This window comes from Clostridium sp. CM74B_53, assembly GCF_036318045.1.
Taxonomy (GTDB): domain Bacteria; phylum Bacillota; class Clostridia; order Lachnospirales; family Lachnospiraceae; genus Pilosibacter.
This window is the reverse complement of record NZ_JAWQDE010000012.1, coordinates 1-100,746: the sequence shown is the minus strand read 5'-3', so window position 1 is coordinate 100,746 and position 100,746 is coordinate 1. Positions and strand designations below refer to the sequence as shown.

Sequence of the window (100,746 nt, the reverse complement as noted above, 5' to 3'; positions counted from 1 at the left end):
TCGCCATAGATTACTTGTATTATAGCATAGATTCCGCTTTTCTTCTTAAAAATCACTAGATTATAAGCAACTTTTAAAAGAGCGGTGGAATTTACTTTTTCACTGGAATTTACTTTTTCAAGTCAGCAAATCGGTAAATCTGTCAGCTCTGTTTACACAGCAGTAGCCTGATCCAGATACCTCTCAAATTTCTCACGCTTAATGAGGGCACGATTGCCGTTCATCACATAAAAATCCTCATTGGGATGTGTGTCAATAAGCGTTCTCAATTTTCCTTCGCCGATATGATAATATCTGGCTGCTTCCTCAATGGTAAGCGTATATCTACGCCACACCGGAACATCCGAGTAATTTTTTCCTTCAATATTCATCTTATTATTCGCCATAGGCAGTTATCCTCCATACATGAAAATAGCCAGACAGAGGGTGTCGGCAACGAAGTCCGGCAACGGGCTTCAAAAGACCTTGCAAACAATCTCAATCTGGCACTACTTACTATTTATACTTTTCTTTTATTTTTCTGTTGTTTTGGTTGTTATAAGGGAGAAAAGCTGATAGTTTCGGGGTTTTCCCCGGCAACCGGCTCGGCAACGGGATAGCAACAGGGGATGCAACGGGCTGTCATTTTCAGAATGGAAGCTCCATCTGTTCTGTGACCTCCACAAAACCGTCCATCGTTTTTTCAGACGGGTTGCCGGAGTCCGTTGCCGGGTTTTCACGCTCCCAGCCCTTTTGTCTGCCATATTCGGAAAACATTCTTGGATTCGGGAAGTACCGCCAGCCAGTAATGCACTGGTTCATAATCTCGTTGATTTCCCGGATTTCCCATTGCTTCGGCTCGTCAAAGGCATGGTTCAAGGCTTCCTTGTAGAGCTGCTTGGAGCAAACCATGTTCCCGATGTACTTATCAAGATACGCCTGTATCATTCCGGCTTTGGTGTCCTCCGGCATAAAATCCCGCTGGTGTTCTTTGAGATACCGCTGCATGGTGGGGCTGAAAGCCAGCTTGAACCTGCCGCTTCGGTAAATCTCCATCGCTTCCGCCCACATCTGCTCGATATAGGCTCTGGAAGCAGCTTCGTCCTCCAAAATGTGAACCTCGGCTTGCTCCGGGTACACCATGACGGGAATAAAGCGACGGTTGCCGGAACGGTCAAGGGGCAGGAAGTCAAGGGCATTGGAAGTGCCGCCAAACACGCACTGACGGGGGCGGTCTGCCGGGTGGGTTTCATAAGGTATCTTGTAGACCTCTTTCTGCCGGCTTAAAAATGACTTGATTTCCTCAATGCTCTTGGCATTGGCGGTTGCCATCATTTCTGACATTTCAATAATCCAGTGACCTTGCAGCTTGCGGTACACATTGTCATCGTCCAGCTTCCGCAAATCATCGGAGAACCACTCATCCCGGACTGCCAGCAGACGGAAGAAGGTGGACTTGCCAGCCCCCTGACCTCCAACCAGACAGAGCATGATTTCAAACTTGCACCCCGGCTGAAAGGCTCGTGAGATTGCACCCAGCAGGAACAGCTTCAATGCTTCATAGGTGTAATCGTCTGTGTCAGCCCCCAGAAAGTGCCGCAGGCAGAAGCGGATTCGCTCTGTCCCGTCCCACACAAGGGAACTTAAATAATCCCGGATGGGGTGGTACTTGTTTTCATTCGCCACAATCCCGATGGCGTTATCAATCTTTTTCTCATTGGTAAGCCCGTAGGTTTCTTCCAGATAGAGAAGCAGATACTTCATGTCCGTATCGTTCAGGGCGGTGCTTTCCCTGTGAAAGCCGATGGGCTTTATGATGTCCTTGCGGTCAGTCAGGATGTTGTATGCGATAGCCCCGGAAAGCAGCGGGTCACGCTGGAATACAGTCAGGCAGTTTCGTATGCTCTGACGGACACCGCCTTTCTCGGTAGTTTCCATCCCCGCCTTGATTTCCTCAATGCTCTGGGGTGGCTGCATGGCGTTCATGGTGTTTTTTAGTTCTTGCTGCGTCTGCGGCTGCAAGCTCTGCCATTCGCTGTTCAATCTGTATCACATCCTTTCCGTAGTCCGTAATCAAAGCCGCTTTTTCCTCTGTTTCCCCAAAGAGCAGCACATCCAGCTGATATTCCACATGGGCTTGCTTCTGTAAGGCTTCCACAAACCGGGGATGAAAGGCTTCCTCTGGGGAGTGCGGGGCATATTCCTTTCTCCACACTCGAAGCAGGTGGAGATAATCGGCAAGGATACGGAAGCAACGGTTTTTTGCTTCCTGAAACTGTTCCTCCGGGGATTTCTGCCGGGGCTTGGGCTTTTTTGCCTTTCCCGGCGGTTTCCAGTCCTCATAGGAAAGCCCGAAGTCCTGTGCCAGTTGTACGGCGGCTTCTTTCTTTCCCAGCCCATACAGGGCGGCGGCAAAATCAATCACATCCCCATCCGCACCGCAGCCGAAGCAGTGGTAACGCCGATCCAGCTTCATGCTTGGGGTTTTATCGTGATGAAACGGGCAGCAAGCCATCCCGTTCCTGTTTACATGGATTCCGTAATGCTCCGCAGCCTGCCTGGTTGTGACGGACTGCTTCACAGCTTCAAATACATTCAAATCTATCCCTCCTTGAAAATAAGAAAAGCACCTGACATTCTCTGCTTGAAAATGGCAAGTGCCTGTTAAAGTTCCATATCCTGTTGTCTGTGTTTCGTCTGTGCCTGGGCTGTTCTTTGTGCTTTTTTCTCGTCTGCCTTATCCTGCAAGACTTCTTTGATGGGCTGCTTCTTGGGCGGCTCTTTGCTTTCCTCTGTGCCGGGTGTGGCTTTCCGTACCCAGTAGCGGATGTCCCGCAGTTTCTTCAAGTCCTCCTGTACCTCGGTCAGCGGTACTTTCAGGTCTGCGATTTCGCTGAGAAGCGTTTCCTGCTCCTGTTGCAGCTCCTTTTTCGTTTTATCCTTATCGTCCGGGTGCTTGGCAAGGTAGGCGGCGGCTTTCTCATACCGGGCAACCTCCAGGTGTTCCTGCTTGAACGCTTCCTTTGTTTTCTTGAAAAATATCTTCTGGTACTTTTCATAGACGGGCTTACATTCCTTGCAGTCTGTCCGGCTGGCAAGAAGCCTGTCAATCACTTTACTGCGGGCTTCCTTTGGCTTCATCTGACTGCGGTAATCGGTGGCTGATTTCCCGGACGCTTCCAGAAATGCTTCTAAATCCTCCACAGTAGAAAGCCCCTTTTGCCGGAGATAGGACAGGGCTTCGCTGACTGCCTTTAAGTCCTGTGAAGTTCCCCGGTTCTGTCCAGCCCTTGTCCAGTCCTTCCGTTCTTCCTTTCGTATCTCCATATACTTCATCAGCAGATTGGGAAGAAGTGTCGCTTCCTCCGCCGCCTTTTGTGCAAGCAGTTCTTTCCGTTTTTCGCCCAGCTCGGTAATCCAGCCTTTGAGGTTATGGATAAGCTGCCGGATGGACTGCATTAAGCTGTTGGCAGCTCTGATTTCCCTGTTCAGATTGCCGATATTCGTCTGGATGCCACGCTTTTCCATCTGCCGGACAGCAGCCCCCTCATGGACAGTGGGGACTATATCAAGCCCCTGTCTGGCATAGGAACGCAAGTCCACACGCTCCGGGCGGTCATTGGCTTCCAGATAGCGGTTCTGGATGACCTCCCATTCATGCCGCCAGATTTCACAATACTTCTGGTCGTTCCAGTCAACCGTATCCTCCTTGTGGCTTTTCCACCTGCCGGACGGAAGTTTTATCCGTTCTCCGCTTTCATCAAGGTCATAAACCTTGCGGCTCTTGGGAAGCCATTTTCCATGTTCGTCCATTGCTCTCATAGTCAGCAGGACATGGGCGTGGGGATTGTGTCCCGGCGGATGGGGGTCATGGATTGCAAAATCAGCAATCATGCCTTTGGAAACAAACTGCTGCTGGCAAAACTCCCGGACAAGGACAGCGTACTGGTCGGGCGGTATCTCTCTGGGGATGGTAAGCACCCACCGCCTTGCAAGCTGGGAGTTCCATTGCTTCTCCACCGCTTCGGCGGCATTCCATAAGGTATTGCGGTCTGCATACTCCGGCGGGGCATTTGCCGGGAGCAGGATTTCATTGTGGACGATGCCACGCTTTTCCGGGTAGTGCTTCACTTGCTGGTCGTATTCACAGAACAGCTTTTCGCCGCTTTGGTAAGCAGCGGCGGCAACCGCAGACTGCCGCTGGCTGCGCTGAACAATCGTGATTTCGTTGTGTGGACAGGGCATTTCGTGTCCCTCCTTTCGGTAGTTGGTGGATGGGGTGGCGTTTTACCACCTCATTTTGGGCAGAAAAAAAGCAGGAGACCTTTTTTCAGATTTCCTGCTCGGTGTGCCGCTGTGAGGGCGGCGGATATTTAGTTGTAAAAGTTCGGGACAAGTTGACCCGATGGGTAGATGGTACACTTAAAAATTATGGTTCTCTTGTCATTAGCTCATTAGCATAATGATTAAGAGCTTCACAAGGTTCATATTTGCATTTATAACCAATACCGTCAATTATAATAAATGGATTGTATGCTATAATCTCCACTTGAGAACCATCTGCCAAAGACAGAGTGAAAATAACTGCTTGTCCGGCATATTCTGTATATGAGTTGTCCTTATTGTAAATAACTACCTCATTGAGATATGATACTAATTCCTCTGTTTCCACTATCTGAATTGTTGTATCAGGTGGCGATAACCGAACACTTGCCGAAGTAATATCTGCTGCCTCTAAATCTTTGAATGGTCTATGAGCAGAAAACAAAAGAAAGCTAATACCTATACCGATTAAACATATCAGTGCAATTAACAAAAACTTTTTATGCTTCATTTGATTCTCCTTTACACACTACTATGAAATTTCTTTTTCATCATCTCTTGGTGGTCGGACATAACATAACATTTCTTTTTCACAAGCACCAAATTTTGAGAAATTGGATTTCGCTTCTTTTAGCGTTATTCCATGATTTGAGTCACTTGGTTCACTATCAGAAGTAATGAATGGGTCATTCTCCCAAAAACAAATAGGACAAATATACCCACAATCTTCATTTGCCGGAACATTGTAGGTAAAATATCCACAACAAGGACATTGATATTTTTTCATATAAACCTCCCGTTTAAGCCTTAACCACAAATTCCCGATTTATTGCTTACTTCATTATACTTCACTGCCTATCGAAAAGATAGCATATTTTATGAAACTTGTCGGCTGGGAACAGCTTGCAACGCAAGGTGTCCTCAGATGGCAAGTCCACAAAAGGGTAGCTGGCGGCAGCCAGCGCAGGGGAAGCGTAGCGTCTCCTGTATGATTTGGAGCAGACCATGACTGCGGAAAATCACAGCCCTCCGGCGAGGAGCCTTCGGAGAACGCAATGCACCAACCTTTAGGTGGTGTATAATTGCGCCCTTAGTAAACTAAGGGGGTTCCGGCTTCTCCCGTTCCAGCAGTTTTTTCAATAATTCCTGCGTGTCCTGTCTGTGAAAAATGAGCTTCAACAACAGCATAACATCATCATCGGTCAGGCGTTCCGGCTCTTGCAAAAAACTTTCCAGCATACCGCCACGAGTGCAGAGCCGGTGCGTCCGTTCCTTTCGGGTAAGCTGCTTCAACTGGTGCTGCAATGCCTTTTCATCATTGATGGCTTTCCGCAGTTTCTTTTCGCTTTTCTCCAGCTCCCGGTTGAGCTTTTCCAGCTTTGAGGTATCAGGCAAGGGCAGCGTCCTCCTTTCCCGGTATCAACACATAAATCCGGTTTGGTTCTCCCACGCCCTGACGCACCCGCATGATAAGTCCGGCGGTTTCCAGTTCATTCAAAGAACGCTTGACCGTCATAGAGCTGCGGGACAGGACTGCGGCAAGGGCTGTGACAGGGAAGCAGACAAACAGGATTCCGTTCTCGTCCTCCTGCCCTTTGGATAGCATAGCGTCCAGCATCCGGCAGTACATAACCTTTGCGGTGCTGCTGACTGGAAATCCTGTTAACGCTCTGGGAAAGGGCATACAGAGCGGCAATGGTGTGTCTATCGTCATAAATTCAAAATTCATTCGGTGTGTTCCTCCTTTTTCTTTGCTCGTTTAGATAAATAACGGGGGCAGTTAATCACAACCGCCCGGAAGCTCTGCCTGCACCCATGCTGGCATTTCCGGCATAATTCGTTGTAAGTGACACGCCCCCGGTCATTGAGGTAAAAGGAAAGCTCATGCTTTCTCTTTTTGCTCATTCTCGGCATATTGCGCTCCCTCCCGTTTTTGTGTATGGTTTCGGGGCGATTTTTGGCAAAATTACAGCCATAGAACCGCCTAAAATCTCCCGAAGTATCAACGATAGGGTAGACTATCCCCCTATCAGATTGTCGTGTTTCGGTATCATTTCGGTGTCAGTTCGCCAGTTCTCCCCGGTGTCGTTCCTCCCCTGAATCTCACAGCGGCGTATCGCTCCCGTTGGTACGCTCGTTTTGGTCAGGGTTCCTCCATATCCCTGCCAAAAGTCATGGCACTACATCGCCGGGGAAGCATATCCCACACAGGCTGGTCATTCGATTGGAATAATCCATCGATGAACTACCTGTATCATAGAACATTTTTGTGCCCTGTGCCGTATGTCCACAAAGTAGGAATTAGGGGTAAAAATCAGAAATTTCCACGATTGCGGAATTGATATGATATAATCAATTCAACGGGTATAAATGTCGTTAGAAAGGGGGAACTGCTTCAATGAACGGAGCTACTACAATACAGGAACGGCTAAAAGATTTACGATTAAACAAAGGATTAAAACTGGAAGAACTGGCAGAGCAAACGGGTATTTCAAAATCGGCTCTTGGCAGTTATGAAAAAGATGACTATAAGGAAATCAATCATGGAAACCTTATCACGCTGGCAGATTTTTATGGGGTGTCCCTCGATTATCTCTTTTGCCGGACAGAGAATCGAGCGGAGATCAACACGCCATTAAGGGAGCTGCATTTGAGTGATGAGATGGTAGCACTTCTGAAAAGCGGTCGGATTAACAACCGTCTGCTGTGCGAACTTGCCACGCATAAGGACTTTATCAAGTTTCTTGCGGACATTGAGATTTATGTGGATGGGATTGCCACCATGCAGATTCAGAACCTCAACGCCCTTGTCGATACCGTCCGGCATGAAATCATTGAACGGTATCGCCCCGGCGAAGATGACCCCCATTTGAAAGTGTTGCAAGCCGCCCATATCAGCGATGATGAATATTTCAGCCACATGGTGCTGGATGACCTCAACCTTATTATCCGGGATATTCGGGAAGCTCACAAAAAAGACAGTGAGAGTGCGCCCCAGACCACCGTTGCCGATGAATTGAAAGAAAATCTGGAAGCGGTCGAAAACTTCAAGGGCAGCCGGGATGAAAAGCTCGTTGTCCTTTACTGCAAGCAGCTTGGTATCAACTATAAAAATCTGTCAGACGAAGAATTTCGCTGGCTCATTCGGATTCTTAAAAAATCAAAGAAAATGGGGACGTCAATCAGCCAGAGGAAAAAACGGTAAAGAAAAACCGCTGTTGCATGGTTTGTTAGCTTCCATGTAGCAGCGGTTTGTGCTGTGGTTATTCAGTTAAATTTTCAGAATGACAAGTTGGAACTTAGAAGTTACTATTTGACTTCCTTTGTGATTTCAGTTGTCTCTAATTGCACTTGATAAGTGTTTTCTTCTCCTCTCAAATTGGTTGTTTTCAATTCAAACCACAAATTATCCGTCAACTTATCAGCATCTCTATCTTTGAGAATGTCACCATAAATTTTTCCAATATTTCCAGATAAATCTATTGTCCCACCTGTCTGGTCATCAACACTATTAGAAAGCAAAGGTTCTTTTTCACTTCCATTGATATAAATGGTAGTTGAATATGTGGTAATATCGCCAAAATCATCTGATGTCACTTTCAAATCGCCACCATAGCAAATTTCATCTTTGCCATCTAAAATCTATTACCATCTCTAATACCAGTTCTTATTAAAAAAACTTAGAAAGTTTCATGCTGCAAAAGAAAGACACTTTCAGTTCCTGATCTGCCCCTTGTCAAGTAGACAAGCAAAATATTTAAAATTAATTTCTAAATGTATCCGCCATATCTGATCTGATGTGGCGGATATTTATGTTTATGAAACATTTATTCCATCGTCAATTTTACAATGCAACTCTGGGGGTATGTTTAAAGTTACGCACACCATTTGGATTTGTATGCTGCAATCCGTTTGTTTTCAGCAATGGGATATTGCACTGGTTCCTTTGCCGATAATGCATCCCGCCTTACTTCTGACGGAGTTTTACAGTAAAACCGATCCTGAGGTCTTTCCTCGGCGTAAAACTTCATGTATCCGTCAATTGCTGATCGAAGGGACTGCTCATCTGTTATCTGGTACATACAATACATTTCCGATTTTATGATTCCCCACAACCCTTCTGTAGGACCGTTATCTATGCAACGCCCCACTCTGGACATGGATTGTTCCATGCCCTGATTCTGGAGCTTTGCTTGGAAAACCTTGCTGGTATATTGATATCCTCTGTCACTATGAAAAATCGGTTTTGCATTCGGATTTTCAATAAGTGCCTTGTCATAAGTATCAAATACGAGCTTGTTGTCATTTCTTTTACTTACAACGTATGCAACAGGAAAACGGTCATATAAATCAAAGATGGCGCTAAGATATAGCTTCTTTCCTGTTTCAGGAATCTTGAATTCCGTGACATCAGTAGCCCATTTTTCGTTAGGTTTTGTGGCATTGAAATCCCTTTTCAGCTTATTTTCCGCTGTCGTCTCCGGCTTGAACGGATGGTATTTCTTCTTTTTTCTACGAATAACAGAGTGGATTCCCAGCTTCTTCATGATTCTGTGGACTCTGTTCTTGCTGTAACTGGTGTGATTGAAATGGTTGATCCAGCTTGTCATCCGTCTGTATCCCAGGATATGCCCGAACTGCTCATCATACTCCTTTATCAGTTCTGCCAGTTTTCTATTTTCGGATTCCTGCTCCGTAATCGGTCGGTGCAACCATTTGTAGTAAGCCGCGTGCGATATCCCCAGCTGTTTGCACATCCAGTTGATGCTCCATTGTTTTCCTTCATGAAAATATTTTATTGCCAGATATTTTGATTCAAACCGTAGTTTTCCAAACCTCACATCCCTTCGAATTCTTTCACTTTTTTTAACAGTTCCACTACCATGTCTTTTTCATCAAGCTGGCGTTTTAGTCGCATATTCTCCCGGCGTAACCGTTCCAGCTCATCGACTTCATCATCCGTTTTGTGACGTCCGCGTTTATCGGACAGACCCTCTTCCCCACTAGCATCATATTTTTTTACCCATGAATACACCTGCCCATAAGAAACATCATACAGAGAAGCTGTTCCTTTATAATCTCGGTTGTGGGTAATACAGTATTCGACGATTTCTTTACGTTCAGCTATCGTTGTCTTTCTTCGTGCTTCTGCCATATAGACCTCCCTCTTGGGATCATAATCCCTAAGTTCTCTATTGGCATTATACAACGAAATCCAGTTTTGCAGTGTAACATGTGCAGGGATGCCATATCTGGCACATAAATCGGTAACCGAACCTTCCCCGGCAATATATCTTTGAATCATTTCAAGCTTAAATTCCCTGGAATAGGAGTGATTGGCTGTAACAGGGCAAAGAGCTTCCATACCTCCATTCTGATATGCCAATATCCAGTCCCTTATGGTTCGTGTACTTTTTATACATAAATCTGCCATGATTTCAGAGACAGAACGTGTTCCATTCAGGTAATCCTCAACAGCAGCAACTTTTTCTTCAACTGTACACTTGGGCTTCCTACCCATAAAAATACCTCCAAAGTAGATTTTGGTTATTTAACCTGCCTACTTTGGAGGTATCATATCATCACTGGAAGTGCCTTTCTCTTTTTACCGAATTAATTCACATATCGAAACAACGGACCAAATGGTATTATATTTCTTCAATGGCTAAACACGTAACCGCTATATCCCTGATAGGCATTTTCGGTCTTATAATTCTCCACAACCCGGTATTTGCGGTCAGGTGTTGTTGTGTCATACTGGCTCATATACACTCCGTCATCATCTACCCAATAGTAATTACTATTGACTTCAGACTTAATATAACACTCCACAAACAGATAACCATCCGGGCCGAAACAATAATCCTTTCCAGCAATGGTTTTCCATTCGCTTTTTGGATATATGTAACCTTTCTCAACATACCACCATCTATTGTTATCGTTATAGTCCTTTACCCAGCCCTGAACATAATTGCCGCTGATCCATCCATCGCTGAAATGGAACCAAGGATCTCCGTTAATCAATACACGGCTGGATGCCTGAATCTCCGCACCAGTATTTAACTTTTTTACAATGGATGCATTAGTGTTGGGAGAGGTTCTGACATTTACATTCGTTCCCTGTACGGTCAATTTCGCAGAGATTGCAATCTCTTCCATCGGTTCGATTGCCCCATAAGTCGGACGTGCAAAGGCAACAATTTTATAACCGCTTCCATTCATGCTACGCGTTCTGCGCATAACCGCACCGCCATCTGCAATATTCCCGCCTGTGTTCCCCTCAACCGTATCATAAGAGCCATCGTTATTACGCTTAATTACCAGACCAGCATGATTTACATTACGGTTGCTTGCTGCGCTGGATGTCTTAATCAAGACAATATCGCCTGCCTGTCCCTGTGAAAACAGGCGCCCATCGTTGTAATGAGAATAAACAAATTCTGTAGATGCGGTCTTTTGACCATCGCAAAATACAGAGGAGGCATTACACATCCGGAAGACATCCCACAAAAAAGTAACGCACCATGGATATGCCTCTCCTTCAACTTCCTCTCCATAATAATCTGTATTAAAAATAACATTATTACTTCCAGGCGGCGATTCACTAACTCCTTCAAATTCTAATGCTTTGCTAATAATAGTATCAATTAATGACATAATAAAAGCTCCTTTCATCGATATGTTATTTTTATAACCGGTTACATCAACTAATAAGGAGCTTTTGCTCAAAACAGAAACTACATAAATCTATTTTTTGCTATTATTTCCGTAATAATCTCTATAAAAGAACCGAAGCAGTTCTTCCAACTGAGTTAACTGCTCCATAACATCGTCATCATCTAAACTGGATGTTCCCATGTAAATCCTCTGTGTTGTATCAGATAAAATTTTTCCCATCTGGTAGTATTTTCCATATCCGTTATTTTTATCGGCAAATTCTGAATAGATTGTCTCCTCATAATGTCCATATTTTATTCCTCTTTCCAGCAGCTCTGTGCTGGAAAAGTAATCCGGATATTGTTCCTTTATAAATAATTTTGCATCTGTATCCCTTTTGTTTGCTTCCTCGTTATCGATTGCTTCCACAATATAATAACGGTCTTGATCTGCATCAGTTTCTGCCTGTTTCAATAACTGTTCTATTCTTTCTTCTGATGCTTCAGTTGGTTCTTCCATATACTCCGCTTCTGATAAACCCGCTGTTTCAGATGGTTCTTCTAATGCTAAAAGAACCTCTTGTTCTAAACTCGATTCTTTTGTAGCGGGAATATCAAATTCTTCTGTTTCCGTTTGGAGTATTACTGATTGTTCCTGAGACTGTTGTAAGGTGTTTTCCTCGATCCGATTCGTATCTCTCGAACATGCAGTTCCAAGCATACAAACTCCTAAAGATACAATTAATAATTTCTTCATTTTATCTCATCTTCTCATTTTTTATTATTATAAAACCATTTAGTTTATTGCACCAGTGACAAAATAATGACAAAATTTCAGTTGTTAATATAATACTTAAAGTTATAGTATCATAACTTATTTGTCTCTTCAAGCAAAAATTATCTGACTTGGTAGTCAATATTTGCTCAGATTTAGGAATATCTGCCTGCCCAGAACTTAAAACAGATGGTACAGAACCTTTACGTTTCATTGACTTTGGCAGTACGCTTGAGTTTTTCATAAATAAATGATCTGATGCAAAATCCTTTAAATCTCATTTTCAAGATTTAAAGGATTTTTTGTGTGTCAGTTTCCATTTTCTTAATTTTCCCCTTATTACCAGATGTACGCGTACAAAGCAAAAACAAATTAGGAGGAAATAAAAATGGCAACTTGGTATAAGATTAATGCAAGTGCAAAGTTAACAGTTCGAGCGGATAGCCTTAATGTTCGCTCAGGCCCACAGCTGTATGACTTTGTTAAATCGGTGAAAGCCGGTGAAGTAGTTCAGGCAACCGAACGCGCCTTGATCAGCGGAGATCCCTGGTTTCATATCAGTGACGGCTGGATTAGTGGTAAGTATGTTGAGGGTTGGGTAAAAGATAACAATAACAATAATAGCTGGTGGTATGTAGAAAAAAATTACGGATATCCGTCTGCCACTTGGAGAACCATTGGCGGGAAGGATTACTGCTTTGGAAAAGACGCTTATCTGTTTGTTTACTGCTATATTAAAGCAGCAGATGGCGTAAATTATTACTGGGTAGATGATGATGGTGTCTACATGCCCGAATATACTACAAAAACACCTGACCGCAATAAATACAGAGTTGTTGAGAACTATGCCACAGAAAATGCATACTCAGGAGCTGCTCCATCGGCCGATAAAGTCTATGCCCGTAATGACTATCAAACTGAAAGCCAGATGAAAGTAAATGCTCAGTATATTTTGAATTACCTGAGAGCTAAAGGGTGGACAAAGAATGCTGTTTGCGGTATGCTTGGAAATATGCAGTCTGAGAGCACAATCAGTCCCGGCCGTTGGCAGGATGGTGACGCAGGCAATATGAATTTGGGGGTTGGCTTAACTCAGTGGACAAAAGCAACAAAATTATACGATTGGGCTGCTAAGAATAATCTGTATCCGCTCGACATGGATACTCAGTTAAAGCGTATTTTATTTGAGGTAACTACAACCGATCCCAATGAGATACAGTATACGCCTAAGTCCCCACAGTATCCTCTTACGTTCCAACAGTTTACTAAGTCAACACAAACGCCTTACGACCTTGCTTGTGCGTTCTTGCATTGCTATGAAAAACCAAAGAATTCTCAGCAGGATGCAACGCGAGGAGCCCAGGCAACTGAATGGTTTAACGCGTTATCTTAAAATGGAGAAGAGAGACCGGATCATCCGGTCTCTCTTCTTTAAGAGGAATCGTATTTATTCATTCCAGTAAATTTGCTCTGGCAAATAATAATCCTGTATGTCACTGTACAAAAGTTCAGCTTCAAAATGGTCGCTCCCAGACGCATGTATCGCAGGCATGCTAAGAACAATTCCCTCAGGTTTTAAAAAGCACCTCATACTGTCAGCATTAGTAAAGGGACTTGGTAATGTATATTCTGAAGTTTGTAATTTCAGCATCTCTGAAAATTTTTCCTCACTGTATGAAGTAATTGGATCAGAGGGAAAAAAAGCTTTCTCAAAAAATACCTTCTCAAATTCCGCATTGACTGTATATAAATCTTTTAGGGTAATTAATTCTAACGATGTTAGATCTATATTGAGAGCATATAAGTCAGTAGTTGGAAATTGACTTACCTCTATGTCAGTATTCCCCCAAAAAACAACACTAATTATTTTTGAATTTTGTAAGGTAACAGCGGATTGATAGTTTACGTCTATCCTCGGGTTTTCTGGAAAGAGCGAAGGGTCGAGGGATGCCATATCCTGTACTTTGGCCAAAATCAGTGAATTTATTTCTTCAGCTTTACTTCCATAGAAAGCTGGATATTGGATTTTAATGGTACTATTCTGATTTGGTGCTTTTGTATATAGTCTCATCTCATATGTATTTTCAGATGTAACCTCAGATGAATTATTTGCCGTGTCATTTTTATGAAGTGCATCGGTTTTTGTACGATCTCTTTCTTCTACAGAAGCTGCTGCTGATCCTTCCATATGCTCCGGCTCTGACAAACTTACTGTTTCAGCTGGTTCTTCTGACAATAAAATTATTTCTTGTTCTGAACTTGATTCTTTTGTAGACTGAATCTCAATTTCTTCTGTTTGGAGCATTACCGATTGTTCCAGAGGCTGCTGTAAAGTATTTTTCTCTGCCAAATTATTATCTCTCGAACATGCAGTTCCAAGTATACACACTCCTAAAGCTACAATTATCAATTTCTTCATTCCAGCTCATCCTCCCAGTTTTCTATAATTATAAAGCCATTTAATATTTTGTACCAGTGACAAAAAAGTGACAAAATTGCAGTTGTTTAATATAATACCCAAAGTTATAGTATCATAACCTATTCGTCTTTTCAATCAAGAATTATCTGACTTGGCAGTCAATATTTACTCGGAGTTACAAGGAACTAATGTAAATGTCAGAACTGCCCCCAGACTGATTCGTTGTCAAAACACTCAATACAGGTACGGTAATTCAGACCACCGATCGTGTACTGATTAACGTAGATCTTTGGTTCCATTTCAGTGATGGATGGATCAGCGACAACTATGTTCAGAGCTGGGTAAAGGATCACAACGATAATAATCGATGGTGGCATGTGGAAAAGGGTTACAAATATCCTGTTGTTGCGTGGAAAACCATTGCCGGAAAGGACTATTACTTCGGCATGGATGAGGGTTACCCCAGCAATACCTATTACCAGTATGATACCACCACACATGACCGCAAATATCGGGTTATAGAAAACTTTGCAGCTGAGAATGCTTATCAGGGTTAAAACTAACAATTCTCTAAGCTCACTGACTTAGAATCATAGAACCGCCGCATTAAAGATTAATTTGCTCTTAATGCGGCGGTAACTCTTCCATAAAATCATCTGCACTGTTTCAATTATAATTCATTTCTGGATAATCCAAAGAATTATAATATTCTGCTAGTTCTGAATCTATGGATGAATCCAGTATATATTTTGTATGATTAATCGTAATACATTTTCCCGAAAAAATGATATCATATGTATATGTGTTCGTTGAGATAATAACTCTTTTGCTCCAACCACTTGCATTTCCTACGGAAAAATTTGGTCTCTTTTCTATGTTATTTATAATTGATTTACTTTGTTTGTAAATCTTCCAGAAAGAAAATTCCCTCTGTTAGGTTGATAAACATATCCTTGTCCTTGATTACATGAATTTTATTGTTCCACCAGACAGTAGTGTTATTAGCGGAGATTGTTTTGCTTGTTCCATCCTTAAGAAAATAAGTAATTGTAATAGTAGGTTCTTCTTCGCTATTCACTTTCTCAAATAAATCATATTTCAGAAATCCCGTTAGCTTTAAGGCTAATTCAATATCCTCACGGCTTGAAATTTCTTTAACATCATCTGTGACACTCGGATACGTGATATTTACAGACTGAATATTATTTATGCGAGGCAATCTCCAAAGATACATACCATTCGTAAATATGTTGATTCCAACAATCAAAACTGTCATAACTATCACTTCTATCAAAAATCGAATAAGACATTTGAAAATCTTGTTCATCTATTTATCCTCCAATCTTGATTTCTCCTGCTTCCAAAATCCCGTTTTGTCATAATCATTCTATCACACCGTTATGAATAAATCCTCTCATGCAAAATAATTTCCTCTGCCCGGTTGTGAATGTTATTGCAACGCTGCACCCATTCCATTTGAGAAGTGCGCTTTAATTCCTCTGTCACGCCCTCGGCAGCTTTCATCTGTTCCATGATAGTGTCTAACCGTTCCTGTGCCTGTTCGTTCAGGTCTGCAAGATATGTCCATAGCTCTCCGGTCAGTATCAATGTGTTCAATCTGGCTGGGTGGACTTCTCTTAAATATTCCCGGTGCATCCGTCCATACTTTCCGATGGGGCGGTGTTCTTCCGGCAGCTTCAAGTCTGGGATGTAGTAATCTCCGACAAGGATATAATCAATTCCGTTTTCCGTTATTCTTGGTTTCAATTCGCTCATATTTTTAATCTCCTCATTCTGGCCCATTTTTTGCAAGTCTGACTCTCCAGAAATATTGGTAAATCTTTGGTAAATTTGAGATCGAAACACAAAAAACGCTTAAAATCGAGGGTTATGAGACGATTTGAGACGTTTCATCATGCCCGGTAAATCCTGCCGAGGCAGATAAATAATACTTTTATCATAGTTTTGTTTCTCCTTGATTTACCCCGGAATGCCCTGTTTTGTGAGGGATTTCGGGGATTATGGTGATATGCTCTGAAATTACAGATTGTGGCAAATCAGAGCAAGATTGAGCAAGTTGTTACTACCTGTTGCTTTCTTTGAATTTCCGAAACACTGTTTCAGGAACCCATGTCTTAACTAATAATATATTTTGTACCCTTGCCTTTTCCTTCCACTGTGATCACACCTTTTTGACACATTTCTTTCAGCAGCTTTGTTGTCTTTGATTTACCAAAAGGTACATACGGTGCAACTTCGCTGATCGGCTTCAGCATCGTCTTGCTCAAAAGCTTATAAACTACAATTTCATCTTCTGTCAGATCAGCATTTTTTTCAAATATCGGAAGCACAATTTTTATAGCATTTTCCGAAACTTCAAAATCCGGTTTTATCAAAGCTTCCGCATAGAGTTGTTTTATTCTTGTAATTCCCGTTCCAAATATCTCTACGAATCCTAATCTATAAAATACATTGGCAAGATTTCTATTTCTTAAAACAGAAAGCTTTCCAGACAGATATTCTTCCTCTGTGATTCCGGACGGTAATCCACCAGGAGAAACAATATCGATTCGATCATCAAACATCGAAACTCTGATTTGTGAATCCACATCCCATACTCTATGAATCAGAGCATTGGCGATTGCTTCTCGAAAAGCAGCTTCCGGTATTTTCTCCATTTTCTTTCGATCAGCACCTTGTATTACTTCGTATTGATAATAGTCTCTGAATACCTCGATTGCCTTTTCATATACCTCTAAAACCGATATATTTTTAAAGGTTGATCTCTTTTGAATGATACTGATGTTTTCTCCGAATTTGACAATATCAATTCCGGGGAAATGATTTTTATCTGCCAAAAGTCCTGCCGCATTATTGAATCCATTTACATCGTCATATAAGTTCAATGTTTTCAGCGTATCCTTATCAAAATTTTCAATCCGGACAGTTTCTTTCAGTTTACGATGTAAAATTTCAAAGGACAGTTCCTGATCTTTGCAAGGCAATTCTTCAAATCGAATGTTTTTTCCATCCAGTACCAGCCTTGAAAACTCCAGAGTGTCTACTTCTATCGTTGCTGTATCATTCCGCTTGTAGGCTTTCGATTTATATAGATACGGCTTCTGAAGTCCACTTTTCACAGTAAGTTTTATCGTCTGGTCATTATTCTGTATTTCAAGCGTATAGTCCGGCTGCGGTGTAATGCTGTCATTGATTTTATTTTCAATATCCAGACAAGCTTGCTTGACATCCGGCAAACCTTTTATATTTCCATCATCATCTACACCAAAAAGAATGGTTCCGCCATCATAATTTGAAAAGGCACTGACTGTTTTTAAAAATGTGTTCGTAATCGTTTCCTTGAACTCCAATATTCTTGTTTCACGCATATCAATCGCCTCCATTTTGCTCTTATTGAATATATTATATGCAGAAATACGCAAAAAAGCAATCGTATTTTTTTACGATTGCTTTTTTGATTGTCTTGTATTCACCCTTACTTTTATTTTGCCGTTTTTTTGTCATCCTTGTAGATTGATGTCATTAAATCACTAATTTCCCCCATCCTGTTTTTATTTCTCAAAAACTATGATACAATCATTAGAAATAGCCGACAAAATCCAAGGAGGAAATCAACGTGGAGAAAAAACGGATTCGGGACTTCGGAATTGTACCCGGAAGAGTGAAAACAGGAAAAAGAAATGCGATTACGGATGTACCTGGTGTACTGGTAGGACACTGTACTGTGAACACGGAAGAAAATCATACCGGTGTGACCGTGATCATCCCTGGACCGGATAATGCATTTGCAAATCACTATACGGCAGCAGCCTATGTCCACAATGGCTTTGGGAAAAGTGCCGGTCTGGTACAGGTAGAAGAGCTTGGGACTCTTGAAACACCGATTGCCCTTACAAATACATTAAATGTCGGAAAGGTTTGGGATGCACTTGCCGGTATCGTGATCGAACAATGCCAGAACGATGGGCTGGAACCCATGAGCATCAATCCGGTCGTTGGCGAGTGTAATGACTGCCGGATCAACCAGATCCAGAAACGTGCAGTTGGTGAAAAAGAAGTGCGACAGGCTTTTGAGACTGCTGCCGAGGAGTTCGAAGAGGGGGATGTCGGTGCCGGTGCCGGTACCATCTGCTACGGCATGAAGGGTGGAATTGGCTCTGCATCCCGCGTGATCTGTATTGGTGAAAAGGAATACACCATCGGCGTTCTGGTTCAGTCAAACTTTGGTGCAACCGAAGATTTTGTACTCAACGGAGAGGCTGTTGGTCCAAAAATTCTGGAATGGAAGCAGGAAAAGAATGATATGGCTGCATCCGAAGAAGATAAAGGTTCGATCATGAGCATTCTGGCTACGGATCTCCCATTGACAAGCCGTCAGCTCAAACGGATTCTGAAAAGAACAGGAGTTGGCATCGCACGAACCGGCGGCTATACGGGACATGGAAGCGGAGAAGTCATGATCGGCTTTACAACCGCAAATCGGATCCCATCCGGTCGCGAAGAGGAACTTCTCCAGATATCAGCAATTCCGGAGCATGTGATCAACCGGGCTTTTCTCGCTGCAGCGGAAGCTGAACAGGAAGCGATCCTAAATTCCATGACGGCTGCAAAACAGACACGTGGAAGAGAGGGAGAGTTGTATTACAGCCTTGCAGAATATCTTAACGACAGGGAAGTCGAAACCTCAAAATAGACTTGAAGCACCATTTCCGGCATAGCACCGGTTCTGGTGCTTCTTTCTTTTGACATGCTTTGCATAAGAAAGCTATCTATGCTTCCAACATCTTGTCTCCATTTCGTGCACCTCCGTTACCAGTATCATAACAGAAAACCGATACTACGGAAAGCAACGCGCTGTTTCCCACTCCTCAGCCTCCATATCAAACAGTTCCAGTACACACGCCCTTTTCGCCTGTGTACTGGAACTGGATTTTGCCGATGCTTCGCATCCTGAATCGGAAAAATCTGCTGCCGCGACAGTATCATACGGAATTTTCAGTGCAGAAAATCCCTACCCTTCAAAATCCATATCAAACATACTTATCTGTTCCATCTTGAAGTCTGATAATACCATCCTTTTGGGATCATCGCCTTTCACGTGGGTCACGTCAACTCTCTGCACTCCATTTCGGATGCTGGATTCGATGAGTTTCAGTACATAGATGTTGTCAAACCGGTTATAGATGGAATCGCCTCCGAGCCCAGAAAGGCAGATCAGCTGCGTGTTCGTCTTTTTCGCCATCTCGATCAGCGGTTTCAGAAGATGTTCCGCGTTTGTCTGCGCAAACGGGTTGTCCATGATTAGGACCTTTCCTTCCTCGCCGGAATTAAAGATGTCGGTCTCATCCCGCCTCATATAGCTTAAGAGACAGGTCAGGATCACAAATGCGGACAGGAAACCTTCGCCGCCGGAGTTTGCCGATACCTCGGACCAGGAGATCGCAACCTCCCGTTCCGCCTCGATTTTATACAACCGGATCTTCACATTCTGGATTCCTACGATGTCATCATACAGCTTTTTCGTCGTGATCACCCGTCCCAGGAACTCCGTCAGATTTTCATTCTTCTCGATCGTCTCGATTCCCATTTTCACCACATGTTCAAAATAATCATGCAGCTTCAGGCGGAAATGCTCTTTTTCCGTCTCCCAGTCCGGTACCTGGATTCGCAGCATTTTGAGGCTTCTGCCGCGCACAGAGATCGTAGAATTTTTGTCAATCATGCCGATATTCGCATTGATCTGCTCAATGTATTCCAGGAACATCATTTCCAGATTTTTCTGCTCATCATCGATATGCGCAAGGTCGATCTTCAGTTTTTCCAGCTGATTTTCGTATGCCTGGCGGTTCAGCTCAAACTGACGGGACAGATTCTGCGGACTGGCAGTCTGCGAGAGCAGGCTGTCAAACGTTTTCCTGAAATAATCATCCGCGTACTCTTTACCGGACGCAATCTCGCGGATCATTTCTGACATGCTGAGTCTGCATTGATCCAGAGCTTTGGAAATCTCCGCCATTTTTCTGCGAATCTCTTTCTGATACGTTTTAACAGCCTCGATCTCCGCATTTCGGATATCCGGAATCTGTGCCTGGATGGCAGTCAAGGCATCCTCTTGCCCCTCTTCTGTCTGCGTGAGCATTTCAGCTTCCGGAAGCATCTCATCCTCATATTCCGCTACAACCGCAACCTGTGCAGACAGCTGGATATTTCTCTCCTGAAGACGCGACTGCTTCTGCAGCTCTGTCCTGAGATCATATTCTTGTAAATTCCAGCGTTCTTCAAAGTTTATGTCTGTAATCGTCTTTCGATCGACCGGCTGATCAAATCCCGTTTCCTTTTTCAGGTTTTTCATATTGGTCTCGATCTGATGTTTCAAAACACCCAGTTGTTCTCCCAGACTGACATTCTTTTCAACTGCCTGATTCAGCTCTTTTTCTGTCTGCTTTTTCTGACATTTCCAGCTGTCATACTGTTCTTCCGGGCAGATCAGTTCCCGGTACTCCTCCTCCGTAATCCGGCTGTCCTCATTTTTCTTTTGAATATCTTTCTTTTTCCCCTGGATTCTTCCGATCCAGTCATTCTGCGCTTTTCGAAGTTCATCGACACTATCCGATATTTCTTTCGTCAGTGCATAATATCTCGCTTCCAGTTCTGCCGGATCCGCAGATTCCTGACCGGTACGTTCATGATTTCCGGCTGTTTCAGCAAAAGTTTCAAATTTTTCTTTTTGTTTCTGCACACGGTCGATCTGCTCCGAAATTTCCTTCACCAGCGCCCGGAGTCCAATCTCCTGTTCCTGAAGCTCTATCATTCTGATCTTAAGAGCACTTTCTTTCGCCGTCAATTCTGTATTTTCCTTGTTCAGGCGTTCCAGACTCGTCCGCTCTGTCTCGTACTGCTCATATTTTTTGCAGAGAATATCAAACTGGTGCTTCTCCCTGTTCAGCTTATCGATCTGCCGTTTCACCGTCTCCGCAAGCTTTTTCGTCTCTTCTTTTTCTTCATCCAGTCTGCCCTGCTCCCGCCGGATCTCCTGGAGACGTTCTTTCACTGATTCACTCTCTTTTTTCTGATCCGTAATCTCTTTTTCTGTCTGCTGATACAAAGTGGTACTGAACGTCTGACTTTCAATTTTACTCCTGTAGTTTCGGTAGGTTTCCAGGTCCGATTCCTTGTCCCCGATTGACTTTTTCAGACTTTCAATCTTCCTCCTGATCGTCTCCAGAATCTTTTCCAGCTCCTCCCGATCAAGAAGATGTGTATTGAACATGACATAAAAATGCACATTTCCATAGACTGCAAATCTCGCATCCACAGATTGCCGCTCCTGTTCCAGTTCGTCTTTTATGATGATCGGGATCGGAAAGCTCGTATACAGTTCCTCCTCATTCTTTCTGAACCGTTCAAAATCCGCCCGCTCCATCACAACAGAATACGGAATAAACGGATTTTTCTTTACAAGCTCCGCATTCTCTGCCGCCGTCCGTCCGTTTTTCGTGAGCCATTCCATTCCGTATACCGGGTCGATTCCGTTCTGTTCCAGGTAGGTCCTGATATTTTCCGGAAGCTCTGTCGTTTTTCCTTCCTTCAGCTGCCGGAGCTGTTTCTCCTGAGCGGCTTTTTTCTGGATCAGACTGTCTCTTTCCATGTCCAGCTCTTTCATCTTTCCGTCCAGCTGATCCAGAATCAGATTTTTCTGATCCATATGGGCTTCATCCATGCCGACATACTTCATGATTCTCAGGCGTTCATTCTTCTGTTTCTCCAGATCCAGAAGTTTCTTAGAAAGACTGTCCAGCTGATGTGCGAGATCGTTGGCTTTTAAATTTCCATCCACTATTTCCCGGGAAAGTCTTTTTTGTGTCTGTTCCTGCTCGAGAAGTTTTCCGGCATATTTTGCCGATTCATTTTTCTTTTCCTGATGCCCTGCTTCCATTTCTTTCCGAAAAATCTCCAGTGCACCATCCACATAAAGACCTACGATATTTCGTCTCAGATCTGCACTGAATTCTCTGTTAAAGGTGTCTTCCACCTCATCAAAGCTTTTCACTCTTGAAGTCAATGCACCGATATCTACGCCTAATTTTCGGATCTTCTGCTCATTTTCACCGAATTCCTTCTCTACTTCCTTTTTCGTATTTTCAGTCTCGACACGATTTTCTTCTTCCCGCTTCTTCTGTTTCTCCAGCTTCTCTGCCTTCCCGGAATACAGCGCATACAGCTGACTTCCGATCTTTCCGATCTCATCCTTTGATTCTTCCGTCTTCTGTAAAAGCACCTGCAGCTTTGCATCTACCTCAGCCTTCTGACGTTCAAAATCCTTTAATTCCTGATAGAGCTTATGAAGATCATACCGGTCGATCTCCCGTGTCAACTGATTTTTCCGATAGGTCAGCTCTGTGATCGCCGTCTCCTGCTGTGTTCTCTTCGCAAGGAGTGCTGTCTTCCGGTCCTCATCAATGTAAATTCCATATGAGAGCTCCTCATAAACGATCCGTCTCTGTTCCCTTTTGATCTGGTCTATTTTCTCCTGTCCGGCAGCAATTTCCGTCTCCAGCCGCTTCAATTCTCTCTGCAGCGCCTTCACATAAAGGATCATCTCTGTTCTGAGAGCCGCTGCATCATGATCTTTCTGAACATAATCATCGATCTGGACTTTCAATGGCTTCGTGTCCTCAAAATACTGTTCAATGATCCCTTTCCGCTGAATTTTCGACTGATTACTCTTGTATTGTTCAATAAACTGGAACGCAAGTTTCCGGAACTCATCCGTCTTATTCTTTTCCTGGTTTAATTTATCTTCAATAGGGCGAAGGAACCAGTTTTCCACCAGATTCTTCTCATCTTTGGCATTCTGGAAAAGCTCTGAAAGTCCCGACTCCTTCTGGTTGACCTTTCGGATGATGCTCTCCCATTCTTTATTGTTGACCTGATACTCGCGAAGTTTATTAAAATACTGGCCTCTTCCATAGGAGCTGGTCATGTCATACAGCCGAAAGTTTCTCGACTCACTTTTACTGATCTCCTCCAACAGGTTTTTGCATTCAGAAAATCCCCTCAGGATCTTTTTGCTACCTTCCTGTCTGATGACCGGAAGATTCTCAATATCATAGCTGCAGGCTTTTGAATAATTGCCGGTAAAAGTGTACATTTCCAGCTCTTCCGCGTCATTGTCTTCCCGCTGGTTTTTCCTGACCATCATACCTGCCAGGAAACGATCGGCTTTATTATCCAGGATCCATTCTGTCATGATAAATGTCGGCCGGTTCGTCGTAAAATAGCTCTTAAACGGCCGGTCTCCGAAATCACGATATGAGCGGTTGACAAAAAGGCTCACAATCATCTGTACCAGCACGCTTTTTCCGCCGCCGTTTCTCAGGGAGATGAGTGTGTTCTGACCATTGAAGTCAAACATCTCGTCATCAATTTTGATGGTGTTATTGTTATAGTTCAGGTTTAAAATACGGATCCTCGCTATCTTACTCATATGTTTCCCCCAATGCCTCCATGATCCTTGCATAGTTTTCTTTATTCAGGATCTTATACTCCATCACGTTGTCCAGCTTTGCCGTCGTCTTGATCATCTCATCTTCCCGGACGAAAACGATCAACCCTTGCCGATCGAGAAACTCACAGATAATGCTCACATAGCCTTCCTTTGTATACTTTGACCTGCTTCCCGTTTCCGCGCTTTTTAAGGACTCATAGGCCTCGCTCATACTCTTGTAATCCAGGACATTTTCATACATTTCTGTGTAAAGATTTGTTCCATCCTGTTCCCGTTCCTGTTCAAGCGCAAGTCCTGCTTTCAGACGCTCCGATACGAGATTCTGCAGCTCCCCGAGTTTTAAAAATTCCCTGGATTTACTGGTACTTCCCTGTCCGTCATAAAATTCCACCAACAACGTCAGGATTACGAACTGTGCCAGATAATAATCCCGGTCTGTAGCATTCGGTTTACATAATTCTTTTTTCAGGTCTGCCTTCGTAAAACCGAGGTATTTATTGTCGATATCCGGCATCAGATAGATCGTCGTCCCGTACCGCTCGATTCTGCAGTCTGCAATTTCCGCCTGATTTTTCACGAGATTCATGACCTCTTCATGTTCCACATACGCGCGGTACAGATCATTGACTCCCGCATCCAGGTCACTCAGTGCCCCGTGGCACAAAAGATAATAAAATATTTTCTGGCTGTATGTGATCATCTCTGCTTCGTATGCCATCTTCTATCTCTCCTCATACCGGAATCCCACGTTGGAACATCTGAAATTTCTTCTGTTTCCGTTTTCATCCATTACATTCTTAAAGTACACATGCGCACTGTCTTCCATCGGGAAAATAAACATCTTTCCGATTTTCCGGAATTCCCGGTCTTCCATCAGACCAAGTAACATCTCATTCAGTACAAACCCATCTGACGCATCCATGAGATAATCCGATTGTTCATTTTGAAGTGCTCCGATATCGATTGTGCCCGCTGTCAGGAATTCGATGATCACCTCGCGAAAAATCTCTGCAGTCGGAAGAAGCTGTGTCCGTTCTTCTTCTGTACACACCGTATTTAAGATTTCCAGCGTCATTTCTTTATATTTGAGAAGCTGTTCCAGGATTCCCTTCACACAGCCCTCATATTTTTTCATCCGTTCTTTCCTTCGCTCTTCTTTCTCCCGATTGTACTCCTCTTCATCAAAATCCAGCTCCACGGTCTCGTCTTCCACATCCGCTTTTTTTAACTTTTTCTGATATTCCAGCATTTTCTCCGGATTAAAGATCTTCCCCACCCGTCCGGTAAATAACGGACTAAAAATTTTATCAACATTTTTCAGGAGCGAGACATCTTTTAATACCTTATCATACACATCGCTCCGGAACGGAAACCGCTGGACCAGTGTCATGTTCGAGTAATTTTCCAGCTCTTCATCATATAATTTCTTCAGATCAAAATGCTGACCGAGGATTCTCTGGTGTTCATCCAGAGTCTGCGTCAGATATCTTCCGATCACACGAAGATTGTTCAGGTTGCCCTTTTCTTTTTCCGTGAATGTTTCCGCATTCATCTGTTTTTCTTCAAATTCTTCAATTTTCTCGTCGATAAACTGCCTGTGAAGATTGAATTTTTCTCTTGTCTCGACTACAGTGTTGATGTTGTCCTCCACCAGCTGCCCATATTCTTCTACTGAATAAGCCAACGCATTTCTCCGGACCGACAGGATTGCCTCCTCGATCTTCTGGCTCTGTTTTCTAAGCTGACTGAAGATATTTTTGATATCTTCCACAGCCCTGTTATAATCTGCCTTTTCCAGATGCAGCTTAAAGAGCATTTCATGGACCGAAAGTTTCAGATTATTTTCCATTTCCATCGTGGAGAGCATCATATTGTAACCCTCGTCCGTCAGGTAATAGGATGTTCTTCTGACGCCACTCTCCAGATACACGACCTTGTTGTCGATATAACGGATGTTGATTTCCTTATATGTCCGTTTTTCATAGTCAAAAGCCTTAAAATACATGGAAGAACCGCTGTTTCCAAGGATATCCTCCACCATAAACCTCGCAAAGTCCCGACTCTGCTCAAAGCTCAGCTTTTTCGCATGGTACTCGTAACTGATGTCCTCCACGAACGCCGCAATATCGTCCATCGTGCAGTTTTCTTCCCGCAAAGAATACTCCATGATAAAAAGCAGCAGTGTAAACAACATATTCATCTGCGCATCCCGCGTCTCTATGCCGTAATCCTTCCACTGCTGCTTTCCAAAGCTGTTGCTGCAGAGCAACGCATACCTCCCGACAAATTTCATTCGCTGCTCAAAATTCTTTAAAAAATCTTTCTCGATCATCTTTTATCACCAGTTTTGTTCATTTATCATAACCTTTCCGTATCTCTTCTGTCGGTTGGCTACCAGTCATGCTCATTTAGAATTTCCTGTGGAATATATTTTCCTGCTGACAGGATTTCATGGATCTGTCTCCTTCTCTCCTCATCAAACACATCCAGAAATACCGTTCCAATATTCGAATTCTGCTTTTCCTTCATGTCAGGAAGAGCTGAAAAACCAATCTGAAGCGCCTTATCCAGCATCGCCTCGTATGCTTTCCGGAAAAGTTGGATCATTCCGGCACTGCCATTTCCCTGCCTGTCCCATTGGTACTCTTTCTGCTCCAGAAGATGTTCATAGATCAGAATCCCCTCATAATCAAGATCTCCGAAATAGAACAATTCATTATCCCCAAGGAAATAGGATTCTGCCCCATTCACATAATCCGCAAACGTCTTCCAGATTCCTTTTCCTGCCCCGTAGATCACAGTACCAAACTGTTTTCCAAGGATCCGGTCATGCCCCGCATTCATACAGCGCCGGATATCAAAAAATGTGTCTTTATTCTCCACGATCAGAATGTTCTGAGGGGTCTGTTTGGACCGGGAATAATAAGAGAGCGGCTCAGAAGTCTCATAAAATGCCAGCTGTTCCCGACTGATCCCAATTTTCCTGCAAAATTCGAGACCGCCCTCTCTCTGGAAAAACTTTTCCCGACGGAAGATCTCGAAGCTCCGCTCATTCATCGTCTCCTCGATATCAAGCAGTTTGGAATGATCTTTCAGATAATCACTCAGAATCTGAAGTTTCTCCTTGTCCGTCTCATAGCATTCCGGATGGTTCCTGTAATAGGAAGTATTGATCAGAGGATGATACTTATACTTCAGTTCCTCATAGATATCCGTATAATCCGTTTTATCTTCATATTTCCAGAAGCTGAGCGGAAGCGCCGGTCTCCGGCCGTTGCTCTTCGCATTTTTCATCGGAACAAGCTCGTCTCTCCTGATCAGCTCCATCACATATGTATAGAATTTCTGATAGTCTTCCGACTCCGGATACTCATTGAGCAGGTCCTGCAGGTATACTTTGTGTTTCTTCATTCAGAGATTCCTTTGCATTCTTCTTTCCATATTTTCTGAATCCATCACCATCTGCCCGATCGGGTTATCCGCAGATTCGCAGGATCCTATGGATATTTTTCCATTGGCACTCAGTCGTCTGCTTCGCCATTCCTCTTTTTTATACAATCCGTTACTGCCTCCTGAAACAGCAGCACTTCCACAACGCCGACAAGAATCGCAGCCGCCTTTAAAAGACGTTTTCCGTTTTTGTCATCTTCCAGGCCCTCCGACAACTTTAAGAGCAACGCCAGCATCCCAATATTTCCCACTCTCTGCAGATGCCGGTTCATGGATCTCATTTCAAAATAAATATCCCTGCATGTTTTGTCTTTTTCCATTTCATAGTCCTCCTATTTTCCATATGTTTGACTTTCTGTACCTCTTTGAGACACAGTATATCACATTAGGTGTCCTATAATTTGGTCTTGCATATCGAAAGCAAAAAAATTTATCAGATTTCTTTCTCCATCCACTTCTCAATCTTCCCCACAACTCCAAGATCCGCCGGCAGCCAATCCACGCTGTATGGCAGCCCTGCAGCATTCTTCTCTAGTCCCTACAACTGATCATACTTCGCAGACTTCCCCCGCGCCTTTTCCACCGGATACTTTTTCTCATTCATCCCCATTTTCATATTCACGATCTCATCTGCATCCAGCCCCAGCTTGTCTAAAAGGTTCTGTGAGTAGACGATCACATCTGCCAGCTCTTCTTTCACATGCTGAAGATCATACTCCTCATCACTCCACTGAAAGCATTCCAGAAGTTCTGCTGCCTCAATGACAATGGATTTTGCCAGATTGGCAGCAGAATGGAACTGGTTCCAGTCGCGGTCATCGGTGAATTTTCGGATCCTGTCTATGGTTTCCTGTCTCATCGTATTGCTCCTCTATTTTCGATTGTGCACGCAGCTCCCTTAATCCTCCAGCCTCGGTCCGATCTCCTTCGGGATCGGGCATTCGTAGATGCCGTTTGTCTCGGCCAGCCATTCGTCGTGGGCTTTCTTTAAGATTTCCGGGCTTTCCATGGTCTTTAAGGCGGCCAATGCTATGGCCTCACCCGCATTTAACATTGCCTTGTGGGCGATCTCCGTGTTGCCGTGTGCGGTCATCTGCCAGGTGTGGGCGGCAGTGCCGAGAGTCGCTGTCGCCGTGGTACACATCGCCGTTGGGATCACATAGCTGGCATCGCCGACGTCGGTGGAACCCGCCTGGACCTTTCCAGTCCATACAAGCGGAGAGATCTGGGTGTGGAGCGGGCGGGCTTCGATCTCATCCAGATGATCTGCACCGAAGAGTTTCCGCAGGGACGCTCGCTTTGCCTCCAGTTCCTCCGGCGTCGCGGTCTCATGGAAGAATCTGGATGCCAGCGCAAAATCCGCCTCATCGTAAGCCGGAGCGCCGATCTCCTCCATGGACTCATGAAGAACTTCCGAGAGTACATGGTTCGGGATGTAATCGGAAAGACCTGCATAGAGCTCATATGTCATCTCAGTCCCTGTCATCTTTGCAGCGCCTTCTGCCACATCAACCACACGCCTGTATATTTCCTTTACCTGCCAGGACTTTGGCGCGCGGATGAAATAGTGGACGCGGCTGTGTCCCTGGACAACATTCGGGGCGATTCCTCCGACATCACGGTACGCGTAGTGGATCCTCGCGTCAGAGATGATATGTTCCCGAAGATAATTGACGCCGACGCTCATGAGTTCCGCCGCATCCAGCGCAGATCTTCCGAGTTCCGGAGCTGCCGCTGCATGGGAGGTCACACCTTTGAAGTTAAAGAAGACGCTGACATTCGCCAGAGTGGACTCCGACCAGATTTCGTTCTTATCGCCCGGATGCCAGGTGAACGCCGCATCCACGCCGTCAAAGATTCCCTCTCTTGCCATGATCGCCTTGCCGTCGCCTTTTTCCTCGCTCGGGCATCCAAAAAGGACCACGCTTCCCGCTTCCGGATGCTCCTCAAGATACGCTTTCACTGCAAGCGCTGCCGCCATGGCTCCCGCACCGAGCAGGTTGTGGCCGCAGCCATGTCCGTCCGGGTTCTCCCCTTCGGCTTTCTTTCTCATCGTGCAGCCGCCTTCCTGGGACAGCTCCGGAAGAGCGTCATATTCCGCTAAAAATCCGATCACCGGCTTTTCTGTTCCATATGTAGCTTTAAATGCCGTCGGCATGCCGCCGACTCCCATTTTCACCTGGAATCCTTCTTTTTTCAGAACATCCTCGTAGAGTTTTGCGGTCTTAAATTCATGAAAGCCTGTCTCCGCATAATCAAAAATTTTGTCACTCACCTCGACGATCAGGTCTTTTTTGTCCGCAACTGCTTTTAAAACAAATTCTTTTTTATCCATCGCTTCTGTCCGGGATCCGGATCTTCCTTTCATTGTTTTTTTGTCTGACTGCTCTTCACGAGCAAAAATTTTTCAAGTCGTATTTCCATCTGTTGCAGCGGTAGCAGCAGACTTTACTGCTGACTTTCCACATCTCTCCTGTTTGACAGATTCATTGTTTTCGTATAGACTTAATTATACTATTTTTATGATTTTTTTACAACAAAGGAGCTACCTCCAAATGAACCTTCAAAACATGCAATATCTCCTCGAGATCTCCGACTCCGGCTCTCTATCGGCGGCCGCAAAGCAGCTGTCTGTGACCCAGCCGTACCTGAGTAAAGTTCTCCGTGAGACAGAAAAAGAATACGGGATCACGATCTTTACCCGCGGAAAAACAGGGATCATCCCGACGGAATCCGGACGTCTGTTTCTCGATATGAGCCGGGATCTCCTTGAACATGCAGAGCAGTTCCGCCAGACATTCCGGGAGCACCCGGACTCCTGCCGTCTTCGGATTGCTGCAGACTGCTGTTTTCCCGAGAATGATGCCCTGAGTAAGACGATCCATGCCTTTTCTGATCAGCACGATCGGACATTCCGCCTTCTTTACCGCGAGTTGGCAGGACACGAAGTCATCCGGGAACTCGATGCCGGACATGCAGATATCGGTTTCATCGTGTATCCGGAATCCCAAACCGAAAAGGTACAGGAGCTTCTGGCTCTTCGCAGTCTGGAAGAACAGATCCTGTTTCACTCTTCCCTTCAGCTTTTCTGCCGGAATGCCCATCCGGTTCTGAAGGATCCAAATGCACTGACTCCGGAGCTTTTCGATCAATACAGTTTTGTTCTGCATTCCGCCGAAGCGGCATCCCAGATTTCTGCAGAAAGCAGCATTCTGAACGGAATCCAGTCTCTTATCCGTCAGGATCAGCTCTCCGGGATTACCTATGTGAACAGCCGTGCTTCTTTTTACAGCATCGTCGAGCAGACGGATTCGATCGGGATCGGCATTGCTCCGCTTCATGACCGTGAAAATTCCCCTGAGATCACCGCGCTTCCGGTTCCGGAGTGGTTGTGGCCCGAGAGCGGGCACGATCGTAAGCTTGTTGCTTCCTGCATCTTCCGCAATCGTGTACGCCTCTCCCCGGCAGCCCAGATGTACCTTGCTGAACTCTCCCGCCTGTAAAGGAAACAAAGCCTGGCACCTTCGCGTACCGGGTGCAGTCGTTTGCGATAAAAAAGCTCCCGAAAAGAACCACATCATATCTATAACATGCGGTTCCCATCCGGGAGCTTTTCTTTTCTGCCCAAGTCTCACTGCTTTTCACAGCCAGATCCTCAGGCACTCGATCTTAATCGTTTCGCAGCATCTTCCCTGCGCTTATCCCCACACTATGGGATCTTACATCATCTTATCCACCATGCCCATCAGCTCATCACCGACGGCTTTGGACTTCGCCTCAGCATCATCAAGGGAGGTTCCCTTAACGCCATAGTAGAATTTGATCTTCGGCTCAGTTCCGGACGGACGGATGCAGAGCCATGCGCCGTCGTTCATATCATAGTAAAGAACATTGGACTCCGGAAGACCTGTCTCCTTTACTTCGCCCGTCGCAACCTCTGTGATCGTGTTCTTCTTGTAGTCACGGACAGAAGTTACCTCGTAACCGCCAAGTGCCTTCGGCGGGTTCTTGCGGAAGTTCTCCATAATTTCCTGGATCTTCGCAAGTCCCTCAATTCCTTTTAAGCCGATGGATTTTACGGTATCCTTATAGTAACCATACTTCTCGTACATTGCGACCATCGCATCCCATAAGGTCATGCCCTTTTCCTTGTAGTAAGCGGCAGCCTCACAGAGAGCGGCAGTTGCGGAGATCGCGTCCTTATCACGGGCATATGTGCCGATCAGGCAGCCATAGCTCTCCTCCATACCGAACATATAGGTTCCCTTGCCGGTTGTCTCTTCTTTTAAGATCTGCTGACCGATATACTTGAAGCCGGTCAGAACCTCGACAAGCTTGCAGCCATAGTGTTTCGCAACGGCGTCAACCAGATTTGTGGTAACGATGGACTTTACGACCTCGCCGTCAGATGGGATCTTTCCTGCTGCCTGTTTCTGGCTTAACACATAGTCACATAACAGGGAGCCGGACATATTTCCGGTAAGCGGGATATATTCACCGGACTTTGTATCTTTTACATAGACACCGAGACGGTCTGCATCCGGGTCCGTTGCAAGAACAAGGTCCGCGTTCTTCTCCTTCGCAAGCTTTAAGCCAAGCTCAAATGCCTCGGCGGCTTCCGGGTTCGGGTAGCTTACGGTCGGGAAATCTCCGTTCGGAAGTTCCTGCTCCGGCACAACATAGACATTCTCGAAGCCGATCTCTTTCATAACGCGGCGGGCCGGGATATTTCCGGTTCCGTGAAGCGGTGTGTAGACGATTGTGATGTCTTTCTGCATGCGGTTGATCGCTTCCTGATTTACGACCTGGGCTTTTACCTGGGCGATATATTTGTCATCGATCTCTTTTCCGATCACCTGGAATTTTCCGCTCTTTAACGCCTCTTCCTCGGTCGTCGTTTTCACGGTGGAGAGATCCTCGATCGCAAGAACTTCAGCCGTTACCCCTTTATCATGCGGCGGTGTGAACTGTGCGCCGTCCTCCCAGTATACCTTATATCCATTGTATTCCGGCGGGTTATGGCTCGCGGTGATGTTGATGCCGGCGATGCAGCCTAACTCACGGACTGCGAAGGACAGTTCCGGTGTCGGGCGCAGGGATTCGAATTTATACGCCTTGATGCCGTTTGCGGCGAGTGTCATTGCAGCCTCCATGGCAAATTCCGGGGACATATGACGGGAGTCAAACGCGATCGCAACGCCCTTGTCTGCTCCGCCCTGTTTGATAATATAGTTGGCAAGTCCCTGAGTCGCGCGACGGACTGTATAGATATTCATACGGTTGATTCCGGCACCGATGATTCCGCGAAGTCCTGCGGTACCAAACTCCAGATCCATATAGAAACGTTCCTTGATTTCGTTTTCATCGTTCGCGATTGCGCGAAGCTCTTCTTTCGTCTTTTCGTCAAAGTACGGATTGGCAAGCCATTCCTGGTAGATCTTCATGTAATCCTTCATGTTTTGACTCCCCTCATGCATTATTTTCTTTTGGCAGAAACGGTAATTTCTGCCGCCTGCAATATAAATTTATTATATTACATCTTGGACGAAAAATAAAGTTGTTTCCGATCCGAAATGTGAAGGATCGGATCATGCATTCAGAATAAAATATATTTTTTTCTGATATGATCCATATCCATTCAATATCATAACTCTCAATAATCTACTTGTTTCATACCGAAAAAACTCCTATAATGAACATATATGGTATCGTTCATGTTTTACCGAAAATATTATATAGTGAGGGATTACATATGGAAAATTTTAAAAGTAAATTTGTGACTGCAGAAGCTGCCGTTGCGGCTGCTGTAAAAGACGGTGACTGGGTCGACTATGGATTCGGCGGCGGATATCCGGAGCTTCTTGACAAGGCGCTCGCCGCAAGAAAAGGTCATTTAAAAGATGTGAAAGTTCGCGGCGGTCTTGTGATCCGCCCGCGCATTGAGGTCGTTGAGGCTGATCCGGAACAGGAGAGCTTCTCCTACTACAGCTGGCATATCGGCGACTATGAGCGCAAGCTTCAGACCCGCGGTCTCGTAAAATTCATGCCTGTGGTACTCCGCCTTCTCCCGACGCTCTACCGCCAGCGCTATATCCGGACAGACGTTGCCTTCGTCCCGGTATCTGCCCCGGATGAGAACGGCTACTGCGGTCTCGGCATCTCAAACTTCGCATGGAGAACCATGTTTGAGAGTGCAAGAACTGTGATCTTTGAGATCAATGAACATTATCCGAAGCTTCAGGGTGTGGACGGTTCCCACCGTGTCCATCTCTCCGAGGCGGATTATATCGTAGAAGGCGCTCATGAGCCGCTTCCGGTAAGAACCTACAAAGCTCCGTCTGAGACAGATATCCAGATCGCAAAGCTCGTCGTAAACGAGATTCCGGACGGCGCGGTTCTATCTCTCGGCGTCGGCGGCGTTCCGTTCACTGTCGCGAACATGTTGGCGGAATCCGATCTCAAGGATCTCGGCTGCCACACCGGTACGATCAGCGATGCCTACTTAAATCTCTGGAAGGCGGGAAAGCTCACAAATGCAAAGAAAGAATTTGACACCGGTCTCTCCACATGGAACCTCGCAATGGGCTCCCAGGAGTTCTATGACTGGATCGCAGAAAATCCGAAGCTTTTCCATCCGGCTGACCTCGATTATGTCCATGATCCACAGCGCATCGGAACCATGAAGAACGTCATCAGCATCAACGGCGGTGTACAGCTTGACCTTATGGGACAGGAGAATGCAGAGTCCGCGGGAACCCGACAGCTCTCCGGCATCGGCGGTCAGATGGACTTCCTTGAGGGCGCTTATCGTTCCGTCGGAGGAAAAGGCTACATCTGCATCAACTCCGCGAGAAAGGCAAAGGACGGCACCTTAAAATCCAACATCGTTCCGTTCATCCCGGGCGGCTCCACCGTATCCGCTCCGCGTACCATGATCCAGAGTGTTGCAACCGAGTACGGGATCGCAAATCTCTCCGGAAAGACCTTAAGAGAGCGCGCCGAGGCCATGATCGCGATCGCGCACCCGGATTTCAGGGATGAACTGGAGCAGTATGCAAAAGAGGCGTTCCACTAAAAAATAAAAAGTTCCATATTGAAAAAATCTGCGGCAGAATCCGATGATATTCCACTCACCGGATTTCTGCCGCAGATTTTATCTCAACCATATAAGACTCCTGCCTCATTGACAAGGATCTACCTGCTCCATCACAGACGTTTTTTCTGTGTATACTAAAACTTCTCATCCCTGCACAAGATGTCAAAATCCTGCATGAGTTGTACTTTCAGGACAGTAAAACTTTGTTATAATGGAACATATAGAAACGAGAGGAGATTGTTGAGTATGAACAGCCCATTCTGGTCCCTTGTCATGCGGTATTTTCTGGAGTTTTTTTCCATGGTGCCCTGTGCGGTTCTCTGCTTTCTTCCGGTTCAGGACCGGCTCCGCATAAAACCGCTGAATATTTTTCTCACCGGTATCCCGCTCTCGATCCTCTGGGCTTTCGCCGGAGGCCTCGTCTGCGCAGACTTCGGGATTGCGAGAGACTTCTGGGTCCTGCCGTCCTTTATCCTGTTTGCGGTATTCTTCCATCGGGTCTGTGATCTCGCCCTCTGGAAGCCGTTCAGTATCCTGACCGCCGTCTGCGCGGTCTTCTCCTGCATCACAAACCTGACACTCGTCGCAGATGCCCTCATTGACCGGACGAACACCTCCGGTCTGTTCACGCTTCCGGGCGCGGGGATCCACCTACTGCTCTCCGTTCTCATCGTGGTCATCGTATGGTATCCGGCAACCCATGCCGCGAAATGGCTGGTGGACGATATCGAAATGGCGAAGACCTGGTATATATTCTGGGTATTCCCGGCGGCCTTCTTCCTGCTGAACCGCCTGATCCGTCCGCGCTACTATGAGACGCTCTACACGAACCGGGTCATGAAGTTTTACCCGATTTTAATTCTGGCACTCCTGATATTCCTCCTGCTCTTCTATTTTATGTTCTACCTGATGGCAGCGGAGATGAACCAGAATACGAGACTTTTGAGGGAAAATGAGCTTTTGCAGCTCCAGAGTGCCCAGTACCGCAATCTCCAACGCTCCATCGATGAGACGCGGATCGCCCGTCATGACCTCCGTCAGCATCTCACGGTGCTCTCGGGATACGCAGCGAACAAAGATCTTGACGCGATCTCAGACTATCTCGCGTCCTTCCGGAAACATATGATGCCGGAATGGCTGCCTGCTTACTGTGAAAATCAGGCTGTCAACGCGATCCTTGGCTACTACGCGCAGATTGCAGAAAAAGCCGGAACTGCTCTGGAGATCCAGGCACAGATGGAAAAGGAAATACCGGTCCCGGAACCGGAATTCTGCGTGCTTTTGGGAAATTTACTGGAAAACGCGGTGGACGCATGTCGGGAAAACAATGAAAGCGGCGCGATCAAGGTCCATATCCGCCAGACCGGCACCTCCCTCATAGCCATCACGGTGGACAATCCCTGCAGAAAGCCTCCAGTTCTCGAAGGAAAGCGTTTTCTCTCCACAAAGCACAGTGGCCTCGGCATAGGTACCCAGTCTATCCGTCTCATCGCTGAACGGCACCATGGAGATGCACGGTTTGAATGGAAGAACGGGATGTTCTACGCATCGGTGATCTTAATTCCGTCTGCGGAGTCATGATAGAAATAGCAAAATGTTTCCGGGCAATTTCGATCGTTCACTGTAATTTTTCAAACTTTTTCTTGACTATCTTACATTAAAGCAGTAAAATGATATCGTAAAAAATCGAAATACGCGTAGACGAAGAATAGTAGGCTGCAGGATTCCCCACAGAGAGCCGTGGTTGCTGGGAGCACGGCGGGATGAAACAGTTCGAACTCGCTTCTGAGCGGTTCCGCTGAAATTGAACGGTAGGCGGAAACGGGTTCTCCCGTTACAGGGAAAGGGTATCCGGCCGGTACCCTGTAAAGCAGCGTCTTCTATGGACGAATCAGAGTGGTAACGCGGTGAAAATCATCGTCTCTTCATGCAGCAATGCATGGGGAGATTTTTTTTTCGCTTAAATATCGCATAAATGCCGGAAGTGAAGCGTATTGCTCCATTTCTCACGGATTTCGATCAGTAAAAAGTCTCAGTGTTTCCATGCGGTGGCACTGAACATCACACATTTACTATACTTAGGAGGATCTAAATCATGATCGCAGTTGCATCTTTAATCGTGCTGATCGCGGTTATCGCCTTCAGTGCTGTCACAAAAAAGAATGCCGGTGTTGTCGGTCTTGTCGCGGCATACATCTTCTCCATCGCAGCGGCAAAATGCGGCACCGAAATCAATGTCTCAAAAGTCGTGACCGGAAACTGGCCGACGAGCGTATTCTTTATCGTCCTCGCCACCACATTCCTCTTTGGTATTGCAACCTTAAACGGCACCACGCAGGCACTTTCCAAGAACATCGTATGTCTCGCAAGAGGAAACGCGAAGATCCTGCCGGTGATCTTCTTTCTCTTCGGCGCGATCATCTCCGCGGCAGGCGCAGGCGGACTAATCGTCGCAGTCATCATGCCGATTGCCCTGTTCGTCGCAGTTGAAAACGGAATCTCGGTTTTGATGATGAGTCTTGTCACCATGGGCGGTATTATGGTCGGAGGCCTGTCCCCCCTCGCCATCAACGGAATCGTGGCACAACAGCTCTCCGCGGAAAACGATATCATCGTTGAAAGCCTGTCCGGTTACCTTCCGCTCTGGGGCGCATACGCCACAGCCATGACGCTCTTCTCCATCGGTGCCTACTTCCTGCTCGGAGGTCTTCACCCGAAAAAGATGGAAAACGCTGCGGCACCGCACTTTACAGGATTTGATAAGAATCAGACTCTGACACTCGCCGCGATCCTCGTGGTCCTCATCGGTGTAATCTTTTTTGGACAGAATATCGGACTGATCTCTTTCGCGTGCGCGGGTGTTCTCTTAATGCTCGGCGCTGTCGATCAGAAAAAAGCCATCGCAGCTGTTCCGTGGAGCACGATCATCCTGATCTGCGGTATGTCCGTCCTGATCAGCGTCGTCAATACCTGCGGCGGCATCGCATTCTTATCTGACGGTCTTGAGAACATCATAGGCGAGAGAACTGCCCAGCCGATCATGATGGTACTCGGTGGACTTATGGGCGCTGTCTCCAGCGGTACCGGAGTCGTTATGCCGACCCTGATCCCGCTCTCTGCGGAGCTGAGCCAGACCTTAGGCATCTCCTCCATGAGCATCGTGATCGGTGTCATCGTCGGAACCAACGGAGTCGTGATCAGTCCGCTGTCCACGGTCGGCGGCATCTGTGTCGGCTGCGCGCCGGAGTCTGTTGATAAGGACAAGCTTTACAACCAGCTGCTGCTTGCGGCTGTCAGCTTTATCGTGATGAGCGTTGTTCTTTCCTTTATCGGAGTGTTCCGGATCTTTGGTTAAAGCTTCCGCGTTCCGTTTTACGTATTATCCGTATAAACATGAAGATCCGCAGGTTCCCATTTTTAGGATCCTGCGGATCTTTTTTGTTCATGTCTTATTTTTCTTTTGTTTCAAGTCCGTCCCATACACCGTCTTTGTCGACATAATATCCATCCGGTGTCCTGATTTCTCTGTACATGGAGCCAAGCGGCACAGCTCCGGATATCTTTGACAAGTAGTACCATTTTCCATTGATGAACTGCCATCCTGTGAGCATTGCTCCGCTCGCCGGATCGAGATAGTACCAATGCTGGTCTGACTCATCGTAATGCCAGCTTGTCTGCATTCCGGTGTTCTCGTCGATCAGATACCACTTTCCGCTGGCGTTATCCTGTGCCCATCCGCTCTTCAGATAGCCGTCAGAACCGAAAGCCCACCATTTTCCGTCTTTCTGGATCCAGCCCAGCTTTTCACCGTTCTGATCACTGGTCTTTTCTCCTGCCGGATAGGTGCCGTCCTTGAATTCGAACCACCAGCCCTTATTATCGCGTTTCCAGGTTCCCTGTGCATCGTTTTCGGAAGAGCTGCTGTTAGAAACATTCTTTCCAAAGTTCGTTGCCGCCGGGTTCTTTGTGCTGCCGGAACCGCCGGAATTGTCGGAATCATCGGATCCACTGCTTGCCCTGCGGACTGCATGAAGTGTTCCGTTCTCAAAGTGGATCTCGTAATTTCCAGATGTCAGACCGGACAGCAGGATCGAGTAATCGCCCGCCGCGCTGTCTGGCGCATATTCACAGGTGAACTGCAGGCTCCCGTTCAGTACATCCGCGGTATCTGTTCCCGCAAATCCTTCGTAGAGGACTGTGTACTCCGGAATCGCATCTCCGACTGTGACATTCTGATCCACTGCTTTTACGCTGAGCGGAGCTTTTTTAATCTCAAAGGAGAATGTCTGGCTTCCAGCCTCGTAGTTCTTTCCGGCTTCCGTATGAACTTCCACCGTGTAGATTCCGGCATTCATCGGCGCTTCCGTTAAGATCTCGCTGCCCTTTTTGAGCGTCACGGTCACGTTTCCATCGCTGTCCGTCCATGTCTCCGGCGCGGTGTTCTTCGCGTCATAGGCGCGGTTTAACTGATCCAGATTTCGAAGTTCGAACTCCGGCTTCGCCTGGGATACGGTCAGTTTTCCTGGCTGATATGTGATCACATAGTTTCCATTTTCCGCTATAAGGCCGGACGGGATGATCTTGTACTCGTCCACATCGCTGCCAGCCGCATAAGCGCACTCGTAGGAGAGTGTTCCGCCGAGGACTTCTGTGTTTTCTCCGTTTACGAAACCTTCGAACGTGCTGCTGTATACCGGCGGTTCGTCCTTATAGGTCACGTTTCTTGATTCTGCCGTCACAGTGAGCTGTGCCGGGGTGATCGCAACGGTTGCGGAGCCGCTTATGGTGTCAAAGTTTTTCTTTGTCACCGTGTAGTATACGGTATAGCTGCCTGTGTTCTTGTATACAGGGCTTTCTGTGAGCGTGCAGTTATCTTCGGACTCACCGTAAAGGATCTCACCGTCTCCAGCGTTTCCGGAAAGGGTAATCTTGATTCCGTGGGACTGTCCGTCGTAGATTCCTGTATATCCGGCTGCGTCAACGCCTGTGATCGAGGCATTTTTGATCTTGATTTCAAAGCTGCCGTATACGGAATCATGATTTACTGCAGATGCGGTGTAGTATACCGTATAGGTGCCGGCATCGGTGAAGGCAGGTACATAGTTTAACCACTCATTTTCGTCTGCAGCCTGTACTGCTGTGAGACCGTAGCGGAAGGTGATAGCCGTGCCACCGGTCGTACTTCCTGTTGCCGTGACTTCCGGCAACTGTTCCCTTCCATTGTAGGTCAATTCCATCATCTGCCGTACAGAAACATTCTGAATTTTGGCATTTTCGATCTTTGCACCGCTGCAGGAGACATTGGAAAGTTCACTCGTTGTAAGTTCATAGCGATCCTCAAATTCCGGATCCAATTTGATCTCTGTCACATTCACAGTATCTGTCCCGGAATCACTGGAGGTCCATTGGAAAGTTCCATTGGCCTTTAATTTTTCCGCATCCTTCAATAAGATCGGTTTTCCGTCAGCAGAACTGAGCGTAAGCGTTCCCTCAGCCTTTGTACCTCCATCATAGGTCTTTGACTGAAGAGTGTTTACAGAAGGAACGAGCCGCGCTTTGGAGACTGTAAATGCGACCGGGGTGCTTTCCGCTTTCTTGTAATTCCGGCTCTGGCTTACGGTTGCCTTTACATACCAGAGTCCAGGTTTATTCTCTGCATTCCATTCCTTATATTCACCGTTTTCGGTACTACTGTAGGTGTATTTAATTTCTCCTGTGGTGTCCGCTGCCGTGAGCTCCGGCTTCGGTGTTTCTCCGTAGCGGATATCCGGGCATGTTACTGTGGAGATTGTGTTTGAAGCGCGATAGATCTTTAAATCTGTCCCTATGCGTACGGGATTTTCCTGCGCTTCCACATTCTTTCCACCGCTACTGGTAATTCCCATATAATAAGTTACATATTCTTGATCCGGATCTGCATTGACCTCATAATGTCCTTCTGCATTTCTCGAAACCTTCTGGGTCAACTCTGCGTCACGATACAGTTCAAACCGGATTTCTCCATAACCTGTCACCGTATGTCCGCCAACGGAATAAGCATCCTTTATTCCCGGTTTAAGATAGTCCTCTTTATCGTTGCCATAGTTGATGCTTGTTACAGTCTGAAACCAGTCAGGATTGAACGTGGCTTTCTTGATCGTTATCTCTCCAATTCGTAAATTTGTAACACGTTCAACTCCATTTTCACTATTGGTGCTTACATAGATTCCATAGGTTCCTGCTGCCGCTGGGGCACCGATGAAATTATCCGCATCCTCTGCACCAACTTTTTCTTTATATCGAACTGCGTCAATGCCAAACATTCCGCCTTTTCCCTCTACCGGCTGTACCTTCACGTTATGCACGTCACCATTATTTGTATAGGTAAATTCGGTGTCTCCAACTATCTTGAAATCATCCTTTGTCAATGTACGCTTAAGAGTCATAAATTTGACTGTCTGCATTTCCGACACATCATTATTATCATTCTCTGCTACAAGATAATATGTATATGACGTATCAACAGAGAGATTATTCAATTCAATAGAAAATTTACCATTTTCTACATCTACTGTTGCAAAGCTCGCCTTACTATCCTCTTTCTTTGCTTCTGCTCTGAGCGCTTCTCCAGTGTATTCTTGATAATTAGAATTTGTATAGTATACTTTTGTTCCATCTGAAGTTCCCTTTATAGTCGCAAAATTCTCTTTGATATCATCAGATGATATTGCTGCGTCAAACTTAACCTGATATCCTGCGTAAAGTTCAATTTCCGGTATTTGACCTTGTGGATTTAACCTATCTTCGACAAGTTGATTCACTGTTGCTGTTGTATCTGTCGCAGTGCCATTTCTGTTTGAATCTTCTTTGTACCTCCATACTGAAAAAGCCGCACCATCTGGCAACCCGAGATTGCTCAAATAGCTTCGATGATCATCGTCAAGATTCAGAAGATATTCATCGTAAAACGGAGCCGCTTCGCTGCTTTTAGTATAATACTTCACGTGAACCGTATAAATATTCGGTGCACTGAATGCATAAATCTCAGTGGTTTCCGGATTTTTAGAAATCATATGCTCATTATATACTGCAAAGATTGGAGTCTTTCCGCCTGACAGTGTAATATGTTCAAGGAGATCCCGATAATTTGAGGTCGAGGCTTTGAAAAGCTTCATGTTCGCCCCTGTTTCATTTCCGTCCCACGGGAGATTAATTTGAAGGTTTTCTTCTCCTGTTGCCGTTGCCTTTGTAAAATCGATCTCATTTATTTTTGATGCACTTTCGATCTTCATAGATGCGAACGGGAAATTTCCTTTAACCGTAAATTTTGCAGTCCCGCTGACACTGTTTTTCTCCCAAGCCATATAAACATCCGGCTGATTCTCACCACCGGAAATTGTTCCGCCTGACAAGGTAATTTCATTAAGTTGGGTATGCTTTAAACCATACTCTCTGCCTTTGATCGTTCCCCCTGTCATCTCGAACTTAGCATGGTCTTCCTGTAATCCGCTGCTTCCAAGTCTGTTTATATAAACAGCTGTGTTATTTGTTGACTCAATCCGTCCATTTTTAATTGTTACTGATACTCCACCAATTGCACTGATCGCATATCGATTTTGCGAAGAATAAGCTGACTGATCTACAATATGCGCATTACCATCTACAATCAGATCTGCAGAGGTCAATGTGATAACAGACTCATTCGCATTATCTGCATTCACAGTTCCAATAATCTCCCCACCTGTAATATGGATCGTACTTTTTGTCTCTCCATTGAAACCGCTGCAGTTAATTTCAGATTCCAAAGTTCCCGTTCCAACAACATTTACTTTTCCAGTGATCTTTCCCTTAAGCAGAACCGGTTTATCGTCAGCGTTGCTTGAATCTACTGTAATATCTCCATCAATTGGATTTTCTGTTCTTCCCACACTGATTTCTAACCCATCCGTTCCAGTGTTTCTCAGCAGAATTTCATCTATAATTCCGGATACTGTAACTTGGGCTTTAGTGTACTTGACCGTCTCTACTTTCTCAGTCCCATCCTCAGTTTTGTCATACGTAATCGTAACCTGATACTTTTCCGGATCGGAAGGTAACTGGATTTCCGCACTTTTAATATTTCCTGCCGGAATCAAACTGGATTCAGCCTTTGGATCCATAATACGGATATAGTTGCCCACCGCTCTCGCTTCGTAACTCTGATACTGATCCGCATATCCACTATCAGAATTATGATTGACAATGCTTAAATGAATCCCTTTGACTAACTTCTCCATGTTCGTGTATGAACCTTTGATCCAGTTTTTCAATGAAGAACTGGCCTTCATTGCAAGGTCACTTACCACAAATTTGAATGAGTCATTTATCGTTTCTAAATTCACAGCATCAATAGTAGCACAGGAATTAGTCATACTACCATAATATATCGATCCATTCGTATTTCCGCCTTCAGCAGATATATCAATATTACCTGATAATGATAATTTTGTCTTATCTAACATTGAAATTGCAAAAGCTCTTCCCGATGAATTAGTGTTCTTGGCATAAATTTTTCCACCACTGATAGAAACCTCTTCGCTTTCGCTAATTGCAGTAATCGTACTCGTATCATCTTTTATATTATTGAGTTGTCCCCCACATATATCTATATCTTTTATATGTGCCAGTTGTCCATTCCATGTACCGTCTTTTATTTTAATACTGCCTGTTCCACCGTTTCCTCTGGCATTTCCATTAATTGTTCCTCCGTTTAAAGAAATCACATCATTTTCATACATATAAAAGCCATCTACAGACTCAACAGTACCGCCATTTTGTTCAAAAATAACTGTAGAATTCGGAGCAGAAGACCTGCCAATAACGTACGAACCTGTCTTTACTGTTTTTATATTAGCCTCATTGTGTATAATAAATGTGTCATTTGAGCCAATAATAAATGCTTCAGCTGCACTCGTATATGTGCCTTTCAAAGTCAATTCGCAGCTTTCCGTAAGTGTCGGCGCTCCGCTACTAATATTGACATTATCAAAATTAATATTTATGTTCGTATCTGTACCGAAACTCAAAATCTTGTTGAACGCATCTGTCAGACTATTTAAGTTTTCCCCATCTTCTGTCAAGCTTCCGCCAACAACCTTAAACTTCCCATCTGTCTGGCTGATCGTATATATTCCTTCCGTAACCGGCTCCGCATTCATCGCACGCTTAGCCATTTTTCTCTTCGTCTCCGGGGTCTCTTTCCCATTCGATGCTGTCGCGGTCTCCTTCTCAAGGTCGGACTCGGTCGTCTCGTTTGAATCCACAGTTGTATCCCGCTTCTCGTCCGCATTGGACGCGCTGGCTGTCTCGGCCTCGATTTTTTTATTCTCTTCTTCCAGATTTTTTTCCAGCGCAGGGATTGTCTCCGCTGTCGCCATAATTCCCATATCACCATGATTGACCAGAAGGACTGCAATCAGGACTGCTGCTGACATGCGTTCATACCATTTTCTCTTTCTCATATTCATTTCCCCCTTTATGACAGGTTTTTTCGGATTATACTTGCGAAATTTCAGACCATTCCACGGTTCATAGATGATTTTATTATACGTTTTTTCTGTTCCACCCGCAATTCTTTCTGCACAAGATGTCAAAATTCCGCATAAGATGTCAAAATCAGGAATGATTCTCAGGAAATAACTCCCGTTTTTTTCATGTATAAACTGCCCTGTTTTCGTGAATCATTTTTCTATGAAAACAAATTGCGGAGGTTCTTATCATGGCAGGATATAAGGTTGAAATCTGCGGGGTAAATACTTCTAAACTCCCGCTTCTGACGAATGAGGAAAAAACCGACCTTTTCAGACGGATCCAGAATGGAGATACGGACGCAAGAGAAATATATATTAAAGGAAATCTGAGACTTGTCCTGAGTGTGATCCAGCGGTTTTCGGGCAGCAGTGAGAATATAGATGATCTGTTCCAGATCGGGTGCATCGGGCTTATCAAGGCCATCGACAATTTTGATCTGTCACAGAATGTGAAATTTTCAACTTATGCGGTTCCGATGATCTTAGGTGAGGTACGGCGGTATCTGAGGGATAATAATTCGATCCGGGTGAGCCGGTCACTCAGGGACACAGCTTACAAGGCTCTTTCTGCGAGGGAATTTCTCACAAAAAGAAATCTCCGGGAACCTACGATCATGGAAATCGCGGATGAGGTTGGGATCTCAAAGGAGGAAATCACCTACGCGATGGACGCGATCCAGAGTCCGGTAAGCCTTTATGAACCGGTCTACACGGACGGCGGAGATCCGCTCTGTGTGATGGATCAGATCAGTGACAAGAAGAACCGGGAGGAAAACTGGGTGGAACAGCTTTCTCTTAGTGAGGCAATGAAACGGCTGCCGGCAAGGGAGCGGAAGATCATTGATATGAGATTTTTCGAGGGAAAGACGCAGACGGAAGTAGCGGGGGAAGTCGGGATCAGTCAGGCGCAGGTATCCCGTTTGGAGAAGAACGCACTGAAGACTATGAGGAATTATCTGAATTAGAAAAGACCGGAACTATTTATAATAAGAATGTGCCTTGGCACATTCTCGCGCCTCGCGCGGTCGCTTGCGACAATCTGCAGCTTCGCGCGAGTGCGCATTATTGGCAATTCATGCCTTTCCTATTTCGCTGTCTCCCCATATCTGGTCAGCAGTTCCATATAGAAGTCGATGCTGTCCGCCAGCTCTTCCACTCCGGTAAACTCGTCAACGGCATGAACATGGTGGTCTCCCTTCGCGTAGATCGTGGAGAAACGGTATACACGGTCACTCATGTCATAGACAAATCTTGCGTCTGTTCCGCCGAGCATCATCTCCGGACACGGGATCACATCGCCGTAGATCCTGCTGCTGATCTCGACGAGAAGATCCTTGATCGCTCCGTCATACAGAGATGTCGGCGACGCGTTGCTGCCATTGAGGACACGGACTTCCACCTCCTCCGGCACGATGTCTTCCAGATGTTTCTTTACACTCTCAACGGTATCCCCGGTAAGGATGCGGCTGTTTACGACAGCTGTGACTTTCGCCGGAAGAATATTCGCCTGAGCGGAACCTGAGAGCATCGTCGGAACGACCGTCGTGTGGAACATTGCATCGAGAGCCGGATCTTTCTTGAAATACGGAACCAGCTTCTCAAGATTTTCATCCGGATTCTTGAGAAGCTCTGCAAGCTTCGGATTTTCTTTCACCATATACGGAGCAAGAACTTCAAAGCGGCGGCGGATCGTATCCGTCACACGGTACGGCATTGGATTCTCCTGAATCGCGATCAGTGCTTTTGCGATCATGGTCGTCGCGAAATTCTCGCCCGGACGGCTGGAATGTCCGCCTTTTGCCGTGTAGGAAAGTTCAAAATCGACGTAACCCTTTTCGCAGAGTCCGATCGTGCAGAGTGCCTTGTCATCGATCCCGTAGTCGCTTCCCGGGCGGACTCCGCCGCCTTCATCGAGAACAGCACCGAAGCGGATCCCAGTCCCTCTGAGGGTCTCCGCAGGGATCTTTCCGCCTGCGACCTCTTCCATATATCCGTAAGAAAGATACAGATCATAATCCGGCTCATAGCCTTTTTCCAGAAGTGCCTCAACAGCCTCCAGCTGCCCGATCAGATTGCTCTTACAGTCGCTGGAACCGCGTCCCCAGATCTTTCCATCCGCGATGGTTCCGGAGTATGGCGGATACGTCCACTTTTCAAGGTCACCTTCCGGGACAACATCCTGATGCGCCATCAAAAGAAGCGGAGCAGCGCCGGATTTTCCGGTTCCCTTCCAGTGATAGAGAAGTCCGGCCTGATCGGTATGTTCCAGAGTCAGATGTTTATGTACCAGCGGGTAGGTTTCCTTTAAATATTCATGGAATGCGTCAAATTTTGTATAGTCAGTCAGTGAATTATCCGCGTTTGATACGGTTGCGAAGCGGACCGCACCTGCAAGGTGTTCTGCGCTGATCTGCGGATCGATTGTATGTTTTCCCATATGCTCTTCTCCTTTTGCTGCCAGATCCTGATTGTCCTGTAACTTTTCTGCAGCTCTTATTCTGCTTTCTTCTCCGCCTTCTCGCTCATCGCCTTGGAGTTTACGATAATACGCAGGTGGGAACCTTCTCCACATTTGCCTTTTTCATCATGTACTTCGATATCGAACCAGAGCTTTCTTCTCTCGATGCTGCGAAGCTTCGCTGTAGCTGTCACTTTCATGCCAACCGGTGTCGGTGCTAAATGGCGGCAGTGGATCTCCGCTCCGACTGTCGTCTGCCCCTCTTCGAGGTAAGATTTTGCAAGCTCCAACGCCGCATCCTCCATCAGCGCCACCATATTTGGTGTGGAGAGGATTTTCGAACCGGCACTGCCGATACGTTTTGCGGTCATCTCATCTGTGACCGTCCAGGTCAGGCTGTATGTCGGTGCATAGAGATCTTCCTTATCTGTCAGGATCGCAGCAACCGCTGTGCATGCCGGGCAGTCACAGAATCTTGCGCCTTCTGCCTTGATCTTCTTCGCATGCGCCTCGATTCCGGCTGCCTTCTCAGCACCGAAGATCTTCTTTCCATCCTCAGATCCTGCGAAAGCGATCAGACCGTCGATCGGGATAATATCTGCCGCGATCTCCTCAATCAGCGCTTTTGCCGCCTCATCCTGTTTTTCCGTATTGACAGCCGCAAGCCAGTTGTTCGCGGCTTCCTTTGCCTCAGCACAGCAGGACGACGCATCTGCAAGTGCTTTTACTTTCTCGATCATTGCCTCTGTTTTGTTCATCATTTATTCCTCCGTTCATCTTTTCAGACTACCGCTTGTGCCGCCAAATCAATTTTTCGGCCGGACGCTTCTCTGAATTTCATCTTCAGGAACAGTCCTGTTCCCATTCTATCGCAGATATTTTAAAAATTCAATCAGCTTTTTTATCTGTTTTCAGACCTTTTCCCGGTATTGGGATCGTTTCTCTCAAATTTTCACCGGATTATTTCCAGATTCACAGATTCTCCCTGCTGCACGCCTGCAGCTGGTGTTCATGCTCGTACTTCTCCTTCGTCGCAAGCCCTCCGCGGATATGCCGTTCCGCCTTATTGATGTCCAGAACCACACGCGCCTGCGCTGCCAGAGAGGGATCGATATGGATCAGCCTGTCAGTCACATCCTTGTGCACCGTACTTTTCGAAATTCCAAACCGTTTTGCTGTCTGTCTCACCGTCGCATTCTCATCAATAATATAGTTCGCGATCTGAATCGCCCGCTCTTCAATATATTCCTTCATAGGGGTTGCCCCTCGATGATATTTTTACCATCTTATTACCTGATGTGAAAATTTATACGCGGGCAGCGAGAAATACAGGATAAACAACAAAAGTGCAGACCTGAGAACTTTCCGTAAAGAACTCAGATCTGCACATACCTTTCCCGTCTGTATGATTCTTTCTTATTACTTCACAACGATCTGGCAGCTTCTCATAGTCTCCAGAGCCGCCTCATGTCTTTCCCTCGTAACGCCTGCCGCACATGCGGAATCCACAAAGACCGGTGTCTCCGGAAGGAACGCTTTGATCAGGAGCGCGTTTGAAACCACACAGATATCCGTGCAGAGTCCCACAAGCTCGATGGACTCGATCGGTGTCTTCTTATTTCTCTCAAGAAGATCTTCCGCCAGCTCCGGACATCCGAAGGTAATTTTCTCGTAAGTCGCCGCGTCACGCTCTATGGCGATCTTCTCAAGCTCCGGGATCAGGTCCCAGCCGTCTGTCCCCTTAATACAGTGAGGAACCGGAAGAAAATGTCCCTCCTGAGTATCCATATAGTTCTCGAAATGTGTGTCCTTCGTAAAGATCACTTCCCCGTCAAACGTTTCCGCCTTTTTGACAACAGCCGGAACGATTGCCTCCGCATCCTTACTGCCGAGACTTCCATTCACAAAATCCTTCTGCATGTCCACAACGATCAAAATTTTTTCTGCCATAACTCCCTTTCCTTTCTCCGAATCCGGATCTATCTGATTCCGAGGATACCCCAGATCACCCGGCATGTCAAGCCATTTTCTCCCGACGATCCCCTGATCAAAAAATGCTTTCCGGGCATTCTCCCAAAAAGCATTTTCTTTCTTCCAATCTACTATTATGGAGATTTCTCACGGTTCACTGATTCTCCTGGCTGCCACCACAAACCGACCATCCTTCGTGTGATAACTGCATGTGGACAACATCAGGATCTGCTCCCCGTATTCCGGGATGATCCCCGTTTCATAGTCAGAATTTTCCTGAAGCCATGTGATCAGCTTCCCGTACTCCTCCTCTGAAAGATCCCCTCCGGACCGGTAATAGCGGAATCCTTCCTCATCTTCGTAGAGGACTCTGCTCTCCGCAGCTGCAAACACCTCATACTCCCGCACTTCACCATCCACAAAAAACTCAATGACCGGATGTTCCGTCTGCCATTTCTCCGACTTGTAGTCATCCAGGGTCCCAAACATGGAACCATTTTTCATGTTGTGTCCATACACGATCATACAGGTGCTGTCCTTATCCGACAACTGCCCAAGGAACGGGGTTCCACCCGACGAGCGGGATCCGTCAAACGCTCTATGCAGGTAATATTCCGGATCGGATGCTCTGCTCATTACCGGATAATCGATCCGCGTTCCCGGGATTTTCAGCCATCCGACATAGTCCGGGTTCTGCTCCGCCAGAGACGCATAACCGGCAGCCTCCCTCAGGAGTTCCTGTTTTTCTTCTGCCTCCGCCGTATTTTCCACTTCTGTCGTGTGATCATCCGCCGGATCCACGATGGAGTCCTTCTGTTCCGCAGTCTCCATATAGTCAGAAGCAGCTTCACTCAGTTTCCTGAATGCCGCCGCCTCCTTTCGTGCCTCGAAGATATCACGACCTGCCATATAGGCGGAGAAACAGAAGATCCCGCCGAAAATAAGGACTCCGATCCGATACCACAACGGATTTTTCTTTCTTTTCATTTCTTAGCTCCCCATGTTCTGATCCGCCTGCAGCCCTGGATATCCACGGCCCTGCAGACTCCTCACTCCTGTTCTTTTTTCCTGGTCATAAAGAGGATTCCCGCAGCCGAGATCCCCATCATCAGGAACCAGAAATTCCGGTGTGTTTCATCTCCCGTCTTTGGAGCATCCGGATCCGGTCTTCTTAATTTCTTCAAAACTGTAGCTGTCACGAAAGTTCTTTTTCGATCTTCTTTATAACAAATAAATAAGAAATTCCTGTAAATAAAGCTGCTGCGATCCATGCCGCCGGATCTGCGAAGCACGCCAGCGGATAACTCAGAAGCTGGATCGCCGCCATTGAGACCAGCAGTCTCGCGATCAGTTCCGACACACCGCCCATCATCGGGAGAAATCCGTAACCGCAGCCCTGCATAATGTTGCGGAAAATAAAGATCGTGCAGAGCGGCAGGAAAAAGACCGCCGTCATGTAGCAGTATGTTTTTGCCCACGGCATCATAGCCCCAAGGTCTACGTCTCCTGTAAAGAAGAGCCCGAGACACGGCTTTAAGAGTGCGCACATCAGTGCCGCTGCGGCAACGGAGTAGACAAATTCCGCGAGGAGCGCAGATCGCACGCCTGACTTGATCCGCTTCACATCTCCGCTTCCATAATTCTGACCACCGTAGGTCGCCATCGTCTGTCCCATGGCGATCATGCCCTGGATCACAAGACTCTGGAGCTTCGCCGCAGCCGTATAGGCCGCAACCGCCACGGAGCCGAAGAGGTTGATGGCGGACTGCATGATCATAGTCCCCGATGCAGTGATCGCGAACTGGAACGCCATCGGGATCCCGGCCGCAAGCTGGTTTCTCGTGTCATTTCCGTGGATCTTCCAGTGTTCCCTATCAGGCTTTAAGGATGGAACCTTAACCCAGATATATCCCACGCAGAGCACCGCCGAGATCGCCTGGGACAGATTTGTCGCCCAGGCAGCCCCCGCTACGCCCATACCGCCTCGGATGATAAAAAGCAGATCCAGTCCCACGTTCAGACAGGCGGAAAATATCAGGAAAAACAGCGGGACCTGACTGTTTCCGACCGCACGCAGGTACGAAGAAAACAGGTTATAGAAAATATTCGCCGTAAGTCCAATGCTGATCCCCATAATATAGGTATAGGCATCACGAAAAATATCTGCCGGTGTGTTCATCAGATGGAGCAGCGGATTCATAATGCACACGCAGAACACCGTCATGATGATCGCTGCGATCACAGACAGGAGAATTCCGTTTGCCACACTGCGTTTCACGCCTCTGGCATCATTGGCACCATATCTCTGCGCAGTCAGGATCGAGAATCCTGCCGTGATCCCCTGTGCAAATCCCGTTGTCAGGAACATGATCGTTCCGGTTGAGCCGACCGCCGCCAGCGCTCCCGCGCCGACATATCTGCCCACAATGATCGTGTCCGCCATATTGTAAAGCTGCTGGAAAACATTTCCGATGACCAGCGGGATCGTAAACCGCAGGATCACCGGCAATGGTCTTCCCTTTGTCATATCAAGCTGCATGGTTGTTGGTCCTTTCCTCTTAATCATAGTTACATTTCCGGTTTTATCTGATACTATTTCCGCCAGATCATGCCTACGCATACAGTGGGAAATTTCTGCAGGCGACAGTCGCCAAGTTCTCGCGTAAGCGCGGACTCTGGCTCGTTGTTCGCGTAAAAAGAATATGCCTGGCTCTGTGAAAGCCAGGCATGGAACCTGTATTTTCCGCCTCCGGTCGATTCACCGGCGGTGTTTTGCTCAGGTCACTATTCTGATTTCTTATCGTTCTTTTTTTCATGGTCACGCCCGATCATTCGCAGAATGAAATCAACGGTACCGTCAATTCCGTAGCTTGCGCTGTTGATACAGAGATCGTAGTTGTTCGCGTTTCCCCAGCTTCTTCCGGTATAGAAATTGTAATAATGCGCATGTTTTTTGTCAAGTTTTTTCAGGAAATGGCGCGCTTTTTTCCGGTCTAATTCGGAGTTTACCTCGATCGCGCGCTGGATTCTCTGTTCGATCGGTGCAGTGATATAGATACTGATATGCGGAATGCCGTTGTTCGTTAAGATCGCATCGGCACAGCGGCCCATGATAATAAAGTCTTCCTTTTTCGCCATATCACAGATCAGGTCGCTCTGGTTGAAGAAGACGGCATCCTGACGGTTCAGGCCGTGGTAACGGCTGAAATATTTGATATGATCCTTCAGGGACATATGGGTCACTGCCTCAAACTCGCTCGCCGGACTCTGCTGCAGTTCCTCAGAGACGTGGGCATATCCCGCCGCGTCACGGATCGTCTTATCCTTCTCCGCGTCGAGGCGTTTTAATACTGCCTCGAAAATATCGGCATCGTAATAGTTAATATGAAGCTTATCCGCAAGTTTGAAGCCGACATCGATTCCGCCGCTTCCGTATGTCCAGCTGATGCAGATAATCAGGTGGTCGTCGTTGGAGAAACGGTTCGCTACGTTGAAACTGTTTAACTTCGCGAGGATCGGGTCGATCACATCGCCGCTGGCGAAGCTTGTCGGAAGACTCATGACCTCATTGAGGATGCGGTTGTACTCGGTCATACACATCGCGCGTTCTTCTTTATCCTCGATGGTGCGGGCCATGTTCGCGATCAGCCCAAGCTCGCTGCGGACCAAATGTCCCTGCGGTCTTGTTGTGAGTAACTCTGTAAGTTCGTTGACGCAGCGCTCTCTGTCACGGTTGAATACACGTCCCAGGGAGGAACCAAGGTGGACATAGACCTCCGCGTCCAGATCGTAGATATGTTCTGCCAGTTCTTTGATTTCTTCTTTCGTTGCAGCCATATTTCCTCCCCCTTCCTATAAAAAGAATACCAGAGTATCCACAATGAATACCGGAACAAGAATTCCAAGGGACCAGATCAGATATCCGAAGAACGAAGGCATCCGGATACCGTTCTCATCCGCAATGGATTTGACCATAAAGTTCGGCGCGTTGCCGATATATGTATTCGCGCCCATAAATACGGCACCGCAGGAGATCGCTTCCAGCATCTTGACCGGAACGGTTCCGAGGGCCGTCACCATGCCCTGTGACAATCCTAATGCGCCTGCTGTTGTCAGGAATACCAGATAGGTCGGCGTATTGTCGAGGAAGCTGGATAACAGACCGGTCGCCCAGAACATCTCAAACGGTTCTGTGATCCCAAGCTCCGCTCCGTTTGCCTTTAAGATCATAAGCGCCGGCTGCATCGTAATAAAGATACCGACGAAGAGAACTGCGACCTCGTGGATCGCGCCCCAGGTAAAGTGGTTCTCTCGGCGGATCGATCCATCCGTCGTCTTAAAGGACAGGAATGCGGATACAAGGATGATCACGCACTCAATGATCGCCGGATAGGATAATGTAACTTCTCCGAACACATGAATCCCGAGGACATTTCCTGCGGCATCCTGAAACATCGGCATGGACGGTAGGGTACCGCTTAAGATAACGGCGATCACGATTATAATGATAAAGATCAGGTTGTGGCCGCCGCGGATCTTCACTTCAGTACCCGGTTTGCTGATATCCGGTTTTAAGCCTGCCGCAATATCTTTTCTGTATGCCTTCATATCAAAATGATAGAAGATGAACAGCAGGATGATCATATTGAAGATCAGGATCGGTAAAAGCTTTAAGCTCCAGAAAAACGGGACACCCCGCATGAATCCCATGAGCAGAGGCGGATCTCCGATCGGAGTCAGGCAGCCGCCCATATTGGACACCATAAAGATAAAGAAGATCACGATGTGGCGTCTTCTCTTTCTCCACGCGTTCATCTTGATGATCGGACGGATCATTAACATACTGGCTCCGGTGGTTCCGATCCAGCTGGATAACAGGGTTCCGAGTGCCAGAAGTCCCACATTGATCCTCGGGGAACCAGCGAGATCACCGGACAGGGTAATATTACCGGACACACAGAACAATCCGAAAAGAAGGACGATGAATGTCAGGTAGTCGTTTATGATACATTCCAGTGTCGTCTCCGCCGCCTTCGGCACACCGTACTTCACGGCGAACGGGATCAGGAACAGCAGGGACCAGAACACGACCGCGTGCGGCTGGTGCGCCTCCCACCACTCTGCTTTCACAAGCGGAAGGACCGCAATGCAGAGCAGGAGTCCTGCAAATGGAATACAAAGCCATAACGGCGTCTGTGCTGCCGCCCCGGCAGCCTCTGGTTCTGCCGCAAGCGCTGTAACTGCAGTCTGGTTTAAGACCGCCAGAAGTCCTGCGCAGAATGCAAATAATTTCTTCATGGGTAAACCTCCATGTAATCAGCTTTTATGAGCCATTACTCTTTTTTTCGCTCAACACGGCTACTGATTATAACAACTTTCCCGCACAAATACAAGTACGATTCTTCCAAATAATTGCCAAATTTCCGCTTAGAAAATCAGCATTTTTGCTAAAATGGAATATATTTCGTATTGTGAAATTTCAGACAATGGGATTTTATCTCATTTATTTTACAACGTTAAAGCATTGGCCTGGCAGACCGCCGCATTCCGTTATTCTGCGCCATGTACTGCTTTTTTCGCGGGTTTTCACGCCCTGCAAGAATGCCGTAAATGGTATTCTAAAAAAAGCAGCACGATTCTTTGATGGATGATCAGGTACCGAAGCTGCTTTTGTTTTATTAAATATATGTGTTTTATATATTTTTACTACACTAAGAAAAATTCCGTAATGAATACCATCGCGCAGCAGATCACCGCAACGGACAGGAGACTTCTTCCGCACCACGCCGCGATGATTCCGATGACCAGCGCCAGCGCCGCCGACACCGTACTGTTTGTGGCGGAGAGGATCGCCGGGAACGTCATAACAGCTAACGTCACATATGGGACGTAATATAAGAATGACTGGATAAACTGATTTTTGATCGGTTTCCGGATCAATGTGAGCGGCAGGACACGGATCAGATATGAAACGCCCGCCATCACCGCAATATAGAGATAAATATTCTTTTCCATGTTTTTTATGTATTTCCTCTTAATTTAACGATACAGTTTTCGTAAATACTTCTTTTTCTTACAAATAGAACTGCTTTCTACTATATATACAGTTAAGCTCCCTGTTTTGCTGCACCTGCAGAAGAATTATTTTTTCCTTCCTGGTTTTCTTCTTGAACCTCGATCTCACTGTCCTCTGCCGGATGCGGGAAGAGAATTGCTGCCGCAGATGAGAGCACAACAGTCAGAATGATCGTTCTCGTGCCGCTGGAGATCGATGAGATCCCCGGCAGATGCTCCGCAAGGTAGCTTGCCGCGAAGCTGATGGCGATGAGACCTGCAAGGATGCGGCTCTTTCTCGCCGGTGGAATGATGATCGCAAGGAACATTCCGTAGAGTGCCACGCTGAAGGCGCTCACAAGACGCCACGGCATCAGATTACCTGCCAGCGCACCGAGGGCTGTTCCGACAGCCCAGCCGGGAAGCGCTAATGCGATTGCCCCGTACATATACCAGGGATTTAAGCAGCCCGGTCTTGCGATCGTAATTCCAAACAGCTCATCGGTAATATCAAACGCCATCAGCAGTCTGTGGAAAAACGGCATCTCCGGATCCATTCTCTGGCTCATGGCACAGCTCATCAGTAAATATCTCGCGTTCGCGATCAGTGTCACGATCGCCATCTCAATATACGCTGCCCCCGCGGCGATCATCGTAAAGCCCGCGTATTCCCCTGCGGACGCGTTGCAGAGTGCGCTTGTGATCATTCCCTGAATCGGTGTCATCCCGACATTCCGCGCCACGATTCCCAGTGAAAAAGATACCGCAAAATACCCGAGCGCGATCGGCACCCCGTCCCGGGCTCCATCCCGGAATGCCCGCCGGTTTCCAACACTGGCGATTGAAAACTTGTTGTTCCCCATAATAATCCTCCCTCAAACAGAAACAGCAGACATCCTGTCCTGTTTATGCGCTGCCATTCCGCGTAAATTAGCGGCACCCAGGAATTTTCATCCAGAGCTGCCGCTTTCCATTATTCTGACATCATTGTCTATACGGGCATGAAAGAAGCCCAAACAGTAACTGATTTTGCCGATGCTTCGCATTCCAAATCGGCAAAATCCACTGCCACCACTGTATTGTACGGAATTTTCAGGTCAGAAAATTCCTACCTGTGTGCAATGACCAAACATGTACAGTATACTCTTCTTCTTTACATTCGTAAAGTCACTGTTTATAATAATTACAGAAGTTTTGCAGTTGGTTACTGTTCACGCCTTGCGCAAACAGTAACTGATTTTGCCGATGCTTCGCATTCCAAATCGGCAAAATCCACTACCACCACTGTATTGTACGGAATTTTCAGTTCAGAAAATTCCTACCCGTGTACAGTAACACGGTTGTTCCCATCCCACAGGATAGGCAGTGACTTTGATAGGATTTGTCAGCTTCGCTGACCAGAATCACGCACCAAGTCTCTCGGATGTTCGACTTGAATTGCAGGGCGGCACTTTGTATACATTTTTTCTGTCTTCTGCCGCATGCACAATATTTATATAAGGAAGGAAATCGATCCATGTCATTCATAAAAAAAGAACCAGTCCTTTCCGCGGCAGCGGTTCTGGCGGTCCTCTCCATGTTTTTTGTCGCTCCGTCACCGGAATATCTGTCTTACATTGACTTCCGCACTCTGGCACTCCTCTTCTCCCTGATGACAGTGGTCGCCGGGCTGAAGGAGATCGGTCTGTTCCGTTATCTCGGATCATCCCTGCTCGCCGGAATGCATTCCACTCGCCAGCTTGCCTTCACCCTGACAGCACTCTGCTTTTTCTCCAGCATGCTGATCACGAACGACGTGTCCCTGATCACATTTGTCCCGTTTTCCATCCTGATCCTCAATATGGCTGGACTTCCGGAACTCATGATCCCCGTGATCGTCCTTCAGACCATCGCCGCGAACCTCGGCAGCATGGCAACACCCATCGGGAATCCACAGAACCTGTATCTCTACTCTTCCTTTGGCCTCTCTGCCGGTGAGCTTGTGGGATACATGCTGCCGTTAACGGTACTCTCAGCCCTGCTGCTTGTAGCTGCCGTTTTTCTGCTGAAAAATAAAGCCATCACCCTCAGCCGGGCCTCCCTTCACCAGGACGGCTGTCCCACGAAGACTTCTCTGATCTTCTATCTGGCGCTTTTTCTCGTCTGTCTGGGCTGCGTCGTTCGGATCTATTCCTGGCCGGTCATGTTTTTCATCATCTTGGCCGCTGTTCTCATAAAGGACCGCTCGTTGTTTATCCGGGTCGACTACTTTCTGCTCCTGACATTCGTCTGCTTCTTTATCTTTATCGGCAATATGGAACGGATCCCTGCGATCTCCGGACTCCTCACGAAGCTGATCTCCGGTCATGAATTTCCGGCAGGTGTTCTCTTAAGCCAGTGCATCAGCAATGTCCCCGCGGCAATCCTACTCTCCGGCTTTACCGGTGCAGTGCGTCCTCTGCTTTTTGGTGTGAATGTCGGCGGTCTTGGGACCCTGATCGCATCCATGGCAAGCGTGATCTCCTACCGGGCCTACGCTGAGATTCCGGAATCAAAGTCCGGAACGTACATGATGGTATTCACCCTTTACAATCTCATATTTCTCATAATTATGTGCGCGGCGGGGTGGATGCTGCTCTCTCTGTAAATCAAGTGTGCGGATGGTTAAATCATTACGTCTGTAACAAAATTTCATATTGTGATATAGAATGCAATACTTTTTCGCTTTGTGATATTGTCCAGGATTTTTCGATTCTGGACAATATTTTTTTGCAAATTTTACGTTAAAACCAGTTTCAAGGGCTTGACATTCTGTGTAAAATTCCATATAATGAAATCAGTTCCACAATATGGTATATTGAGAGAGTAAATAGGGGAGGAGATATTCTATGGCAGACTTGATCTACGAAGTACACAACCACCTTGCACGCATCACACTGAATCGTCCGAAGCAGCTCAACTGTTTCAGCGAGGAGATGATCCGTCTCTGGACAGAAGCGTTGGAAGATGTCCGTGACAACGATGATGTATATGCACTTCTGCTTTCCGGAAACGGAAAAGCGTTCTGCGCAGGCGGTGACGTCAAGGCAATGGCAGCCGGTGACGGATTCTTCGAAAGTCATGAAGATATCTCCTCCACAGCCCTCGCAAGAAAGAATTCACTCTGGAAGGGAATCCAAAGAATTCCGCTTCTTTTAGAAGAAATCGATAAACCGGTGGTTGCCAAGATCCATGGTGCCGCAGTCGGTGCCGGTCTTGACATGGCTCTCATGTGCGATGTGCGGATCGCCGGGGAGAGTGCTTCCATGTCGGAAAGCTATTTTAATGCCGGAATTGTACCTGGTGACGGCGGAGCATATTTCCTGCCCCGTCTCGTCGGCCGGGACAAAGCTTTAGACCTGTTCTGGACAGCCCGCACATTAAAGGGAAAAGAAGCCGCAGATATGGGTCTCGTTACCCACTGCGTCCCGGATGCAGAGCTTGACGCATTTGTGGAGCAGTATATGGAGAAGCTTCTGGCCGCGCCGCAGCAGGCTATGCGCCTCACAAAACGCGCAGTCGTACAGGGTGAGCAGAGTTCTCTGCGCGCCTCCTTAGATCTTATCTCCTCTTTCATGGGAATCGTCACCGAACTCGACGACTACCGTCAGAGAACCAGCGCCCTCGTTGCAAAAATGCAGCGGAAAGCACAGTAAAAACGCCCTCAACAATCCTTATTTTATATAGAAACCCATCACACAGAAAAAAGCTGTCCATTGCGGGCAGCTTTTTTCTATAATAAGGGGTATATGAAAATGTATAATGGGAGGGCTGTTTTGAATCTTACATGTCTTTGACGGATCCGTCAAAATACCGTTTTGCAGCATTGCTTCCGCGCTCATGAAGCGGATAGAGCTCTGACGCATTTTCCGCGAGTTCCACACCGATTCCAGGTCCGGACGGAATTTCCATGTAACCGTCCCTGAATTTTAACGGTTCTTTCACCATCGCGTCTTCCTGTCCGTTTAGGCAGAATCCCGGAAGTTCCTGGATCCCAAGGTTTGGGATGCTCGCGCAGATCTGCAGGCAGGCTGCCGTGGATACCGGTCCTAACGGATTGTGCGGGATCACGAGAACATCGTGTGCCTCCGCGATCGCAGCTACCTTCTTCGCGGTAGTGATTCCACCGATGGCACATACATCCGGGCGGACATACTGGGCAGCATGGCGGCTCATCAGGACTTCAAACTCCCTGAGGCTTGTGAAACGCTCACCGGTAGCAATCGGTACGCCGATTTTCGAAGCAACCTCTGCCATGGTATCGTAATTGTCCGGTGTCACCGGATCTTCCAGAACCATCGGGCGGTATGGCTCGACTGCGCGTCCGAACGCAACTGCCTCCGGAAGTGTCATTCCGCGGTGTGCCTCTAATATGAAATCGAAATCATATCCCACGGCTTCTCTGCAGATCTTCACTTTTTCAAGTTCCATCTCGATACGACCGGAGAAATATTCGTCATGGCCTTCTTTTAAGGACTTGTCATTTCCGTTGACAAAAATCTTCGCTGCTGTAAATCCCTGTTTCTTCAGGTCAATATAGCGCTTCGCCAACTGTTCCGGATCCTTATCCCGCACCATCGGAGATGCGTAAACACGGACCTTATCTCTCGTGAGACCGCCAAGCAGCTCGTAAACCGGTACGCCGAGAGCTTTTCCCTTGATATCCCAGAGTGCAATGTCGATCGCTGAGATCGCACTCATCACGACAGATCCCCGGAAATAAACAGACCGGTAAAAATTCTGATTGAAATCTTCGATCCGGAATGGATCTTTTCCTATTAAATATTCTTTGAACTTTTCGATCGCCGCAGCTGTCGCCATCAGGTAACCCCAGTTGCCCGCCTCACCGAGCCCGACGATCCCTTCATCCGTGTAAACCTGGACGAAAAGATAATGCTTCGCAAAAATCAGTTTCACATCTGTGATCTTCATTGTTTTTCCTCCTGACAGACTTAGAACGCCGGATATACCGTCATTGTGTAGAAAATGTTCACGACTGCGAGCAAAATACAGATCAGCCAGCCGCTCTTAAAGAGTGCCTTCAGGTCATATCCGCCTTCTCCCATGCACATGGCAACAGCCGGAGTCGCCATCGGAGTCATGAAAGCAGTCTGACAAGCGGATGCCACGCACATGACGAGTCCCATCGGCGCAGCCCCCAGGGACTGGCAGGTCAGAAGACAGATCGGGATAAATACTGCCTGGACAGAACGGTTTAACATAAACTGGGTCATCAGGAACGGAATTACAAAGAACAGTGCTCCGAGAAGGTAATTGTTGTGGGTTCCTCCGACTGCTGCAGCAAGCCATCCCCCGATCGCCTCGCCTGCTCCGGTGTTCACAAGACCATTTCCCAGGGCGAGCGCTCCTGCGTAGAGGATCAGCATTTCCCACGGGATCTCTGACAGTGCTTTTTTCTGATCTACAACTCCGAACATTGCCATGAGGATGCTTCCCGCGAGTGCGATCCACCAGGACGCAATGTGAAGCTGTGTGGAGAAGATCAGACCGAGCATGGTGACGATGAAGATCACGATTCCGATCCTGTCAACGGTCGGCGATAATTTGCTGGAGATATCTTTCTGCTCCTCGATCTCGGCCAGATCGGAGACCGCCTGCTGCGGACACATCTTCGGTCCGATCGTCATCGCCCAGATCAGGCAGAGGATGATCACCGGGAATCTCGCGAAGAAAAAGCTGATCGGGGTAAATTCCAGCCCGGTGAACTGATATGTCTCGAGATATCCGTTAAACTCTCCCGCTTTCTGGATCGAAGTCGGAAGCGGAAGTGCAAAACAGCAGGCAACCACGATCACCATCAGCGGGAAAATGTATTTTGAACGGCTGTATCCCGTCCTGTCACATAATGCGCAGAGGAGCGGACCAATGATCGCGTAGACCACCATCGGGCTGTTCATAAAGTTTGTCAGGAGCACTCCCAGCAGGAGATATCCGAAATATACCTTCATAAAAGAACCATTTGTCAGCTTCAGGAGCCAGTCACACATCAGTTTTACAAGAGATGTGCGGCGGAATCCCGACGCCACCATGAAACAGGCGCCCATCAGGATCGTGTTGACATTTGCGAATCCCCCAAGTGCTCCGTTCGCATCCACACACCCGGTAATGTAAAGTGCGCTGAGTGATAAAAGTGCCGTGACCCACATCGGGATCTTGTTGATGATATAGCTCAAAAGTGTCAGAGCAAAAATGACCATACAGATGACCAGTTTGTTATCCATCTTGTACTCCCCCGTATTATCTGAACCTGCAGCGATCTATGGAAGCATCTCTTTGATCTGCTGCTTTCTTCCAGTTATTTGATGAAACTTACCTGCGGATAGATTTCCTCTAACGCCTTGTCTTTTTTCTCATTAAATGTAACCTTATTTTCCTCGAAGAGATTTCTTCCGTCCGGATCGATCGAAACGATGAGCGGTCCCAGTTCGTTTACCTCACAGTGCCACAGCGTTTCCGGCATTCCGAGGTCTCTCCACTGTGCTTCCACGATCCTCTCTACATGAGTCGCAGCCACAACCGCGCATCCGGCCGGGAATACACAGTGGATCGCTTTGAAATTCTTACATGCACATTCCGTATTCGGTCCCATTCCGCCTTTTCCGATGATCACGCGGACCCCGGTCTGTTCCACAAACTCTTTTTCAAACTTTTCCATTCTCATACTTGTCGTCGGTCCGATGGAAACCATCTCAAACTGGTCATTTTCAAGCGGCCGGATGATCGGTCCGGCATGGAAGATCGCTGCATCCTTTACATCGACCGGAAGTTCCCTGTGCTCTTCCACGAGACGGCGGTGTGCCACATCACGACAGGTCGTCATGCTTCCGTTTAAATATACGATATCACCGACATGGATTCCTTCCAGATCCTCAGCGCTGATCGGTGTTGTCAGAATTTTTTTTCCGTTCTTTACCTCAACCATTATAAAGTCACCTCCGAATGTGTTGTGATCGTGTAATTTAAGTCTTTATCAAAGATAATGTGTCCGCGGCGGTGGGACCAGCATCCAACATTTACTGCTACACCGATGGCAGATGGATGTCTTGCGGTATTCTCGATATTAACACCCATAACAGATGCTTTTCCGCCCATTCCCTGCGGTCCGAGACCGATATCATTGATACCTTTTTCAAGAAGTGCTTCCATCTTTGCAGCGCGCTCATTCTCATTGTGGCTTCCGATCGGACGCATCAGTGCTTTCTTGGAAAGAAGTGCTGCGGTCTCGACAGATGTTGCGACGCCGACGCCAACAAGAAGCGGAGGACATGCGTTTAAGCCATAGCTTGTCATAACGTCAAGGACGAATTTCGCGACGCCCTCATATCCGGCACCTGGCATTAAAACCATCGCCTTTCCAGGAAGTGTGCATCCGCCGCCTGCCATGTAGACATAGATCTCACACTGGTCGCTGTTCGGGACGATATCCCAGAATACGGTCGGTGTTCCTTTTCCGACGTTCTTTCCGGTGTTGTACTCATCAAAAGTCTCGACACTGTTGTGGCGGAGCGGGGCATCCACAGTCGCACGGACAACCGCTTCCTTTAAAAGAACTTCCAGATCATCGATCAGCGGGAACTTTGTTCCGCATTTTACCCAGAACTGGATCACACCGGTATCCTGGCAGCTCGGTCTGTTTAACTCAGAGGCTAATCTCTGGTTTAAGTTCATTGTCTCATAGATGGACTTTGCAAGCGGGTTTGTCTCCGCCTCTGCTAATTCTGAAATTTTTGCCTTTACATCGTCCGGGAGATGCTTTCCGATATAGTCCGTAAAATGGGCGATATATGTGGTAAGTTTCTCCACCTGCTCCTCTCTGTTCATCATATAACCTCCTTAAAATTTTTGACTGTCCGTGCTTTAATTTTGACTTCCGGCAGCCATTTGCTTTTCGTCTGCATGTTGATTTCTTGTATTTGATATTTTATTTTTTATCATGTATACAATTTATGCATTTAAAATAAAACAGTATGATGAAAAAGTCAATACCAATTTTACTTTTTCATCATACTGTCTAATTTGTAGCTTATGTTTTTGTGCATTATAGATAAATTGTATTTATTCTCTGTACCGTGTCAGCATATCCTCTAGGCTTCTCCTGATATGTTTCTCCATCTGCGCTCTCGCGGTCTCCGCGTCCTTCGCCGCAATCGCCTCATAAATTTCCTTATGTTCCGCAAACGATTTCTTCGCGTACTCCCTCTCCGTCGTCTGGACTCCCATGGAAAGTCCATTCCAGAGTTCTGAGAGCATTGTCACAAGCTTCTCATTCCCCGACGCATTCCAGATCTCGTAATGGAACGACTGGTTCATATCCGAATATCTGCTGCTGTCTCCGGAAGCGATCATCTCCTCCGATACCTTCAGACAGTTTTGCAGGGCAGAGAGATCTGCCCCGTTTTCCACGCAGAGCACACAGGCGTACCCTTCAAGCACTGCCCGGATCTGATAGTGATCCCGCAGCGTCTTTTCCGTAACCCCTAAAACGATGGCTCCTTTATTCTGTTTCAGTTCCAAAAGCCCATCCCTTGCGAGGATCTGAAATGCCTCCCGCACTGGAGTGATCGACACCCCAAGCTCCTGAGCCGTCGCCTCGAGCGCCAGCGTCTCGCCTTCCTTAATCTGTCTCGATATGATCGCCTTTCTGAGCGCCGAAGCAACCCGCTCCCTCGCAGGCATCAGTTTTACCGGTTTTAATCCAAGCATATGATTCCATCCATTTCAAATATTATGGCATAAGTATACTTCCGAAATCCGGACAGCGCAAGTAGCTTCCCGCTAATTTCCAGCACTTAGGCAGTGGCATATTTCCCATTTACTGTCTCACAGGCCCATTTAAGTTTTTCCGGAAGTATCGCTCCCTGACACACAAGTTTCAGACGGATAAAACCTTCGGAATCCCCATCAGACCACGACAATACTAAAACGATTCACATAACCTATAACCACAAACTCTTTATTGTCACATTTCAAAAACCGATATATAATGGATATAGCGCCAAAGCACGCACAATTTTCTTATTATCATTTTCGCAGGAGGATTTACCCATGAGCGACAAGACCGTTGTATTAAACGCAAAAAAAATGAACTTTGACGGAAATCTCGACTTTTCTGTTCTCTCTTCCGACGTGACCGTCTACGATGATACCACACCGGAACAGCTCTTAGAGCGCATTGAGGGAGCTGATATTATCGTCACAAAGGAGATGCCGGTAAACGGTGACCTGATCCGCAAATTTCCAGCTTCCGTAAAGCTGATCTGTGAGGCCGGTACCGGATACAACAATCTGGATCTTGATGCCGCAAGGGAGAAGGGGATCACCGTCTGCAATATCCCGGCATACAGCTCCGAGCGCGTAGCCCACACGGCGGTCATGATGATCTTAAATTTAAGCTCCACCATGCAGGTCCAGATGAAAATGCTGGCAAACGGAAACCATGATAACTTTACGAAAAATCTCCAGGTTCCGCACGTTGAGGTAAACGGAAAGACTTTAGGAATCATCGGTGCCGGACATATCGGAAAGACTGTAATGAAGATTGCAAAAGCTCTTGATATGAATATTCTCGTGTATACAAGAACACCGAGAGCCGACGAGGACGGTGTCCGCTATGTGGATCTTGAGACAGTCTTAAAGAACAGTGACTATGTTTCCCTGCACTGCCCGTTAACTCCACAGACAAAGCATATGATCAATAAAGAGACTCTTGCGCTGATGAAGCCGACCGCCTTCCTGATCAACACCTCCCGCGGTGCTCTCATCGATGAGCCGGCTCTGATCGAAGCGCTTGAAAAGCACCAGATCGCAGGCGCAGGCCTCGACGTTCAGGAAACTGAGCCGCCGAAAGCCGACAACCCGCTCTACACCCTTGACAACGTGATCCTCACCCCGCATATGGGCTGGAAGGGACTTGAGACAAGACAGCGCCTCGTTTCCATCCTTGCCGGAAATGTAAAGGGATTCCTTGAAGGGAAACCGGTGAATGTAGTTTCATAACTCAAATATAAGGAACTTTTCATCTTTTTAGATGATATAGTTCCTTTTTTTGTTACTGTTTGCGCAAAGCGTGAATCGTAACCTTTTTTTAACTACTGTACAGAAAGAATCCTTGAAATATTCTCGCAATTCATGTATTATGGAGTTATGATTTGAAAAGAGGAGGAATTCCAATGATTTGTATCAAGAACGGAACACTTCACACAGCGGTATCAAAGGAAACTTTTATCGCTGACATCCTGATCGACGGCGGAAAGATCGTGAAGATCGGAAAGAGTCTCTCTGCTGACGGCGCTGAGGTTATCGACGCTACCGGACTTCAGGTTTATCCGGGATTTGTTGAGGCTCACTGCCATATCGGTCTTGACGGCTACGGAATTGGCTACGAGGGACATGACTACAATGAACTGAATGACCCGGTAACTCCACAGGTACAGGCGATCGACGGAATCAACCCGTTTGACCCGTGTATGAAGATGGCCGCGAAAGCCGGTGTTACCTGCTTCGCAACCGGTCCAGGCAGCTCCAACTCCATTGGCGGAACCTTCGCTGCTATCAAACCGGTTGGAACCCGTGTTGACAATATGATCGTAAAATTCCCAATCGCTATGAAATGCGCTTTCGGTGAAAACCCGAAACGCTGCTACCAGAAACAGGGAATCTCCAGCCGTATGACAAATGCCGCAAAGATCCGCGAGGCTTTAAATAAAGCGAAGGTTTACAAGGCAAAGATCGAGGCGGCCGGTGATGACGCCTCCAAGCTTCCGGCTTACGACCAGAAGTCCGAAGCTCTGATCCCGGTATTAAACCATGAGATCCCGTTAAAAGCCCATGCCCATCAGGCAAACGATATCTTCACTGCGATCCGTATCGCGAAAGAATTCGGTGTCGGCCTGACTCTGGAGCATGTGACAGAGGGCCATATGATCGTGGATGAACTCGCGAAGGAAAATCTCCCGCTCGCGGTAGGTCCGACCTTCGGACATGCCTCCAAATTTGAGCTCCAGAATAAGACCTGGGAGACACCTGGCATTCTCGCGAAAGCCGGATGTCATGTTTCCATCATCACAGATGCGCCGGTAACTCCGCTCCACTACCTGCCGCTCTGCGCAGGGCTCGCTATCAAAGCCGGTATGGACGAATATGACGCACTCCGCGCCGTAACCATCAACCCGGCCGAGCATATCGGCATCGCTGACCGCGTCGGTTCTCTGGAAGAAGGAAAAGACGCCGATGTTGTCATTGTTGACGGCTGTCCGTTTGATGTGACAGGTGTGATCCAGCACGTTTTGATCAATGGTAAAGAAGTTTAATGAGACTGCCTTTCATCGATTATTTCTCTGAATTTTTAGGTTCATAAATGATAAAAACTCCCTCTCTGCGCGTTTATCCCATAAACTGCAAAGAGGGAGTTTTCTCACTTCACCTGGCTGTTCTCTTATTTATTATTTTGTCTTTCCGTCCCAGCTGCCATCTTCCGTCACAAAATACTCATCCGGCGTTTTTCTTCCGATAAACATCATTCCTCTTGTTCCATCAGAAACCGGATTGAAGAAATACCATCTTTCATTGATGAGTACCCAGCCAGTCTGCATTCCGGAATTTTCGTCCATATAGAACCAGCCCCTATAACCGGCATCATAGAAAAGTCCAACACGCAGATATCCCTGCTCATCAAATGCATACCAGCTTCCGTTAATCAGTTCCCACTGATGCTCAACCGTCTGCATATTATCGTGCTCTCCCACGATCATCTTTCCTGCCGCATAACTGCCATCGCTATATCTCAGCCACCAGCCATTCTTATCCTTCATCCAATGGCTGTGTCCATCGTTTACCGCTTTGTTCGCAGCGCCCGGGATAATTCCCTTTACAGGATCAATATATCCCTTTTTACTGTCACGGCTGATATCCGGCTTTCTTTCACTGATCTCCGGTTTGGAAGAGTCTGAACTGGATGAACCAGTTCCACTTCCTGGTCTTGAGCCATTGTTTTCTCCGGAATTTCCACCATCTCCAGGCTTTGTGCCGTTATCTTCTCCAGCATTTCCGCTATCTCCAGGCTTCGTGCCGTTGTCTCCTCCAGTATTCCCGCCATCTCCGGGCTTCTCCGGTCCGTCCACAGGCGGCTTTTCTGCCAGTTTCGGAGTTCTTCCGGAAACCTCCGCCGCAGGTCCCGCATTTTCTGTCTCCGTCTCCTTCAGACGGATCCATCCGTGATACAGGGTATCCGGCTGGCAGTCATCTTTCCGGTTGTTGTCTGACCAGGTGGTACCGTCAAAACTGTACTCTGCGCCCTCAACAGCCCCGATCTCAGCTGTGAATGTTTTTTCATCATCATTCAGCTGGAACGTAATCGTTCCCGCAATCGGATGCTGCTCATTCTTGTCATTCAGAGAGATTACGACCTGAATATCCGGTATCTCATAGTTTTCCGTAAGAACGCCACTGACCCGGATCACTGCTGATGCTCCGATCTGTGATCTGTCATTCTTCTTCAGCGCGAATTTTAACTGCGTCCCCTCTACGGCAATTTTCTCTTCCAGGATGCCGGACTCATCAGATATAATATCGGCATTTCCGCCAGAAATCTCTCCACAGTCTTCCGGGAATCCGGAAAGAACGATCTCCTGCTCTCCGCTTATTCCATAGCTGTACGCCTCAGAGATCTCCGGAACAGAGGGCGCTTCGGCTTTTTTGATGCTCTGTCCATCAAGAATGAACTTTCCTGCTTGATCCAGAACGTAATTCTTTGCATTTTCCGTATCGGATAAGGAAACCTCTACAAAAGCTTTTTTATCTGTTCCCGCATTTGCATCTTCAAATTCTGCTGCTGCAGAATAATCCTTTGACTCCAGAGTATCTCCGTTTGCAAGACCGCCAAAGCTTACTGATCTCACATTCACGTCAGTTCTTCCGTCATAGATTTTTTCCTCCAGTACAATGCCCGCCACAATCACCGTTTTGGGAATAATATTCCAGGAAGAAATATTCTCTCCTTTCTGTGAGTCATCCTCATAAAAAGCTTTTACAAGATAACTTCCCACTGTTTTCGGTGCTTCCGTACTCCATGTATTTCCACCATCCACACTGTACGTGTAAGCCCATGTCTCATCTCCATCCACATTTCCCGCAAATGTTCCCTTCGGAACTGGTGAGCTGCCATATTCCACATCAGGTACCGTCACAAATATCTGCTTATCCACGATCGTTTTGTCTGCCACTGTCACCGTTTTTGTCTCGGAAGTTTCAATATATCTGCCATCAACAGCAGCTGTTTTCGCCGTGATCGTGATGATCGTCCCGACAGCGGTCCCAATAGGGATCTGGATCTCATTTCCTGAAGCAGTCTGCTCAGCTCCATCCCCGATCTGATAAGAAATTCGGATCTCCGGTACATCCTCAAGTGCAGGAGAAAACGCATTTTTCGCTTTTGCCGAAACAGTTATCCGCTTTCCTGCAACCTGCGTCTCCCGGTCAAGTTCCATAGTGAGATCTGGTTTTGCCGCCGAAACAGTAACCGAAACTTCTTTTTCAGTCGCTCCCGTGTAGTTTTTCGTATCCTCCGGGGTAAATACTACTGCGCAGGATGTATCTGGATAAAGTACAGAATCTGGATCCTTAAAACTCCATTTTCCATCCACGATCATCCGCCCTAATCTATAATTTGGATTGATCACCTTTCCTCCAGAGATCACCGCATCTTTCAGGGACTGTCCATACTGAATATTTACCACAGGATCCTCCTCGACTCTCGGAGTTGCCGGCAAAACTTTAATCTTAATTTTATTGTAGATCGTCTCATACGTATCGCGGTACTCTGGCTTTGGCGTAAAGTGGCACAGAGCTTCATCTGTTCCCACTTCCGGCCATGCGACATCAAAACCAAAGTCGCCAGATATAGCTCCAGATTGTCCGCCCTGCAGTCCGGCATTTGATGCCTGTTGACCATAATAAATCTCCTTTATAGCTTCCGGCCATTTTACAATCTGTGGATTACGTTTTTTTACAGTCACTGAGATCTGTCCACTCTTGACCCGGAATCCGTTTCCGTAATATTCCGCATAGATCTCATGTGTTCCCAGCGGGAGAAGTTCTTTTCCGATCGTAAACGATGTTTTGCCTCCCGTTGATGTGATCGGACTTCCCACCGCGGCTTTATCTACATAAAACCGGATCTGTCCACTCATTCCTTCCGGAACCGTCATCACAGCAGAAACAAAATCTCCAACTTCAATTTCTTTTGGATCAACCACAAGACCTGTCTGGATCTGTTTCACTGTTACCTTGGCGGATGCAGTTTTATTATATGACCTTAAGCCCGCTGTCACGCTGAGCGTTTCCGCTTTCTCATCCGCACCCACCGTCAGGATTCCCAGGGAACTGATCTTTGTATCGCTGCTGGTATTTCCGGATACCCGCCAGTCCACCGTCGGATCCTTTGCTTCTTTAACAGCTGCGGTAAACTGTTTTGAGCTTCCAGGATACATTACCTCCGTCTCCGGTGTCAGTGAAATCGAAGCGTCCTCTCCGCTCTCATCGGTTGGAAAATAAATGACCGCGCAGCGCCCCATTCTTGTGGTCTTCTGATTGATCTCCTTCGCTGTAACCTTCTCATCTGCGGAACTCGGTCCGTGCATGATCAGCGCTCTCTCGTTAATATAAAACTCCACATCATCATTTTTTGATCCTGCGCCGACACCGCTGGTCGTTTTTTCGCCAGCGTACCTGTCTCCTCCCTTTCCTTCTGTCCTTCCTCCGGTAATCGTTATCCTGCTCTTCGCCCAGCTATTATATCCGATTCCGATACCAGCAGAGCCCTGGCCTCCGACAGCCTTTACGGTTCCGCCGGAAATATTGATATTGACATTTCCGCCTGCCTGACTTGCGCTTCCGATGCCGGCACCTCCCCAGCCGCCGTCAGCTTCCACGGTACCTCCTTCGATCGAAATGGAGAAATTTGTTTTTTGTTCACGCGCGTCTTTGCCGATTCCTGCCGCTTCATATTCACCTTTAGCGATAACTGTTCCGCCTTTTACAGTAATGGAACCGCCTCTGATTCCGGCATGATTGATCTCGCCAGACTTATTTCCTTCTGCACGCAGTGTTCCCGCAGAGCTTCCATCCCCCTGAATGCTCGTGATCGTGAGATAAGAATTGTCCGACACATACACACAGTTCGATATTTTGGAACACATGGAGTTTTCCCCATCCAGGATCAACGTCACCTTTGCTTTATCCTTGATCCTGAGCGCATAGTCTCCATTCACTTTTACGCTATGGAGCGTAATTACAGGTGTTCCACCCTGAACCATGATCTGATTTCCAGTCGTCTCAATGCCCTCTTTCAGGGAGATCTCGTATTTTCCGCTGCCCGTTATGGTCAGTGTTCCGTTCTCATATTTATAATCTGTTCCCAGAGTTCCGCCGCTCACGAAGAAATCACCGGTGAGTCCTTCCCCCTTATACTGGGCTGTGACCACAGCATCTTCTGATCCGATCGTAAACTTTGTCGTACTGCTGTAGCAGTTTTCAAAGGTTCCCTCCCCGGAATCCAGCGTCCACGATGAAAACTCCGATCCTGTCGGAAGAGCCGCCGCGATCTCGATCACATCTCCAGTCCTATAAGCTCCGCTTCCAGTACCATTGTTTACCGTGAGGCTGTGTCCGGAAACATAGACCGCTTTTACGGACAGGCTGCTGTTTACTTTAAGCTGTGCCGTTTTCTGACTGGCTGTTCCGTTTAAGAATTCTCCGTTTCCTTTCGTGATCTCCCAGTGATCGAAACATAATTTATCCGAAGATTTATCTTTCGCTGTGATCGTGACAGTACTTCCCGGCGCATAGTTTGCCTGTTCCGGGGTGATGGTTCCGTCAGCAACTGTAACAGAATATCCACCTGTATAGTTCGCCTTGATCTCTGTATCCACATCGGACATCGTAAATGTTGTTCCGGAAGACAGAGGATCACCAAACGTTCCGCTTCCATTTTCAACCGTCCATCCTGCAAAATACAAGGTTCCTCCGGCTCCATCCTCGATCTTGGCACTCGCACTGATCGGCACTTTCTCACCCTCCGCAAAATTGGACTCTGTTGAAACGATCGTTCCTCCCGTAACAGTAAGATTATGCGGTGTTCCAAACTTTACACGCATATACGTCTCTGACGCGGGCTCATATTTTCCTTCCCCGCGCAGCCCGAGAGCCGCGCTTCCCGGAGCTGAGTTTCCTGTATACAGTGTCGCTGTTTTTCCATTTTCAGGCGCTATCGTGATAGGACTCTGACAGATTTTTCCTGTGTCTCCGGACACCGTCGCTGTGACATTTCCTCCTGTGATCCGGATATTCGGCACCGGATTAACATAAAGGTCTGTCGATCCAATACAATAACCGCCACCGCTCTTGATCAGATTTACATTTCCGCCGGAAATGACCAGGTTATCTGCACTCCCTGTACTTGCGTTGCCGGCAGCACCAGCTCCCAGACAGGTTCCATCTCCATTTGACCGCAGGGTCAGATCACCGCCGGAGATCGTAATATTTTTTCCTACCGGCACAGAATTTACATAGCAGCTGCCACCGATCGCCGCAGACCCGGAGCCGGCTGTGGCATCCAGACTTCCGCTTCCTGTTATCTCCAGCGGAGTCCCATGATTATCGATCGCCGCCGCAAGCTCAGCGCCCTTAAGAATATTTCTGCCCTCCAGCTCTAAGGTCACTTTTTCAAGTCCCGCATCGATATCAATTGCAGGAACCTTCGGTGCCTTCGGATAAATATTGAGCTGTTTCAAAGTAACGGTACAGCTGCTCTTGATCTCAATAAATTCACTTGTCGCTGTCCCAGAATCTTTCATTGTAACTGTATATGGACCAGTTCCGGCGATCTCAACTCTTCCGTTTCCAAAATAGGTAACACCTTCTTTTGGAGTAACGGTAAGCTTCCCATTTCGTGTCTGTTCTCCATACTTGATCACCACACGGCTTCCCGGATACTTGATGGTCTGCTCATTTCCAATATTGACCGTGTATGTTTTGGTTGGATCAACTCCAAGGAATTCTGCCGTTGCTTTTTCTTTTTCACTGGCTTTTAATGTAAAACTATTATCCGTACCATCGACCGTCTCTGGACCGATTGCAACAGCCTTCACTATACTGTTATACTCTCCGCCCCGTGCCTCTACATCTCCGCCGGAAATCACAACAGTTCCCGATGTTCCCTTATATCCACCACCGATTCCAGCTCCAACGGATGCTGCGGCGTAAACGGATCCACCAGCGATTGTAATCATACCACCGCCAATTCCCGCCGAACCAGATCCGATTCCGGCTCCACTGTCCGATTCCGTTCCTTTTTCCGGTCCTTTATCTGTCAGACTCATTCCAGAACAAGCTACCACCATTCCGCTTTCGATCGTGATCTTGCCATGTCCCTCTCCGCTGTTTCCTCCGATTCCAGCTCCATAAGCGCGCGCAAACGAATACAGGACATCCTGATCAGATCCTGCCCGGATCGTCAGGCTGCTTCCTTCCGGCACATGGATCGCCGCGCCGGAGTTGCTGACTGTATACAGGTTATTCCTTCCGGAGAGAACCAGCGTCACATCCGCTCCCTTTTCAAGTTCAATACAGGACATTGGAACTGTATTCGCATTTGCGGTTTCAATTGACACACCCTTTAAAGTGATCGTCGCAGAAACACCCTCCTTCACCGTGATCACATGATCCGTTCCAGTCGTCTTTTCATATGTGCCGCTGATCGTGTAATCACCGTTCTGATCAATGATCACTTTCCCCTTCTTCAGATTATACTCTGCTTCGGCACTCAATGTCCTGAGAAGCGCATTGGAGTCCGATGCCTTAAGCTTCAATAATTCATCTTTTTTCGCCCTCTGCGGTTTTCTCACCGGGTCTGACTGTGTCGCTTTCTCCTTCACTGCATCACTCGCCGTATATACTTCAAAATCAGTATCCGGTCGAATCATAGCTGATTCCGCATACACTGGTGATATGATCGTGGATCCCACCATCACTGCCGTCAATAATCCTGCCATCCATCTTCTAAAATTATATCTCATGCGATCCGCCTCCCTCTTATCTTCAAGTCTCTGTCGCCAGAATATCATTAGAAAACAAGGCGTGTCAATCGGTTCGACACAAGATGTCAAAATTCTGCACGAAATGCAAAAAAAGACCAGGAACATCTCTGCCCCTGGTCCTTCAAAAAATCCTTTATCATTTATCCTGGATCCATATCAGTCATTCTCAAATACCGGCTCAGTCGGCTCGCCGTAATCTTCCGTGGAGCTTGCTGCCTCGTCATTGATATGCGTCAGGATCCCGCTGGAATTAACTTTATATTTGTTTCCATCGCGGTCCTTTACCGTCGTATTCTTGGAGATACGTCCGGAGCTGTTTACCACATACGTCTGATAACCGCCGTTTCCATTCGGAATGCTGATCAGCGCATAACGGCTGGAACTGTCTGCCTGCTGAAGTTTTCCCATATAATAAAGGTATCCGTTCTTCACGCCGTTTGTTCCGCGGCCTGCATAGGTCCCTTCATTAAAATAAAACGTGGTCTTGTTTCCGTCGCCTTCTTCGACGGTCATTTTTCCCTTAACGGAAATTCTGGAGGATTCATCAAAGTAGTAGGAAGTATACTCATTGGTCGATCCGATCCGTACCTTCTTTAATCCTTTGACCGGATTTCCTTTCTGGTCGAAGAGATACGTCTTTCCATTGATGCGGACAAAATCGCTCGTGGACGCTTTTCCGTCTTCCGGTCCGGTCTTTGGCTCGCCGTTTTTATCAAAATAATACCATACCACCGGCTCATCCACATTGTCCTGAAGCTGTTCCGGCGGGTTTAAGGAAAGCCAGCCTGAGATCGCCGCGCCGACTGTAGCGTTCTGGATCCCGCTCTCCGCGAAATATCTCCAGTCCGCGATCGAATTCTTACTCGAATTTTCCGGATCACCGTCTAAATACACCCAGCCGGTGCGCATCCGTCCATCTGCGTCAAAGCAATAGTATTTTCCATCGATCTTTGTTACCTTATAATCTCCGCCGTCATCGCTGGTCGACGGGCTCTGCTTCTTTCCGCTTGTGGAAAAATAGAACCAGTACTTTCCATCATCGCTCTCCGGTCCGTAAAGGCTGCTGTCCTCGTCCTTCGGCTCCAGATATCGCCATCCTGTCACCATCGCTCCGCTGGAGCTTAAATAGTAATCCCCATCTTCGGTCCAGCCGGTCTGCATGATTCCGTCAGCGTCAAAGTAATAACTTTTTCCATCGATCTTCTTCCAGGTGTCCTTTGTGACTTTTCCGCTGGAACCGAAGTAGAACCAGTAGGTCTGACTGTCTCTGCTGTACGGGGACACGATCTGCATCCACTTATCCGCCACCATGATCCCGTTAGCATCCACATAGTAATCGTTGTCGGCCCAGCTGTTGACCGCCATTTCACCGCTGTTGTTTAAATATCTCCAGAGATTGTCCGCGCCCTTTTTCCACTCATTCGTCACGCGGTTTCCGTTTTTATCAAGATACGTCCATATATTATTGGAAAGCGCCCAGCCTTCCGCTGCGTAGGCGTTCATCGTCAGACATCCGAAAGTCAGGACCGCCGCTGCTGCCAGTATTCTTAACCCTTTTTTCTTCACTCGCTCCGTCTCCTTCCTGTACCCCAAAAGGCGTATAACTATCGCCAACATCCATTCCGGATCAGCTTCGCCGATGGGATTTCTGCCTTCCGGCCGTATTTTTCATTTCGCAATACATCTGATTTTATTTTACCAGTAACTCCCTGATTATTCAACAGAAAATACCTGTCAATTCTCTTAAGTCCCCACCACAGTTCTGCCGCATTCCCGCCACAGAAAGACACATTTTCCGTTCATGTTCCCCATATTTCCGCCAACATCCCGCATTCCATCCCCACTCCTATTTGACAGTATCCCCCGAATCTATTATACTAATATATCATAGGCATTTTATGCCCCTGATCCGTTTTTACGCAAAAAAAGTCTAAAGAAAGAGATGGAATACAATTATGTGGATAGCAGATGGATGGAAGGACTATGAAGTCATCGACTGTTCCGGCGGTGAAAAGCTGGAGCGTTGGGGAAAATATATTCTGGTCCGTCCGGATCCCCAGGTTATCTGGGATACCGATAAAAAGGCACCACAGTGGAGAAAGATGAACGGCCACTACCACAGAAGCTCAAAAGGCGGCGGCGAGTGGGAATTCTTCAGTCTCCCGGAGCAGTGGAGCATCAACTACAAAGGCCTGACCTTCCAGTTAAAGCCCTTCAGCTTTAAGCACACCGGTCTTTTCCCGGAACAGGCGGCAAACTGGGACTGGTTTGGCGAAAAGATCAAAAACGCGGGACGCCCGGTCAAGGTCTTAAACCTCTTCGCCTACACCGGCGGAGCAACTCTGGCAGCCGCGAAAGCCGGAGCTTCCGTGACCCATGTTGACGCCTCAAAGGGCATGGTCGCCTGGGCAAAGGAGAACGCGAAGTCCAGCGGCCTTGAGGACGCGCCGATCCGCTGGATCGTGGATGATTGCGTAAAATTCGTAGAGCGTGAGATCCGCCGTGGAAACCACTACGACGCGATCATCATGGATCCGCCTTCCTATGGAAGAGGCCCGAAGGGCGAGATCTGGAAGATCGAGGACGCAATCTACCCGTTAGTAAAGCTGTGTGCAAAGCTCCTCTCCGACAAGCCGTTATTCTACCTGATCAACTCCTACACAACCGGACTAGCTCCGGCCGTTCTGACTTATATGCTCGGAACAGCCGTTGTTCCGCAGTTCGGCGGAACTGTAAGCTCCGAGGAGATCGGACTTCCGGTTACAAGTTCCAAACTTGTACTCCCGTGCGGCGCTTCCGGACGCTGGGAAGCGTAATTAATTGAAAGGACCGGTAAACATATGAAGATCATCATTGTCGGCTGCGGAAAAGTCGGCGTGAGCCTTGCGGAGCGCTTAAGCGCCGAGGGCCACGATCTCGTTATGGTCGATATGAATCCGCAGAAAGTGGAACATCTTTCCAACCAGTTTGATGCCCTGGGAATCGTTGGAAACGGCGCCAGCTTCAATATCCAGCAGGAGGCCGGAGTGGAAAGCGCGGACCTCTTTATCGCTGTCACCGGCGAGGACGAACTAAACCTCCTCTGCTGCCTGATGGCGAAGAAGACCGGACACTGTGACACCATTGCCCGCGTAAGAAACCCGCTCTATAATAAGGAGATCCGCTTCATTCAGGAAAAGCTCGGACTCTCCATGATCATCAACCCGGAGCTGACGGCGGCCAGAGAGATCTTAAAGCTCTTAAAATTCCCGTCCGCCATCAAGATCGACACCTTCGCAAAGGGACGTGTCGAGCTTCTCCGTTTCCGCTTAAAACCTGAGATCGGGTTCGGCGGAAAAACTATCATGGATATCATGAGACAGTTAAAATGCGATGTCCTGATCTGTGCCGTTGAGCGCGGATCCGAGGTCGTGATCCCGAACGGAAGCTTTGTCCTTCAGGATACGGATATCCTCTCTATCGTGGGATCTCTTGAAAATACGGCTCAGTTTTTTGAAAAGATCGGTCTCCGCTCAAAATCCGTAAAAAATTCCCTGATCATCGGCGGCGGCACCATCGCCCACTATCTGGCCCAGGACCTCTTAAAGATCGGGTTCCGTGTCCGAATCATCGAGCAGCGAAAAGAGCGCTGTGATTACTTAAGCGAAGTGATTCCCGGCGCTGACATCATAAACGGGGACGGAAGTGATCGGGATCTTCTTCTGGAAGAAGGCCTGACCTACGCTGATTCCCTTGTGGCCCTCACCGGACTTGACGAGGAGAATATCTTCCTCGCCCTCTACGGAAAGCTCCACTCCAACGCAAAGCTCATCGCAAAGGTCAATAAGATCGCCTTCGATGACGTGATCGACAGCTTCGGTATCGACAGCATCATCTACCCGAAGTACCTGACGGCAGATTATATCCTACAGTACGTCCGTGCCCGCCAGAACACCATCGGCTGCAACGTGGAAACACTGTATAAGATCCTGGACGGCCGTGCCGAAGCACTGGAGTTCTCCATCAAAGAGGATTCCGCTGTCACGAATGTGCCGCTTATGGACTTAAACTTAAAGGACAACCTTCTGATCTGCTGCATCAACCGAAACGGTCAGATCCTCACCCCCCGCGGTCAGAATATAATCAAGGTCGGGGATACCGTGATTCTCGTGACCACAAACCGCGGTCTCGGTGATATCCGGGATATCTTAAAATCATAAAGGAGCGATTCCATGAATTATTCGATGATCTTTTATATTATCGGCTGGATTCTGGACGTGGAGGCGGCGCTTCTTGTGCCATCCCTGGCAGTCTCCCTGATCTACCATGAAAGCTGCGCACTGGCATTCTTCATCACGATCGTCCTCTGCCTGATTCCGGGTGTGATCCTTGTCCGCAAGCAGCCGAAAAACAAGGTATTCTACGCAAGGGAAGGTTCCGTGACGGTTGCCTTAAGCTGGATCGTCATGAGTATCATGGGTTCCATCCCGTTCCTCTTAAGCGGATCCATCACAAATCCGGTGGATGCCCTGTTTGAGACTGTGTCCGGATTTACGACGACCGGTGCCAGTATTCTTCCCGCCGTGGAACCACTTCAGCACGGCGTCCTGTTCTGGAGGAGCTTTACACACTGGATCGGTGGTATGGGAGTTCTCGTGTTCCTTCTCTGCCTGCTTCCGCTTACCGGAAACGGCTATCATATGAACCTCATGAAGGCAGAAAGCCCGGGACCCTCTGTCACAAAGCTGGTCCCGAAGGTGCAGTCCACCGCAAAGATCCTCTATGGGCTCTATCTCTTCCTGACGGTTCTAGAGGTTATTCTCCTGCTTGTGGGACAGATGCCGGTGTTTGATTCCCTGTGTACCGCTTTCGGTACCGCGGGAACCGGAGGTTTCGGTATCAAGAACGACAGCTTCGGAAGCTATTCCACCTACCTTCAGGGCGTAGTTACCGTGTTTATGATCCTCTTTGGCATCAACTTTAACGTGTACTTCCTCTTCTATATGAAAAAGCCGAAGGAAGCGCTGCGCTGCGAGGAGGCGCGATGGTACCTCGGGATCATTGCCGCGTCGATCCTCGTCATCACGTTTTTTGTCCGGGATTTCTTCGACAGCCTGTTCCTCGCGTTCCACCATGTCGCGTTTCAGGTTGCTTCCATCATCACGACCACCGGCTTCGCCACCGTGGACTTTAACTCCTGGCCGACAATCCCGAAAACAATCCTGGTGCTCTTAATGTTTATCGGTGCCTGCGCGGGAAGTACCGGCGGCGGCATTAAGGTGTCCCGTATCGTGCTGTTATTCCGCTCCCTGACAAAGGAGCTCTCCCAGAGTCTCCATCCGAATCAGGTCCGCAAGATCCATTTTGAGGGACGCGCGGTGGAGCATGTGGTTCTCCGCTCCGTAAATGTCTTCATTGCGGCATACATCCTGATCTTCGCGATCTCCGTGCTGCTCATCGGCATCGACAACTACGATCTTGTGACAAACTTTACCGCCGTCGCGGCGACCTTAAACAACATCGGACCGGGATTGGAACTTGTAGGCCCGGCCCAGAACTTCGGGCTCTTCTCCAACTTCTCCAAGCTGGTTCTGACCTTTGATATGCTTGCCGGACGTCTGGAGCTCTTCCCGCTGCTGCTACTTTTCTATCGGGGTACCTGGAAGAGATTCTAATTAAGCACACATTCCCAATAATAGATGTAATTTTGACAATTTGACTGATCCGTGTTGAAAAATCTGATTGCCGGAAATAAAAAGTGGATATCCCAGAGTCACATCATGGACTCTGGATATCCACTTTTCTTTTTGTTTTTCTGTCTTTTTTCCACCGAACAGCGGGCAAGGGGGCGTCGCCCTTCCCTATAATATTATCTTAGCCGGGAAGACTCTCACCTCTTTCAGGTAATGAGTAACAACAAACTCGTCTCAGTGGGAATCAGGTCCGACTGAGATAAACGCTCCGCGGGGATGCACAGTCGTCCATATTGTATCACCCAAGTGCCACGTCAAGCATCATCATCAATGCAAACCCGACCGCAAACCCGATGGTTCCGATATTCGAGTGCTCTCCCTCCGCAGTCTCCGGGATCAGCTCCTCCACGACCACGTACATCATGGCACCTGCAGCGAAGGCGAGAAGATACGGCAGGACCGGAGCGAGGACCCTGTACATCAAAACGGTGAGGATTGCCGCCACAGGCTCTACAACACCGGAAAGCGTTCCATACAAGAATGCCCGGTTGCTGCTCATTCCCTCACCCTTGAGCGGCAGGGAAATGATCGCGCCCTCCGGGAAGTTCTGGATCGCGATCCCGACGGACAGGGCAAACGCACCGGCTAAAGTGATCCCGCTGTTTGCCGTAAGAAGGCCCGCGAACATGACACCGACCGCCATTCCTTCCGGAATATTATGAAGGGTCACCGCAAGGACAAGCATCGTATTTTTTTTTAACGTGCAGGACGGACCTTCCGGTTCATCGCACCCGATGTGAAGATGAGGCACATGCCCGTCAAGGAACAGCAGGAACAGGATGCCGCAGAAGAATCCGGTCACCGCAGGCAGAAACGCCAGACGTCCCAGATCCGCGGAAAGATTCATGGACGGGATCAGAAGTGACCACACGGATGCCGCCACCATGACACCGGCCGCAAAGCCCAGAAGACCTTTTTCCACATTCTGACGGATTCCCTTCTTCATAAAATATACGCACGCAGCTCCAAGTGTCGTCCCCGCAAACGGGATCATGATCCCAAGAATAATATTTCCGATATTTTCCATCGTTTTTGTCTCCTTTGATCCGCGAAGGCCGTCCGGACCCCGGCGCGACTCTCGCAATCTTCCTTCTATAAGCTATGCGGTTTCCAACTGAAAAGATCCAGGCCACGAAGCGACGTCCGCCTCTGACCTGGATCTTTTATAGAGTTTCTATAGAATAATGAAGTAATACTGCCAAAATTATGCTGCTACAGAGCGGCGGGATGCCTTCTTCTGGTTCTTATATGGATCCGGACGGAACAGCATATAGAGGAATCCGAGAAGAACAACAACAGCTGCTGCAGTGCCGATTCCGAAGGAACCGCCTTCCATAAGAAGTCCGAACTGGTAGAACATCAGTGCTACACAGTAAGCGAATACGTTCTGGAAGATGATTGCAAACCAGAACCACTTTCTGGACTGCATCTGCTGGGCCATTGTGGAAATAGCCGCCAGACACGGGGAGTTTAACAGGTTGAATACAAGGAAGGAGAAGGCTGCTGCCATTGTCGGGAACCAGTCTCTGATCGCGGCTGCGACAACGTCTGTCTCCTCGGAGAGATCCTCGCTGACATTTGCAAGGACACCCATTGTGGAAACGATACCCTCTTTTGCGGAGAATCCGGAGATCGCCGCTGCAACGCACTGCCATTTGCCCCATCCGAGAGGAGTGAAGATCCATGCAAGAGCGCTTCCGAGGATCGCCATCAAGCAGTTTTCTGTATCTTCTACCATACCGAACGAACCATTCTCGAAACCAAATGTGGAGAGGATCCACATGATCACGCAGGCAAGGAACAGGATTGTTCCGGCTTTCTTAATGAAGCCCCACAGACGCTCCCAGGTGTGCATAAGAACGGTCTTAGCAGACGGGATGTGGTATGCCGGTAACTCCATAACGAACGGAGCTGCCTCGCCGGAGAACGGTTTTGTCTTCTTTAACATGATCGCTGCTACAAGAACGCAGACGATACCTAACGCATACATTAAGAATGCTGTATTTCCCGCATCGGAGTAATCTCCGGATGTCCAGCCGACCATGATGCCGCCTAAAAGAGCGATAACCGGAAGCTTCGCACCGCACGGAATAAATGTGGCTGTCATAATGGTAAGACGTCTGTCGTTATCATTTTCGATGGTCTTGGAAGCCATGATACCCGGGATACCGCAGCCGGATGCGATAAGGAGCGGAATGAAGCTCTTACCGGAAAGTCCGAAGTGACGGAACACACGGTCCATGACGAATGCGATACGTACCATGTATCCGCAGTCCTCAAGGATGGAAAGCATTAAGAATAAGAGTGCCATCTGTGGGAGGAATCCGAATACGGCGAAGAGTCCGCCGAGGATACCGTCTACTACAAGACTCTGGATGAAGTCGCTTGCGCCTGCTGCCGCGAGTGCTGCGCCTGCCCATTCCTGAATGCCGCCGCCGAATGTATCATTTGCCCAGTCTGTACCCATGGTACCAAGTGTGCTGACGCAGATGTAGTAAACGAACCACATTACTGCCGCGAAGATCGGGATACCTAAGATACGGTTTGTAACGATCTTATCGATCTTATCGGAGGTGGAGAGCTTCTTGCCGGATTTCTTAACGGCCTTGTCGATCACGCTTCCGATGTATGTATAACGCTCGTCTGTGATGATGCTCTCTGTATCGTCATCAGTCTCTTTCTCAAGACGGGTAACCTCCGTGTTGACCGCTGCCATAGCGGATGCCGGAAGATGTAACTGCTCGATGACCTTGCTGTCCTTCTCAAGAAGCTTGATCGCGAACCATCTCTTCTGGTCTGCGTCCACAGCGTCACCGACAGCCTCCTCAACCTTCTCAATCGCGTTTTCTACGCTTCCGGAGAAGATGCCAGCCGGGTTCTTCCACTCGTTCTTCTTCGCTGCCTCGATCGCCTTCTCGACAACTTCCTTAAGGCCTGTGCCCTTTAACGCGGAAGTCTCAACAACTTCACAGCCGAAGATCTCGGAAAGCTTCTTCACATCGATCTTATCCCCGCTCTTTGCAAGCAGGTCAGCCATGTTTAACGCGATCACGACCGGAATACCGATTTCGAGGATCTGGGTCGTCAGATATAAGTTTCTCTCAATGTTTGTTGCGTCTACCAGATTGATGATCGCCTGCGGTTTCTCGTGAACGAGGTAATCACGGCTTACGACTTCCTCCAGTGTGTACGGGGAAAGGGAGTAAACACCCGGAAGGTCTGTGATGATGATCTCTTCACCGCTCTTTGAAGATTTTAATTTACCTTCTTTTTTCTCTACTGTTACACCCGGCCAGTTTCCGACGTACTGGTTCGCGCCTGTGAGGGCATTGAACATGGTCGTCTTACCACAGTTCGGGTTGCCGGCTAATGCGATTTTAATAGCCATTTTTCATCCTCCTATTTTCCTGCACTTGTGTTGTCACTGTCCACACTCCGCGGGGACAGCAACCGTGTTTTGCCAATGTTTTGCATACACATCAGGCAAAACATTTATCCCGTCATCAGACTGTAACGACTTCGACACTTTCCGCATCGTCTCTTCTCAAAGACAGTTCATATCCACGGACCGTGATCTCGACCGGATCACCGAGCGGCGCTACTTTACGAACGTAGATCTCGCTGTTTTTGGTAATGCCCATGTCCATGATTCTGCGGCGGAATGCGCCCTCTCCGTTGATCTTTACAACTTTAACCGTTGTATGTACCGGAACTTCACGTAATGTCATGTCTTCTCCTTTCTATCCTTGTGAACCACTCCTGCGGTCCGGATCCATTCCCTCTGCCTTTTGTGAGATTTTTACAAAAGTTTCCGATTAGTTGTTGCTAATTAGCGCATGCTAACCTACGGGGAAAAAGCAAAGTGGGAAAACTCCCACTTGAACTTTCATCATCCATAACTGCCCATTCTTCCCGGTCTGCACTTCCCTGCGGGATAATGCAAACTGCTGAACAGTTACCATCTTTTTTCACAGCTACTGCACCATAACGTGCTTTGCCATCTCCTTGTTGATCGCAACTCTGGAATCCTTGATGTTTACGATCAGGTTTCCGTTGAGTTCAGAGATCACTGTCACTGCCGCTCCGTCCACGAAGCCAAGATTCGCGAGGAATCTCTTTGTATCCTCCGCTCCGCCGACACGCTGGATCATACCGGTCTCACCGGCACGTAAAAATGTCATTGGCATCATGTTTCCTCCTATTTACACTCCCATCCGCTCAGGCTTTATGAGCTTTCGGAGCTGTATCGTAATGGACACTGCCGCATCCGCTGCAACCGGAACAGGAACCGCAGCAGCCCCCACAGGAACCGCTCTTCTTCTGTTTCCGGATACTCTTTATCACACCGATCACGGCCATGGCAACCAGCAACAAAACAATTACATCTGTAAGCATTTCCATCACCTTTCACCAAACCATTTATGGGAACAGTTGTATTGATAACGAATATCAATTTCAAGTGAATTATATGACTTCATATCCCGCTTGTCAACTGGTATTTAATAATTTTTTAAGATTTTACAGGATGGTTTTACTTGCTTTCCAAAGGCTTTCCATTTAGAATGATAGTATATCTGCGCCCATATTTCTGTCTTGTCTGAATTTATTTTTTATATCTTCAAAATTCGCCAACAATTAAGATGTATAAGGCCAGATAATTTTATTTTTCGACCTTTTGTGACTCTTTTAAAAGCCAGTACCTTTCCGGTATTTTACCGTTCTCGTTCTGGCAGATTTCGAAAGCGCCACAGCAATATTATTATCAGGAGGTTTCTAACATGAATAACATAAGAAAGCTTACAGATTCTCTCTTCTGGGTCGGCGTCAACGACCGCCGCATCGCTCTCTTTGAAAATGTTTATCCGGTTCCTACAGGAATGTCCTATAACTCTTACGTTCTTCTTGACGAGAAGACAGCACTCTTCGATACTGTGGACGCGTCCTTCACCCATGATTTTCTCGAAAATGTGACCGCTGCCTTAAAGGGCCGCACTCTGGACTATCTCATCGTAAACCACATGGAGCCGGATCACTGCGCATCCATCGCCGATGTGATCGCCGCTTACCCGGAGGCAAAGATCGTATGCACCGCAAAGGCTGTGGGAATGATGAAACAGTTCTTTGATTTTGATGTGGACAGCCGCGCGATTCCGGTAAAAGAGGGCGATACCGTCTCTCTCGGCTCCCACGAGCTTACCTTCGTGATGGCCCCGATGGTACACTGGCCGGAGGTTATGGTTACATACGAAAAGACAGAAAAGATCCTGTTCTCCGCCGATGCCTTCGGTTCCTTCGGCGCTGTCGATGGAAATATCTTTGCTGATGAGATCGACGATAAGGGTGCCTGGCTCTCTGAGGCGAGACGTTACTATACAAATATCGTTGGAAAATTCGGCATGTCCGTACAGGGTCTCTTAAAGAAGGCTGCCGGACTCGAGATCCGGATGATCTGCCCGCTCCACAGCGTGATCTGGAGAGAAGATCTCCCATGGCTCATCGATAAATACCTCAAATGGAGCTCCTATACGCCGGAAGAGAAATCTGTAACGATCGCCTACGGATCTGTTTACGGCCATACGGAAAAAGCTGCCGATATCCTTGCCGGAAAGCTTGCCGACCGCGGCATCCGCCATATTTCCGTCTTTGACGTTTCCAAGACCCATCCGTCCTACATCATTGCAGACGCGTTCCGTACCTCCGCGATGGTCTTTGCATCTATCACCTATAATGGCGGTATCTTCTGCAATATGGATACGCTTCTCCACCAGCTTGCAGCCCACGGTCTTACAAACCGTACCGCGGCCCTGATCCAGAATGGAACCTGGGCGGCAACCACCTCAAAGCAGATGGGTGAAATCCTCGGTACAATGAAAAATATCCATGTGCTCGAGGCAGATGTAACCATTAAATCAGCTCTGAAAAATGATCAGGAAGCTGAGCTTGACGCACTTGCAGACGCAATTGCCGCATCATTACAGTAAATGGAGGAAATGCCAATGAAATATGCCATCGTTTATTCCAGTAAAACCGGAAATACTGCAGCACTCGCAGATCGTCTCCATGATATCCTTCCGCATGAGCACTGTGTTTATTTCGGTGATACGTCCCATTACTCCCCGGAGCTTGGCGCGGACCTTATCTTCGCCGGTTTCTGGACCGATAAAGGAAGCTGTGATGACAGGACACGGATCTTCTTAAAAAACCTTCAGAATACAAAGATCGCTCTTTTCGGCACAGCCGGATATGCCGCTCCTGATTACATCCACTCGATCTTAAAGCAGGCAGAGGCAAATATTCCCGTAAACAACACTGTTCTTACAGGCTTCGTCTGCCAGGGGAAAATGCAGCCGGCAGTCGCCGATAAATTTGCCGCAATGCTCGAAAAGGACCCGGAGGACGCAAAGGCAAAGCTTCTTCGCGACACATACAATGAAGGCCTCTCCCATCCGAACGAAGAGGACTTCGCAAACTTTAAAAAGTGGGCAGAAGGCTTTATCCACTAATTGATCGCCATATAAAACACACTGTATGGATCCAGCATGGCAGTCAAATGCCGGACGATCAGTCTTCCCGATCGTCCGGCATTTTTTCATGCTCAGACTTTGATCCAATCAGTCTTTCACTCTCGGCAGCATTCTTCCACCGTATCCGATTGCAAAGATCTCACCATTCTCATTTTCGAAGAATCTCACGTAGCCATCCTTATCCGGGTTGCGCACAATCCCTAAAAATTCCTGCACCGGCACAAATCGAAGAAGCGTCTCTCCCTCTTTGACTGCCAGATTTCCATCTTTTTCAAAGATCGTGATATTGTTATCTTCATCTGAACGGAAGGTGCCGCATATCGCCTTTCTCTTTTCCGCATCCCACTCCGTCTCCTGATAAACAAATCGGTCCTCGATCGGATTTCTTCCATGATACATCCGCATTGCTGCATCCGCGATCGTGCTAACCGGCACGCCCGACGTGTTGCACAGTACCATAACGCCCACTCCGGCATCATACGACCAGGATAAATTTGACGAAACTCCCGGCAGGCTTCCGCCATGCTCCATAACCGTCAGGTCATCCAGCTTCTTCTGCGAAAGGCCAAAGCAATAATGGCTCTCCGGGCGATAGTCGATTCTTGGGCGGCACATCGTCCGGACACCCTCCTGGGAGAGGATCCTTGTTCCATCGATTCCTTTTCCGTAATTCAGATACATGCAGATGTATTTTTTCATGTCTGCAAGCGTAGATTTAAGGGAACCGGCTCCGCCAAGAGAAAATGCATTGTCATGGTAATCTCTGCCGGAAGTCATGACACCTTTTTGCATTTTGTAGAGAATTGCCGCATTCGCATCTGCTGCCGGTCTTACATACTCTCCGCTGCTCCGCTCCATGTGAAGAGGCTCAAGAATATGTTTTTTCACATATTCCGCAAAGCTGTTCTCTCCGCCGACACGACGTACGATCTCCGACAAAAGTCCAAAGCCATCATTGCAATAGCTCATGTAGTTTCCCGGATCTCCGATCAGACCGCCGTTTTCCTTTGTCTGGGCATCCAGCAGCTCAGCGACTGCCTTTGTTCCTTCCAATGCGATCTTCTCACAGAACGCAAAATCCCCTGTCTCATTCTCATCCAGTCCTGCCTTCTGCGCAATCTCATTGATGATTGTGCGGTGCATCGGATAAAAGCCCGCTGTGTGACATAAAAAGTGCCATACCTTTACCGGTTTCTGATTACGGTTTGTAAATTCCGGAATATATTTGCTCACCGGATCATCCAGATCTACTTTTCCGGCTTCGACTAACTGCATGATCGATAAAGCCACAAAGGATTTCGTGACGGACGCTAATCCGAAGATCGTATCCTCATCGATCGGCAATTTTCTCTCCTGATCCCGGTATCCAAAAAACTTTTCATACTGTGTACTTCCATTTCGGTCAACGATCGCAACCGCGATTCCCACTGCGTTGGAACGTTCCTGTATCCTGGATACAAGTTCCTCAAAAAGAAATCTTGACGCATTTGTGATTTTGTTCATGGGTACTCTCCTTTACTCTGCGCGCACCTGATGATCCGCTTCTCACACAGGTGCGCCGTCTTCATATTGATTATATCGATTCTGATCGATTTATTCAAATATTCTTTTTGAGTTTCCTATACAGATCACTGTATTTCTTAATTATGAGTAACTATTCAGTACCTTCATAGTTACGTGCAAAAATCCATTCCAGATCAGCTTCGCTGATGGGATTTTTGCCTTCCAGCCTATGTTTTCTTACGGTCAGCGCAGCAAGTGCGCAGACCTACTGAACAGTTACAATTATGATTTCTTCTCTTTATAAAAATCCGGGATCTGCTGTTCATGGAATCTACGGATCTCCGCCTGGAACTCATCGCTTGACAAAATATCATATCCTGTCATCGCAAGACCCTTCGCACCTTTCAGGCAGATTTCCTGAGCTTCTTCACTTTTTGCAGCATCCGCATACTCTTTCGTATGAGCCTGAATCGTTTTATCATCAGTGATCGACAGATAATCATGGATCGCCGGAATTTTTATAGAAACATTGCCGATATCCGATGATCCGTACTGTGCCTTCGGATCCGGCCACTTCATCTCAATTCCCAATATCTCCATGTTATCTTTAAATGCCTGACACATCGGCCGGTTCGGATAACGCTCCGCTGATATCTCACCCCAGCTGATATCCGCTTTTGCTCCGGTCAACTGTTCCGCGTTTCTGACACAGAGTTTTATTACATCGATCAGCCCTTCGATTCTCTTCATGGTATCCGCGCGGATACAGAATTCACAATCTGCTGATGCCGGAATCACATTGGCCGCACTTCCGCCATTCGAGATGATTCCATTGATGTTATCCTGCGGGTCAAAAGTCGGTCTCATCAGGTCGATCTGCTGGAAAACATGAATGACAGCGCTCAGGGCATTGATTCCATTTTTCGGTACGGAAGAATGCGCACCTTTTCCGGTAAAGTGTACTTTTACGGAGCAGGCGGCCCGGCCTCCGCGTCCTACAAGATTTGAACCACCTGATGACGGATGCATCATCAGGGCAAAGTCAACATCATCAAACGCCCCATTTTTCAGAAGCTTTACCTTTCCGGCACCGCCTTCTTCCGCAGGTGTTCCTATGATACATACTTTTCCCGGGAGATCTTCCATCACGGAAGCGAGTCCCAGAAAAGCCCCCGTTGAACACGTTGCGATTAAATTATGGCCGCATCCGTGTCCAACTCCTTTCAATGCATCATACTCTGCCAGAAAGGCTACGGTCGGACCCGGTTTTGATCCTTCTTTTTCAGCCCGGAACGACGTTTCCAGACCTCCGTATCCCTGTTCCACACGGTATCCGTGCTTTTTCAATACATCACTGATATAGCTAAGCGCATGAAATTCCTCAAATCCCAATTCAGGATCATCGTGGATCTTTCTGGATAATTCTTCAAGTTCTTCCCTGTCCCGGTCAATTTCGCTCAGGATTTTGCTCTTTCTATCTTCCATATCTGCTCACCTTCTATCTTCTTTAAAGTCTGATCGTTCCTACGCCGTCTTTAATTTCCATCTCAGTTCCGTAAGGTTTTGAAAGCTCTGCCAGGTATGACAGTACGTTCTCATCACCGGTCAACACCGGAACTCCTTTTTGCGGCCTTTTTTCTGTCATTCCAAGAGAAATCGGATACAGTTTGATTTCTGTCAAATGTCCATCTTCCATGGTCCAGCCTGCCATCACGGATAGCCAGATCTCCGGAAGCACTCCGTATCCGGCCGTGCCGTTTTTACTGCGGGCATCCATATAGGCACCCACCTTGGTATCCAGCGGCATTTTTTTATTTATGTATGCATCATAAGGCTGCTTTTCCACAGTTTCTGTCTCAAAAAGGAAATTTCCCAGACTGTAGAAGATAGGCGCTCCGTGATAGATCTCAATTCCACGAAGTTCATGCGGTCCGTGTCCGATTACCGCATCAGCTCCCGCATCCACACATCTTCTTGAAAATGTCTCAAGGAACATGGATGGAACCGTTGTGTCCTCCCCATCTGTCTCATGACCATGAAAGCTTACAAGAACGATATCTGCCTGTTTTTTTGCCTCAATGATCTCCTTCTCGACACGTTCCATATCAGCCGGGAATGGAACGCTCTCGATCCAGTCTTTTTCATCCAGAACAAATTTGTATGTTCCAAAGGGCAGTGTTCCGGAAGCCGGCGGATTCTGATATCCGTTTTTTACAGACCGCTCCATCGTTGCGTTGATCTTTGTAAGCGCCGCCAGTTCTTCTGCTTTCTTATAATTCTCTTTTGTGACATGGTAAATCGTTTCATAACGAAGAGGATTTAATCCCGGTCTTCCGATCAATTCCGCGCTCTGTCCACCAGCCATTCCTGACTCATGGAAGCTTGAAGAGACCGCAATCATTGCGACACGTCCGTTTTTCGTCTCCAGGTAGCATGGTTTTGATGCCTCGGAAAGATTTTTTCCTGTTCCGGCAAAGATCATGTCTCTCTCTTCAAGATTTCGGATAGTCGCAAGAACGCCTCCATGACTGTAGTCGCAGGAATGATTATTTGCCGTATTAAACAGATTAAAACCAAACGATCTCATATCATCAAGGGTTCTTGGATCTGCCATTGCCCAGGTTCCTCCGGAAAATGCCGCCGGATATCCTTCCTCATTATGGAATGTCATCTCCAGATTCGAAAATTTCACATCATACTGATTGATCACGTCTCTGACCTGCTCAAATCCCTCATAACCGCCTTCCGGAAATCTTCTTGTGATAAACGCATCTCCTGTAGCGATCAGTGTCATTTTCTTCATCATCTATTTTCCCTCCACAACAGAATTTGTCTCCCCGTCGATTCCTGCTGCCATCATCAATACCATAAATGCCTGCTGAACTGCCTTATATGAGTCGGTGATCGGAAACTTTTCATGAACACTATGATTCATTATATTCTTTCTATTTTCATCCGGTGCAAACGCGCGTCCAAGACAGATCGATGGAATTCCTTTCGAAACCGCTACGTTCGCATTTGTGCAGCCGCCTTTATGGAATACCGGTTCAATATCCAGAGACTTCAAACCAAGCCACGCGGATTCTACCAGTGGTGTATGGGAATCCTGAGTTCCGCCCGGAACCTGACTGATCAGGTTTTTATCCCAGGTGATCTCATCTTTTCCCCATTTTTCTGTTTCTTCCCGGCATGCTTCTTCGATCGCATCAAAGATTTTTGTGCGAAGCTTTGCAAGCTCCTCCGGTGAATTTGATCTGAAATTAAATTTGATGGTTGCCTGCGATGCGATCGCATGCACTCCGGCCGCAGTTCCAGCGTGGAAATTTGAGACACAGAAGCTTGTCTTCGGATCTGATGGAACTGTAAAATCAGCGATCTTCGCAACTGCTCTGGCTGCTGCATGGATCGGCTGTGCCATCTCGCCAAACGATCCAAACGCATGACCGCCGATACCATAAAAGTTGACCTCGTAGGTTTCTCCGCTTGTCGCCTCGAAGATCAGTGCGCTCATGTCATTGTTATCAATTGTGAGTGAAATATCAATGTCATCATTATCATTCAGGAAATCTTTCATTCCGCCGAGGCCGCCCATACCTTCCTCGCGGGTAGTTGCCACAAATACAATGTCTCCGAATGTCTTGATCTCGTTCTGATTCAATGCTCTTAAAAGTCCCAGCAGCATTGCCAGTGCTCTCGTATCATCACCGATTCCCGGTGCGTAGAGGAATCCGTCTCTCTCCTCTACACCATGTACCGTTCCAAATGGAAAGACTGTATCCAGATGACCCTCGATCAATACCTTCGGTCCTTTGCCGCTTCCTCTTCGAAAACCAACGACATTTCCACCCCGGTCGATGTGAACATTTTCAAGACCGAGGGCTTTAAATTTTTCCATCATGACCGCTGCACGTTTTTCTTCCTCCCCCGTCGGAGCCTCTATGAGAACCAGTTCTTTCTGTTCTTCAATCGTATTCCTCTCATCTTCCTGTATAAATTTCATAGCTTCCTTTACACATGGAATACTCATTGTATATTCAAACTGTTTTTTTACCCGCTCTGATACCTGATACATGCTTTATCCTCCATTTGTGATCAACAACTACTGGTAACAAAAATGATATAAACACGACAAAAGCGCTCCTTTTTAAGAAGGTCTTTTAGGCCTTCACCATAGCTTCATATGGCTGATTCTTAAAAAGATGCGCTTTCTTTTATAGGTTAATTATATATTAATTATATTTATTGTTCAAATATTATTCATGAATAACTTACATTCTCATTTCGAATGAATTTGGCACAATTTTATTTATTCTTCTTTAATATTATTAAAATATTTTTCTGTGTATTTGCAGAACTTCTCCAATTCTTCTGTCATTTTTAGATCTTTCTGCAGGATCAGATACAGAGATCGTTTGAATTCGTTGTTATCGATCGGCCGGTAACAGACATTTTCAAAATCTGTCTCGCTTCTCAGGTGATCTCTCCAGGAATACCTTGGCCAGATGGCGATTCCTAACCCCTCCTGCACCATGCGCCTCAAAATATTAACAGTATCACATTCAAATGCAATATCCGGAATAATCCCTTCTTTTTCGAATATTGCGTCTGAAATCGTCCGGATACTTCCTCCACTTCTCAACATAACAAATTTTTCATTTCTGATATCCGACAACCTGACTTTTTCCACATTTCTCAACCACGAATCTTTATGAAACGCGAGACACAATGGCTCTTCCATCAATTTTACCGCATTGCTGAACACATACTGCGGCAGTGTACTTCGAATGCAGACATCCCATTTGGTTGCCTCTCTGCGATCTAACACCTGAAAAAAAACATCCGGATTTTCCTCCCGAAATTCGCGAATCAATTCCGGAACAAGCAGTCCTGCGGTCAGAACGTTCAAACGGATCAATTTTTTCTTCTGTCTATTGCGGAATTCCAACGGAAGCTGTTCTATTTCCTCAAGCAAAGGAACTACCCTTTCCTGCAATAAATACCCATCATGGGTAAGCACACAGGATCTTCCGTTTTTCCGTAGCAACTCTGTTTTTAATTCGCGCTCCAGTGATTGGATCGCTTTACTGATGGAAGGCTGGGATACATTCAATTCCTGCGCCGCCATCGTGATATTTTCATATTTCGCCGCATATGCAAAATATCGAAGCTGATATATTTCCATCTTTGCCACTCCCCCGTTTGTAATGCATAATGTAACTGTTCAGTGCCTCACAGTTACGGGCAAAAATCCCATACTTTACTAAAACAAGCACAGCAGGTGCAAAAGCCTGCTGCTCACAATACAGAATCCAGATCCTACCCCACCATCTGCACTAATATTCCTCCAATCGTCAGCATCAGCGCTCCGCAGGATCTTGTAACGATCTGTGCAAACGGCAGAAGCTCCATTCTATGCGCACTGCTCAAAACAGCCACATTGCCGGAACCGCCCATATTTGTCGTACACATCCCCGCTGCGATGGCTGATTCCAGTGGGAAAAAGCCAACCAGCTTTCCAAGAACTGACGCCGTAAACGTAATGATCCCCACGATGAGTACCACCGTGATCAGATATAACGGTGTCAGAGTCTTCAAAATTGTATTCAGATCGATCAGGGTAAAGCCGATCCCCGCAAGTGCCGCCGCCGTCCAGCTCTTGATGGCAAACTGCCCCCACTCTCTTGCCGCATCCTCCAGCTCTTCGGACATGATGCCGGTTCCCTTCACAAGCACGACCGCAATGATCATCCACGCATACGTCGGGATCACAGGAACAAACCTGTGCAAGATCGCGCCAAGCTGATAAAAGGCGAACGCAATGATCATCCCGGTGCATAAAGACGCAAATGTCGGCTTCAATGGCGGTGTCTTTTTCACCGTTTTTCCATCATTCACCAATACACCGTTTCCGGTCGTCTCCGGATGTTTTTTTCCGAAGTTGTTTAAAAGACCGCCAAAAATAATCGCCACACAGTTTCCAAGCACTGTGGCCGGTGCCATCTTTGTCAGCACATCCGCCGCTTCCACGCCGAGCGCCTGGGAGTACATGGCAGAAAGAGGAACTGTACCCGCTGTCATTCCACCGCTGGTCATAGGCACTCCGATATAGAGGATCCCGCCCCAGAAACCTTCCCCAAGGATGATCCCCATAATTCCTGAAAGCAGAATTCCCATAGAAAGAGAGATCACCGCCACCGGCAGAAGCTTCACGGTAGCCCTGAGCAAAAGATTCCGGTCGATATTAAAGAGACTGCCGCAAATCAGCGCCGCGATATAAAAGATCAGGAAGCCACTGTCATTAACAAAATAATCGAGCGTCTCAAGCGTCTGCTCAGGAATCAGTCCGCCTGCCGTGAGGATCGCAGAACCGAGAATACAGATCACAGATCCTCCGAGATACGTCTTCACCACCGGTACGTTATTTCCAATCGCATTTAAGCCCTCACCGAATACCATCAACACCAAAAACGCCGGAACCAGACTCTTCGGGACACAGCCCGTAAACATGCATGCCGCCGTCAGTGCCAGAATGAGGACATACAATGGCAGCGGAAACCCCGCCACTTTAAAATCCTTCATACTCAACCTCTCTCTGTCTTCTTTAAAAATGTCTTTTTTAAAAGCTCCGGATCGCGTCGCTTCCATCATCCACGGTCTTCTCCAGACGCTTGATGATCACATCATATCCCGCTCTGTCATTCACCTGCACATGTACCCGGTCACCGACCTTATGCCCCAGAAGTGCCCTTCCAAGTGGGGACTCGGAACTGATCAGTCCCTTTAAGGAATTTCCGCGGATCGTCGTAACGATCTTATAGGTCTCCGTCTCATCGTCATCCTCAAAATACACGTCCACCGTGTTGTAGAGACCGACCTCATCGTCTTTTGACTCATCAGAGACCACCTTCGCCGTCCGGATCATTCTCTCCAGATACCGGATCCGGCTCTCATTCTTGTTCTTGTCCTTCTTCGCTGCATAATATTCAAAATTTTCACTTAAGTCGCCCTGGGCTCTCGCCTCTTTTACCGCCTCGATCGCCTCTTTCCGGACCACAAGTTTCCGGTATTCGATCTCCTCTTCCATCTTCTTTATATCATTTTTTGTTAACTCATCATACATAGTTTTTCCACTTCTTTCCTGAATTCTTTTAACACTATCTTATCTCATTCCTGCCTTAAAAACAAGCCCTGAGGAATCCGGCCCCTGCAAATATACCGGCAGTCTTACCCTGTGCGCATCCTTGGCACGTTCGTGCCTTTTGTGTAACAGGGAATTCCCCGGAATTTCCTGTTACATAAAAAGAGCCGGTCCACAGTAAGACCAGCCCTTTTGTATGGGTAAACAAAAACAGGTAAACCTTATTGAATTTTATGCCTTTAACCCCACAGATGATTCTGCCAGGCAAATTTGATCACAGTGAGAATCACTACGACTAACATCACCGGTTTGATGATCTTCTCACCCTTCCTGATCGCCAGATTGACGCCGACGAGGTTTCCTGCAATGGCACAGAGTGCTGCCGGACACGCGATCTCGTAAGCGACATTTCCCGTTTTCACATAGCTTACAAGAGCGATGGCGTTCGTAAGTACGATAAGGACCTTACCGTTACCGGACGCGCATCTCGCATCATAGTGCATGATCATCGTAAATGCAATGATCGCTACGGTACCGATCCCCGGTCCGAAAAGACTGTTGTAAAATCCCATGATCACGCCGACGATCAGGGCCTGAACAACTGTTTTTTTTGATATCTCGCTTCTCATGATCACGTTTCTCGCGTCTGTCTTTCTGAGAACCATAATGAGGGCAATCACCGGAAGTGCCACCGTGATGGCCTTCTGAATGCTCTCCTCCGGAAGGAGAAAGATGATCTTTGTTCCGATCCATGCCCCCGTCATCGCCGTGATGGCTGAGACCAGTGCGATCCTCAGATCGACCATGTTGTTTTTAAAATACTTGATCGCTGAGACCAGATTTCCAAGACCTGCCTGCAGTTTGTTGCAGCCGTAAGCCGAGCGGACCGGCAATCCGATCATTAAGTATGTCGGCAGTGCGATCAAGCCTCCGCCTCCGCCTATGGAATCAATGATACCCGAAATAAAGAAGATCGGGCAGATGATAAGCAATGTTTTTAAGTAACTCATTTCCTTCTCCCTTTTTGCACAGCCCGCGTTCTTTCATCATCTCCGGGAAACTGTCTCCGCTGTGCTGCTGTTCGTATTTGCTGTTATTTTGATCCGTCAAAACCTCTCTTCCCGGCACATAAATCCTTTTACTGTTCACGCCTTGCGCAAACAGTAACTGATTTTGCCGATGCTTCGCATTCCGAATCGGCAAAATCCACTACCACCACTGTATTGTACGGAATTTTCAGTTCAGAAAATTCCTACCCGTGTACAGTAATTTTTATTTCCTCCCTTGATCATCTTGAATATACCATGGATCTCATATATAATCAAATTTATAATATTGATATTTTTCATTAATTATATTTATATAATACTAGGGTCAAAAGGTCAGAAGTTCGACGCAAGCTTGCTTGCAGGAGAATTTTTGACCTTGAGACCCGCCAAAAACATGAGTAAGCAGCCATTTTTCAAAGAAAAATGAGCGAATTACGAATGTTTTTGAGGATGCTATGTGCCAGTGGCACATGTTTAGCACCGACCGAAGCAGAGCGGAGATGCGGGAGCACGCAGTGCAGAGCAATCCGGTATCAGAGGGGTCAAAAGCTTTTGACCCCAACATCATTTATAGGAGAACAAAATGTTCCAGTCAAAAGACTACATCTATGAAATTTACCGCTGCGGCAGCTTCTCCGCTGCAGCAAGGAACCTCTATATCACTCAGCCCGCTATCAGCATCGCAGTAAAAAAAGAAGAACAGGAGTTAGGTCAGCCCATCTTTGAGCGTTCTTCCTCCCATCTTCTTTTAACTGACGCAGGCCGCGCCTACATCGATGCCGTGGAGAAACTCCACCGCATCGAAGATGATCTGAAGATCTACTGCAACGACCTTTCCAACCTCAAAACAGGTGCTCTAAGGATCGGTGCCTCCAGTTTTTTTCTCTCCAGCATCGTTCTCCCGGTCGTTGCCGAATACAGCCGCCGCTATCCCGGAATCTCTCTGGACGTTCAGGAAGCGCCATCTCTTGAATTACAAAAGCGTCTCGCGAATGAGGCGCTCGATATCCTCGTGGATCCGGTGGACCAGCAGGGTGACGCCTTCGACTCCGTCATCCTCTTCGAGGATCACTTTCTCCTCGCTGTCCCAAGTGACCCGAATTTCTTTGCCTCTATGGGAATAAAAAAAGAGCTTCTTCCTGCGGAATTCACCGCCGACGAGATCCGCCGCGGTGTTCATTTAGATCCGGCTACGCCTTCCGTCTCCCTCTCTTCCTTCGCAAAGGCTCCGTTCCTGCTGCTTCGCCCGGAGACCATTGCCTACGAGCGCGCCGTGAAGCTCTGTTCCCAGAATGGCTTTGCCCCAAATATCCGCCTGCAGTTAGATCAGCTCGCCACCGCCTACCGCTCCTGCGGTGCCGGTCTCGGTGTCACACTCCTGTCTGACACCGTTGTCCGCATGTCTGACCACGATGAACCCGTCGTTTTTTACAAACTGGACTCCGATGATGTAAGCCGTGACATCGCTGTTATGTGGAAGAAAAAGAGATATGTATCAAAGGCTATGGAAGAATTTACGAATCTGGCGGCAGAGATGTTTTCCGGCTAAATACTTATAACGTCCTCAACCGTCCGTATATATTCTTTACATTCCTTTTCAAACTGCTCAATCAGTTCCTTTTTCTTTAAAAATGCATGCAGGAATAATACTGAAAGAATTAGGAATCCGTAAAAGTTCCGGTATCAGCTCCGTTGTATCCGTCACCATAAGCGGCAGGTCTAACGGGTTCATCTGCTTCTCATGCCACTCCACAAACCCCGTTCCCCAATCAAAATAGATTTCATTGAAACGCTTTAACTGCTGTGCTTGCACAACCTCAGGGTAATCAGAAACGCTTTTTGAACTAAGCAGAAATAACGGTTCCCTAAAGATCGGCACAGCCTCCACCGCCTTCGAATAAAAGACACGCGGGGTAATTCCGATGTCTGTCTCCCTGTTCTCCAACGTCGAAATAATGCGGTCTGTCCAGTGTGTCGCTAATGTGATTGAAAGTTTTCCTTTCCCAAGAAGTTCTCTGTAAACAGTGTTTTTCTATATTTATTGTGAGATAAATTTTCTGTTAAAAAGCTGCTGCACAACTTCCTGGCAGCAGCTTTTCCTTCTTAATCTAATATTTTATACTTCCTACCCCCGCAATGACCGCAATCTCCACTGGCGCTTCTCCCGGAAGAACCGCAACACCGACAGCCGCACGGCTTCCAACACCAGATTCACCAAGCTCCTCGCAGAAATACTCAGACGCGAAATCCGCGATCTTCGGCTGCTTTGTAAAATCCGGCTCAGAGTTCTGTAATCTGCATGATCTGTACGATCTTCTCGCCCTCTTCCAGCTTATTTTTTGCAGCTGTGAGCGCATTCATTTATATAGTTTTCCAAATTTGGCCATTCATTCAATCATCTATAAAATTAAAATCCATTTTCATCCAGTTTTAACACAGTCTGATACAGAACATCCGCCCCCATATCGATATGTTCCGGTTTTGTATATTCGTCACCCTGATGGCTGATACCCTTGACACTCGGGACAAAGATCATACCGATCGGAACTCCTTCGTGGGCCATCGAATTTGCGTCATGGCCTGCACCGCTGGGCATGATGATATGGCTGATTCCCTTTTCCGTGCAGACATCGTCGATCAGTTTGATCAATCTCGGATCACACGGTGTGGAATATTTGGCACCGGTATTTACAAATTCAAACTCACAGTTCGGAATCTCTTTTGCGAGTGCCTGAATATCTGCATAGAACTGATCTGTTACAGCTTTGTCCATATGACGCATCTCAAAGTTCGCCACAGCCTGTCCCGGAATTACATTTTCCTGTCCGGGTGATACAGAGATCTTTCCGACCGTAAATACAAGCGTGTCGTTCAGTTCTCTTGCCCGCTCTTCTGCTGCTACGATCAGCTTTGCCATTCCGACAAGCGCATCTTTTCTGTTAGCCATCATCGTTGTGCCCGCATGGTTGCTCATGCCTTTTGCCGTTACCTTATAGTCGATGATGCTGACGATTCCGCTGACAACTCCCACATCGATTCCCGTATGATCGAGTTTATCGCCCTGTTCGATATGATATTCCAGATAACACTCATACTTGCTGATATCTCTCTTGGCTGCTTTTGCTTTTTCCGGACTGCAGCCAAACTTTGCTAATTTTTCCGCATATCCGGGAATGTCCGGATCGAGCATCCCTGTCACACATCTGCTTCCAAATGTGCCGCCAAGAATACTGGATTCTTCCATGTTAAAGCCCCAGATCTCCAATGGATGGCGCAGGGTACGTCCTTCTTCCTTTAAGCGGGCCGCAACTTCCAGGGCACCGGTCACACCCAGCATTCCATCATAAACACCGCCCTGCATAACTGTATCCATGTGGGAACCGAGCACGATGGATTTTGCTTCCGGGTCACTCCCCTGCAATACGCCATGAAGATTTCCCACCGGGTCAGTCTCCACCTGCATTCCCAGCTCCTGCATGCGTCCTTTTAAAAACTCAAGCACTTGGAAATATTTTTCTGAAAATCCCAGCCGTGTGATCGAACCGTCTTCATTCCGCCCAATATTGCCCGCCTGTTGGAGCAATTCGTTTAATCTGCTCATATTTGTAAATTACCTCCTCAATTAAATTTCCACGTATCGTCCTCAGATTTCTCCTGACGAAACACGGAAGTATCTCTTATCAGCCAATTCCCCCAAGCAGCGCCCCCGCCACAAGAGCGATAAAAGCCGCCGGCACCAGTACAAATCTCCCCAACGGGATAAACCAGCCGCCGATCGGTTTATTGGTTCCTTTATTGACCGCGGTAAGCGCAAAGTCCTCTCCGGCAACCCAGAAGAACATGATCGCCGCCAGCATGGCACCGAGCGGGCAAATATAGATCGACACTGCATCCATCCAGCCGGAAACGATTCCCTGGATCATGAGCGCGATCGCGCCTCCGAACACGGCGATCACGATCACGGCACTTCTTCTGTTCAATCCAAAACGCTCCTGCATCATCTCCACCGGTGCCTCATAGAGGTTTACCAGAGAGCTTAAACCGGCAAACAGGACGCAGATATAAAATACCAGCTCCACGATGCGTCCGCCCGGCATCCCGTTAAATACATTTAAAAGATAGATAAACATGAGACCCGGTCCGCCGGAAGAAAGCTCTGCCCCGCCGGCTGCCATTCCCGGAATGATCACGAGAGCCGCAAGCAGCGCCGCCAGGGTATCGAAAACTGCCACATTTCTCGCGGAACTCACTACATTTTCCTCGTCACTCAGATAGGAGCCGTAGATAACGGTTCCGTTTCCGGCGATGGACAGGGAGAAAAATGCCTGTCCGAAAGCATAAATCCACAATCTCGGATTCAACAGCCCCTGTGGATTCAATGTAAAAATATACCGGTATCCATGTCCGGAACCCGGCAGTGTGAAAATGTAGGCGCCAAGTCCCAGAAACAATACAAACAGTAGGGGCATCATGACCTTATTCGCTTTTTCGATTCCGCCTGCGATTCCATAAGCCATGATCACGCCCGTCACGATCATAGCGATCACCTGCCAAAGGTTATTTCCGAAGGACGATGCCGTTCCATCGAAGAGTCCGCCGATTGCGTCCATATCCTGTCCCATCCGGAACAGCCCGCCAGTGATCGCAAGAAACGCGTATTTAAAGATCCATCCTACGACCACCGTATATCCGATCGCCAACGCCAGAGAGCCAAGAACCGGAATCACACCGATCACCTCACCCGTCCGCTTATTTCCGGTGCGGATCTCCGTACATTTGCCAAATGCCCTGATCGGTCCGCTCTTTGCCGCGCGGCCAAGCGCCATTTCCTCGATCACGCCGGTAGACGCAATTAGAACTACAAATAGAACATATGGAAGTAAAAATGTCACTCCACCCCAATCCGATACCATATATGGGAACCTCCAGATATTCCCCATACCGACTGCCGACCCAATGCAGGCCAGCACAAATCCTGTCCGGCTCTTAAAGCCATCCCTATGTTTTCCCATACGCTTACAACTGCCTTAAAACAGCTATGCCCCTTTCTCATGATTCATATTAAAAGCTTCTTTTTTTTAAACTTCTCCAGTTCTGTGATCGTCAGCGGCTGCGCAAACAGATATCCCTGATACATCCCCGGATCCGCCTCACGGATAAACCGAAAAATTTCTTCGCTTTCGATTCCCTCTACACAAACCGATACGCCAAGTGCCTTTGCAAAATTAATGATCGACTGGACCATGATCTGATCGGCAGGCTGCACCAGAATATTTCGGATAAAGCTTTGATCGATCTTGATGCAGTCAAAATCCAGAGTTTTCATCAGATTGAAAGAAGAATATCCGCTTCCAAAATCATCTGCCGAAATCCCAACTCCATATTTGTGAAATTCCGCAATATGCCATTTCAGGATCTGTTCATCCAACGCCTGACAATGCTCCGTCAATTCCATGATCAGATTGGAGGCAGGAAAATATTCTTCCTCCAGAATATCACACACATCCTGCACGAACTTTTCCTGTGCAAACTGCCGCCAGGAGACATTGACACTCACCTTGAAATCCCATGAAAATCGATAGTGACTTTCCGGATCCGTCTCAAATATATTCTTCATGTCTGTTTTTCCTTTAATCAGCTCGTAAGCAATGATCCAACCTTCCTGCGTGTCATTAACAGAATTGGATTTATGCCATCAACCAGCATTTCCGAACATATTTTATCATACCATGCAATCTTATGTTTTACAAGTATTTGAAATTGTTGCGACGACCGCAGCGGAGCGTAGACTTCGAACCGCTCGACCCCGGCAAGGCTCGAACATGCGAAAAAAAGGGGCTGCCGCCCAGCAAAAAATATTTGCTAATGCGACAGCCCCTTTTCTATCTCTTTGAGAGCACGAGACGTCGCAGAACGTCCGGGGGACGTTCGACTGCGACGACCGGAGCGGAGCGTAGACATTCGAACCGTTCGAACCCGGCAGGGCTCGAACATACAAAAAAGGAGGTATCCAACGGATATCTCCTTTTTTGTATCATTGAGAGCACGAGACGGGATTCGAACCCGCGACCCTCGCCTTGGCAAGGCGATACTCCACCACTGAGCCACTCGTGCATAGATAACATACCTTCAAAACCACATACTGAACATCATCAACCTTTGAATCTCCACTTGACCTTCCTGGATAAGCCCTCGACCGATTAGTAACAGTCAGCTCCATGCATTACTGCACTTCCACCTCTGCCCTATCTACCTCGTCGTCTTCAAGGGGTCTTACTTCTTAACGAATGGGATATCTCATCTTGAGGGGGGCTTCACGCTTAGATGCCTTCAGCGTTTATCCCTGCCAGACTTGGCTACCCGGCCATGAGCTTAGCAGCTCAACCGGTACACCAGCGGTCCGTCCATCCC

The 100,746-nt window shown here is 47.3% G+C and carries 82 protein-coding genes, 1 tRNA gene, 1 rRNA gene and 1 other annotated feature; of the genes, 18 read left to right on the top strand and 66 right to left on the bottom strand.

Annotated elements, in window-relative coordinates; all coding sequences use genetic code 11:
- Window positions 1–152: 152 nt before the first annotated feature.
- From V2546_RS11275 to V2546_RS11235, 9 genes are all read right to left on the bottom strand, one after another.
- Window positions 153–386 carry an excisionase gene (locus V2546_RS11275; protein ID WP_004612442.1) on the bottom strand — a complete coding sequence of 78 codons (234 nt, stop codon included), beginning with the start codon at window positions 384–386 and terminating at the stop codon, window positions 153–155.
- Between the two features lie 241 nt (window positions 387–627).
- Window positions 628–1,965, bottom strand: a complete 1,338-nt coding sequence (locus tag V2546_RS11270; RefSeq protein WP_329752360.1) for a virulence-associated E family protein — start codon at window positions 1,963–1,965, stop codon at window positions 628–630.
- Window positions 1,934–2,578: a CHC2 zinc finger domain-containing protein gene (locus V2546_RS11265; protein WP_240607268.1), complete on the bottom strand. Its 645-nt coding sequence runs from the start codon at window positions 2,576–2,578 to the stop codon at window positions 1,934–1,936. Before V2546_RS11265 ends, V2546_RS11270 begins: the two co-directional genes overlap by 32 nt.
- Window positions 2,579–2,643: 65 nt before the next feature.
- A complete protein-coding gene (gene mobQ / locus V2546_RS11260) occupies window positions 2,644–4,224 on the bottom strand; it encodes a MobQ family relaxase (RefSeq protein WP_329752359.1) in 1,581 nt (526 codons plus the stop codon).
- 184 nt (window positions 4,225–4,408) lie between these two features.
- Window positions 4,409–4,813 carry a hypothetical protein gene (locus tag V2546_RS11255; protein WP_002594806.1) on the bottom strand — a complete coding sequence of 135 codons (405 nt, stop codon included), beginning with the start codon at window positions 4,811–4,813 and terminating at the stop codon, window positions 4,409–4,411.
- 21 nt (window positions 4,814–4,834) lie between these two features.
- Complete coding sequence (locus V2546_RS11250; RefSeq protein ID WP_003533390.1) at window positions 4,835–5,089, bottom strand: CPCC family cysteine-rich protein; 255 nt, start codon at window positions 5,087–5,089, stop codon at window positions 4,835–4,837.
- A gap of 311 nt (window positions 5,090–5,400) precedes the next feature.
- Window positions 5,401–5,697 carry a DUF3847 domain-containing protein gene (locus tag V2546_RS11245; RefSeq protein ID WP_085532325.1) on the bottom strand — a complete coding sequence of 99 codons (297 nt, stop codon included), beginning with the start codon at window positions 5,695–5,697 and terminating at the stop codon, window positions 5,401–5,403.
- Window positions 5,690–6,031, bottom strand: coding sequence for a DeoR family transcriptional regulator (locus tag V2546_RS11240; protein WP_003533392.1), 342 nt, complete (start codon window positions 6,029–6,031; stop codon window positions 5,690–5,692). Before V2546_RS11240 ends, V2546_RS11245 begins: the two co-directional genes overlap by 8 nt.
- Window positions 6,028–6,216, bottom strand: a complete 189-nt coding sequence (locus tag V2546_RS11235; protein ID WP_003533394.1) for a hypothetical protein — start codon at window positions 6,214–6,216, stop codon at window positions 6,028–6,030. The genes V2546_RS11240 and V2546_RS11235 overlap by 4 nt, the downstream gene beginning before the upstream one ends.
- Before the next feature lie 484 nt (window positions 6,217–6,700).
- On the opposite strand from V2546_RS11235, the gene V2546_RS11230 reads away from it, so the two are divergent.
- The gene (locus V2546_RS11230) at window positions 6,701–7,507 is read left to right on the top strand and encodes a helix-turn-helix transcriptional regulator (RefSeq protein ID WP_329752358.1); all 807 of its coding nucleotides are present in this window, start codon (window positions 6,701–6,703) and stop codon (window positions 7,505–7,507) included.
- Window positions 7,508–7,611: 104 nt separating this feature from the next.
- On the opposite strand, the gene V2546_RS11225 is transcribed toward V2546_RS11230, so the two are convergent.
- The 5 genes from V2546_RS11225 to V2546_RS11205 form a co-directional block, all read right to left on the bottom strand.
- A complete protein-coding gene (locus V2546_RS11225) occupies window positions 7,612–7,905 on the bottom strand; it encodes a hypothetical protein (protein ID WP_329752357.1) in 294 nt (97 codons plus the stop codon).
- Window positions 7,906–8,177: 272 nt separating this feature from the next.
- Window positions 8,178–9,143: an IS3 family transposase gene (locus V2546_RS11220; protein ID WP_329752356.1), complete on the bottom strand. Its 966-nt coding sequence runs from the start codon at window positions 9,141–9,143 to the stop codon at window positions 8,178–8,180.
- Entirely contained in the window at window positions 9,140–9,823 is a 684-nt protein-coding gene (locus tag V2546_RS11215; protein ID WP_329752355.1) for a transposase, read from the bottom strand. Before V2546_RS11215 ends, V2546_RS11220 begins: the two co-directional genes overlap by 4 nt.
- A 137-nt stretch (window positions 9,824–9,960) precedes the next feature.
- Window positions 9,961–10,959: a CHAP domain-containing protein gene (locus V2546_RS11210; protein ID WP_015552608.1), complete on the bottom strand. Its 999-nt coding sequence runs from the start codon at window positions 10,957–10,959 to the stop codon at window positions 9,961–9,963.
- Between the two features lie 90 nt (window positions 10,960–11,049).
- Window positions 11,050–11,715: a hypothetical protein gene (locus V2546_RS11205; protein ID WP_147324968.1), complete on the bottom strand. Its 666-nt coding sequence runs from the start codon at window positions 11,713–11,715 to the stop codon at window positions 11,050–11,052.
- A gap of 406 nt (window positions 11,716–12,121) precedes the next feature.
- Between V2546_RS11205 and V2546_RS15735 the strand changes: the two genes are divergently transcribed.
- Complete coding sequence (locus V2546_RS15735) at window positions 12,122–13,126, top strand: phage tail tip lysozyme (RefSeq protein ID WP_015552609.1); 1,005 nt, start codon at window positions 12,122–12,124, stop codon at window positions 13,124–13,126.
- A 54-nt stretch (window positions 13,127–13,180) separates the two neighbouring features.
- Here the strand turns inward: V2546_RS15735 and V2546_RS11190 are convergent, their stop codons facing one another.
- The 5 genes from V2546_RS11190 to V2546_RS11170 all read right to left on the bottom strand — a co-directional run bounded on the left by V2546_RS11190 (window position 13,181) and on the right by V2546_RS11170 (window position 17,541).
- The gene (locus V2546_RS11190) at window positions 13,181–14,152 is read right to left on the bottom strand and encodes a hypothetical protein (protein WP_015552610.1); all 972 of its coding nucleotides are present in this window, start codon (window positions 14,150–14,152) and stop codon (window positions 13,181–13,183) included.
- 197 nt (window positions 14,153–14,349) lie between these two features.
- Entirely contained in the window at window positions 14,350–14,718 is a 369-nt protein-coding gene (locus V2546_RS11185; protein WP_329752354.1) for a hypothetical protein, read from the bottom strand.
- Between the two features lie 326 nt (window positions 14,719–15,044).
- Window positions 15,045–15,479: a hypothetical protein gene (locus V2546_RS11180; protein WP_015552611.1), complete on the bottom strand. Its 435-nt coding sequence runs from the start codon at window positions 15,477–15,479 to the stop codon at window positions 15,045–15,047.
- A 71-nt stretch (window positions 15,480–15,550) separates the two neighbouring features.
- Entirely contained in the window at window positions 15,551–15,928 is a 378-nt protein-coding gene (locus tag V2546_RS11175) for a TnpV protein (RefSeq protein ID WP_158364530.1), read from the bottom strand.
- 359 nt (window positions 15,929–16,287) lie between these two features.
- Complete coding sequence (locus tag V2546_RS11170) at window positions 16,288–17,541, bottom strand: ATP-binding protein (RefSeq protein ID WP_329752353.1); 1,254 nt, start codon at window positions 17,539–17,541, stop codon at window positions 16,288–16,290.
- Between the two features lie 248 nt (window positions 17,542–17,789).
- Between V2546_RS11170 and V2546_RS11165 the strand changes: the two genes are divergently transcribed.
- Window positions 17,790–18,866: a P1 family peptidase gene (locus tag V2546_RS11165; RefSeq protein ID WP_329752352.1), complete on the top strand. Its 1,077-nt coding sequence runs from the start codon at window positions 17,790–17,792 to the stop codon at window positions 18,864–18,866.
- Between the two features lie 318 nt (window positions 18,867–19,184).
- Here V2546_RS11165 and V2546_RS11160 read toward each other — a convergent pair whose 3' ends face one another.
- From V2546_RS11160 to V2546_RS11130, 7 genes are all read right to left on the bottom strand, one after another.
- The gene (locus V2546_RS11160) at window positions 19,185–23,660 is read right to left on the bottom strand and encodes a hypothetical protein (RefSeq protein ID WP_329752351.1); all 4,476 of its coding nucleotides are present in this window, start codon (window positions 23,658–23,660) and stop codon (window positions 19,185–19,187) included.
- Window positions 23,653–24,399 (bottom strand): DUF6063 family protein, encoded by a 747-nt coding sequence (locus V2546_RS11155; RefSeq protein WP_118298927.1) that lies wholly within the window; start codon window positions 24,397–24,399, stop codon window positions 23,653–23,655. Before V2546_RS11155 ends, V2546_RS11160 begins: the two co-directional genes overlap by 8 nt.
- Window positions 24,400–24,402: 3 nt before the next feature.
- Window positions 24,403–26,013, bottom strand: coding sequence for a hypothetical protein (locus V2546_RS11150; RefSeq protein WP_329752350.1), 1,611 nt, complete (start codon window positions 26,011–26,013; stop codon window positions 24,403–24,405).
- Between the two features lie 59 nt (window positions 26,014–26,072).
- Window positions 26,073–27,092 (bottom strand): Wadjet anti-phage system protein JetD domain-containing protein, encoded by a 1,020-nt coding sequence (locus V2546_RS11145; protein ID WP_329752349.1) that lies wholly within the window; start codon window positions 27,090–27,092, stop codon window positions 26,073–26,075.
- Between the two features lie 110 nt (window positions 27,093–27,202).
- Window positions 27,203–27,451 carry a hypothetical protein gene (locus V2546_RS11140; protein ID WP_118298924.1) on the bottom strand — a complete coding sequence of 83 codons (249 nt, stop codon included), beginning with the start codon at window positions 27,449–27,451 and terminating at the stop codon, window positions 27,203–27,205.
- A 218-nt stretch (window positions 27,452–27,669) separates the two neighbouring features.
- Window positions 27,670–27,990, bottom strand: a complete 321-nt coding sequence (locus tag V2546_RS11135) for a nucleotide pyrophosphohydrolase (protein ID WP_215703533.1) — start codon at window positions 27,988–27,990, stop codon at window positions 27,670–27,672.
- Between the two features lie 39 nt (window positions 27,991–28,029).
- Window positions 28,030–29,466 carry an amidohydrolase gene (locus tag V2546_RS11130; RefSeq protein ID WP_329752348.1) on the bottom strand — a complete coding sequence of 479 codons (1,437 nt, stop codon included), beginning with the start codon at window positions 29,464–29,466 and terminating at the stop codon, window positions 28,030–28,032.
- Between the two features lie 220 nt (window positions 29,467–29,686).
- On the opposite strand from V2546_RS11130, the gene V2546_RS11125 reads away from it, so the two are divergent.
- Complete coding sequence (locus V2546_RS11125; protein WP_329752347.1) at window positions 29,687–30,634, top strand: LysR family transcriptional regulator; 948 nt, start codon at window positions 29,687–29,689, stop codon at window positions 30,632–30,634.
- 216 nt (window positions 30,635–30,850) lie between these two features.
- Here the strand turns inward: V2546_RS11125 and V2546_RS11120 are convergent, their stop codons facing one another.
- Window positions 30,851–32,587 (bottom strand): phospho-sugar mutase, encoded by a 1,737-nt coding sequence (locus V2546_RS11120; RefSeq protein WP_118515212.1) that lies wholly within the window; start codon window positions 32,585–32,587, stop codon window positions 30,851–30,853.
- 296 nt (window positions 32,588–32,883) lie between these two features.
- Here V2546_RS11120 and V2546_RS11115 point away from each other — a divergent pair, with 296 nt between their 5' ends.
- The 3 genes from V2546_RS11115 to V2546_RS11105 all read left to right on the top strand — a co-directional run bounded on the left by V2546_RS11115 (window position 32,884) and on the right by V2546_RS11105 (window position 37,582).
- The gene (locus tag V2546_RS11115) at window positions 32,884–34,206 is read left to right on the top strand and encodes an acetyl-CoA hydrolase/transferase C-terminal domain-containing protein (protein ID WP_329752346.1); all 1,323 of its coding nucleotides are present in this window, start codon (window positions 32,884–32,886) and stop codon (window positions 34,204–34,206) included.
- A gap of 267 nt (window positions 34,207–34,473) precedes the next feature.
- Window positions 34,474–35,808 carry an ATP-binding protein gene (locus V2546_RS11110; RefSeq protein WP_329752345.1) on the top strand — a complete coding sequence of 445 codons (1,335 nt, stop codon included), beginning with the start codon at window positions 34,474–34,476 and terminating at the stop codon, window positions 35,806–35,808.
- 108 nt (window positions 35,809–35,916) lie between these two features.
- Window positions 35,917–36,155, top strand: a binding site (T-box leader).
- A gap of 167 nt (window positions 36,156–36,322) precedes the next feature.
- Window positions 36,323–37,582, top strand: coding sequence for an SLC13 family permease (locus V2546_RS11105; RefSeq protein ID WP_329752344.1), 1,260 nt, complete (start codon window positions 36,323–36,325; stop codon window positions 37,580–37,582).
- Between the two features lie 94 nt (window positions 37,583–37,676).
- Here V2546_RS11105 and V2546_RS11100 read toward each other — a convergent pair whose 3' ends face one another.
- Window positions 37,677–43,706 (bottom strand): MBG domain-containing protein, encoded by a 6,030-nt coding sequence (locus V2546_RS11100; protein ID WP_329752343.1) that lies wholly within the window; start codon window positions 43,704–43,706, stop codon window positions 37,677–37,679.
- Window positions 43,707–43,963: 257 nt separating this feature from the next.
- Between V2546_RS11100 and sigG the strand changes: the two genes are divergently transcribed.
- On the top strand, window positions 43,964–44,740 hold the full coding sequence (gene sigG / locus V2546_RS11095; RefSeq protein WP_329752342.1) for an RNA polymerase sporulation sigma factor SigG: 777 nt from the start codon (window positions 43,964–43,966) through the stop codon (window positions 44,738–44,740).
- Window positions 44,741–44,859: 119 nt separating this feature from the next.
- Here sigG and V2546_RS11090 read toward each other — a convergent pair whose 3' ends face one another.
- The 11 genes from V2546_RS11090 to V2546_RS11035 form a co-directional block, all read right to left on the bottom strand.
- Window positions 44,860–46,212, bottom strand: coding sequence for a M20/M25/M40 family metallo-hydrolase (locus V2546_RS11090; RefSeq protein WP_329752341.1), 1,353 nt, complete (start codon window positions 46,210–46,212; stop codon window positions 44,860–44,862).
- A gap of 56 nt (window positions 46,213–46,268) precedes the next feature.
- A complete protein-coding gene (locus V2546_RS15730; protein WP_486463581.1) occupies window positions 46,269–46,994 on the bottom strand; it encodes a thioesterase family protein in 726 nt (241 codons plus the stop codon).
- A gap of 211 nt (window positions 46,995–47,205) precedes the next feature.
- Window positions 47,206–47,487, bottom strand: coding sequence for a sporulation transcriptional regulator SpoIIID (spoIIID, locus tag V2546_RS11075; RefSeq protein ID WP_117484718.1), 282 nt, complete (start codon window positions 47,485–47,487; stop codon window positions 47,206–47,208).
- 165 nt (window positions 47,488–47,652) lie between these two features.
- Window positions 47,653–48,183, bottom strand: a complete 531-nt coding sequence (locus tag V2546_RS11070) for a cysteine hydrolase family protein (protein ID WP_142412440.1) — start codon at window positions 48,181–48,183, stop codon at window positions 47,653–47,655.
- 168 nt (window positions 48,184–48,351) lie between these two features.
- On the bottom strand, window positions 48,352–49,191 hold the full coding sequence (locus V2546_RS11065; RefSeq protein ID WP_329752340.1) for a class B sortase: 840 nt from the start codon (window positions 49,189–49,191) through the stop codon (window positions 48,352–48,354).
- A gap of 62 nt (window positions 49,192–49,253) precedes the next feature.
- Entirely contained in the window at window positions 49,254–49,403 is a 150-nt protein-coding gene (locus V2546_RS11060; RefSeq protein ID WP_118532355.1) for an LPXTG cell wall anchor domain-containing protein, read from the bottom strand.
- Window positions 49,400–50,770, bottom strand: a complete 1,371-nt coding sequence (locus tag V2546_RS11055) for an MATE family efflux transporter (protein WP_346011293.1) — start codon at window positions 50,768–50,770, stop codon at window positions 49,400–49,402. Before V2546_RS11055 ends, V2546_RS11060 begins: the two co-directional genes overlap by 4 nt.
- Window positions 50,771–50,988: 218 nt before the next feature.
- Window positions 50,989–52,041: a cytidylate kinase-like family protein gene (locus V2546_RS11050; RefSeq protein ID WP_118532359.1), complete on the bottom strand. Its 1,053-nt coding sequence runs from the start codon at window positions 52,039–52,041 to the stop codon at window positions 50,989–50,991.
- Window positions 52,042–52,056: 15 nt separating this feature from the next.
- On the bottom strand, window positions 52,057–53,502 hold the full coding sequence (locus tag V2546_RS11045; RefSeq protein ID WP_329752339.1) for a sodium:proton antiporter: 1,446 nt from the start codon (window positions 53,500–53,502) through the stop codon (window positions 52,057–52,059).
- Between the two features lie 408 nt (window positions 53,503–53,910).
- Window positions 53,911–54,219 carry an AzlD domain-containing protein gene (locus V2546_RS11040; RefSeq protein WP_015552658.1) on the bottom strand — a complete coding sequence of 103 codons (309 nt, stop codon included), beginning with the start codon at window positions 54,217–54,219 and terminating at the stop codon, window positions 53,911–53,913.
- Between the two features lie 92 nt (window positions 54,220–54,311).
- Entirely contained in the window at window positions 54,312–55,121 is an 810-nt protein-coding gene (locus V2546_RS11035; RefSeq protein ID WP_329752338.1) for an AzlC family ABC transporter permease, read from the bottom strand.
- Window positions 55,122–55,774: 653 nt separating this feature from the next.
- Between V2546_RS11035 and V2546_RS11030 the strand changes: the two genes are divergently transcribed.
- Together V2546_RS11030 and V2546_RS11025 are read left to right on the top strand one after the other, a co-directional pair.
- Complete coding sequence (locus tag V2546_RS11030) at window positions 55,775–56,884, top strand: SLC13 family permease (RefSeq protein ID WP_329752337.1); 1,110 nt, start codon at window positions 55,775–55,777, stop codon at window positions 56,882–56,884.
- Between the two features lie 241 nt (window positions 56,885–57,125).
- Window positions 57,126–57,932, top strand: a complete 807-nt coding sequence (locus V2546_RS11025) for an enoyl-CoA hydratase/isomerase family protein (protein WP_021905215.1) — start codon at window positions 57,126–57,128, stop codon at window positions 57,930–57,932.
- A gap of 127 nt (window positions 57,933–58,059) precedes the next feature.
- Here the strand turns inward: V2546_RS11025 and V2546_RS11020 are convergent, their stop codons facing one another.
- The 5 genes from V2546_RS11020 to V2546_RS11000 all read right to left on the bottom strand — a co-directional run bounded on the left by V2546_RS11020 (window position 58,060) and on the right by V2546_RS11000 (window position 63,000).
- The gene (locus tag V2546_RS11020) at window positions 58,060–59,208 is read right to left on the bottom strand and encodes a mandelate racemase/muconate lactonizing enzyme family protein (protein WP_329752336.1); all 1,149 of its coding nucleotides are present in this window, start codon (window positions 59,206–59,208) and stop codon (window positions 58,060–58,062) included.
- A 20-nt stretch (window positions 59,209–59,228) separates the two neighbouring features.
- On the bottom strand, window positions 59,229–60,518 hold the full coding sequence (locus tag V2546_RS11015; protein WP_118532377.1) for an SLC13 family permease: 1,290 nt from the start codon (window positions 60,516–60,518) through the stop codon (window positions 59,229–59,231).
- Between the two features lie 74 nt (window positions 60,519–60,592).
- Complete coding sequence (ttdB, locus tag V2546_RS11010; protein ID WP_118532379.1) at window positions 60,593–61,219, bottom strand: L(+)-tartrate dehydratase subunit beta; 627 nt, start codon at window positions 61,217–61,219, stop codon at window positions 60,593–60,595.
- A complete protein-coding gene (gene ttdA / locus V2546_RS11005; RefSeq protein WP_345941794.1) occupies window positions 61,219–62,121 on the bottom strand; it encodes a L(+)-tartrate dehydratase subunit alpha in 903 nt (300 codons plus the stop codon). The genes ttdB and ttdA overlap by 1 nt, the downstream gene beginning before the upstream one ends.
- A gap of 231 nt (window positions 62,122–62,352) precedes the next feature.
- On the bottom strand, window positions 62,353–63,000 hold the full coding sequence (locus tag V2546_RS11000; protein ID WP_118532381.1) for a GntR family transcriptional regulator: 648 nt from the start codon (window positions 62,998–63,000) through the stop codon (window positions 62,353–62,355).
- Between the two features lie 342 nt (window positions 63,001–63,342).
- Here V2546_RS11000 and V2546_RS10995 point away from each other — a divergent pair, with 342 nt between their 5' ends.
- Complete coding sequence (locus V2546_RS10995) at window positions 63,343–64,293, top strand: NAD(P)-dependent oxidoreductase (RefSeq protein WP_329752335.1); 951 nt, start codon at window positions 63,343–63,345, stop codon at window positions 64,291–64,293.
- A 173-nt stretch (window positions 64,294–64,466) separates the two neighbouring features.
- Window positions 64,467–65,606, top strand: coding sequence for an amidohydrolase (locus V2546_RS10990; protein WP_329752334.1), 1,140 nt, complete (start codon window positions 64,467–64,469; stop codon window positions 65,604–65,606).
- A 132-nt stretch (window positions 65,607–65,738) separates the two neighbouring features.
- Here V2546_RS10990 and V2546_RS10985 read toward each other — a convergent pair whose 3' ends face one another.
- Window positions 65,739–72,368: an InlB B-repeat-containing protein gene (locus V2546_RS10985; protein ID WP_329752333.1), complete on the bottom strand. Its 6,630-nt coding sequence runs from the start codon at window positions 72,366–72,368 to the stop codon at window positions 65,739–65,741.
- A gap of 177 nt (window positions 72,369–72,545) precedes the next feature.
- The gene (locus tag V2546_RS10980; protein ID WP_329752332.1) at window positions 72,546–73,955 is read right to left on the bottom strand and encodes a cell wall-binding protein; all 1,410 of its coding nucleotides are present in this window, start codon (window positions 73,953–73,955) and stop codon (window positions 72,546–72,548) included.
- A gap of 389 nt (window positions 73,956–74,344) precedes the next feature.
- On the opposite strand from V2546_RS10980, the gene V2546_RS10975 reads away from it, so the two are divergent.
- From V2546_RS10975 to V2546_RS10965, 3 genes are read left to right on the top strand one after another with little or no spacing between them, the layout of a single operon-like run.
- On the top strand, window positions 74,345–75,205 hold the full coding sequence (locus tag V2546_RS10975; RefSeq protein ID WP_015552713.1) for a class I SAM-dependent methyltransferase: 861 nt from the start codon (window positions 74,345–74,347) through the stop codon (window positions 75,203–75,205).
- Window positions 75,206–75,229: 24 nt separating this feature from the next.
- A complete protein-coding gene (gene trkA / locus V2546_RS10970; RefSeq protein ID WP_021905211.1) occupies window positions 75,230–76,588 on the top strand; it encodes a Trk system potassium transporter TrkA in 1,359 nt (452 codons plus the stop codon).
- 12 nt (window positions 76,589–76,600) lie between these two features.
- Window positions 76,601–78,043 carry a TrkH family potassium uptake protein gene (locus tag V2546_RS10965; protein ID WP_329752331.1) on the top strand — a complete coding sequence of 481 codons (1,443 nt, stop codon included), beginning with the start codon at window positions 76,601–76,603 and terminating at the stop codon, window positions 78,041–78,043.
- A 316-nt stretch (window positions 78,044–78,359) separates the two neighbouring features.
- Here V2546_RS10965 and V2546_RS10960 read toward each other — a convergent pair whose 3' ends face one another.
- From V2546_RS10960 to V2546_RS10940, 5 genes are all read right to left on the bottom strand, one after another.
- Entirely contained in the window at window positions 78,360–79,148 is a 789-nt protein-coding gene (locus tag V2546_RS10960; protein WP_215703506.1) for a ZIP family metal transporter, read from the bottom strand.
- Window positions 79,149–79,325: 177 nt separating this feature from the next.
- Window positions 79,326–81,509 carry a ferrous iron transport protein B gene (gene feoB, locus V2546_RS10955; protein WP_215703505.1) on the bottom strand — a complete coding sequence of 728 codons (2,184 nt, stop codon included), beginning with the start codon at window positions 81,507–81,509 and terminating at the stop codon, window positions 79,326–79,328.
- Between the two features lie 115 nt (window positions 81,510–81,624).
- Window positions 81,625–81,849: a FeoA family protein gene (locus V2546_RS10950; RefSeq protein ID WP_015552719.1), complete on the bottom strand. Its 225-nt coding sequence runs from the start codon at window positions 81,847–81,849 to the stop codon at window positions 81,625–81,627.
- 246 nt (window positions 81,850–82,095) lie between these two features.
- Entirely contained in the window at window positions 82,096–82,302 is a 207-nt protein-coding gene (locus V2546_RS10945; RefSeq protein ID WP_015552720.1) for a FeoA family protein, read from the bottom strand.
- Window positions 82,303–82,339: 37 nt separating this feature from the next.
- Entirely contained in the window at window positions 82,340–82,516 is a 177-nt protein-coding gene (locus tag V2546_RS10940) for a FeoB-associated Cys-rich membrane protein (protein WP_015552721.1), read from the bottom strand.
- Window positions 82,517–82,899: 383 nt separating this feature from the next.
- Between V2546_RS10940 and V2546_RS10935 the strand changes: the two genes are divergently transcribed.
- Both V2546_RS10935 and bilS read left to right on the top strand, forming a co-directional pair.
- A complete protein-coding gene (locus tag V2546_RS10935; RefSeq protein WP_215703504.1) occupies window positions 82,900–84,102 on the top strand; it encodes an FprA family A-type flavoprotein in 1,203 nt (400 codons plus the stop codon).
- A 15-nt stretch (window positions 84,103–84,117) separates the two neighbouring features.
- Complete coding sequence (gene bilS / locus V2546_RS10930) at window positions 84,118–84,624, top strand: flavodoxin family protein BilS (protein WP_182426591.1); 507 nt, start codon at window positions 84,118–84,120, stop codon at window positions 84,622–84,624.
- Window positions 84,625–84,732: 108 nt separating this feature from the next.
- On the opposite strand, the gene V2546_RS10925 is transcribed toward bilS, so the two are convergent.
- From V2546_RS10925 to V2546_RS10890, 8 genes are all read right to left on the bottom strand, one after another.
- Window positions 84,733–86,148 (bottom strand): serine hydrolase domain-containing protein, encoded by a 1,416-nt coding sequence (locus V2546_RS10925; RefSeq protein WP_329752330.1) that lies wholly within the window; start codon window positions 86,146–86,148, stop codon window positions 84,733–84,735.
- A gap of 282 nt (window positions 86,149–86,430) precedes the next feature.
- Entirely contained in the window at window positions 86,431–87,633 is a 1,203-nt protein-coding gene (locus V2546_RS10920) for a M20 family metallopeptidase (RefSeq protein WP_329752329.1), read from the bottom strand.
- A 22-nt stretch (window positions 87,634–87,655) separates the two neighbouring features.
- The gene (locus tag V2546_RS10915) at window positions 87,656–88,954 is read right to left on the bottom strand and encodes a CapA family protein (RefSeq protein ID WP_329752328.1); all 1,299 of its coding nucleotides are present in this window, start codon (window positions 88,952–88,954) and stop codon (window positions 87,656–87,658) included.
- Window positions 88,955–90,220, bottom strand: coding sequence for a M20/M25/M40 family metallo-hydrolase (locus V2546_RS10910; protein WP_329752327.1), 1,266 nt, complete (start codon window positions 90,218–90,220; stop codon window positions 88,955–88,957). It lies immediately after the preceding gene.
- 234 nt (window positions 90,221–90,454) lie between these two features.
- Window positions 90,455–91,330 carry a LysR family transcriptional regulator gene (locus V2546_RS10905; protein WP_329752326.1) on the bottom strand — a complete coding sequence of 292 codons (876 nt, stop codon included), beginning with the start codon at window positions 91,328–91,330 and terminating at the stop codon, window positions 90,455–90,457.
- A gap of 134 nt (window positions 91,331–91,464) precedes the next feature.
- Window positions 91,465–92,727, bottom strand: coding sequence for a 2-hydroxycarboxylate transporter family protein (locus V2546_RS10900; protein WP_118532431.1), 1,263 nt, complete (start codon window positions 92,725–92,727; stop codon window positions 91,465–91,467).
- Window positions 92,728–92,764: 37 nt separating this feature from the next.
- Window positions 92,765–93,268, bottom strand: a complete 504-nt coding sequence (greA, locus tag V2546_RS10895; RefSeq protein ID WP_015552730.1) for a transcription elongation factor GreA — start codon at window positions 93,266–93,268, stop codon at window positions 92,765–92,767.
- A gap of 257 nt (window positions 93,269–93,525) precedes the next feature.
- A complete protein-coding gene (locus tag V2546_RS10890) occupies window positions 93,526–94,296 on the bottom strand; it encodes a sulfite exporter TauE/SafE family protein (RefSeq protein WP_021905198.1) in 771 nt (256 codons plus the stop codon).
- A gap of 622 nt (window positions 94,297–94,918) precedes the next feature.
- Between V2546_RS10890 and V2546_RS10885 the strand changes: the two genes are divergently transcribed.
- Window positions 94,919–95,884, top strand: a complete 966-nt coding sequence (locus V2546_RS10885; RefSeq protein WP_329752325.1) for a LysR family transcriptional regulator — start codon at window positions 94,919–94,921, stop codon at window positions 95,882–95,884.
- A 57-nt stretch (window positions 95,885–95,941) separates the two neighbouring features.
- On the opposite strand, the gene V2546_RS15725 is transcribed toward V2546_RS10885, so the two are convergent.
- From V2546_RS15725 to V2546_RS10855, 7 genes are all read right to left on the bottom strand, one after another.
- Window positions 95,942–96,322 (bottom strand): LysR substrate-binding domain-containing protein, encoded by a 381-nt coding sequence (locus V2546_RS15725; RefSeq protein WP_486463582.1) that lies wholly within the window; start codon window positions 96,320–96,322, stop codon window positions 95,942–95,944.
- A 121-nt stretch (window positions 96,323–96,443) separates the two neighbouring features.
- A complete protein-coding gene (locus V2546_RS10880) occupies window positions 96,444–96,692 on the bottom strand; it encodes a hypothetical protein (protein WP_329752324.1) in 249 nt (82 codons plus the stop codon).
- Window positions 96,693–96,742: 50 nt separating this feature from the next.
- Complete coding sequence (locus V2546_RS10875; protein WP_118532415.1) at window positions 96,743–97,936, bottom strand: Zn-dependent hydrolase; 1,194 nt, start codon at window positions 97,934–97,936, stop codon at window positions 96,743–96,745.
- Window positions 97,937–98,015: 79 nt separating this feature from the next.
- Window positions 98,016–99,347, bottom strand: coding sequence for a sodium-dependent transporter (locus V2546_RS10870; RefSeq protein ID WP_329752323.1), 1,332 nt, complete (start codon window positions 99,345–99,347; stop codon window positions 98,016–98,018).
- Between the two features lie 44 nt (window positions 99,348–99,391).
- Window positions 99,392–99,952 (bottom strand): EAL domain-containing protein, encoded by a 561-nt coding sequence (locus V2546_RS10865; protein ID WP_329752322.1) that lies wholly within the window; start codon window positions 99,950–99,952, stop codon window positions 99,392–99,394.
- 425 nt (window positions 99,953–100,377) lie between these two features.
- A tRNA-Gly gene (locus V2546_RS10860) sits at window positions 100,378–100,449 on the bottom strand.
- A 66-nt stretch (window positions 100,450–100,515) separates the two neighbouring features.
- Window positions 100,516–100,746: ribosomal RNA gene (locus V2546_RS10855) — 23S ribosomal RNA — on the bottom strand; the annotation flags it as partial.

Bases quoted from the DNA above. Each gene is read 5' to 3' on its own strand.
- V2546_RS11275 (WP_004612442.1), bottom strand. From the start codon at position 386: ATGGCGAATAATAAGATGAATATTGAAGGAAAAAATTACTCGGATGTT.
- V2546_RS11270 (WP_329752360.1), bottom strand. From the start codon at position 1,965: ATGAACGCCATGCAGCCACCCCAGAGCATTGAGGAAATCAAGGCGGGG.
- mobQ (WP_329752359.1), bottom strand. From the start codon at position 4,224: ATGCCCTGTCCACACAACGAAATCACGATTGTTCAGCGCAGCCAGCGG.
- V2546_RS11255 (WP_002594806.1), bottom strand. From the start codon at position 4,813: ATGAAGCATAAAAAGTTTTTGTTAATTGCACTGATATGTTTAATCGGT.
- V2546_RS11250 (WP_003533390.1), bottom strand. From the start codon at position 5,089: ATGAAAAAATATCAATGTCCTTGTTGTGGATATTTTACCTACAATGTT.
- V2546_RS11240 (WP_003533392.1), bottom strand. From the start codon at position 6,031: ATGAATTTTGAATTTATGACGATAGACACACCATTGCCGCTCTGTATG.
- V2546_RS11235 (WP_003533394.1), bottom strand. From the start codon at position 6,216: ATGCCGAGAATGAGCAAAAAGAGAAAGCATGAGCTTTCCTTTTACCTC.
- V2546_RS11230 (WP_329752358.1), top strand. From the start codon at position 6,701: ATGAACGGAGCTACTACAATACAGGAACGGCTAAAAGATTTACGATTA.
- V2546_RS11215 (WP_329752355.1), bottom strand. From the start codon at position 9,823: ATGGGTAGGAAGCCCAAGTGTACAGTTGAAGAAAAAGTTGCTGCTGTT.
- V2546_RS11210 (WP_015552608.1), bottom strand. From the start codon at position 10,959: ATGTCATTAATTGATACTATTATTAGCAAAGCATTAGAATTTGAAGGA.
- V2546_RS11205 (WP_147324968.1), bottom strand. From the start codon at position 11,715: ATGAAGAAATTATTAATTGTATCTTTAGGAGTTTGTATGCTTGGAACT.
- V2546_RS15735 (WP_015552609.1), top strand. From the start codon at position 12,122: ATGGCAACTTGGTATAAGATTAATGCAAGTGCAAAGTTAACAGTTCGA.
- V2546_RS11190 (WP_015552610.1), bottom strand. From the start codon at position 14,152: ATGAAGAAATTGATAATTGTAGCTTTAGGAGTGTGTATACTTGGAACT.
- V2546_RS11180 (WP_015552611.1), bottom strand. From the start codon at position 15,479: ATGAACAAGATTTTCAAATGTCTTATTCGATTTTTGATAGAAGTGATA.
- V2546_RS11175 (WP_158364530.1), bottom strand. From the start codon at position 15,928: ATGAGCGAATTGAAACCAAGAATAACGGAAAACGGAATTGATTATATC.
- V2546_RS11170 (WP_329752353.1), bottom strand. From the start codon at position 17,541: ATGCGTGAAACAAGAATATTGGAGTTCAAGGAAACGATTACGAACACA.
- V2546_RS11160 (WP_329752351.1), bottom strand. From the start codon at position 23,660: ATGAGTAAGATAGCGAGGATCCGTATTTTAAACCTGAACTATAACAAT.
- V2546_RS11155 (WP_118298927.1), bottom strand. From the start codon at position 24,399: ATGGCATACGAAGCAGAGATGATCACATACAGCCAGAAAATATTTTAT.
- V2546_RS11150 (WP_329752350.1), bottom strand. From the start codon at position 26,013: ATGATCGAGAAAGATTTTTTAAAGAATTTTGAGCAGCGAATGAAATTT.
- V2546_RS11145 (WP_329752349.1), bottom strand. From the start codon at position 27,092: ATGAAGAAACACAAAGTATACCTGCAGGACCTGCTCAATGAGTATCCG.
- V2546_RS11140 (WP_118298924.1), bottom strand. From the start codon at position 27,451: ATGGAAAAAGACAAAACATGCAGGGATATTTATTTTGAAATGAGATCC.
- V2546_RS11135 (WP_215703533.1), bottom strand. From the start codon at position 27,990: ATGAGACAGGAAACCATAGACAGGATCCGAAAATTCACCGATGACCGC.
- V2546_RS11130 (WP_329752348.1), bottom strand. From the start codon at position 29,466: ATGGATAAAAAAGAATTTGTTTTAAAAGCAGTTGCGGACAAAAAAGAC.
- V2546_RS11125 (WP_329752347.1), top strand. From the start codon at position 29,687: ATGAACCTTCAAAACATGCAATATCTCCTCGAGATCTCCGACTCCGGC.
- V2546_RS11120 (WP_118515212.1), bottom strand. From the start codon at position 32,587: ATGAAGGATTACATGAAGATCTACCAGGAATGGCTTGCCAATCCGTAC.
- V2546_RS11115 (WP_329752346.1), top strand. From the start codon at position 32,884: ATGGAAAATTTTAAAAGTAAATTTGTGACTGCAGAAGCTGCCGTTGCG.
- V2546_RS11110 (WP_329752345.1), top strand. From the start codon at position 34,474: ATGAACAGCCCATTCTGGTCCCTTGTCATGCGGTATTTTCTGGAGTTT.
- V2546_RS11105 (WP_329752344.1), top strand. From the start codon at position 36,323: ATGATCGCAGTTGCATCTTTAATCGTGCTGATCGCGGTTATCGCCTTC.
- V2546_RS11100 (WP_329752343.1), bottom strand. From the start codon at position 43,706: ATGAGAAAGAGAAAATGGTATGAACGCATGTCAGCAGCAGTCCTGATT.
- sigG (WP_329752342.1), top strand. From the start codon at position 43,964: ATGGCAGGATATAAGGTTGAAATCTGCGGGGTAAATACTTCTAAACTC.
- V2546_RS11090 (WP_329752341.1), bottom strand. From the start codon at position 46,212: ATGGGAAAACATACAATCGATCCGCAGATCAGCGCAGAACACCTTGCA.
- V2546_RS15730 (WP_486463581.1), bottom strand. From the start codon at position 46,994: ATGATGAACAAAACAGAGGCAATGATCGAGAAAGTAAAAGCACTTGCA.
- spoIIID (WP_117484718.1), bottom strand. From the start codon at position 47,487: ATGAAGGAATATATTGAAGAGCGGGCGATTCAGATCGCGAACTATATT.
- V2546_RS11070 (WP_142412440.1), bottom strand. From the start codon at position 48,183: ATGGCAGAAAAAATTTTGATCGTTGTGGACATGCAGAAGGATTTTGTG.
- V2546_RS11065 (WP_329752340.1), bottom strand. From the start codon at position 49,191: ATGAAAAGAAAGAAAAATCCGTTGTGGTATCGGATCGGAGTCCTTATT.
- V2546_RS11055 (WP_346011293.1), bottom strand. From the start codon at position 50,770: ATGATTAAGAGGAAAGGACCAACAACCATGCAGCTTGATATGACAAAG.
- V2546_RS11050 (WP_118532359.1), bottom strand. From the start codon at position 52,041: ATGGCTGCAACGAAAGAAGAAATCAAAGAACTGGCAGAACATATCTAC.
- V2546_RS11045 (WP_329752339.1), bottom strand. From the start codon at position 53,502: ATGAAGAAATTATTTGCATTCTGCGCAGGACTTCTGGCGGTCTTAAAC.
- V2546_RS11040 (WP_015552658.1), bottom strand. From the start codon at position 54,219: ATGGAAAAGAATATTTATCTCTATATTGCGGTGATGGCGGGCGTTTCA.
- V2546_RS11035 (WP_329752338.1), bottom strand. From the start codon at position 55,121: ATGGGGAACAACAAGTTTTCAATCGCCAGTGTTGGAAACCGGCGGGCA.
- V2546_RS11030 (WP_329752337.1), top strand. From the start codon at position 55,775: ATGTCATTCATAAAAAAAGAACCAGTCCTTTCCGCGGCAGCGGTTCTG.
- V2546_RS11025 (WP_021905215.1), top strand. From the start codon at position 57,126: ATGGCAGACTTGATCTACGAAGTACACAACCACCTTGCACGCATCACA.
- V2546_RS11020 (WP_329752336.1), bottom strand. From the start codon at position 59,208: ATGAAGATCACAGATGTGAAACTGATTTTTGCGAAGCATTATCTTTTC.
- V2546_RS11015 (WP_118532377.1), bottom strand. From the start codon at position 60,518: ATGGATAACAAACTGGTCATCTGTATGGTCATTTTTGCTCTGACACTT.
- ttdB (WP_118532379.1), bottom strand. From the start codon at position 61,219: ATGGTTGAGGTAAAGAACGGAAAAAAAATTCTGACAACACCGATCAGC.
- ttdA (WP_345941794.1), bottom strand. From the start codon at position 62,121: ATGATGAACAGAGAGGAGCAGGTGGAGAAACTTACCACATATATCGCC.
- V2546_RS11000 (WP_118532381.1), bottom strand. From the start codon at position 63,000: ATGCTTGGATTAAAACCGGTAAAACTGATGCCTGCGAGGGAGCGGGTT.
- V2546_RS10995 (WP_329752335.1), top strand. From the start codon at position 63,343: ATGAGCGACAAGACCGTTGTATTAAACGCAAAAAAAATGAACTTTGAC.
- V2546_RS10990 (WP_329752334.1), top strand. From the start codon at position 64,467: ATGATTTGTATCAAGAACGGAACACTTCACACAGCGGTATCAAAGGAA.
- V2546_RS10985 (WP_329752333.1), bottom strand. From the start codon at position 72,368: ATGAGATATAATTTTAGAAGATGGATGGCAGGATTATTGACGGCAGTG.
- V2546_RS10975 (WP_015552713.1), top strand. From the start codon at position 74,345: ATGTGGATAGCAGATGGATGGAAGGACTATGAAGTCATCGACTGTTCC.
- trkA (WP_021905211.1), top strand. From the start codon at position 75,230: ATGAAGATCATCATTGTCGGCTGCGGAAAAGTCGGCGTGAGCCTTGCG.
- V2546_RS10965 (WP_329752331.1), top strand. From the start codon at position 76,601: ATGAATTATTCGATGATCTTTTATATTATCGGCTGGATTCTGGACGTG.
- V2546_RS10960 (WP_215703506.1), bottom strand. From the start codon at position 79,148: ATGGAAAATATCGGAAATATTATTCTTGGGATCATGATCCCGTTTGCG.
- feoB (WP_215703505.1), bottom strand. From the start codon at position 81,509: ATGGCTATTAAAATCGCATTAGCCGGCAACCCGAACTGTGGTAAGACG.
- V2546_RS10950 (WP_015552719.1), bottom strand. From the start codon at position 81,849: ATGACATTACGTGAAGTTCCGGTACATACAACGGTTAAAGTTGTAAAG.
- V2546_RS10945 (WP_015552720.1), bottom strand. From the start codon at position 82,302: ATGACATTTTTACGTGCCGGTGAGACCGGTATGATCCAGCGTGTCGGC.
- V2546_RS10940 (WP_015552721.1), bottom strand. From the start codon at position 82,516: ATGCTTACAGATGTAATTGTTTTGTTGCTGGTTGCCATGGCCGTGATC.
- V2546_RS10935 (WP_215703504.1), top strand. From the start codon at position 82,900: ATGAATAACATAAGAAAGCTTACAGATTCTCTCTTCTGGGTCGGCGTC.
- bilS (WP_182426591.1), top strand. From the start codon at position 84,118: ATGAAATATGCCATCGTTTATTCCAGTAAAACCGGAAATACTGCAGCA.
- V2546_RS10925 (WP_329752330.1), bottom strand. From the start codon at position 86,148: ATGAACAAAATCACAAATGCGTCAAGATTTCTTTTTGAGGAACTTGTA.
- V2546_RS10920 (WP_329752329.1), bottom strand. From the start codon at position 87,633: ATGGAAGATAGAAAGAGCAAAATCCTGAGCGAAATTGACCGGGACAGG.
- V2546_RS10915 (WP_329752328.1), bottom strand. From the start codon at position 88,954: ATGATGAAGAAAATGACACTGATCGCTACAGGAGATGCGTTTATCACA.
- V2546_RS10910 (WP_329752327.1), bottom strand. From the start codon at position 90,220: ATGTATCAGGTATCAGAGCGGGTAAAAAAACAGTTTGAATATACAATG.
- V2546_RS10905 (WP_329752326.1), bottom strand. From the start codon at position 91,330: ATGGAAATATATCAGCTTCGATATTTTGCATATGCGGCGAAATATGAA.
- V2546_RS10900 (WP_118532431.1), bottom strand. From the start codon at position 92,727: ATGAAGGATTTTAAAGTGGCGGGGTTTCCGCTGCCATTGTATGTCCTC.
- greA (WP_015552730.1), bottom strand. From the start codon at position 93,268: ATGTATGATGAGTTAACAAAAAATGATATAAAGAAGATGGAAGAGGAG.
- V2546_RS10890 (WP_021905198.1), bottom strand. From the start codon at position 94,296: ATGAGTTACTTAAAAACATTGCTTATCATCTGCCCGATCTTCTTTATT.
- V2546_RS10885 (WP_329752325.1), top strand. From the start codon at position 94,919: ATGTTCCAGTCAAAAGACTACATCTATGAAATTTACCGCTGCGGCAGC.
- V2546_RS10880 (WP_329752324.1), bottom strand. From the start codon at position 96,692: ATGCGCTCACAGCTGCAAAAAATAAGCTGGAAGAGGGCGAGAAGATCG.
- V2546_RS10875 (WP_118532415.1), bottom strand. From the start codon at position 97,936: ATGAGCAGATTAAACGAATTGCTCCAACAGGCGGGCAATATTGGGCGG.
- V2546_RS10870 (WP_329752323.1), bottom strand. From the start codon at position 99,347: ATGGGAAAACATAGGGATGGCTTTAAGAGCCGGACAGGATTTGTGCTG.
- V2546_RS10865 (WP_329752322.1), bottom strand. From the start codon at position 99,952: ATGAAGAATATATTTGAGACGGATCCGGAAAGTCACTATCGATTTTCA.